General features: G+C 70.8%; 70 protein-coding genes and 4 pseudogenes (1 of these 74 only partly in view). 42 read left to right on the top strand and 32 right to left on the bottom strand.

Annotated elements, in window-relative coordinates:
* The 3 genes and pseudogenes from ACZ68L_RS27415 to ACZ68L_RS27405 all read right to left on the bottom strand — a co-directional run.
* A pseudogene (locus ACZ68L_RS27415) lies at positions 1-122 on the bottom strand (electron transfer flavoprotein subunit beta); the annotation flags it as partial.
* 201 nt (positions 123-323) lie between these two features.
* Positions 324-830: a flavin reductase family protein gene (locus ACZ68L_RS27410; RefSeq protein ID WP_402286235.1), complete on the bottom strand. Its 507-nt coding sequence runs from the start codon at positions 828-830 to the stop codon at positions 324-326.
* 196 nt (positions 831-1,026) lie between these two features.
* A complete protein-coding gene (locus tag ACZ68L_RS27405; RefSeq protein WP_469581541.1) occupies positions 1,027-1,353 on the bottom strand; it encodes a TlpA family protein disulfide reductase in 327 nt (108 codons plus the stop codon).
* Between the two features lie 218 nt (positions 1,354-1,571).
* Here ACZ68L_RS27405 and ACZ68L_RS27400 point away from each other — a divergent pair, with 218 nt between their 5' ends.
* Positions 1,572-2,294, top strand: coding sequence for a lysophospholipid acyltransferase family protein (locus ACZ68L_RS27400; protein ID WP_469581539.1), 723 nt, complete (start codon positions 1,572-1,574; stop codon positions 2,292-2,294).
* A gap of 30 nt (positions 2,295-2,324) precedes the next feature.
* Here the strand turns inward: ACZ68L_RS27400 and ACZ68L_RS27395 are convergent, their stop codons facing one another.
* The 5 genes from ACZ68L_RS27395 to ACZ68L_RS27375 form a co-directional block, all read right to left on the bottom strand.
* Positions 2,325-3,017 carry a B3/B4 domain-containing protein gene (locus ACZ68L_RS27395; RefSeq protein ID WP_469581538.1) on the bottom strand — a complete coding sequence of 231 codons (693 nt, stop codon included), beginning with the start codon at positions 3,015-3,017 and terminating at the stop codon, positions 2,325-2,327.
* A 26-nt stretch (positions 3,018-3,043) separates the two neighbouring features.
* Positions 3,044-3,643 carry a transglutaminase domain-containing protein gene (locus ACZ68L_RS27390; RefSeq protein WP_469581535.1) on the bottom strand — a complete coding sequence of 200 codons (600 nt, stop codon included), beginning with the start codon at positions 3,641-3,643 and terminating at the stop codon, positions 3,044-3,046.
* Positions 3,644-3,717: 74 nt separating this feature from the next.
* Positions 3,718-4,797 carry a threonine aldolase family protein gene (locus tag ACZ68L_RS27385; protein WP_469581532.1) on the bottom strand — a complete coding sequence of 360 codons (1,080 nt, stop codon included), beginning with the start codon at positions 4,795-4,797 and terminating at the stop codon, positions 3,718-3,720.
* On the bottom strand, positions 4,776-5,543 hold the full coding sequence (locus tag ACZ68L_RS27380; RefSeq protein ID WP_469581530.1) for an SDR family NAD(P)-dependent oxidoreductase: 768 nt from the start codon (positions 5,541-5,543) through the stop codon (positions 4,776-4,778). Before ACZ68L_RS27380 ends, ACZ68L_RS27385 begins: the two co-directional genes overlap by 22 nt.
* A 26-nt stretch (positions 5,544-5,569) precedes the next feature.
* The gene (locus tag ACZ68L_RS27375; protein WP_469581529.1) at positions 5,570-6,967 is read right to left on the bottom strand and encodes a DUF6421 family protein; all 1,398 of its coding nucleotides are present in this window, start codon (positions 6,965-6,967) and stop codon (positions 5,570-5,572) included.
* Between the two features lie 315 nt (positions 6,968-7,282).
* Between ACZ68L_RS27375 and ACZ68L_RS27370 the strand changes: the two genes are divergently transcribed.
* Both ACZ68L_RS27370 and ACZ68L_RS27365 read left to right on the top strand, forming a co-directional pair.
* Positions 7,283-7,408 (top strand): hypothetical protein, encoded by a 126-nt coding sequence (locus tag ACZ68L_RS27370; protein WP_469581526.1) that lies wholly within the window; start codon positions 7,283-7,285, stop codon positions 7,406-7,408.
* A gap of 82 nt (positions 7,409-7,490) precedes the next feature.
* Positions 7,491-8,174, top strand: coding sequence for a glycerophosphodiester phosphodiesterase (locus tag ACZ68L_RS27365; RefSeq protein ID WP_469581523.1), 684 nt, complete (start codon positions 7,491-7,493; stop codon positions 8,172-8,174).
* Positions 8,175-8,186: 12 nt separating this feature from the next.
* Here the strand turns inward: ACZ68L_RS27365 and ACZ68L_RS27360 are convergent, their stop codons facing one another.
* Entirely contained in the window at positions 8,187-8,735 is a 549-nt protein-coding gene (locus ACZ68L_RS27360; protein ID WP_469581521.1) for a GNAT family N-acetyltransferase, read from the bottom strand.
* A 329-nt stretch (positions 8,736-9,064) separates the two neighbouring features.
* Here ACZ68L_RS27360 and ACZ68L_RS27355 point away from each other — a divergent pair, with 329 nt between their 5' ends.
* From ACZ68L_RS27355 to ACZ68L_RS27330, 6 genes are all read left to right on the top strand, one after another.
* Complete coding sequence (locus ACZ68L_RS27355) at positions 9,065-9,451, top strand: VOC family protein (RefSeq protein WP_469581518.1); 387 nt, start codon at positions 9,065-9,067, stop codon at positions 9,449-9,451.
* Positions 9,452-9,750: 299 nt separating this feature from the next.
* Positions 9,751-10,344, top strand: a complete 594-nt coding sequence (locus tag ACZ68L_RS27350) for a DUF5134 domain-containing protein (protein ID WP_469581515.1) — start codon at positions 9,751-9,753, stop codon at positions 10,342-10,344.
* 85 nt (positions 10,345-10,429) lie between these two features.
* Entirely contained in the window at positions 10,430-11,365 is a 936-nt protein-coding gene (locus ACZ68L_RS27345) for a M56 family metallopeptidase (RefSeq protein ID WP_469581513.1), read from the top strand.
* A gap of 33 nt (positions 11,366-11,398) precedes the next feature.
* A complete protein-coding gene (locus ACZ68L_RS27340; RefSeq protein WP_469581510.1) occupies positions 11,399-12,106 on the top strand; it encodes a phosphatase PAP2 family protein in 708 nt (235 codons plus the stop codon).
* Between the two features lie 19 nt (positions 12,107-12,125).
* Positions 12,126-12,851: an HAD family hydrolase gene (locus ACZ68L_RS27335; RefSeq protein ID WP_469581508.1), complete on the top strand. Its 726-nt coding sequence runs from the start codon at positions 12,126-12,128 to the stop codon at positions 12,849-12,851.
* A 45-nt stretch (positions 12,852-12,896) separates the two neighbouring features.
* The gene (locus tag ACZ68L_RS27330) at positions 12,897-13,076 is read left to right on the top strand and encodes a hypothetical protein (protein WP_469581506.1); all 180 of its coding nucleotides are present in this window, start codon (positions 12,897-12,899) and stop codon (positions 13,074-13,076) included.
* A gap of 126 nt (positions 13,077-13,202) precedes the next feature.
* Here ACZ68L_RS27330 and ACZ68L_RS27325 read toward each other — a convergent pair whose 3' ends face one another.
* Positions 13,203-14,693 (bottom strand): LVIVD repeat-containing protein, encoded by a 1,491-nt coding sequence (locus ACZ68L_RS27325; RefSeq protein ID WP_469581505.1) that lies wholly within the window; start codon positions 14,691-14,693, stop codon positions 13,203-13,205.
* Positions 14,694-14,851: 158 nt separating this feature from the next.
* Here ACZ68L_RS27325 and ACZ68L_RS27320 point away from each other — a divergent pair, with 158 nt between their 5' ends.
* The gene (locus ACZ68L_RS27320) at positions 14,852-15,529 is read left to right on the top strand and encodes a DUF305 domain-containing protein (RefSeq protein WP_469581503.1); all 678 of its coding nucleotides are present in this window, start codon (positions 14,852-14,854) and stop codon (positions 15,527-15,529) included.
* Positions 15,530-15,606: 77 nt separating this feature from the next.
* Complete coding sequence (locus ACZ68L_RS27315; RefSeq protein ID WP_469581501.1) at positions 15,607-17,025, top strand: FAD-dependent oxidoreductase; 1,419 nt, start codon at positions 15,607-15,609, stop codon at positions 17,023-17,025.
* A 2-nt stretch (positions 17,026-17,027) separates the two neighbouring features.
* Here ACZ68L_RS27315 and ACZ68L_RS27310 read toward each other — a convergent pair whose 3' ends face one another.
* The 10 genes from ACZ68L_RS27310 to ACZ68L_RS27265 form a co-directional block, all read right to left on the bottom strand.
* Positions 17,028-17,369 (bottom strand): ArsR/SmtB family transcription factor, encoded by a 342-nt coding sequence (locus tag ACZ68L_RS27310; protein ID WP_469581563.1) that lies wholly within the window; start codon positions 17,367-17,369, stop codon positions 17,028-17,030.
* 256 nt (positions 17,370-17,625) lie between these two features.
* The gene (locus tag ACZ68L_RS27305; protein ID WP_469581498.1) at positions 17,626-18,042 is read right to left on the bottom strand and encodes an acyl-CoA thioesterase; all 417 of its coding nucleotides are present in this window, start codon (positions 18,040-18,042) and stop codon (positions 17,626-17,628) included.
* A gap of 337 nt (positions 18,043-18,379) precedes the next feature.
* Positions 18,380-19,411 carry a LacI family DNA-binding transcriptional regulator gene (locus ACZ68L_RS27300; RefSeq protein WP_469581495.1) on the bottom strand — a complete coding sequence of 344 codons (1,032 nt, stop codon included), beginning with the start codon at positions 19,409-19,411 and terminating at the stop codon, positions 18,380-18,382.
* 93 nt (positions 19,412-19,504) lie between these two features.
* A complete protein-coding gene (locus ACZ68L_RS27295; RefSeq protein WP_469581493.1) occupies positions 19,505-20,566 on the bottom strand; it encodes an ABC transporter permease in 1,062 nt (353 codons plus the stop codon).
* Complete coding sequence (locus tag ACZ68L_RS27290; protein WP_469581490.1) at positions 20,563-21,534, bottom strand: ABC transporter permease; 972 nt, start codon at positions 21,532-21,534, stop codon at positions 20,563-20,565. Before ACZ68L_RS27290 ends, ACZ68L_RS27295 begins: the two co-directional genes overlap by 4 nt.
* On the bottom strand, positions 21,531-23,162 hold the full coding sequence (locus ACZ68L_RS27285) for a sugar ABC transporter ATP-binding protein (RefSeq protein ID WP_469581487.1): 1,632 nt from the start codon (positions 23,160-23,162) through the stop codon (positions 21,531-21,533). Before ACZ68L_RS27285 ends, ACZ68L_RS27290 begins: the two co-directional genes overlap by 4 nt.
* Before the next feature lie 132 nt (positions 23,163-23,294).
* Positions 23,295-24,380, bottom strand: a complete 1,086-nt coding sequence (locus ACZ68L_RS27280) for an ABC transporter substrate-binding protein (RefSeq protein ID WP_469581484.1) — start codon at positions 24,378-24,380, stop codon at positions 23,295-23,297.
* Positions 24,381-25,027: 647 nt separating this feature from the next.
* Positions 25,028-25,315: a hypothetical protein gene (locus ACZ68L_RS27275; RefSeq protein WP_469581482.1), complete on the bottom strand. Its 288-nt coding sequence runs from the start codon at positions 25,313-25,315 to the stop codon at positions 25,028-25,030.
* 156 nt (positions 25,316-25,471) lie between these two features.
* A complete protein-coding gene (locus ACZ68L_RS27270) occupies positions 25,472-26,569 on the bottom strand; it encodes an NADH:flavin oxidoreductase/NADH oxidase (protein WP_469581479.1) in 1,098 nt (365 codons plus the stop codon).
* A 170-nt stretch (positions 26,570-26,739) separates the two neighbouring features.
* Positions 26,740-27,120 carry a hypothetical protein gene (locus ACZ68L_RS27265; protein ID WP_469581476.1) on the bottom strand — a complete coding sequence of 127 codons (381 nt, stop codon included), beginning with the start codon at positions 27,118-27,120 and terminating at the stop codon, positions 26,740-26,742.
* 179 nt (positions 27,121-27,299) lie between these two features.
* Here ACZ68L_RS27265 and ACZ68L_RS27260 point away from each other — a divergent pair.
* Positions 27,300-27,473: pseudogene (locus ACZ68L_RS27260) on the top strand (LacI family transcriptional regulator); the annotation flags it as partial.
* Between the two features lie 108 nt (positions 27,474-27,581).
* Positions 27,582-28,124, top strand: coding sequence for a GNAT family N-acetyltransferase (locus ACZ68L_RS27255; protein ID WP_469581560.1), 543 nt, complete (start codon positions 27,582-27,584; stop codon positions 28,122-28,124).
* Here the strand turns inward: ACZ68L_RS27255 and ACZ68L_RS27250 are convergent.
* Positions 28,112-28,835, bottom strand: a pseudogene (locus tag ACZ68L_RS27250) (cupin domain-containing protein). The gene ACZ68L_RS27255 and the pseudogene ACZ68L_RS27250 sit on opposite strands and share 13 nt — an antisense overlap.
* Before the next feature lie 181 nt (positions 28,836-29,016).
* On the opposite strand from ACZ68L_RS27250, the gene ACZ68L_RS27245 reads away from it, so the two are divergent.
* The 3 genes and pseudogenes from ACZ68L_RS27245 (at position 29,017) to ACZ68L_RS27235 (ending at position 31,210) form a co-directional block, all read left to right on the top strand.
* On the top strand, positions 29,017-30,105 hold the full coding sequence (locus ACZ68L_RS27245; protein ID WP_469581474.1) for a WD40/YVTN/BNR-like repeat-containing protein: 1,089 nt from the start codon (positions 29,017-29,019) through the stop codon (positions 30,103-30,105).
* A gap of 411 nt (positions 30,106-30,516) precedes the next feature.
* Positions 30,517-30,711 (top strand): annotated as a pseudogene (locus ACZ68L_RS27240) (hypothetical protein); the annotation flags it as partial.
* A 1-nt stretch (position 30,712) separates the two neighbouring features.
* On the top strand, positions 30,713-31,210 hold the full coding sequence (locus ACZ68L_RS27235; RefSeq protein ID WP_469581471.1) for a hypothetical protein: 498 nt from the start codon (positions 30,713-30,715) through the stop codon (positions 31,208-31,210).
* Positions 31,211-31,416: 206 nt separating this feature from the next.
* Here ACZ68L_RS27235 and ACZ68L_RS27230 read toward each other — a convergent pair whose 3' ends face one another.
* Positions 31,417-32,094 carry a uracil-DNA glycosylase gene (locus ACZ68L_RS27230; protein ID WP_469581468.1) on the bottom strand — a complete coding sequence of 226 codons (678 nt, stop codon included), beginning with the start codon at positions 32,092-32,094 and terminating at the stop codon, positions 31,417-31,419.
* A gap of 223 nt (positions 32,095-32,317) precedes the next feature.
* On the opposite strand from ACZ68L_RS27230, the gene ACZ68L_RS27225 reads away from it, so the two are divergent.
* Together ACZ68L_RS27225 and ACZ68L_RS27220 are read left to right on the top strand one after the other, a co-directional pair.
* Entirely contained in the window at positions 32,318-33,334 is a 1,017-nt protein-coding gene (locus tag ACZ68L_RS27225) for an N-acetylglucosamine kinase (RefSeq protein ID WP_469581557.1), read from the top strand.
* A gap of 88 nt (positions 33,335-33,422) precedes the next feature.
* Positions 33,423-34,346, top strand: a complete 924-nt coding sequence (locus tag ACZ68L_RS27220) for a sirohydrochlorin chelatase (protein ID WP_469581465.1) — start codon at positions 33,423-33,425, stop codon at positions 34,344-34,346.
* Between the two features lie 129 nt (positions 34,347-34,475).
* Here ACZ68L_RS27220 and ACZ68L_RS27215 read toward each other — a convergent pair whose 3' ends face one another.
* The 3 genes from ACZ68L_RS27215 to ACZ68L_RS27205 all read right to left on the bottom strand — a co-directional run bounded on the left by ACZ68L_RS27215 (position 34,476) and on the right by ACZ68L_RS27205 (position 38,754).
* Positions 34,476-35,558, bottom strand: coding sequence for a lactonase family protein (locus ACZ68L_RS27215; protein ID WP_469581462.1), 1,083 nt, complete (start codon positions 35,556-35,558; stop codon positions 34,476-34,478).
* 147 nt (positions 35,559-35,705) lie between these two features.
* The gene (locus ACZ68L_RS27210) at positions 35,706-37,211 is read right to left on the bottom strand and encodes an FUSC family protein (RefSeq protein ID WP_469581554.1); all 1,506 of its coding nucleotides are present in this window, start codon (positions 37,209-37,211) and stop codon (positions 35,706-35,708) included.
* 379 nt (positions 37,212-37,590) lie between these two features.
* Complete coding sequence (locus tag ACZ68L_RS27205) at positions 37,591-38,754, bottom strand: acyltransferase family protein (RefSeq protein WP_469581460.1); 1,164 nt, start codon at positions 38,752-38,754, stop codon at positions 37,591-37,593.
* A 602-nt stretch (positions 38,755-39,356) separates the two neighbouring features.
* Between ACZ68L_RS27205 and ACZ68L_RS27200 the strand changes: the two genes are divergently transcribed.
* From ACZ68L_RS27200 to ACZ68L_RS27185, 4 genes are all read left to right on the top strand, one after another.
* Complete coding sequence (locus ACZ68L_RS27200) at positions 39,357-39,842, top strand: Lrp/AsnC family transcriptional regulator (RefSeq protein WP_469581458.1); 486 nt, start codon at positions 39,357-39,359, stop codon at positions 39,840-39,842.
* Positions 39,843-40,137: 295 nt separating this feature from the next.
* Positions 40,138-41,454: a serine/threonine-protein kinase gene (locus ACZ68L_RS27195; protein ID WP_469581551.1), complete on the top strand. Its 1,317-nt coding sequence runs from the start codon at positions 40,138-40,140 to the stop codon at positions 41,452-41,454.
* Between the two features lie 104 nt (positions 41,455-41,558).
* Positions 41,559-42,122: a hypothetical protein gene (locus ACZ68L_RS27190; protein ID WP_469581455.1), complete on the top strand. Its 564-nt coding sequence runs from the start codon at positions 41,559-41,561 to the stop codon at positions 42,120-42,122.
* 251 nt (positions 42,123-42,373) lie between these two features.
* The gene (locus tag ACZ68L_RS27185) at positions 42,374-45,856 is read left to right on the top strand and encodes a M28 family peptidase (RefSeq protein WP_469581548.1); all 3,483 of its coding nucleotides are present in this window, start codon (positions 42,374-42,376) and stop codon (positions 45,854-45,856) included.
* A 58-nt stretch (positions 45,857-45,914) separates the two neighbouring features.
* Here the strand turns inward: ACZ68L_RS27185 and ACZ68L_RS27180 are convergent, their stop codons facing one another.
* Positions 45,915-47,369: a helix-turn-helix domain-containing protein gene (locus tag ACZ68L_RS27180; RefSeq protein WP_469581452.1), complete on the bottom strand. Its 1,455-nt coding sequence runs from the start codon at positions 47,367-47,369 to the stop codon at positions 45,915-45,917.
* 1,284 nt (positions 47,370-48,653) lie between these two features.
* Between ACZ68L_RS27180 and ACZ68L_RS27175 the strand changes: the two genes are divergently transcribed.
* A complete protein-coding gene (locus tag ACZ68L_RS27175; RefSeq protein WP_469581450.1) occupies positions 48,654-49,982 on the top strand; it encodes a geranylgeranyl reductase family protein in 1,329 nt (442 codons plus the stop codon).
* Between the two features lie 77 nt (positions 49,983-50,059).
* On the opposite strand, the gene ACZ68L_RS27170 is transcribed toward ACZ68L_RS27175, so the two are convergent.
* Positions 50,060-50,848: a LysR substrate-binding domain-containing protein gene (locus ACZ68L_RS27170; RefSeq protein ID WP_469581448.1), complete on the bottom strand. Its 789-nt coding sequence runs from the start codon at positions 50,846-50,848 to the stop codon at positions 50,060-50,062.
* A gap of 58 nt (positions 50,849-50,906) precedes the next feature.
* Here ACZ68L_RS27170 and ACZ68L_RS27165 point away from each other — a divergent pair, with 58 nt between their 5' ends.
* Positions 50,907-51,311, top strand: a complete 405-nt coding sequence (locus ACZ68L_RS27165) for a DUF5997 family protein (RefSeq protein WP_469581445.1) — start codon at positions 50,907-50,909, stop codon at positions 51,309-51,311.
* A gap of 139 nt (positions 51,312-51,450) precedes the next feature.
* Here ACZ68L_RS27165 and ACZ68L_RS27160 read toward each other — a convergent pair whose 3' ends face one another.
* The 5 genes from ACZ68L_RS27160 to ACZ68L_RS27140 form a co-directional block, all read right to left on the bottom strand.
* Positions 51,451-51,696, bottom strand: a complete 246-nt coding sequence (locus ACZ68L_RS27160) for a PucR family transcriptional regulator (RefSeq protein WP_469581442.1) — start codon at positions 51,694-51,696, stop codon at positions 51,451-51,453.
* 220 nt (positions 51,697-51,916) lie between these two features.
* A complete protein-coding gene (locus tag ACZ68L_RS27155) occupies positions 51,917-53,068 on the bottom strand; it encodes a glycosyltransferase family 4 protein (RefSeq protein ID WP_469581440.1) in 1,152 nt (383 codons plus the stop codon).
* Between the two features lie 16 nt (positions 53,069-53,084).
* Positions 53,085-53,819: an FkbM family methyltransferase gene (locus tag ACZ68L_RS27150; RefSeq protein WP_469581438.1), complete on the bottom strand. Its 735-nt coding sequence runs from the start codon at positions 53,817-53,819 to the stop codon at positions 53,085-53,087.
* Between the two features lie 504 nt (positions 53,820-54,323).
* Positions 54,324-55,286, bottom strand: a complete 963-nt coding sequence (locus tag ACZ68L_RS27145; protein WP_469581436.1) for an alpha/beta hydrolase — start codon at positions 55,284-55,286, stop codon at positions 54,324-54,326.
* A gap of 149 nt (positions 55,287-55,435) precedes the next feature.
* The gene (locus ACZ68L_RS27140) at positions 55,436-56,401 is read right to left on the bottom strand and encodes an aldo/keto reductase (RefSeq protein ID WP_469581546.1); all 966 of its coding nucleotides are present in this window, start codon (positions 56,399-56,401) and stop codon (positions 55,436-55,438) included.
* 503 nt (positions 56,402-56,904) lie between these two features.
* Between ACZ68L_RS27140 and ACZ68L_RS27135 the strand changes: the two genes are divergently transcribed.
* The 18 genes from ACZ68L_RS27135 to ACZ68L_RS27050 all read left to right on the top strand — a co-directional run.
* Positions 56,905-58,770, top strand: a complete 1,866-nt coding sequence (locus ACZ68L_RS27135; RefSeq protein ID WP_469581433.1) for a phage tail sheath C-terminal domain-containing protein — start codon at positions 56,905-56,907, stop codon at positions 58,768-58,770.
* 18 nt (positions 58,771-58,788) lie between these two features.
* Positions 58,789-59,313, top strand: coding sequence for a phage tail protein (locus ACZ68L_RS27130; protein WP_067023001.1), 525 nt, complete (start codon positions 58,789-58,791; stop codon positions 59,311-59,313).
* A 69-nt stretch (positions 59,314-59,382) separates the two neighbouring features.
* Positions 59,383-60,261, top strand: coding sequence for a T4 family baseplate hub assembly chaperone (locus tag ACZ68L_RS27125; protein WP_469581430.1), 879 nt, complete (start codon positions 59,383-59,385; stop codon positions 60,259-60,261).
* Positions 60,254-61,006 (top strand): hypothetical protein, encoded by a 753-nt coding sequence (locus ACZ68L_RS27120; RefSeq protein WP_469581427.1) that lies wholly within the window; start codon positions 60,254-60,256, stop codon positions 61,004-61,006. Before ACZ68L_RS27125 ends, ACZ68L_RS27120 begins: the two co-directional genes overlap by 8 nt.
* Positions 61,007-61,108: 102 nt before the next feature.
* A complete protein-coding gene (locus tag ACZ68L_RS27115) occupies positions 61,109-62,029 on the top strand; it encodes a Pvc16 family protein (protein WP_469581424.1) in 921 nt (306 codons plus the stop codon).
* A gap of 34 nt (positions 62,030-62,063) precedes the next feature.
* Positions 62,064-64,223: an ATP-binding protein gene (locus tag ACZ68L_RS27110; RefSeq protein ID WP_469581421.1), complete on the top strand. Its 2,160-nt coding sequence runs from the start codon at positions 62,064-62,066 to the stop codon at positions 64,221-64,223.
* Entirely contained in the window at positions 64,214-64,528 is a 315-nt protein-coding gene (locus ACZ68L_RS27105; protein WP_469581418.1) for a hypothetical protein, read from the top strand. The genes ACZ68L_RS27110 and ACZ68L_RS27105 overlap by 10 nt, the downstream gene beginning before the upstream one ends.
* Positions 64,525-71,214, top strand: a complete 6,690-nt coding sequence (locus ACZ68L_RS27100) for an eCIS core domain-containing protein (RefSeq protein ID WP_469581415.1) — start codon at positions 64,525-64,527, stop codon at positions 71,212-71,214. Before ACZ68L_RS27105 ends, ACZ68L_RS27100 begins: the two co-directional genes overlap by 4 nt.
* A gap of 35 nt (positions 71,215-71,249) precedes the next feature.
* Positions 71,250-71,801: an SUKH-4 family immunity protein gene (locus ACZ68L_RS27095; protein WP_469581412.1), complete on the top strand. Its 552-nt coding sequence runs from the start codon at positions 71,250-71,252 to the stop codon at positions 71,799-71,801.
* On the top strand, positions 71,798-72,484 hold the full coding sequence (locus tag ACZ68L_RS27090) for a hypothetical protein (protein ID WP_469581409.1): 687 nt from the start codon (positions 71,798-71,800) through the stop codon (positions 72,482-72,484). Before ACZ68L_RS27095 ends, ACZ68L_RS27090 begins: the two co-directional genes overlap by 4 nt.
* A gap of 9 nt (positions 72,485-72,493) precedes the next feature.
* Complete coding sequence (locus tag ACZ68L_RS27085) at positions 72,494-72,865, top strand: LysM peptidoglycan-binding domain-containing protein (RefSeq protein ID WP_469581405.1); 372 nt, start codon at positions 72,494-72,496, stop codon at positions 72,863-72,865.
* Positions 72,858-73,997 carry a hypothetical protein gene (locus ACZ68L_RS27080; RefSeq protein ID WP_469581402.1) on the top strand — a complete coding sequence of 380 codons (1,140 nt, stop codon included), beginning with the start codon at positions 72,858-72,860 and terminating at the stop codon, positions 73,995-73,997. The genes ACZ68L_RS27085 and ACZ68L_RS27080 overlap by 8 nt, the downstream gene beginning before the upstream one ends.
* A 42-nt stretch (positions 73,998-74,039) precedes the next feature.
* On the top strand, positions 74,040-74,570 hold the full coding sequence (locus tag ACZ68L_RS27075) for a phage baseplate assembly protein V (protein ID WP_469581399.1): 531 nt from the start codon (positions 74,040-74,042) through the stop codon (positions 74,568-74,570).
* A 28-nt stretch (positions 74,571-74,598) separates the two neighbouring features.
* Positions 74,599-74,955, top strand: coding sequence for a hypothetical protein (locus ACZ68L_RS27070; RefSeq protein ID WP_469581396.1), 357 nt, complete (start codon positions 74,599-74,601; stop codon positions 74,953-74,955).
* Positions 74,952-75,338, top strand: a complete 387-nt coding sequence (locus ACZ68L_RS27065; protein WP_469581393.1) for a GPW/gp25 family protein — start codon at positions 74,952-74,954, stop codon at positions 75,336-75,338. Before ACZ68L_RS27070 ends, ACZ68L_RS27065 begins: the two co-directional genes overlap by 4 nt.
* Complete coding sequence (locus ACZ68L_RS27060; RefSeq protein ID WP_469581389.1) at positions 75,335-78,475, top strand: putative baseplate assembly protein; 3,141 nt, start codon at positions 75,335-75,337, stop codon at positions 78,473-78,475. Before ACZ68L_RS27065 ends, ACZ68L_RS27060 begins: the two co-directional genes overlap by 4 nt.
* A 133-nt stretch (positions 78,476-78,608) precedes the next feature.
* Positions 78,609-82,514, top strand: a complete 3,906-nt coding sequence (locus tag ACZ68L_RS27055) for a putative baseplate assembly protein (RefSeq protein ID WP_469581385.1) — start codon at positions 78,609-78,611, stop codon at positions 82,512-82,514.
* On the top strand, positions 82,514-83,999 hold the 5' portion of the coding sequence (locus ACZ68L_RS27050) for a hypothetical protein (RefSeq protein WP_469581382.1). It continues 674 nt past the right edge of the window; 1,486 of the gene's 2,160 nt are visible here — the first part of the coding sequence; its start codon is at positions 82,514-82,516; its stop codon lies off the right edge, out of view. The genes ACZ68L_RS27055 and ACZ68L_RS27050 overlap by 1 nt, the downstream gene beginning before the upstream one ends.

The following is an 83,999-nucleotide window of genomic DNA, read 5'->3' as shown; positions in this document are numbered from 1 at the left end:
TCGTCCAGCTCCGACAACAGACCATCGACATCCTCACGGTCCAGCGTCAGATCATCGGCGAAATGCCGGTCACCAGTGGCGTCGGGCACGTACTTGACACAGACAACGATCCTCAAGCTCACGCCGGCTCTCCTACTGCATCGTCATTTCTGGGCTGCCTTGTTGCACGCAGCATAGGCGCCTGATGGGGCGGTTTCCGGTCGGGGCGACCGATGCTCCGAAGGAAATATTACTAGTCAGTACACCCAGTGCTTTACCCATGAGCAAGCGCTTGGAACTGTGATCTGGCCAACGTGCCGCACCCACGTGCCGCTTGGGAGTTCTCAGTCCCGCAGGGCGGTGAAACGGCCCTGGTGATAGAGCAGCGGGCGACCGCCTCCGGCCGGATCTCCGACCACGGCCTCCGCGATCACGATCCGATGGTCGCCCGCCGGGATCCGGGCCACCACGCGGCAGACCAGCCACGCCAGCACGCCGTCGAGCACCGGCACGCCTTCGGGTCCACTGCGCCAATAGGTGGACGGGCCGAACCGGTCGGCGCCGCTGCGGGCGAACGTGGCGGCCAGATCCTGCTGGTGCTCACCGAGTATGTGGACGCCGATGTGCTCGGCCTCGGCCACGACCGGCCAGCTGGAGGACGAGGTTCCCACCCCGAAGGAGATCAGCGGCGGCTCGGCGGCGACGGAGTTCAAAGAGGTGGCGGTGAAGCCGACCGGCCGGTCGCCTGCGGCGGTGATCACTGCGACGCCGGCGGCGTGCTGCCGGAAGACCGAGCGGAGCAGTTCGGGGGAAGCCGTGCGGGAGGTGCCGAGCTCGGGCGAAGCCGTCATGGAGATGTCCTTCTGCGGAAGAGGTGTACGGGGCCTTGTCTGCTCAGGCACCCGGACAGCGCGCACTCGCGTTTCGGGCGAGATCCACATGGGCCCGGCCGTAGAGAAGGAGTTCCGGCGGCATAGCGTCAGACTGACGATGCGTGGTGGGTGCAGTCAAGAGCGTTCCGCAATGTGGGAGATGCGTCACGGTCCGTCACATCACCTGTCCCAGTGCGGCGACGACGTCGACGGTGCGCGGTTGCCCGACGGCCCGGCGGACGATCCGGCCGCCGGGGTCGAGGACCAGTACGGTCGGCGTCCGGCTGATCCCCAGCTCGCGCACGAGAGTGAGATGCGCCTCGGCGTCGATCTCGACGTGGGCCACGCCGTCCACCATGCGCGCCACCTCGGCAAGAGTGCGCCGGGTGGCCCGGCACGGCTGACAGAACGCGCTGGAGAACTGCACCAGGGTCGCCTTCTCCCCCAATTCCGCGCCGAGTCGGGCCGCATCCAGCGTTCTCCCGTGCGTCTGCCCGTCCACCTACGGCCTCCTGTCAGAGCTCTTCGCAAGAGGTCAGCACCGCCGGGCACCGTGGCATTCCCCGCGCTTCCACGTGACGAGAATCTCGCGCCCCGCGCCCCCTGAGACTGGCCACCGCGTCGCGCATGGGGCACGATCGGCGCAATGCCGCAAACCTACGGCTGCGTAACTTCCGCCGGGAGAACCCTCCCCAGGCGCTGAAGAAGGGTCTTCCCCAGATGGCAGAACTCGTCTATCGACCGGTCATCGGCGCCGCTCGTACATTTTTCAAGGCGCTTGACCTGAAGATCGACACTCAGGGTTCCGAGCACATCCCGAAGACCGGTGGCGCGGTGCTGGTCAGCAATCACATCAGCTATCTGGATTTCATCTTCACCGGGCTCGCGGCGCTGCCGCAGAAGCGCCTCGTCCGCTTCATGGCGAAGGAATCGGTCTTCCGGCACAAGGTCTCCGGTCCGCTGATGCGCGGGATGAAGCACATCCCCGTCGACCGCAAACAGGGCGAGGACGCGTATGCGCACGCGCTCGCCTCGCTGCGGTCCGGGGAGATCGTGGGCGTGTTCCCCGAGGCGACGATCTCGGAGTCGTTCACGCTGAAGAGCTTCAAGTCGGGTGCCGCCCGACTGGCCCAGGAGGCCGGCGTCCCGCTGATCCCGATGGCGCTGTGGGGGACGCAGCGGGTGTGGACCAAGGGGCGGCCGCGCAATTTCAAGCGCTCCCACTTTCCCGTGACGATCCGGGTCGGCGAGCCGGTGGAGGCGCCCACCGACCAGTACGCGGGCGCGATCACCCGGCGGCTGCGGGAGCGGGTCCAGGAGCTCCTCGAAGCGGCCCAGCGCGCCTATCCCGTACGCCCGAGGGACGCGAGCGACACCTGGTGGGTGCCCGCGCACCTCGGCGGTACGGCTCCGACGGCCGCCGAGGTGCGTGGGGCGAGCTGACGCGACCGGTTCACGGCCACGGCTGAAACGTCACTCCGGAGCACCGACGGTGATCCGTGCTCCGGGGCTCAGCTTCTCCAGCCGCTCGGCGAGTTCGGCGCCTGCGGCTTCGAGTTCGCCGATCGTCATGGGCGCCAGGCGCTCCAGCAGGAACACGGCGTTCACGGACTCCTCGGTGAGCCGGGTGCGCAGTCCCTGACGCCAGTTCCAGCGACGGCAGGTGACGCCCTCGTCGTCGCACCAGACGACCTCGCCGGGCTCGGGGTGCTCCACGGTCTCCTCGCCGCCCGCGACGGTGACGAACGGCTCCTGGCCGGTGGAGCGCACGAGTCGCATGGTGCCGCTGATGCGGTCGGTGTCCTCGCCGCCGACAGGAATCAGATGGGCGACGCTGATGGCGTTGTAGAGGTCGACCAGCAGATTGATGCGCGGCAGCCCGGCGTCGGTGAGCGCGCGCCGGGCCAGGGCCTCGGCGGAGTTGCGGGTGCGGGAGGGTTTGGCGCCGAAGGCGGTGTACGTCTCGCGCCAGGCGGCGAGGCGCGGGTCCTCGTGCGGGGCCCGGCCATCGAGGCGTTCGGCCAGCCGGTGGGCAGCCTTGTCCAGCAGGGCCGAACTGTCCTCGCTGCTGGGCCCGTTGACCAGGTCACGCGCTTCGACGGCGATATGGGTGAAGCCGGGGGCAAGGGCGCGTACGTCGTCGGAGACGGTGAACGTCAGGGTCATCGACTGCCTTGTCTCGGGACGGGATCTCAGAGCGCTGTGGGGAGAGTACGCCACAGCTGCGGGCGGTCCTCGGCGGACCTCAGACCGTGCAGTACCGCCGGATACGGTTCAGCGTAGAGTACTGGATAGTCCACTTCATTGAACTCCGGCCGAACGGGCCACGCCAGCCGCTCTCCGTCGAGCGAGAAGTGGGCGTCGACGCCCGGCTTGTTGCCGCGGGGGTCCTGACGGTCCCAGCGGTCACGGCCGGGCAGTCTGACCGCGATCAGCCCGTGCACGGGACCGGGCTCCCCGTCGTCCTCGCAGAGCGCCTGATAACAGAGGGCGGTCGGGATGCCCGCCGCGCGGAGGAGGGCGGCCAGGGCATGGGATTTGGCGTGACAGATGCCGATGCGTGTCGCGAGGACGTCGGAGGCGCGCCAGACGACCCGCATGTCGCCCACGTCCGCCGAGTGCGCAATCGTGTCGCGCACGAAGACATAGGCGGCAGCCGCGTATGAGTATGCGTCGGTGGTCCTGCCACGGAGAGCGGCGACCACCTCCTGTACCACCGGGTGCCCGTGGTCGATGACCTCGTCCGCGGCAAGGTAAGCGGTAAGCTCCGGGACTTGCTGGATCAGCTCCATGACCGCCGAGCGTAAGTATGCGGTCGACCGGATGTCAATACACTTCCAGTCAACCGCATACTTATTCAGACTGATTACTTCGCCATCTCGTCCTTCAGCGCGAGAACGAACGCGTCGACATCGTCCTCCGTCGTGTCGAAGGCGCACATCCAGCGCACATCACCGGCGGCCTCGTCCCAGAAGTAGAAGCGGAAGCGCTTCTGCAGTCGCTCGCTCACCTCGTGCGGCAGCCGTGCGAAGACGGCGTTGGCCTGGACGGGATGCAGGATCTCCACCCCGTCCACCGCACGCACGCCATCCGCGAGCCGCTGGGCCATGGCGTTGGCGTGCCGGGCATTGCGCAGCCAGAGGTCCCCGGCGAGCAGCGCCTCCAGTTGCACGGAGACGAAGCGCATCTTCGAGGCGAGCTGCATCGACAGCTTGCGCAGGTGCTTCATGGCACGCACGGCGTCCGGGTTCAGGACCACCACGGCCTCGCCGAAGATCGCCCCGTTCTTCGTGCCGCCGAAGGACAGGACGTCGACGCCGACGGTGTTGGTGAACGTACGCATCGGTACGTCCAGCGACGCCGCGGCGTTGGCTATCCGGGCCCCGTCCAGATGGACCTTCATGCCGTGGCCGTGGGCGTGCTCACAGATCGCGCGGATCTCGTCGGGCGTGTAGACCGTGCCCAGCTCGGTGTTCTGGGTGATCGAGACGACCTGCGGCATGGCCCGGTGCTCGTCGTCCCAGCCGTACGCCTGCCGGTCGATGAGCTGGGGCGTGAGTTTGCCGTCCGGAGTGGGCACGGTGAGCAGCTTGAGACCGCCCACCCGCTCCGGGGCACCGCCCTCGTCGACATTGATGTGGGCGGATTCCGCACAGATCACCGCGCCCCAGCGGTCGGTCATCGCTTGGAGGGAGACGACGTTGGCGCCAGTTCCGTTGAAGACCGGAAAGGCTTCGGCGGTGGGGCCGAAGTGGCTGTGCATGACACGCTGGAGGTGCCCGGTGTATTCGTCCTCGCCGTAGGCGATCTGGTGACCGCCGTTGGCAAGCGCGATGGCCGCGAGAATCTCCGGGTGCGTGCCCGCGTAGTTGTCACTGGCGAAACCGCGTACCTGTGGGTCGTGGTGGCGTCGCGCGTCGGTCCTTACGGTTGCGGGGTCAGCCACAGGCGCTTTCCGTTCACTTCCGGGGCGGGCCGGTCCCAGACGCCGACGATGGCGTCGGCCAGATCCTTGACGTCGGTGAAGCCCGCGAATTTCGCATGGGGGCGCTCGGCGCGCATCGCGTCGTGCACCAGTGCCTTGATGACCAGGATCGCAGCCGCCGTTCTGGGCCCTTCCTCGCCCCCCGCTTTGCGGAAGGCGTCCGCGAGGGCGAGGGTCCAGGCCTCGGCCGCGGCCTTCGACGCGGCGTAGGCCGCGTTTCCCGCGGTGGGCTTGCTCGCCCCGGCCGCGCTGATCAGCACATAACGGCCCCGGTCGCTGCGCTGCAGGCCCTCCTGGAAGGCCAGCGAAGTGTGCTGGACCGTGCGGATCAGCAGCTTCTCCAGCAGGTTCCAGTCGGCGAGGTCGGTCTCACCGAAGGTGGAACTGCCGCGCCAGCCGCCGACGAGGTGGACCAGACCGTCGATCCGGCCGAATTCCTTCTCCGTCTTGTTCGCCCAGTCGCGGGTGGCGCCGAGGTCCAGCAGATCGACCGTGTCACCCGTGACGGTGGCGCCGCCGTGGGCATAGCGGGCGGCGTCGACCGCCTCGGCCAGGCGGGTGGCGTCCGCGTCGGAGGCGACGACGGTCGCACCGGCTTCGGCGAGCCTCAGCAGCGCGGCCCGGCCCGCCGGGCCGGCGGCTCCGGCGACCGCGACCACGGCACCTTCGAGAGCACCGCTCCCGTTGCCCTTGCCGTTTCCGTTCATGGCCACCGCCTCCTCAGGACCGGCGCTCACGCGGCTGCCCGCTCGGCATCCGCGGCGGTGATCCCCTTGGTCGAGGCGATCACGTTCTTCAGCTTCTTGGAGAGCGCCTCATAGAACATGCTCAGGGGAAACTCGTCGGGAAGCACCTCGTCGACGAGCTTCCGCGGCGGCTGCGACACATCGAGCGCGTCCGGGCCCTTGGCCCAGCGGGAGCCCGGGTGGGGGGCGAGGTAGGTGGAGACGAGGTCGTACGCGGCGAACCAGTGCACGAGCTTGGGACGGTCGATGCCGTCGCGGTAGAGCTTCTCGATCTCGGCGCAGAGCTGATTGGTGACCTGCGGGGCACGGTCCCAGTCGATCCGCAGCGTGTTGTCGATCCAGCGGACGACGTCGTGCTTGTGGAGGTACGCGAAGAGCAGCTGGCCGCCGAGGCCGTCGTAGTTACGGACGCGCTCGCCGGTGACGGGGAAGCGGAACATCCGGTCGAACAGCACGGCGTACTGGACGTCGCGGCCCTGCGGGAAGCCGTCGGCCTCCAGCTTCACGGCCTCCTTGAAGGCGGTGAGGTCACAGCGCAGCTCTTCGAGCCCGTACATCCAGAACGGCTGGCGCTGCTTGATCATGAAGGGGTCGAACGGCAGGTCGCCGTGGCTGTGCGTCCGGTCGTGGACCATGTCCCAGAGCACGAAGGCCTGCTCGCAGCGCTGCTGGTCGCCGACCATCTCGCGGATGTCGTCGGGCAGCTCGACGCCGAGCAGCTCGACCGACGCCTCGGTGACCCGGCGAAAGCGGGCGGCCTCGCGGTCGCAGAAGATCCCGCCCCAGCTGAACCGCTCCGGGGCCTCGCGCACAGCGACGGTCTCCGGGAAGAGCACCGCGGAATTGGTGTCGTAACCCGAGGTGAAGCCCTCGAAAGTGATGCCGCAGAACAGCGGGTTGTCGTAGCGGGTGGCTTCGAGCTCGGCCAGCCACTCGGGCCAGACCATCCGCAGCACGACCGCTTCGAGGTTACGGTCCGGGTTGCCGTTCTGGGTGTACATCGCGAAGAGGACCAGGTGCTGCACCCCGTCGGCGCGGTCCTTGGCCGGCTGGAAGGCGAGCAGCGAGTCGAGGAAGTCCGGCACGCCGAAGCCGTCCGCGGCCCAGCGGCGCAGGTCCGCGACAAGGGCGCGGTGGTAGGCGGCGTCGTGCGGAAGCAGCGGGGAGAGCTCCTCGACCGCGGCGATCACGCGCTCCAGGGTCGCCCCGGCGACCGCCGGGGACGGCGCGTTCTCGGCGTCGAAGTCGATGGATCCGTCCTTCGACTGCCAGGGGCGGATCTCCTCCACGGCATTCTTGAGCGCGGGCCAGGCGGGGTGATCGACCACTCGTTGATCCGTAGCTATGTCACCTGCGGCGACGTCGTGCACAAGAATTTCCGTCATAACACTTCCTCCACGGGGGAACCTCGCGTCAAGCAACCGTATCCGTGTGCGGTTCCTTCGGACAAGTGGGACTCAGAAGATTATCCTGCCGACCCCCCATGGTCACCGCGATTCTTCCTGTACAGAACCGACGAGGCGACTACTTCCGTCGACCTGGCACATTCCGGCATCGCCGACCCGGCGAATCCCGAACACATGAGCGATCAGGCTGTGCGGGACGCGCCCACGCATGGGTGACACGGCTCGCCGGGCACGGCCGCAGACCGGTAGGACGGACGGCGTCCGCCCTTCGCTCCACCACCACAGATCCGCCGCGTGAGCATCCGTGCCGTCCGTGTCGCAGCCGTCGTCACCGGGCTCCCGCTCGGTGCCGCCGATGTCCGGGAGCACGCCGCCGCTCCCGCGGCGCCGGGCGGTTCCCTCCCGGCAGCGGGCCGTTAGGCTGCCGGATTGCCGTAATGCCGCGGTGCTTCGTGGGTAGGAGCAGCCCGCGGGAAGACGCCGTCGACGGAAGCGAGTTGCCTTGTCCTTTCTCACCATCGGTCATCGCGGAGTGATGGGCATCGAGCCGGAGAACACCCTGCGGTCGTTCGTCCACGCGGAACGGGCCGGGATGGACGCCATCGAACTCGACCTGCATCTGAGCAAGGACGGCGCGCTGGCCGTCATGCACGACGCCGAAGTGGACCGCACGACGGACGGCAACGGTCCGATCGCCGAGAAGACCCTCTCCGAACTACGCGAACTCGATGCCGGACTGGGCGAGCGGGTGCCGGTCTTCGAGGAGGTGCTCGACGCCGTACGGTCCCCCGTACAGGCCGAGATCAAGGATGTGGCCGCGGCCCGCGCGCTGGCCGAAGTGATGCTGCGGCGCGGCCTCGTCGACCGGGTCGAAGTGTCGTCGTTCCACGACGAGGCGGTCGCCGAGATCGCGCAGCTGGTGCCGGGGGCACGGACCGTGCTCATCGCCAGCCGCTGGCGCGACGACGTGGTGGACCGGGCGAAGGCGGTGGGTGCGCAGACGCTGGCGCTGAACATCCGCCGCCTCACCCTGGAGGTGGTCGAGCAGGCGCACGCCGAAGGGCTGAAGGTCATCGGCTGGGTGGTGAACACCCAGGACCATCTGCGGCTGGTACGCGCTCTGCGGCTGGACGGCGCGACCACCGACTACCCGGAGATCCGCCGCGCCGGCCGCTTCACCGCCTGATCGCCGCCCCGGTCAGACCAGGTCCTTGACCAGGAGTTCGAACGCGAGATCGTCACGCTGCGGGACACCGAAGCGCTCATCGCCGTACGGGAACGGGCTGAGCCTGCCCGTACGGCGGTAGCCGCGGCGCTCGTACCAGGCGATCAGTTCCTCGCGCACCGAGATCACGGTCATGTGCATCTCCGTCACCCCCCAGCTCTCCCGGACGTTACGCTCGGCCTCGGCGATGATCACCTTGCCGAGGCCGGCTCCCTGCAGCTCGGGACGGACCGCGAACATCCCGAAGTAGGCGGCGTCGCCGCGGTGTTCGAGCTGGCAGCAGGCGAGGAGCGCGCCATCGCGCTCCACCACGAGCAGCCGGCTGCCGGGCTCTTCGACGACCTGACGGACGCCGTCCGGGTCGGTCCGCTGCCCCTGCAGGATGTCCGCCTCGGTGGTCCATCCGGCCCGGCTGGAGTCCCCGCGGTACGCCGACTCGATCAACGTCACGAGTGCGGGCACATCGGCGTCGGCCGCGTCGCGGAAGGTCAGCTGCGAGTCCTGCGCGGGGGCTATGTCCATGGCGGTGGCTCTCCGTTTCTCTGCTCTGGCCGTGCCGGAGCAGCGTAACGCGCGTGTTCCGGCCCCGGGCCCGCTCGTCCGGATCGCGCCGGGCTCGCGTGCCCCGGCACCGGGCCCTCTCGCCGACCCGCCCCGACGCAGAGGAAAGACCCTGGTGCTGTGACCGGAAAGGTTCACCGGCTCGCGACGCCCGGCACGGCACCGCGCCACGTTGTCGCCTCATCCGAGTGCGTCCGGCACGAGGGCGGTCCTCCGCCTTGCGACGCACCGCACCGGACGCAGTGAGCTTCCCGGCAGATCTGTCCGGCCACAGCACTAGAGTGCGGCGCATGGTTCATGTGCTGAGCAGCAGGATCCTGTTGCGCCCGGCCGATCCCGAGCGGTCACGGGTGTTCTACGGGGAGTCCCTCGGGCTGCCCGTCTACCGGGAGTTCGGCACCGGCCCCGAGCGGGGCACGGTCTACTTCCTCGGGGGCGGCTTCCTGGAGGTCTCCGGGCGCGCCGCCGCACCGCCGGTGCCCGGTCTCGAACTCTGGATGCAGGTCGCGGACGTCCGGGCGGCGCACGAGGAGGTGTCGGCCCGCGGCGTCGAGGTGCTGCGGACGCCGGAGCGCGAGCCGTGGGGGCTCGTCGAGATGTGGATCCGTGATCCGGACGGGCACCGGATCGTCATGGTGGAGGTACCGGCGGACCACCCCCTGCGCCACCGCCCCTGACGGGGCCGCCGGTGCGAGGCCGTCAGTGCCCGGCGCGGCTTCGCTCCGCACGGTCGACGAGCACGGGCAGGGCCCTTTCCAGACTGCCGCCGTGGTCCGCGAACGGCAGGCGCCATCACCGACCAGGCGCGCGCCTTCAAGTCCCTCACCCTCGGCTGACCCGGCCGGGTGAGTACGGCGCGCGGAGGAAAACGCTCCCCCGCGCGCTCCCCGTACACCCCAGTGCGCCGCGTACGACGGTCCCGGTCCGGGCATCGACTAGGGGGGACCCATGTCGTATGTCCAGGGGGAGGTGGGCTGTGCACGGACCGGCGATGTCCGGCTGGCTGCTCATGGCGTCGTGCGCGATGACGGGCGCGTACTGCCTGTTGCGCACACGGAGCGAGACCGCGGAGGGGCGCAGGGCAGCGCGTGCGGAGGCGTTGATGGGCTTCGGCATGGCGGCCATGGCGATGCCGGCCGCCGTCATGACACCACCCGGGTGGGGGTGGGCGGTGTACGCGGTGCTGTTCGGCGCGGCCGCGTTGCGCGCGCTGTGGTTCTCCCGGCACAGCGGGCACCATCTGCACCATCTGGTCGGGTCGTCGGCGATGGTCTACATGGCGTTGACGATGGCGCCCGGCGGTGGAGGGGGGCACGGCGGGCACGCGGGCCATGGCGGCGTGGCGACGGCCGGGGGCATACCCCTGCTGACCGGGCTGCTGCTGGCCTACTACGCGGTGTACGTACTGCGGTCGGGGGCCCGGCTGATACCGGTGGCCGCCACGGCGGGCGGCGGTGGACCGGTCGGGGAAGGACCGGCCGGGGGCGGCTGGGGCACACGGCCCGAGCTCGCGCTCGCCTGCCGGCTGACGATGGGGATCGCCATGTTCGCGATGCTGCTCACTCTGTGAGACAGGGGGACGAGCAAACCGTGGCGTACGTCACTTGCCGTGCACAGCCATACCGCGGCCACCGCGCCACTCATAGGCTGACGCCATGTTGGTCTCCCTGGCCCTGTTGCTGCTCGGCGCACTGACCGCCGTCGTGACCCCGCGTCTGATGGCGCGGGCGCAGTGGCCGGAGCGCGAGCCGGTCGTCGCACTGTGGGTATGGCAGTGCGTGGTGGCCGCGGTGCTGGTCTCCTTCGCGCTCTCCATGACCTTCAGCGCGGCAGCGGCCTGGCAGGCGGTGCGCGGGCATGTGTTCGCACCGGCGCCGCGTGGCGTGGTGGAGGCGTATGCGCTGAGTGGGTACGGGCGGTGGTCCGCCGCCATGGCCGTGCTGCTGGCGCTCGGCGGGGTGTGGACGGCGGCGATGCTGACCCGGGAGATCCACCGGGCTCGGGTGCGCCGCAGGCGGCGCCGGGCGGAATTGCTGGTGCGTTCCCCGCTGATGCCCGGGGAGGAGCCCGGCAGCGGCCGGCTCGTCGTCCTGGAGGGAGAGCGTCCGGGCGCCTGGTGGCTGCCTGGTGCGGCACCTCAACTGGTCATCACCACTGCGGCTCTCGGGCGCCTGAAAGGCCGTCAGCTGGATGCGGTGCTGGCCCATGAGCAAGGGCACGCGAAGGCCCGGCACGACTGGCTGCTGCACTGTTCGGGTGCGCTGGCGACCGGGTTTCCGCAGGTGCCGGTGTTCGCCGCCTTCCGTGACGAGATGCACCGGCTGGTCGAACTGGCCGCGGACGATGTGGCGTCGAGGCGCTTCGGACGGCTGACGATCGCCCTGGCCCTGGTGGAACTCAACGAGGACCGGGGGGTGTTCGGCCCCTGCCCGTCGCCGGACGCGCAGCTGCCGCGGCGGGTGAACCGGCTGCTGACCCCGGTGGAGCGGCTCACCGCGGGGCGTCGGCTCCGACTGACCGCGGCGGCCGCCCTGGTGCCCGCCGTTCCGCTTCTGGTGGCCTTCCTTCCGGGACTCAGCGCACTGGGATAGCCGGATGCGCGGATCTTCCGCGAAGATCGCCCCATGTCCTCCCCGTCCCTCGTACCACCGGGCCGTACCTGTTTCCGCGCCACGCCGTTCGGTACGGCCACGGTCTGCGCCGCCCTCGCACTGATCCTGCTGATCCTGGTCGCCGCGCGCTGGTCGCCGCTGATGACACTCGATCGCACGGTCGCGGACTCCCTGCACCGCAGGGCGGTCACCGAACCCGGCCTCGTCCACGTGAACCGGATCCTGACCGACTGGGTGTGGGATCCGTGGACCATGCGCGCTCTGATCGCGGTGGCCGTGGTGGCGCTGTGGTGGCGCGGGGCGCGGGCGCTCGCGGTGTGGGTGGCGGTGACGAGCGTGCTGTCGGCCCTCCTGCAGCAAGGACTGAAGTCCGCGGTCGGCCGAGAACGGCCGCGGTGGCCGGATCCGGTGGACTCCGCCCATTACGCCGCGTTCCCCTCCGGTCACGCGATGACGGCGACGGTGAGCTGCGCCCTGCTGCTCTGGCTGCTGCGTCGGCACGGCACGGGCCCCCTGGTGTGGCGGACGGCACTGGTGGTCGGCTGGGTGTCGGTGATCGGGGTCGGTGTCACCCGGCTCTATCTGGGGGTGCACTGGCCGAGCGACGTAATGGGCGGCTGGCTGCTGGGGGCAGCCGTGGCCGGGTTCTCCGTCGCCGGCTTCGCACGCTACGAGGGACGCGGTGGTCCGGAGCGTCCGGCCTTGCCCCGGCGTTCCTGAACCGAGGAGGATCGCGCCCATGCGGATCAAGGGTGTGCTCTTCGACTTCTCCGGGACTCTGTTCCGTATCGAACCGGTCCGGTCCTGGCTGCGCGCGGCTCTCGCCGAACGGGGGGTGACGGTCGGCGGGGCCGACTTCGAGCGGTACGCGCGGGGGCTGGAGGACGCCGGGGCGCTGCCGGGCGGTCCGCCTCCCCGGCAGGTGCCCGCCCGGCTCGCCGCCGTGTGGGCCACCCGTGACGAGAGTGCGGAACTCCACCGGGCCGCGTACACCGGACTGGCCCGGCAGGTGGCCCTGCCGGATCCGGGACTGTACGACGCGCTCTACGAGCGGCACCGGTCACCCGCCGCCTGGCAGCCGTACCCGGACGCGGCGGAGGTGCTCGGCGCACTGCGCGACAACGGCACCCGCGTCGGTGTGGTCAGCAACATCGGCTGGGACCTTCGGCCGGTGTTCCGGGCGCACGGGCTGGACGCCCTGGTGGACGCCTACGTCCTGTCGTACGAGCACGGCGCCCAGAAGCCGGACGCACGGCTCTTCCACAAGGCCTGCACACTCCTCGGACAGGATCCGACGCATGTGGTGATGGTCGGCGACGAACCGCACGCGGACGGCGGGGCGGCGGCACTGGGCTGTGACGTGCGGTTCGTACGGCATCTGCCGGTGGAGGAGCGGCCCGACGGGCTGCGGACGCTCGGACTGCTGCCGGGCGTTGCCCGAGAGACATGTGAGAGATGTCCCTGACGCGCAATGGGTCCGATTGTCACATCGGGGCCTTAGCCTGTACCTATGTCCCGTTCTCCGTGCCCCTCCGATGCCGTGCGTCCCGCCGCCGTGGTGAACAAAGAGATTCGTGACCTGTGGCAGCGCTCCGGCGGCTGCCTGCCCCCCGAGGACGAGGAGCACTACCAGCGGCTGCTGGTGGAGTGGGCGGCGGCGACCGGCGGGAGCGCCAGGCCCGCCGCCTGACGCGACTGTCGGCTCCGAGCGGCTCCTGGACGGCATGCCTCCCGCCGGACGGGGAATCCGCCCGACGGGAGGTACGGGTGCGCGGTGGAGCCGACTGGCGCAGGTGCGAGGGAGGGGCCGGCCGGATCAGCGGTCGAAATAGTCCGGCTGCGTCTGCACATTGAGCTCGTCCAGTCGCACCCGCTTCGCCGGGTCGGTCCGCCGGTCGTCGAGCTTCAGGACGTCGAAGCCCTTGGCGATGTCGTTGGAGTAGATGTAGCCGTTGTAGTAGTACGCCGACCAGGGGCCGGCCGTGGTGACCGCGTCGGTGCTGACGGGGCCGCGCTCGAAGTAGCCGATCTCCTTCGGCTTCGAGGAGTCGGTGAAGTCCCACACCGAGACTCCGCCCTGGTACCAGGCCTGGACCATCACGTCGCGACCCTCGACCGGGACGATCGAACCGTTGTGGGCGACGCAGACCTCCGTGTCGGCCTGCGGGCGGTCGATCTTGAAGTAGCTGCGGAAGACCAGCTTGCGGTGGTCTCCCTTGCCGACGATGTCGTAGATGCCGTCGGCGCCGCGCTTCGGGCCGACCTCCTCGTTGCAGGTGGCCGCGCCACCGCCGCCGAGTTCATCGGTGAAGACGACCTTGTCGGCCTTCTGGTTGAACGTCGCGGAGTGCCAGAACGCGAAGTTCACGTTGTCCTGCACCTGGTCGATGATCTTCGGGTGCTCCGGGTCCTTGATGGAGAACAGCAGACCGTCGCCCATGCAGGCTCCGGCGGCCAGGTCCTTCGAGGGCAGCACCGTGATGTCGTGGCAGCCGGTGGTCTTGGAGACACCCGGGTTGGTCGGAGCACCCGGGTTGCCGCCGTCCGGGAAGAGGACCGGAAAGTTCACGACGGCGGCCTTTTCGGGTGCGTCGCGCGGCACCTTGATGACGGAGATCCCGTCGTGCGGCGGCTGACAGTCGGGGAACGCCTCGCTCGGCGCGTACGAGGAGACGTACACGTATACGTTCTTGCGCTCGGGGACCAGCGTGTGGGTGTGCGATCCGCAGGCCGTCTCGACGGCGGCGACATACTTCGGGTTGCGCTTGTCGCTGATGTCGAAGACCTTCATGCCCTCCCAGGAGGACTTCTCCGTGGCGGGCTGGGTGGTGCTGGTGCAGGAGTTGTCACTGCGCGAGGAGTCGGTGGACAGGAAGAGCAGGTTTCCCGAGACCGAGATGTCGTTCTGCGAACCGGGGCAGAGGACCTGGGCGACCGTCCTGGGAGACTTGGGATTGCTGATGTCGTAGATCCGGAAGCCGTCGTAGTTTCCCGCGAAGGCGTACTTCCCCTGGAAGGCCAGGTCCGTGTTCAGCCCCTTGAGCGCGTCCTTCGGGACGTTGGCCAGATGGGTGATGTTGCCGCTGTGGACGATCTCGTCCACGCCGGGTATCTCACCGCTCCTGATGGCGGCCGCGGCTTCGGCTTCCTGGGCGGCGGAGACATCGGTACGGGCGGCGGCCGCGTCACCGGGGTCGGGCGTCGCGGCCGCGGGACCGGCCAGGAACAGCGTGGCCAGCAGCCCGGCGACCGCCGCGGCGGCCCCGAGGCGTCTGCGCCGCACCGGGCTCGTGTGCAACGAAATCACTGCGTCCTCCCATGTATCCGAACGTAGTTGAACGGTTCACGGACCTCGGCAGTATCGTCCTTGTCATGGCCATCCCAACAGATGGCAACAGAGACGTAATGAAAGTTTCTGATCGCTGTCGTGCGGAAGCGTGTTAGGACGGTGGGCAACCACCCCATATGGCAATGGAGGCCCACTTGTTGATCCGCCGTCAGACCATGTGTGTCCGCAGCTCCGTGCTCGTCGCGGCCGTCGCTCTCACCCTGGGCGCATGCGACGCGGGGAGCGGTGACAGCCGTACGAAGGCAGGGACGGACGGGGGCCGTTCGGTGGTGGCGCCCGGAAAGCCGGGAGAGCCCGCGCGGACCCTGTCCGCGGAGGAGGCGCTGAAGGCCGCCGGGGACGACACCCCCAACTCCGCCGACTTCCGGTACGTACAGATGATGATGCAACACCATGCCCAGGCACTGGAGATGACCGACCTCGCCCCCGGCCGCTCCGGCTCCGCCGCCGTCAAGCGGCTCGCCGAGCGCATCACCGCAGGCCAGAAGCCGGAGATCGGCGCCATGCAGGGGTGGCTCAAGCACAACGGCGGAGAGAGGCGCGCGAGCGGCCACGACCACGCGGCGATGCCCGGCATGGCGACCCCGGCGCAGCTCGAAGAGCTGCGGGCGGCGAACGGCGCGGCCTTCGACAAACTCTTCCTGACGCTGATGACCACCCACCACCGGGGCGCGATCACGATGGCGACCGACGTGCTCTCGCAGGGGAACAATGTGCAGGTCGAGGAGATGGCCGGGGACGTCGTCGCCCAGCAGACGGTGGAGATCGACCGGATGCGCGGGCTGTCGTCCTGAGCACGCCCCGGGCGCGCCTCTCCCCCGTCCCGACCGCCGGTGTCATGCTGGAGGCATCCCGCGGGAAGAGGTGCGCCGTGCTCCGTGTCGCCGTCGTCGGCTCCGGTCCCAGCGGGGTCTACACCGCGCAGGCCCTGATCGAGCAGGACCGGGTGCCCGGCATCCGGGTCGATGTGCTGGACCGGCTCCCCTGCCCGTACGGCCTGGTGCGCTACGGCGTGGCCCCCGATCACGAGAAGATCAAATCGCTGCAGAACAGCCTGCGGACCGTCCTGGAGCACGAGCGGATCACCTTCCTCGGCAATGTCGAGGTGGGCGGCGGCGGGATCCCGCCCGAACGGATCGGTGAGCTCTACCAGGCGGTCGTGTACTGCGTCGGGGCCGCGACCGATCGCGGCCTCGCCGTCCCCGGCGAGGACCTGCCCGGCAGCTGTTCCGCGACCGAGTTCGTCTCGTGGTACAGCGCTCACCCGGACGCCGCCGCCAACAGCTTCGCGCTGCGGGCCCGTTCGGTCGTGGTGATCGGCGTCGGCAATGTGGCGGTGGACGTGGCGCGGATTCTCGCGCGGAGCGCGGAGGAGCTGCGCCCCACCGACGTCCCGCACGGAGCGCTCGGCGCGCTGGCCGACAGCCGGGTCCGAGAGGTCCACATGGCGGGCAGGCGTGGGCCCTCGCAGGCCAGGTTCACCACCAAGGAGCTGCGGGAGCTGGCCGGGCTGCCGCATGCCCGGGTGGTGGTGGACGAGGCGGAGCTGGCCCTCGATCCGGCGTATGCCGATCCGTCCCCGGGGCCGGTGACGGCCCTGTCCTCTCCGCCCGACGTGCCGCCCCTGACGGCGGCGGCGCGACGCAACGTCGAGGTGCTGCGCGGATGGGCTTCGGCCGGCGCCATGGGCGCGGGCCCGGGAGGAGATCCGGCGCGCACCATCCACCTGCGGTTCTTTCTGCGGCCCGTCGAGCTGCTGGAGCGGGACGGCCGGGTGGCCGGAGTCCGGTTCGCCCGTACTGTGCCGGACGGCGGCGGGGGTGTACGCGACTCCGGCGCGTACGAGGACATCGATGCCCAGCTCGTGCTGCGGGCCGTCGGCTACCGCGGGCTGCCGCTGCCCGGCCTCCCGTTCGACGCGGCGCGCGGGACGGTGCCGCATCTGGCGGGGCGGGTGCTGCGGGACGGCGTGCCGTCGCCCGGGGAGTACGTCGCCGGGTGGATCAAGCGGGGGCCGACCGGAGTGATCGGCTCGAACCGGTCGTGCGCGAAGGAGACGGTGGCGTCCTTGCTGGACGACGCCCCGCTGCTCGCCGGGCGACCCTCGGTGCCCGATCCGGTGACCGCACTGCGGGCGTGGGGGCTGCGGCCGGTGGAATGGAAGGGCTGGCAATCCATCGAGCGGGCGGAGGCGGCACTGGGCCTGTCGCTGGGCCGGGGGCAGGTGAAGATCCCGGACTGGGCGGGGCTGCTGGACGCCGCGGAGGGTGCCGAACGGGGCGGATCGTGAGGCTATCGGTCCTCGCCGATGCGCCGCACCTGCCGGTTGGCGGCATCGAGGATGGTGTCGAGGAGTCCGGGGAACAGTGCTTCCAGATCGTCTCGGCGCAGCCCGTTCATCTTGGCCGTGCCCTGGTAGATCTGCTGGACGATTCCGCTCTCGCGCAGCACCCGGAAGTGGTGCGTGGAGGTCGACTTGGACACCGGCAGGTCGAAGCAGGAGCAGGTGAGCTCGGAGCCGGCGACGGCCAGTTCACGGACCACGCGCAGCCGCACCGGGTCGGAGAGCGCGTGCAGCACCGCCTCGATGCGGATCTCGCCCCGCGTGGGATGGTCGAGCGCGCGGCCACCCATCGCAGCGGCGCTTGTGACAGGGGCGCTGGCTGGGGTCACGACGGCTCCATTTCCTGGCTTGGCCCGGTCTCCCATAATACGAGGCTCTTCGTAGTTTGACATTCACCGTACGGTAAGGACCTTGGCCGTGACCGTACGCAGCGGCCGCGCAGCAGGCATGACCGAACCGGCCGGTCGCAGCAGGCCGGCCGACCGGCCGAGGAGATCAGCCCGCCGGCCGGTCGACGACCAGTGCGTGGGTTCCGGAGCCGGGCTGTCAGCCGCTGAGCAGGTCCGGGTTGTCGGCGAGTGAGGCGAGATGCCCGGACGGATCGGCGATCAGCTTGCGGGCTGTCAGATCGAGCAGCCCGGCCACGCCCGTGACCTGCGCCGCCACCGTGCCGTCCTCCCTGATGATCTCCTGGGCCACCGCGAACGTCTTCCCCTCGCCGTATGCGAACCGGCAGGTCACCCGCACCCGGTCACCGCCTCTCAGTTCACGCAGGAACTTCACCGTCGTTTCGAGCGCCACCGGCCCGACTCCACTGGCCAGCAACTTCTCCTGCGGCAGACCGGCGGCGCGCAGCAGTTCCCAGCGCGCGTGCTCGGCGTACTGCAGGTAGACGGCCTGGTTCAGATGTCCCTGCGTGTCGAGTTCGTAGCCCCGGACGGTCACGTCCACAGAAAAGGTCATGGACGTCTCAACATCACGACGCATTCCGTCATTCCCCGGACCCGCGCAACTGCCGGCGCCACAGCCCTTTGCGCACCTGTCACGCCCCGGTGGCTTCCTCATCGCAAGACACTGCAGCAAAGTTCTGACAGCACGTGCCGACCGGAACGCATTGCTCGCCCGAACCCCGAGGCGCGTCAGGGTTCTCCGGCGGGACCTCGCGGATGCCGATGAACATCGCCGCACCCGGCAAGGGCAAACTGCGGGTCTACATCCTCGACCTGGACGGCAGGAACGCGGCGCCGGGCAGGATCGGCACGGCGGTTCCTACCTCAAGCAGCCGGGCCGGGAACGCTGGTCAGTGTCCTTTCGCGGTGGCGGGCCGGGGCGCGGTGGACTCGCGGGCGACGAGGGTGTAGCCGGGGCGGGGCCGACGCGGTTCGGGAACCGGGTTGCCCGAGAGCCGTTCGACGAGGCTGTCGACGGCGAGCCGCGCGATGGCTTCCTTGTCGGGGGCGATGGTGGTGAGGGTGGTGGCTCCGTACAGGCTCTCGTCTATGTTGTCGAAGCCGACGACGGCGACGTCCTCGGGGATGCGCAGGCCGCGTGCGGTGAGGGTGCGCATGGCGCCGATGGCGATGAGGTCGTTGTACGCGAAGACCGCGTCGGGCTGTTCTCCCCGGTCCAGGAGCGCGGCCATGGCGGTGGCGCCGTCCTCGCGTCCGTAGCCGTCGGTGACGACCACCAGTGACTCGTCGGGCTCGATGCCGGCCGCGGCCAGTTCCTCGCGCCAGCCCCGCAGCCGCAGGTGGGCTGGCTGCCGTTCGCGTCCGGTGCGGGAGCCGAGGAAGGCGATCCGGCGGTGGCCGCGGTCGATGAGGTGGCGTACGGCGTCACGGGCGGCGGCCACGTTGTCGATGGCGATGTGGTCGTACGGGGCCTCGTACTCCCGCTCCCCGAGAAGGACCAGGGGCGCGGTCTCGGTGCGCGCCATGAGGTCCTCGGTCTCCAGATGGATGGGACTGAGGATGAGGCCGTCGATGACATGGGAGCGAAAGCCCTGGCTGACCAGGAGTTCCTTCTCCCTGAGGCCGGCGGTGTGGTCGACCAGGACGGTGTAGTCGTGCCGGGCGGCCGCGTCGACGACCGCGCCGGCCAGTTCGGCGAAGTACGGGTTGCCGAACTCGGGCACGGCCAGGGCGATGATGCCGGTGCGGCCCTTGCGCAGATGGCGGGCGGTGAGGTTCGGCCGGTAACCGAGTTCGTCGATGGCCCGTTGCACCTTGGCGCGCATCTGTGGTGTGACGTGCTGATAGTTGTTCACCACGTTCGACACGGTCTTGATGGACACGCCCGCCCGTTGCGCAACGTCCTTGAGGCTGACGCCCACGGCACTCCCTGACTCGGCTCGGTGCGCACCAGTGCGCACTGGATCGGCTTGGCTCGCGCTTCGAGGAGCGGGCGCTGCCCCGCCCGGCACGGCTCAGGTGGTTCTGCGGCCGCGCGCGAGCCAGCGCTGGGCCACCACGACAACGATAAGGAACCCTCCGCTGACCACCGACTGGTAGGAGGAGTTCAGCGAACCGATCTGGTTGATGAGGTTCTGGATGACGGCCAGCAGCAGGACGCCCCAGAGGGTGCCGCTGATCGATCCGGCGCCGCCGACGAGAAGAGTGCCGCCGATGACGACGGCGGAGATGGCGTCGAGTTCCATGCCCACACCGACGATCGTGACGCCGGAGGACAGTCTGGCCGCGTTCAGCGCACCGGCGAGTCCGGCGAGCAGCCCGCTGAGCGTGTACACCAGGAGTTTCGTACGGGCCACGGGCAGGCCCATCAGGGTGGCCGCGTCGCTGCTGCCGCCGACGGCGAAGAGGGACTGGCCGAACGAGGTGCGCTGCAGCAGCAGTCCTCCGGCGCCGAAGAGCACCAGGGCGATCAGGACCGGGTATCCGAAACCCCACATGCTCCCCTGGCCCAGTTCGGCGAAGGCGGAACCCTTGGGGACGAGATAGGTGGTGGCGCCCTCGTCGGTGAGGGCGAGGAGCATGCCACGGGCGGCCAGCAGGGTGGCGAGGGTGACGATGAAGGGAGCCATCGAGGCACGGGCGATCAGGAGGCCGTTGAGCAGACCGATCGCGCCGCACACCACGAGCGGCACGAGCAGCGCGGGCAGGAAGCCCCCCTGCGAGGCCCAGGCGGCGAGCACACCGCCGAGGGCGAAGACGGAGCCGACGGACAGGTCGATGCCGCCGGTGATGATGACCACCGTCATGCCGAGGGCGACCACGGCGAGGAACGACGCCTGCACGGTCACACCGCGCGCGTTGTCCAGCGTCGCGAACGTCGGGTAGACGAACGAGGCGGTGATCACGACGGTCAGCAGCACGGCGAGCACGCCCTGGCGCTGGAGGAGTCCGGCGAGCCGCCGTGTCATCGCGGGCCCGGAATCGGATGCCCGACGGGGCTCTCCGTCCCCGGACACCGCCGGGATCTTTCGCGGTGCCGGTGACTGGGCCACCGCGGCAGCTGGGGTTTCGTTCATCGGGACCGACGCTCCCGGGCGACGTAGACGGCGGCGATGATGATGGCCGCCTGGGCGATCTGTGCGGTGGAGTCGGGCAGGTCGTGCTTGACCAGAGTGGCGTGCAGCAGCTGCATCAGCAGGGCGCCCGCGACGGTGCCGAGCACCCGGACGGAACCGCCGTTCAGCGGGGTGCCGCCGACCACGACCGCCGTGATGGCGGAGAGTTCCATGAGGGTGCCCAGCGAGGAGGGGTCGCTGGCGGTCAGTCTGGCGGTGGCGAGGATGCCGGCGAGGGCGGCCAGTACGCCGCAGAGCACGTACACACCGATGAGTACGCGCCGTACGGGCAGTCCGGCGAGGGCCGCGGCCGAGCGGTTGCCACCGACGGCGACGACCCGGCGGCCGAAGGCGGTGCGCTGCACGAGGAAGGCGACGGCCACGGCGAGGACCGCCGCGATCAGCACGACCAGCGGGATGCCGAGGAAGGAGCCGGTCCCGAGCGAGAGCAGATCCGGGTTGACGATCTGCTTGAGCCGGCCGTCGGCCATCACGAGGGCCAGGCCCCGACCTCCGACGAAGAGCGCGAGTGTGGCGACGATCGGTTGCAGCCCGATGAGCGAGACCAGTGCGCCGTTGACCGCGCCGACGGCGGCGCCGGCGAGCAGCGCCACGACGAGCGCGGGCACGAGCCCGTATCCGAGGTAGAGCGGCAGGAGCGCGGCGGCGAGCGCCATCGTCGAACCGACGGACAGGTCGACGCCCTCGGTGCCGATGACCAGGGCCATGCCGAGGGCGACGATGACGACGGGGGCGACCTGGACGAGCTGGGTGCGCAGATTGCCGGCGGTCATGAAGTGCTCGGTGAACAGGGCGTTGAAGACGAGTACCACCGCCACGGCGACGTACACGCCGTACTCCTGGTACCAGGCGGGGTCGCGCAGCCGCGCCAGAGGGTGGGCGGAGGTGGCGAGGGCGGCCTGGGTCATCGGGGCTCCTCCTGGGCGGCCGGGGCCTTTCCGGCGGGCGCCGGTGCGTGGTCGGCGAGCACTTCGAGCAGATGGCTCTCGGTCACCTCGTCGCCCGCGAGTTCGCCCGCCACGGAGCCGCCGCGCAGGACGACGACGCGGTCGGCGCCCTCGATGAGTTCCTCGATGTCGGAGGAGATGAGCAGGACGGCGAGGCCCTCACGGGAGAGGTCGTCGATGAGGCCCTGGACCTCGGCCTTGGCGCCGACGTCGATGCCGCGAGTCGGTTCGTCGAGCAGCAGCACCCTGGGCTCCAGACAGAGCCAGCGGGCGAGAAGGACCTTCTGCTGGTTGCCTCCGGAGAGTTCGCCGACCTTCTGCTCGGGACTCGCCGCCTTGATCCTCAGCCGCTTCATGAAGATGTCGACGACGCGGTCCTGCTTGCGGCGGGAGACCACCCCGAAGCGGGAGAGCCGGGGCAGGGCGGCCAGCACGATGTTCTCGCGCACGGAGAGGCCGGGCACGATGCCTTCGGCCTTGCGGTCCTCGGGCAGCAGGCTGATTCCGGAGCGGATGGCACCGGCCGGGCTGATCCTGCGCAGCTTCCGTCCCTCGATGGCGAGTTCGCCGGAATCCAGGGTCAGTGCACCCGCGAGGGCCTTCGCCGTCTCGCTGCGGCCGGAGCCGAGGAGGCCGCCGAGGCCGAGCACCTCGCCTCCGTACAACGACAGGGATATGTCGTGGAGTTGGTGGCGCCGGTTGAGGCCGGTCGCGGTGAGTACCGGGGTCCGTGCCGCGTCGTGTCCCTCGCCGCCGAAGCTGGTGAGGCCGGTGCGGCGGACCTCGGACGGATCGCGGCCGAGCATCATGGAGACGAGCCGCATCCGGTCGAGGCCGGCGAGGTCGCCGGTGTGGATGTGGTGGCCGTCGCGCAGCACGGTGACGCGGTCGCAGATCCGGTAGAGCTCGTCCATGCGGTGGCTGACGTAGAGAACGGCGATGCCCCGGCCGCGCAGGTTCTCGATGACCCGGAAGAGGGTCTCCACCTCGCGCGGCTCCAGCGAGGAGGTGGGCTCGTCCATGATGACGACCTGGGCGTCGACCGAGACGGCGCGGGCCAGGGCGACCATCTGCTGCGTGCCGATGCCCAGTGTGTGCAGGGGCCTTCGGGGGTCGACACGTACACCGAAGCCGTCCAGCAGTCCCGTGGTCTCGTGGTGCATCCGCGAGAAGTCGATGAGGCCCAGGCGGTTCTTGGGCTCACGACCGAGGAAGATGTTGCGCGCCACGCTCATCAGCGGGACGAGGTTCACCTCCTGGTAGATCGTGGAGATCCCGGCCTGCTGTGCCTCGAACGGCCGGGCGAACGCCACGGGGCGACCGCTCATCCGCAGTTCGCCCTCGTCGGGGCGGTGGACGCCGGTCAGCACCTTGATCAAGGTGGATTTGCCCGCGCCGTTCTCCCCCACCAGGGCGTGGGTCTCCCCGGCGCGCAGGGCGAAGGAGACGCCGTCGAGGGCGACGACGCCCGGGAACCGCTTGCTCACCGAGCGGGCTTCGAGGACGGTGCCGACGGCGGGTGGAACCGTCACCTCCGTGGGGTGGACGGCGGGCTCCGGCGCCTGTGGTACTGCTTCGGGTGGTGCCATGGGCGGTATCGGCCTTCCGCTGTTCCAGGGGGGTGGGCCCGTGCCGCCACGGCGGGGCCGGGTGCCGCCGTGGCGCGAGGCTTCGCGGCGGCGGTGGACCAGGACGTCGCGGGTCCCTGCGGACCGCTGCGGTCAGAACGCGCCGCCGAGCGAGGCCTTGGCGTTGGACTCGTCGTACGCCCGGTCGGAGATGATGACGTTCTCCGGGATCTCTTCGCCGCCGTAGAACTTCTGAGCGGTCGCGAAGGCGAGCGGCCCGAAGCGCGGGTTCGACTCGATGACGGCGTTGTACTCGCCGTCGACCAGGGCCTGCACGGCATTCCGGGTGCCGTCCACGGATACGATCTTGACGTCCTTTCCGGGCTTCTTCCCAGCCGCCTTCAGCGCGGTGACCGCGCCGAGCCCCATCTCGTCGTTCTCCGCGTAGACGACGGTGATGTCGGGCTTGGACTGGATCAGCTGCTCCATGACCTGCTGACCCTTGTCACGTGCGAACTCGCCGGTCTGCTGGGCGACGATCTCCAGGCCGGGGGCCTGCGCCTTGAGCTGGTCGACGAAGCCCTTGGTGCGGTCGGTGGTGACGCTGTTGCCCGAGGCACCGAGGAGGATGGCGACCTTGCCCTTGCCGCCGGTCGCCTTGATCACCGCGTCCGCCGCGCGCTTGCCCTGCTCCACGAAGTCGGAGCCGAGGAAGGCCACATAGTCCTTGCAGGCGGTGGAGTTGACCTTGCGGTCGATGGTCAGGACGGGGACCTTCTTGGCCGCGGCCGCCCTGAACGCCGGCTCCAGCCCGTCGGAGTTCAGCGGGGCGACGATGAGGAACTGGGCACCCTGCGACAGCATGTCCTGGATGTCGCTGATCTGCTTGGAGAGTTGCGACTGCGCGTTGGTGGTGAGCAGCTTCTTCACGCCGACCTTCTCGGCCTCGTCCTTGATGGACTGGGTTTCGGCGATACGGAACGGGTTGGCCTCCTTCTCCGACTGGGAGAAGCCGACCACCGCGTCCTTGAGGTCCAGCTTCGGCGCGCCGTAAGTCTGCAGCGAGCAGCCCGAACCGGAGCTGCTCTCCGGGGACTTGGCTGCCTGGGCGCCCTGAGCACTGTCACCGCCCGTCCCGTTCGGGGTTTCCGACTTGGAGCAGCCGGAAGCGGCCAGCGTGGCGGTGGCGGCCAGGAGGCAGGCCACGGCGAAGGTACGGGATCGGCGCTGGATCATCATGCGCGGGACGCTCCTTGGCGAGGTGACGGCACACTCCGAGGCGTGCGGTCGGGGCATGACCGGACGATGCATCAACCGCCGGGCCGCTGCTGCCGCCGCATTCCCCACGATCCCGCCCCGAGCTGCCTGGACAGCCGTGGAGACGGTGGTGGTGAGCGCCTGCGCAGCCTGTCGGCGGCTCGGTTTACAACGTTATATAGGCGGCGCGGCGCGGGCGGCAAGAGTGCGTACAGCGCGTTTCCGAAATGTGCCGGAGGGCGTCCTCCCGGTATCGCACCGCTGCCGGGCCAATGCGCCCAGGAGCGCAGGGGTTCACCCAAGTCGCCCTGCCCAACATGGAGTTCATGGCTCCCCGCGGGTCAATGACCTCGACCTTCGGGAGTCACGCCGTATCCGGCCCCGACCCAACGGGCCGACCCTGACGAGGCAGCGACGAAGCGGGGGTCACCCGGCCGGTGTTGGACCCCTGGCGTACCGGTGGGCCTCCTCGGGTGCGGCTTCGGGGCACAGAATGCGGCGCGGCGCCGTGCCCGCCATGTCAGGGTCCGGTCGGGCGGCCCGACTCGCCGCACCCCGCGCCGTCGCCGTTCACCACCCTCGCGTGGCGGTTGAGCCACCTCGGCGAACTCCCGGCCGCCGCGCGCCGATCACACGACCGGCACGCACCCCCGACCCGGGACCACCACCGCGTCGCCGCGGACGCCGTCACCGCCGTCGCACACTTCGGCTCCGGCGCCGCGGCCCGACGCAAGACCCCGCTCAGCGCAGACGACGCGGCGCTGGAACACGGTGGGGCACAACATGTACCCACACGGCAGGACCCCGAGGACCCGTTCATCGAGACAGTCCGGCGGGTCGGCCAGTAACTGCTGCACCACGGCGCCGAAATCGCTCTGCTGCGCGACCTCTTCCGCGCCGGGCAGCGCCGACGGCACCCGGCGCGCCCCCTCCCCGCGGGGGAACGCACCACCGGGCCCCCACCGGAAGTACGGCGGAGGCCCGGGTACGGTGCCTGATACGGCGTCAGGAGTGTTGACGGACACGGCGCCCGGTTCGAGGCGAGGTCCGGTGCCGGAAGCGGGGCCGTACTGTCAGACCGCGCGGAGGTACTGGTCCGGCGTGCGGAGCTCGCCGCCGAGTTCACGGGCTGCGTGCTGGGCCCACGACGGGCTCCGCAGCAGCTCACGCCCGAGGAGGACCGCGTCCGCCCGACCCTCGGTGATGATCTTCTCGGCTTGCTGCGGCTCGGCGATCAGACCCACGGCCGCCACGGGGAGCGAGGTCTCCGCCTTGACCCGTTCGGCGAAGGGAACCTGGTAGCCCGGTCCGGTCTCGATGCGGGCGCGCGGGGCGTTGCCGCCGCTGGAAACGTCCAGCAGGTCGACGCCGTGGGCCTGGAGCTCCTTGGCCAGTCGCACGGTCTCGTCGACGGTCCAGCCCTCGCGCTCGTCCTCGTCGTTCTCCGTGAGCCAGTCCGTCGCGGAGATCCGGAAAAGGACGGGCAGTTCCTCCGGCCAGACCTCCCGCACCGCGTCGACGACCTGAAGTGCGAAGCGGACGCGGTTGTCGAAGCTGCCGCCGTACTCGTCGTCACGCCGGTTGCTGTGCGGGGAGAGGAACTGCCCGATCAGGTATCCGTGGGCTCCGTGCACCTCGACGACCTCGAAGCCCGCGTCGAGCGCGCGGCGGGCGGCTTCGCGGAACTGATCGACGACACCCCGGATCTCGTCCACCGTCAGCTCGCGCGGCACGGGGTGACCGTCGTCGAACGGCAGCGGGCTGGGGGCGACCGGCGTCCAGCCGTGCGCGTCCGGGCCGACGGGGTCGCCGCCCAGCCAGGGGGCCGCCGTCGACGCCTTGCGGCCGGCGTGTGCGAGCTGGATTCCGGGAACCGATCCCTGCCCCTTGAGGAAGTCCGTGATCCGGCGGAAGGCGGCCACCTGGGTGTCGTTCCAGATGCCGAGATCCGCCGGGCTGATCCGGCCCTCGGGGCTGACGGCCGTCGCCTCGGCGAGGATGAGCCCCGTTCCGCCGATGGCGCGTGCCGCGAGGTGGGCGAAGTGCCAGTCGGTCGCGACGCCCGCGTTCGGCCCCACCGGTTCGGCGCTGTACTGGCACATGGGCGCCATCCACACCCGATTGGGAATGACGAGCGACCGCAGGGTGTAGGGCTCGAAGAGGGCACTCACGTCGGACTCCGTTTCGACGGCACGAAAGACTCGCTAGTACGATACATACCGTACTACGAGAGTCGTCAAATTACGAAGACTCTCGTACAAAGGAGCGGACGTGCGTGAGGCCCGTTCCCGGGCGGGAACGGGCCTCACGCACCGCTCTGGGGCACGCGCGCGTACGCGGCCTATCCGCGACGCCTGAGCGTGATGACCGCGTCCGCGTCGTACCCCTGGGTCCAGCTGCGTCCGGCGCCCGACTTCCAGGTCACATGGGCGGTGGCGCCGTCGATCCTGACGCCCTCCACCGTCATGGTCCGGTCGCCGTCCCGCACGTCCCCCCGGCGCAGCTCGCGCGCCTGGACGGTGACGGGCTCCGCCGACCCCGCGCTCTCGGCCCCGTCCGCCGCCAGGGCGAGGGCCGCCGCCAGCTCCCGGGCGCGGTCAGGAGTACAGACCAGCACGGACTCGCCCGCCGGCGCCGTGACCCGGATCTCGACCCCCGGGCCGACGGGGACCACCTCCAGATCCACACCGCGTCCCTCGCGGTCCTCGATCCCACTCGTCATCACTCTGTTCTCCCTTGCCCGGCCGCACCCCTCGGCCGGGTGCGGCCGGAGGCTCTCCGGCGGACGCGGACCGCTGGGCCCGCGGCCACCGGCGCCGACCACCGGGTCCATGGCAGCACCGCCGGGTCGGCCCTCCAGAATTCCAGCACACGCGCCGGCCCGTCGGAGCGCGGACCAAGGTGGAGGAGTTGCCGCTGCGGCACGGCTACCGCCGCAGGCATGGCTCCACGACACAGTCCCAGCTGATCGGCCTCGTCTTCCACGAGCTGGACAGCGCCTGGGCCATGGAGGTCGTCCGAGGGGTGGAGAACGTCACCCGGGAGGAAGGGCTGAGGCTGGTGCTCGGCAGCAGCACCGCCGAGCCCCGCCGCCGCCCCTTTCCGCCGGGCCCCGCTCACCCGGTCCGGCCTGCACTGCTATTCCATTGCGGGCCGGACCGGAGCCACGTAGCGTCCCGCGCCATGACGACCCCCACGCTGCATACCGGGCGACTGGTCCTGGAGCCGTACACACCCGCGGACGAGGACGACTTCGTGGCGCTCTTCCAGGACAGCCGGGTCTCCCGGTGGATGGGTGACGGGCCGCAGACCGAGGACGAGGACCGCGCCCTGTTCGGGCGGGTCTTCAGCAAGGTGTACGCACAGAGGCTCTTCGACGTGTGGGCCGTGCGGCACGGCGACCGCCTGGTCGGCCACGCGGAGATCAAGCCCTCCCCGTCCCCGGACGTGGACGGCCACGAGATCGTCTACGCCCTGGCTCCGGCCGCGTGGGGGGTGGGTTTCGGTACCGAGATCGCGCGGATACTGACCTCGTACGGATTCGACGCCCTCGGGCTCAGCGAGGTGTACGCGACGGTGGCCGCCGAGAACGCGGCGTCGTTGGCGCTGCTGGGACGGATCGGCTTCCGGCACGTCGGGGACACGCGGGAGGACGACGGCGGCACGAGCCGGATACTGGTGCGCTCCGCAGGCGCCGACGGCGCCGGGGCCGGTCAGCCGCGGTAGACGTCCAGGCGCCCGCACATACCGAACGTGCCGTATGCGGAGGAATGTTCGGCGTGCACACAGGCGTCGGCGAGGTATCCGCCGTCGCCACGCGCCAGAGCGTCGAGCCGGCCGCCGGTCGCCGGTCGCCTCGAACGCGGCGGCGGCCCCCTTCCGCCGGCGCTCCCCCAATCCTCGGTCCTCGGACGCACGAGTGCGGCGGCGGCCCGGTGGAAGGCGGCGAGCGGTTCGGGGTCGCCCGCCTCGGTGGCCCGGCGCAGCGCGAGGAACCCCCTCGACGGCGAGGTCACGCCGGACACGTGCGGCCCGTTCCTGTTCCGCCTCGGGGCCGTCGACGGGAAGGACGACCGCCGCCCGGTAGGCGTCGGAGTCCGCCAGGTGGCGAGGCGGCAGGGTGACCACGGCGTCACCGGCCTCGGGCAGTCCGCTGTTCTCCATGAGGACGACGATGTGCAGCCCGTCCTCGTTGACGAGGCGGTGGATCGTGCCCGGCGTGAACCGGACCAGGGCCCCCGGCGTCAGTGGCGTCTGCCGGAACCCCGACGCGGTGAGGGTCTGCACCGAGCCCGCGCCCGCGACCACCACATGCCCCTCGGAGCAGGCGAGATGGACGTGGGGCGTCCCGCCGCGCAGGCCGTCCTCGGTGGGCCGGTCGTATACCCGCAGAGGGGAGACGGCGTCGGAGCCGGGCAGCCCCTCGAAGGTCGGCACAGGTGCTCCTCGGTCGCTCGGCCAGAGCGTTCGGCAAGCGCTTTCCCCACCTGCTGCACCGTACTTCGCCGGTCATGGAAGCAACAGGGCCCGGAGTCCGGGGCCGCCTTGCGGGCCGCTGTCAGTGGTGGGGTGCAGACTGGCGCGTATCCGACACAACGGCGTTTCGGGAGGTTCGGTCATGACCGACGTACTACTCACCGTGGGCACCCGCAAGGGACTCTTCATCGGCCACCGGCGCGGTGGCACATGGGAGTTCGACGGCCCGCATTTCAATGCCCAGGCGATCTACTCGATCGCCGTCGACACCCGCAGGCGCGTCCCCCGGCTGCTGGTCGGCGGGGACAGCGCGCACTGGGGCCCTTCGGTGTTCCACTCCGACGATCTCGGCGGCACCTGGGTCGAGCCGCAGCAACCGGCCGTGAAGTTCCCCCGGTTCACCGAGGCATCGCTGGAGCGGGTCTGGCAGCTGCACCCTGCGGGCCCCGAAGCGCCCGATGTCGTCTACGCCGGGACGGAGCCCGCCGCGTTGTTCCGTTCCCAGGACGGCGGGGCGTCCTTCGAGCTGGTCCGACCGCTGTGGGAGCATCCGACGCGTTCGAAGTGGGTGCCGGGCGGGGGCGGCGAGGGTCTGCACACCATCCTCACGGATCCGAGGGATGCCCACGCCGTGACGGTCGCGGTCTCCACGGCCGGCGTGTTCCGCACCAAGGACGGCGGTGCGAGCTGGGCTCCGTCGAACAAGGGGGTGTCGGCGGTCTTTCTCCCCGACCCGAATCCGGAGTTCGGCCAGTGCGTCCACAAGGTGGCCCGGGACGCCGTCGATCCGGACCGGCTCTATCTCCAGAACCACTGGGGTGTGTTCCGGAGCGACGACTCGGGAGACAACTGGACGGACATCGGCCGGGGCCTGCCGTCCGATTTCGGTTTCGCCGCTGCCGCGCACCCGCACCGCGCGGACACGGCGTACGTCTTCCCGATCAACGCCGATGCCGACCGCGTACCGGCCGAGCACCGCTGCCGGCTGTTCCGCACCGGCGACGCGGGCAGCACCTGGGAGCCGTTGTCGGCGGGCCTGCCCGAGGAGACGCACTACGGCACAGTGCTGCGCGACGCGCTCTGCACGGACGACGCCGACCCGGCGGGCGTCTACTTCGGCAATCGCAACGGCGAGGTGTACGCGAGCGCGGACGACGGGGACACCTGGCAGCAGCTCGCCTCGCATCTGCCGGATGTCCTCTGTGTCCGGGCGGCGGTCGTCGGCCCCTGACGACCGGGGTCGCTTCCCAGTCGCCTGAGCACGGCTCCGGAGCACCACGTCCTCCCCCGCACACTCCGGGGCGACGGGGCATCGGCCGGGGCCGTGCACGCGGGATCCACAGGCCTGTCATCGGCTCAACTCATCCTTCTGGCCAATCCGTTCCTCGCTGTGCGGCGCGGTGCGGTGCCGGGCCGCGCCGTGCGGTGCGGTGCGGTGCGGTGCCGGGCCGCGCCGTGCGGGGCGGGGCGCAAGGCAACCCTCGGGTGTCGATCGCCGCCCTCCGGGAGCTGGGGCCCCGGGGACCGCTGGGTGTTCGAGCAAGCCGATGACCGGGAGTACCTTTTTGACCCCTGCCTCGCGCATGGTGACCACCGCCCTGGCGGTACTCGCCCTGGCCATGGGTTGGCCGCAGTCGGCAAGGGCGTCACCGAAGTCGGTGCGGCTGCCCGGCTGTTCGTCGCCGGCGACGACCGCGTACGCCCGTTGCTGGACGGTTCGGACCGGCGCGCGCCCTCGGCGGACCCCGCACGCGTGCTCACCCATGCCGTGGGTGGGAACCGCACGCCCGAGTTCCTGCCGGACTCGTCGGTCGCCGTGACGGGCGCACGGCTGTGCGTTGGACGAGGCCACGTACCGGACGGTGACGGTGCGTCCGGGCAGCGAGGACCTCGACGTGCCGGTCGCGGTACGGGGCAACACCCGCTACGGCTACGACGTCTCGCACGGCGTGTTCGCCAAGGCGGTTCGCGGTGCGGTCGTCGGCTCCCACTACGGCGGGGTGACGGTGAAGAACGGCGACCCGATGCCCACGGTCTCCCTGACACCGGTCGCGGACCAGGTCACCGAGGGGCAGAGCCCGACCTGGCGTCCGACGCTCTCCGCGGTCGTCGACATCGACATGGACTTCGCCCTTTTCGACTTCCTGCCGGTCGAGCGCGGGGCGGAGTCGTCCACCCTCGATGTCGAAGAGCGCCGGCTGCGGGAGAACTTCGGTGAGACGCCGCGCTCGGCCCGGCCGCTGTCCCAGGTGGTTGAACGTCCGTACCTGGCCGCCGTCGTACCCGCCGGCCGGCGGAGTGCCGAAGTGGCGGTGCCCACCGAGACGACGGGCTGAGCGAGCCCGAGGAATCGCGGCGGATGCGGCTGATCACCTGCGACGACGCCCGGGAGCCGCACGAAAGGCCGATCGTCACCGGGACCGTGCGGGACGCGTCATGACAGGCGACGTGCGACGCAACTGACCGAAGGACGTGGCACCGGCCCCGTGAGGGAACCGGTGCCACGCCGCGTCCGGCGGAGCGGCCGTGCGACTGCCGCGGACTACGGCAGTTGCCAGTCGACCGGCTGGGCTCCCTGGCGGAGCAGCGCTTCATTGGTGCGGCTGAACGGGCGCGAGCCGAAGAAGCCGCGGTCCGCCGACATGGGCGAGGGGTGCGCGGACTCGATCGCCGGAAAGCCGTCGAGGAACGGTCGCAGATTGCGCGCGTCACGCCCCCACAACACGGACACCAGCGGCTTGCCGCGTGCGGCCAGAGCCCGGATCGCCTGCTCGGTCACTTCCTCCCAGCCCTTGCCGCGGTGCGCGCCGGGTTTGCGGGGTGCCGTGGTGAGCGCCCTGTTCAGCAGCAGCACACCCTGACGTGTCCAGGGTGTCAGATCGCCGTTGGACGGCCTCGGCAGCCCCAAGTCCGTATGCAGTTCCCGGAAGATGTTCTCCAGGCTGCCGGGCAGCTGACGCACCTCGGGGGCCACCGAGAAGCTCAGCCCCATCGCCATTCCGGGCGTCGGGTAGGGGTCCTGACCGACAATCAGGACGCGTACGTCGTCAAAGGGCTGCTGGAACGCGCGGAGCACGTTCGCTCCGGACGGCAGGTAGGTGCGACGTGCCGCTACCTCCGTGCGCAGGAAATCGCCCATCGCGGCGATGCGACCGGCCACGGGGGCAAGCGCATCGGCCCAGCCGGACTCAACTACTTCGTTCAACGGTCGTGGTGCCACAAAGCATCACTCTACCGGCGTACACGACCGGCTTCGCGCTCGGAGCCGCGACGTGGAGGCCGATCTTCCACGCCGCCGGTCACGGCTCGCGATACCGGGGGTAGGCTGCCGCCGTCCTTTCTCTTCTTCCTGGAGCCGGTCCATGAGCTCACGCGGGCGTTCGCCGGAAAACAGCGCTGCCGGCGCGCGTGGGGACGGTGGGAGGGGCCCGTACGTGCTCGGCGTGGATTCGGGCGGCTCCGGGCTGCGGGTGGCGCTGGGCACCGTCGGCGCGTCCGCCCCGGTGGACACGACGGTCTGCGCCGAGCCGGTACGCACCGGAGCCACGGGGATCGAAGCGGGCCATCTGCTGGAGCAACTGCTGCCCGCGGCCCGTCGACTGCTGGAGGGGCACGGCGCGGGCACCGGCTCCGAGATCGCCGCCGTGGCGGTCGGCGCCGCCGGTATGGCGACACTCGGCGGACAACTGCGCGCCGAGCTCCCCTCAGCCCTGGAGCACGCGCTCGGGGTGCGCCGGCTGGCTCTCGCCGCCGACGCGGTGACCGCGTACGCGGGTGCGGTCGGTCAGCGTCCGGGGGCGGTCGTCGCGGGTGGCACGGGCATGATCGCGCTGGGCACGGATCTGACCGGCTGGCACCGGGCCGACGGCTGGGGGCATCTGCTGGGTGACAGTGGTGGCGGCGCCTGGATCGGGCGGGCGGGCCTCGACGCGGCCATGCGCGCCCACGACGGCCGGCGCGGCGGGTCCGCCGCGTTGCTGGTCCGGATGGAGGCGGTGTTTGGGCCTGCGCCGGAACTGCCCGGACTTCTCTATCCGCGTACCGACCGCCCTGCCGTGCTGGCCTCGTTCGCGCCCGAGGTCGCCGCGTGCGCCGGGCACGATCCGGTGGCCGCGGGCATTCTGCGCGAAGCCGCGGAGCACATCGCTGAGGCCGCCGCGGCGGTGTGCCCGAAGGCCGGATCCGACGACGAACGGTACGAAGTGGCCTTGACGGGTGGCCTGTTCCGGATGGGTGATCCGCTGCTCGTACCGCTGCGCGAGGAACTGGCCCGGCAGGTCCCGCAGGCACGGACGGTCCCCGGTTCGGGTGATCCGTTGACCGGTGCACTGTCCATCGCCCAGGCGTTGGCCACCGGGGATCTGCGGCTGCCGCGCCATCCGACACTGCTCCGCGTACTCAGTGACGATCCTGGGCAGCGCCTGAACAGCCACCGACAGAACAGGACAGTCGACCGGTAAGCCTCCCATCGGATAAAAGCGGACAGATAACGCCCGACTGGGCCCTCCCCGAACGGAGGCGTACCCAAAACCAGTAGCATGCGGCGCCATGAGCACCCCCACTGGGCCCGCTTCCGGCCTGCCTGTACGAATGCCGCGACCTCGCCAGTCCGGACGGCACCGCCGCCCGGAGCCCGTGGTCGCACCCGAGGGCGCCGCCGCGCTCGTTCTCGCCGTTCCCGGTACCCCCTCTTCGGTCACGCGTGGCCTGGCCGAGGAGGTGATCAGCATCGCCCGTTCCGAGCTGCCCGGCCTCGATGCCCGGATCGGCTATCTCGACGGTGACGACGACGAGTACCCCACGCTCTCGTCCGTACTCGCCCACAGCGCCGCCGAGCGCGTCGCGCGCTTCGAGCAGGCGCAGGCCGCCGGCCGTGAGGTCGCCGAGCCCGAGGGTCCCTCCGCTGTCGTGGTGCCGTTGCTCGCGGGGCCGGACAGCGCCCTGGTCCGGCGGATACGGCAGGCCGTGATGGACAGCGGTACGCAGGTCGAGCTGACCGATGTGCTCGGCCCGCACCCGCTGCTCGCCGAGGCGCTCCACGTACGTCTTTCGGAGGCCGGGCTGGCCCGCGCCGACCGTGCCAGGCTCTTCACCGTGGCGACGGCCGCCGACGGCATCGTGCTGGTCACCGTGGGTGGCGAGGAGGCCGTACAGGCCGCCGGGATCACCGGCATGCTGCTCGCGGCCCGGCTCGCGGTACCGGTGATGGCCGCCGCACTCGATGTGGAGGGTTCCGTCGCGTCGATCGCCGAGCAGCTGACGGGCTCCGGCTCGGCGCAGCTCGCGCTGGCGCCGTACCTCGTCGGCCCCGAGGTGCCCGAGGGACTGCTGGACGCTGCCGCGAAGGAGGCGGGCTGTGCGACGGCCGAGCCGCTCGGCGCGTATCCCGCGATCGGCAAGCTCGTGCTGTCGATGTACACGACGGCGCTCGGCATCGCGCCGGCGTTGGCGCAGGGTGCTCAGGCGCACTGACCCGATGCCGGGTACGTCCGGCAGGGTGTGCGTCCCCGATCGCCGGACGGGCCGGATTTCTCCGGCCCGTCCGGCGATCGCGTCGTGCGTGGCATGAACTCGTGACGCGGTACTGCGTCGTGCCGTGCGTCAGGCGAAGATCACGCAGGATGCGGCGGGGGCGTCCAGGGAGCCCGCGTGGCGCGGAACGCCGGTTGCCGGGTCGAGCGTGAACCAGCTGACGTTGCCGGACCGCTCGTTGGCCGCGTACAGCCGTCGCCCGGTGGGGTCGAGCGCGAGGTCGCGCGGCCAGTGTCCGCCGCAGCCCACAGTCGTGACCAGGGACACCTTCGCGCCCGCCGCGTCGAGCGCGAGGACGGAAATGCTGTCGTGGCCCCGGTTGGCGGTCCAGAGGAACCGTCCGTCGTGCGAGACGACCACCTCGGACGGGTACGTCACCGTGTCGCCGTCCGCCGCCGGTCCCTCGGGCAGCACGGACGTCTCACCGACCGGTTCCAGGATCCCGGTGGCGGCGTCCCACACGCATACGGTCACGGTCGGTTCGAGTTCGTTCAGGACGTAGGCGTGGCCGCCCGCGGGATGGAAGGCCAGATGACGCGGTCCCGTGCCCGGCCGCAGGGCCGTCTCCCCGTGCAGCCGCAGCGCCCCCGTGGCCGGGTCGAGCGCGCAGATCCGTACGGAGTCGGTCCCGAGGTCCACGCTGAGCACCCAGTTCCCCGACGGGTCCGGGAGCACCTGGTGGGCGTGCGGGGCCCGTTGACGGTCGGCGTCCGGACCGCTGCCCTCGTGCCTGAGCACGGAGGTGGCGGCGCCGAGGGAACCGTCCGCCCGCACGGACAGTGCGGTGACGCTGCCCGAGCCGTAGTTGGCGGTGAGCAGATGACCGCCCGCGAGCGCGAGATGGGTCGGGCCCCTGCCCTCCACCGGCCGGATCCCGCCGATCGGCTCCGGCACCTCACCGGTGATGTCGAGGGCGGCGGCCGCGCCGTGCTCGGTCTCACTGACGGCGTAGAGCACACGGCCGCCCGGACCCGGTCCGTGGCCCAGGGTGAGGTACGAGGGGTCGGGAACGGCGTCCGTCGCGCCGAGGACGGTCAGCGCCCCGGTCTCCCGGTCCACGGCGGCGACGGTGATTCCCCGTCCGCCCGCCGAGGTGAAGGACCCGATGAACGCCCGCCCCGCGCCGTCGTCGCTGTCCACCGCACCGCTCATCACCACAACTACCCCTCTCCACCGACTGACCACGGCCGTTTCCCGCCATCGCGATCTTCCGGGGCGACGGTAGCAGCCACCCTCTTAGGTCCGGACCAGGGCTCGGTCACCCGTCGCTCGGCCGCCGGTCGGCCGGCGGAGGCCGCTTCACACACCGATCGACGGGGCCCGTGGGTCACTGCGCAGTGGTGTGGCGAGTTCGGCGAGTGCCCGCTCCAGACCGTGCAGATGGGTGAGGGCGGGCTCCGCGACGGCCGGGTGCGGCGGGATACCCGGCACGGGGGCCCTACGCGGCAGATCCGGGGCTGTCAGCGCCTCCACGGCAGCCTCCACCCGCCAGCAGGCGGCCGCGAGGCGGGCGTCGTGGGAGGCTTCCGGGTCCGCCGCGACACCGGCCAGTCCGCGCACCTCCCGCGCGCACGTGTCCAGCAGACCGAGCACCTGCCGGGCACGGGCCTTGCGGGCGCGCAGCGGGCTCAGCGAATGCACCAGCGGAGCCAGGGACAGTCGCACCCGCCCCAGCAGCGCCTCCAGCTCGGCGATCCGCGGCGCGGGGTCGGCGGTCGCCGACCCCGCGAGTCGCGCCGCGGCTTCCGCCGTGCAGGTGTGCACGCAGCGCAGCGCCCGCTGGATCCACGCGTCGGTCGTGGCGTGTGTGGTGACCGGCAGCACCAGGAGCACCGCGAGCATCGCGGCGAGTGCTCCCGCTACGGTCTCGGTGAGCCGCAGCACGAGCAGGGCGGGGTCCAGTACGCCGAGGAGTCCGTAGAGCGCCCCGGCCATGACCGTCACCGAGAACACCATCCAGGTGTAGGAGACCGCCGCGGTGTAGAAGATCCCGAAAACACCCAGCGCCACGAGGACCGCGCTGGGCACGGCCGAACCCTGCAGCGGAACGACGACGGCGAGTCCGACGGGGATGGCGATCAGTGTTCCCAGGATCCTGCGGTAGCCGCGCACCAGCGTCTCGCCGCGCGAGGCGGTGTTCACGAAGACCCACCAGGTGGCACCCACGGCCCAGTACCAGCGCTGCTCGGAGAGGAGCAGTCCCGCGGCCAGCGCCACGGCTCCGCCGACGGTCGCCTGGATCGCCTGGCGTGTGGTCGCGCGGGCCAGCCCCTCACCGGTCACCGGGACGGGCTGGGCGGCGACGGGCAGCCGTCGCTCATAGCACCAGAGCCCGAAGCGGACGGTCGACGAGGTGAGCAGGGAGAGGGCGACCGCGGAGTACAGCTCGGGCAGTTGTCCGGGCAGTGTGTGGAGGAACTGCGTGGTGAAGAAGGCCATGAACGCGAAGACGCCCAGTGAGTGACCGCGCGGCCCCCATCGCCGGGCGTACACACCCAGGCCCATGACCGCGAGGAAGGCAGCGTCCCGGGCCGGCGGACAGTCGTGCAGCACCGCGGCGAGGGCGAGCACGGGGAAACCGACGGCGGGCAGCAGTGCGGTGGTGATCGCCTGGTCGCGCACCGTGGTGTCGAGCACCGTGAACAGGGCCAGCAGCGCGGCGAGACCGCCGGTGACGGCCGCGACGAGCGAGTGGCCGGCCAGGCCGCACACGGTGACGGCCGAGCCGATGCCGAGGACGGCCCGGACGGCGCTGCGCAGCCGCGATCGGCCCGGGTCCGGGGAAACGAACATCCTCTTCAGCACGGCATGCTCCCGCTTCTGCACACCGGCCCTGTGCACCGGCATGAAAAAGGCGCCGCGGGGATCCGCAGCGCCATCGACGGGTCCATCACAACATCTTCGCGACTCCTGGCTCAACCGAGAGGCAAACCAATGAGCCATTGGCCCAGTCGATGACAGATGGCAGACGCCACCGTTGGGCCAACGGATGGTGATCGGGCCGAACGGGCCCGCACCCCGCCCCGGCACGTCCCCGGGTGACCCGCCGGGCGGCAGCACCCCGCACGGAACGGGGTGGCCGGGGCCCACGGAGTCCGCGGCGCGCTCGCACGGTGCCGGGCAGTGCGCGCGGAGCCGTCGTGGGGCGGTTCTGCCGTGTCCGCCCCTCCGCCCGGGGTCCGTCTCATGTACGACCTGCCGCTGCGGACCTCTCGGGACGCCCCTCGCCGACAACCATGCCGTTCTTTCGCGGCCGCCCCTGTTCGTAACCGCGGAACGCCGCCCAGCAGATCAGCAGCGCCAGGGCGAACACGGGGAGCCAGGCCAGCCGGGCGAGTACCCAGCCGGGGGCATCGGGAACGGTGTGCAGGCCCGGCAGGGGCGCGCCCGCCAGCAGCCCGGTGGCGGTGACCGCGATCATCGCGGTCTGGTGCCACAGGTAGATCGTCATCGCGGAGAGGTTCACTGTCGCCACCGCCGCCCAGACGGCCGGTCGCCGCAGCACCCGGCGCAACGGGCCGAGCAGCAGCAGCGCCGCTCCGCACTGGGCGAGGCCGAAGGCGACGACGGCGAGGGTCGGCGGGTCGAGGTTGGAGATCTCCAGGCCCGGCACCCCGACCATGGCCGCGGGATATCCGGCCCACAGGACGAGTCCGGTGGTGGCGGCGGCTCCGCCCAGCAGCAGAGTCCAGCCGGTTCTGCGGCTCCGCAGGTCGCCGCGGGCCCAGGCCGCGCCCAGGCAGTACGGAACCAGCCAGCCGGCCGCCACATTGACCGCGGCGAACCCGCCGGGCGCGTCCAGACCGAACCGGTGGAGGTCGGTGATGAGCACGACGGCGAACGGCCACAGCGGATGCAGCCGGGCCACCAGCGGGGTCGCCGCCGTCAGTGCCGCGAAGACCACCAGGAACCAGAGCGGGGACCACACGAGCTTGCACAGCGCGTGCACGGTGCCCTGGTCCGTCCCGGAGGCGAGCATCGCGCTCGCCGTCACGGCCCATACGACCAGCACGACGACCACCGGCCGCAGCAGCCGCGTCATCCGCGTACGGAGCCACCGGCCGTAGCTCTCGCCACGGGTGCGGGCGGAGGCGTAAGTCTTCGCGCCGACCTGTCCGCCAACCAGGAAGAAGACGGCGAGGGTCTGCAACAACCAGGAGATCGGGGTGAATCGGGCCATGTACTGGAGCGGGCCGGCTCCGTGCACGGTGCCGCTGTCGACGACCAGTGCGGTCACCAGCCAGTGGCCGAGAACCACCCCGAGGATGGCGATGGCGCGCAGGGCGTCGACTGCGCGGTCGCGGTCGGCGGGGGTGGCGGATTCGATCCGTCGGACGAAGTCGCGCATGCGCTCTCCTGGGGGCTCAGCGGAACATGACCGGTGCGGCCACGATCCGGGCGATGTTCTTCAGCGGTGCGGGGCCGGGCTCCGGCCGGGTGCTCCGGCCGCCGTCGCCGGCCGCGAAGATCTAGGCCCTGTCCTGCCGATCGTCGCGGGCCCGGAACGCCTGGCACGGCACCTCGCCGCGTTGTCGGAGTCGCCCAAGTACGTCCAGTACGAGGACGATCCTCCGCCTTGCGATGCACCGCACCAGACGCCCCGGGCTGATCCACGGAGATCGACAGGACAGGACCTAGGCGAAGTCCCCGCGGAACCCGCCGTCCCACCGTCGGTTTCGCCGGCACGGCGAGCAGGCCGGTGCTCGGGCGGAACGGCATGGCGGGTCGTTCCTCCCCTACCGGACGACTGGAGCGCTTCGGGTACAGAAGCTAGGAACGCGTCCTCGTAGTCCGCGTCCCGCAGGAGAGGGAACCGACTTCGTAGCTCTGCGGGACTACGGGTACGAGACGCGGGCCAGGCCGCGCGGGACCGGTCCGAAAAGGGCCGCCGACCCGGCCATTGGTACAGTCGCAGCCCGGATCGGCCTACCAGGAAGAGACCAACGGACCATGGCGGTGGACGCCCTCGACACCCGCATCCTGCGCTTGCTCATCGAGCAGCCGCGTACCAGCGTCCGTGAGTACGCACGCCTTCTCTCCGTCGCCCGGGGCACCCTCCAGGCCCGTATCGACCGGCTGGAGAGAGACGGTGTGATCACCGGCACGGGTCCGGTCCTGTCCCCCGCCGCCCTGGGCCACCCGGTGCTGGCCTTCGTTCATCTGGAAGTCACCCAGGGGCATTTGGACGAGGTCGGTGAGGCGCTCGCCGCCGTTCCCGAGATCGTCGAGGCGTTCTCGACCACGGGTGGCGGCGATCTGCTGGCCCGGGTGGTGGCCCGTGACAACGGGCATCTGGAGGACGTGATCCAGCGGTTGATCCAATTGCCCGGCGTGGTCAGGACGCGCACCGATGTGGCGCTGCGCGAGCGGGTGCCGCACCGGTTGCTGCCGCTGGTCGAATCGATGGGCCGCACGGCCGCCGGCAACCCCGGGTGATCAGCGGCCCGGCGCCCCGGATGTCCTGACTTCCCGGTACATTCCCGCACCCACCTGGTAAGGAACGCGCGGCGCCGCCTCCTCCCGACCGGGCCCGGCGGACGACGGAGCAGGTGGTCGGCGTGCCGTCGAGCTCCGGGGGCCCGATATCCTGATCATGCCGCGCGCCCCCCACCCGTCCCGATCCCGATCGGGTCGCCGCCGTGGCAGTCGAAGCGGCCCACAATTCGAGATTGGTGTACAGGTGCTGGTAGCTGGTCGGTACCGCTTGATGTCCTCCATCGGTCGAGGCGGCATGGGCGAGGTGTGGCGCGCCACCGACGAAGTGCTCGGCCGGGCGGTGGCCGTGAAGCTGCTGCTGGGCGACCAGGCGGACGAGTCTTCCACGGCCCGGTTCCGTCTGGAGGCGCAGACCGCGGCCCGCCTGAGCCACCCTCACCTGGTGGCCGTCTTCGACTTCGGGGCCTGGGAGGACCGCTTCTTCCTCGTGATGGAGCTCGTCGAGGGCAGAAGCCTGGGCGATCTGCTGACGGCCGAGGAGCGGCTCGGCGCCGAGCAGGTCGCCAGGATCGCGGGCCAGGCCGCCGCGGGGCTCGCCGCCGCCCACCGGCAGGGCGTCGTGCACCGTGACATCAAGCCCGGGAACCTGATGCTGGATACCGAAGGCTCCGTCAAGATAGGCGACTTCGGCATCGCCCAGTTCGTCGACGACCCCTCCGCCGCCCTGACCACCGCGGGGCAGATCGTCGGCACCAGTCTCTATCTCGCCCCGGAACGCGCCCTGGGCCATACGGCCGGTGCGGCATCCGACATGTACTCCCTGGGCTGCGTGATCTACCAACTGCTGCTGGGCGAGCCACCGTTCCGATCGGACACGGCGACCGCCACGCTCTATCAACATGTCGACACGGCACCCGTGCCGCTGAGGCAGCGGGGCGTCGGCCTCTCCCCCGCCTTCGACTCCTATCTGCTGGGACTGCTCGCGAAGCAGCCCGAGGACCGGCCCACTGCCCAGCAGGTCGCCGACTGGTTCCAGAGCGACGCGTGGCGGGGGCAGCCGGAGCCCCTGCCGTCGTACGCTCCGATGCCCCCACCCGCCCCTGCGGCAACCAGCGTTCCCCGTGCCCCTTCATCCGCTCCCGCGTTCAGCCCCACGTCGACGCCCGCTTCCGCGTCGCAGGGCGAGGGTGCGGCGACGTACCGTCTGCCGCAGGCCGGCGGGCACAGGCGGCGTGCGGCGGAACGCTCCGCGCCGGTCAGGCGACGTACCGGCGCCCGAGAGGCGATCAGGCGTCGCCCCAGGGTGGCCAGCGCCATCGCGGGCACGGTGGCCTTCCTCGCGGCCGTCTATCTGGGGATGAGCCTGTTCTCGCCGGATTCCAGCTCGGCCGGCACACCGGACACCGGTGCCACCACGACCACCGGACCCGAAGCACCTGCCCCCGGCCGGCCCACGCCGGACAGCGGAAACAGCGGAAACAGCGAGAACGACGGAACCAAGGGAAACAGCGGTAACTACGGGAACGGCTGGAACAACGGGAACAACGGGAACAACGGGAACGGCTGGGGCAACGGGAACAGCAGGGACCACGGGGACAACGAACAGGACTGAGGCGCGGCACCGACCGTCAAGCAGCCGTCAGGACCGGCGGCCGGGGCGTCAGCGGTTCATCAACAGATGCCGACGGACCGGCCGGCTTCCATAACGTCGCTGTCATGGAACGACGTAACATCCGGGCCGTGCCCGGCCGTCACACCGGTCGAACGCGGCCTCCCGGCGACACGATCGCGCACGACCACGGCTGGGCCGGGGACCTGCGATTCGCGGTCCGCTGCACCGTGACGCTCCTCGGCCTGCTCCTGGCCGTCGATGTGACGGCCGGTCGCTTCACCTGGCCGCGCGCACTGTTGTGGACGAGCTTGGCCGCCCTGCTGTTCGTGGTGCTGATGCCGCCGCGGATCCGTGCGGGTGCGGGGTGGTTCTCCCGCCGGGGTCTGGTGCGCGAACACATCGTGCGCACCGACCGGCTGGTGTCGGTGCACTGGTCGGACGGCGTCTCCCAGCGCCTGGTGCTCCGTGACGCGGACGGCCGCCGAGTCGAGCTCGACTTCCAGGTGTTGTTGGCCAATCCGGCACTGTGGCACCAGCTGGACGAGGACGCGCGAGGCTGCGTGAAGCGCGGGACATTGCGGTGCGGGGTGACGGCTCTGCGGCAACTGGCCGACCGTATCGACCGCCGGACCGCGCGTACGGTGTTCACGATCTCCGGTCTGGAATAAGCGCTCCGCCCTCCGAAGCCGTTGTGCGATCCCACCACCGCCGCTTGACCAAACTTGCCAAGTCCGTTGGCACGACTCGCAGTTCGTTGACGCGGCCATGGCGGCATGTGAGTGTTCGGTCGCTCGATCACGGACGACGGCGACGCGGGCGACGGGACCTGTCTTCAACGGCCGAAGCAGGTGTGTCGCCGTATGCCGACGCCCGTGATCGAGGCCCCCCGACTCAAGGAGCCTCGATGAAACGCAGACCGATGACGGCCGGGACGACCCTGGCCGTCCTCGCCGGAATGCTCGTTGTCACCAGCGGCCAGTCGGCTTCCGCCGAACCGTCTCCACCCGCCCCGACCGCTCTCTCGGCCGCGGTGTCGGCGGCCGACCGGGCAGCGGCCAGCGGTCTGGACACCCTGGCCAAGGGGCCCGAGGAGCGCTACGAGCGGCAGATGGTGACCCCTTGGGTCAAGGGCATGTACTCCGTCGCGTATCAGCGCACCTACCGCGGCCTGCCGGTCGTCGGCGGGGACGCCGTGGTGGTGGCGGACTCCCAGGGGCGGGTGCGCGGCACCCAGTCGGCCGTGTCCCGGCGGATCAACGTGCCGACCACACCGACCGTTTCCGTCAAGGCGGCCGAAACCACCTCACGCAAGAAGCTCACCTCGGTCAAGCGAGTCGATTCGCACCGTCTGGTGGTCCGCGCCATGGGCAGGACGTCCCGGCTGGCCTGGGAGACGGTGCTCACCGGGCGCACCGCCAAGGCGCCCAGTCATCTGCACGTCTTCGTCGACGCGGGCACCGGCAAGGTGCTCGACAGCTACGACGACGTCAAGGCGGGTACCGGCAACAGCCAGTGGAACGGTCCCTCCCCGTTGGCCATCGACACCACCGCCTCGGGCAGCAGCTACTCACTGCGTGACCCGAACCGGCCCGGTCTGAGCTGCGCCGACTACAGCACCGGCAGTGTGTTCAGCAAGTCGAGCGACTCCTGGGGCACCGGCAACGCCTCCAGCAAGGAGACCGGCTGCGTCGACGTCATGTGGGCGGCGCAGCACGAGTGGAACATGCTCAAGGACTGGCTGGGCCGCAACGGACACGACGGCAACGGCCGCAGCTGGCCCGTCAAGGTCGGGCTGAACGACGTCAACGCCTACTGGGACGGCTCCACGGTCTCCATCGGCCACAACAACGCCAACCAGTGGATCGGCGCGATGGACGTGGTGGGCCACGAGTTCGGCCACGGCATCGACCAGTACACGCCGGGCGGCGCGAACAACGAGTCCGGGCTGGGCGAGGCCACCGGCGACATCATGGGCGCCCTCACCGAGGCGTACACCAATGAGCCCGCCCCGTACGACGACCCCGACTACACCGTCGGTGAGAAGATCAACCTGGTCGGCAACGGGCCGATCCGGATCATGTACAACCCGGGACAGATCGGCGACCCGAACTGCTACAGCTCCTCGATACCCAACACCGAGGAGCATGCGGCGGCCGGTCCGCTGAACCACTGGTTCTATCTGCTGGCCGAGGGTTCGAACCCGGGCGGCGGCAAGCCGTCCAGCCCGACGTGCAACAGCTCCTCGGTCACCGGCGTCGGCGTCCAGAGCGCCGGCAAGGTCTTCTACGGCGGGATGCTGCTGAAGACGAGCGGGATGACCTACAAGCGCTACCGCACGGCCACGCTCACCGCGGCCAAGAACCTCGACTCCAGTTGTGTGCTCTTCGACCGGACCAAGGCCGCGTGGGACGCCATCAGCGTCACCGCCCAGAGCGGCGACCCGACGTGTACGTCCAGCGGCAACAACGACTTCACGATGTCCCTGGACCCGGCGTCCGGTTCGGTGAAGCCGGGCAGTTCGGTGACGGCCGCGGTCCGGACCGCGGTCAGCTCCGGGAACGCGCAGACGGTGAACCTGACGGCGAGCGGTCTGCCCAGCGGTGTCACCGCGTCGTTCAGCCCGTCGTCGGTGCAGTCCGGAGCGTCCTCGACGATGACCGTGTCCGCGTCGTCGAACGCCGTGCCCGGCGCGTACACCTTCACGGTGAAGGGTGACGGCACGCAGAGCCACACCGCGCAGTACACCCTGACGGTGGACAACGGCGGCGGCAACCCGGGCGGCGGCGCACCCGACATCAGCGTCGCCGACGTGCAGGCCCATCTGGCCCAGCTGAACACCATCGCCACCCAGAACGGCGGCAACCGCCGGGCGGGCAGCGCTGGTTACACGGCCTCGGTCGCCTATGCGAAGGCCAAGCTGCAGGCCGCCGGTTACACGGTCAGCGAGCAGACCTGCACCAGTTGCACCTACCGCGGCAACAACCTGATCGCCGACTGGCCGGGCGGCCCGTCCGACCAGACCGTCATGTTCGGCGCTCATCTGGACGGTGTCGCGGCCGGCCCCGGCATCAACGACAACGGTTCGGGCTCCGCCACCCTGCTGGAGAACGCGCTCGCCCTGGCCCAGCGGAACCCCACGATGACCAAGCACGTCCGCTTCGCCTGGTGGAACGGCGAGGAGCAGGGCCTCCAGGGTTCCCAGTACTACGTCGGCCAGCTCACCGCCGCCCAGCGCGGCACCATCAAGGCCTACTACAACTTCGACATGGTCGCCTCGCCCAACGGCGGATACTTCATCAACAACGTCAACTCGGCTGCCTCGGCTCCGATGAAGGAGTACTGGGACTCGCTGAACCTCGCGCCGGAGGAGAACGTCGAGGGCCAGGGCCGCTCCGACGACTACTCCTTCCAGCAGGGCGGCATCCCCACCTCGGGGTACGCCACCGGGGCCGGCGACACCAAGTCGTCGGCGCAGGCCGCCAAGTGGGGCGGCACTGCGGGCAGGTCCTACGACTCCTGCTACCACCAGTCCTGCGACACCACGGCCAACATCAACGCGACCGCGCTCGACCGCAGCGCCGACGGTGTCGCCTACACGGTGTGGAAGACCTCCGTCGGTACCACCGCCCCGGCCGATGACTTCTCCGTCGCGGTGAAGCCGGTGTCCGGCGACGTCCAGCCAGGCGGCTCGGTCACCGCGAGCGTGTCGACGGCGACGACCAGCGGCTCCGCGCAGACCGTGAACCTGTCCGCCTCGGGGGCGCCGAGCGGTGTCACGGTCTCGTTCTCCCCGGCTTCCGTGCAGTCGGGTGCGTCGTCGGCCATGACCGTCTCCGCCGGGAACGGGACCGCGCCGGGTACGTACACCCTCACAGTGACCGGAACGGGCACGGCCACCCACACCACCACGTACTCGCTCGTCGTCGGTGGCGGCGGCACCTGCCGGCCCCGACAGGTCGTCGCCAACGGCGGCTTCGAGGAGGGCGTCGCGCCCTGGACCCAGACGGACGGTGTGATCAACAACCGGACGTCGGAGAAGCCCGCGCACAGCGGCGCGTACACGGCCTGGCTCGGCGGCTGGGGATCCACGCACTCCGACACCGTCTCGCAGTCGCTGACCATTCCGACGGGCTGCTCGTCGTACAAGCTGTCGTTCTACCTGCGCACCGACACCGACGAGTCGGCGGGCGACCCGACCGCGTACGACAAGTTCACCGTCAAGCTGGGCACCAAGACGCTCGCGACGTACTCCAACGCGGACGCCACGGGCTCCTACGTCCAGAAGACCTTCGACGTCGGCGACCTGGCCGGCCAGACGGTCACCCTCACGTTCACCAGCAGTGAGGACGCCTATCTGCAGACCAGCTTCGTCGTGGACGACGTGACGCTGAACGCCGTCTGATCAGGCATCAGGAAGGCACCGGGCGGGGCGTGTACGCACACGTCCCGCCTCCGGTGTGTCAACGGACGACGGCCGCGAGCCGCCGGGTGAACTCGTCGGTCTCCGGCCGGCCGCCGTGCCCGGCAGCCAACCTGGCGTGCAGACCCCGCAGTTCCTGGCCGAGGAGGGTCGACGCGGTCACCTCGGTGGTGTCCAGTACGGGTCCTGCGATGTCGATTGCCGCCTGCGGGTCCCGGGCGCAGGCGTGGGCGTCGGCCATCCGCACCAGGAACAGCATCCGTGCCGAGTGCATCCCCGGCGGGAGCAGACCCAGCGCGGTACGGGCCGCCGTGACCGCGCGCAACGCCAGTCGGCGGTCCCCGGTCGCCGCGGCGAGGTCCCGCAGCGCCCCGGCGGCGCCTGATTCCACCCGCAGGCGCACGGAGGCGACGGACAGCCAGGGTGCCTCCGTCTCGTCCCGCTCACCGACCCGGTCCATCTGTGACCAGGCACGGTCGATGTGCCCCAGGGTCTGCCGTGCGTCGCCCCGTACCGCGTGCCCGCGCGCCTGGTAGAGATCGCTCATGGCGCCCGCCCAGTACCGGCCGGCGGCCGCCTGCCGGATCGCGCCGCCGTAGGAGAGGGCGGAGGGTCCGTCGCCCTCCAGCCGCGCCAGTGTGCTCATGTCGCTGAGCGCGGCCACCTCCGTGCCGACATGACCGGCCATGCCCGCCCAGACCAGCGACCGGTCGAGCCAGGCCATCGCTGTGGCGTTACGGCCCCAGAGCAGCCTCAGGCAGCCGGCCGACTGCGCGTACTCGGCCGCCAGCGGGGCGAGTTGGAGTTGGTACGGCGCGGCGGGCAGGGCCATCCAGCGGAGCATCGCGTGCAGGGTTCGCTCGACCACGGCGGTCGCTCCGGGCCAGGCACTCTCCTCGTCGGCCCGCAGGCAGACGGCGAGCAGCGCCGTCAGGGCGTGCACGGTATCGATGTCCAGCGGCGGGCACGAGACGGTGGCCGGGCCCAGGGCGCAGAAGGCCGAGTGCAGCGCGATGACATCGGCGCGTGCGGGAACGGCGCAGCCGTCGCGGCCGTGCACCGGGCACACCAGACCGTAGGTGGGCAGGCTCGTGGGCAGGACGGTGTCCGGTGGCAGCGTCGAGAGCAGGTTGCCGCCCGGGGGCTCGCCGGGCAGCGGTCCGGTCCGAGCGGTGGCCGGCGCGGGAGGTGCGGTGGCCGGTGCGGGAGGTGCGCCCTCGCCCGATTCGCCCGTACCGACCGGTCCTTGGGTCTCCGCCGCCTCGCAGGCGTCGACGAGGTCGCCTCCGGCCGTCAGCAGGTCGTCCAGCCTGCGGGCGAGCGGCAGGGGGGTCTTGCGGGTGCCGTGCTCCAGTTTGCTGATGGCGGTGTGGTCGTACCCGACGCGGGCGCCCACCTGGGCCTGGGTGAGCCCGGCGCGCCTGCGCCACTGACGCAACCGGGTCCCGAAGGCTCTCCACGCCTCTGCGGTACGGACATCCGGCGAAGGACCCATAGCCGGGAGGATAGCGAGCGCGTGTGCGCGCTGTCCCGGTGCGGTGGGAAGATGGCGCCTTCCCGCGCCTTCGGTCGATCTCGCCCGTCCCCATGTCGCCGTCCGGTCGTGGGCCCTGCCCCGGGTCCGGTGTCATGCCTGCGGTGGTGGAGCGCCGGATGGTCCGTGCCGTCGTGTCCGCTCTCACCGCCGCCCCGCTTCATAACTCCGGTGCGCAATCGGCCGGTTGACCGGAGAGGTCCGCTTGAAGGGGCCACCCGCCGGGCATATGACGGTTATCCGTCAGGAGGTGGTGCAGTGGGCCGCATCAAGATCGTCCGACGTCCCCAGGTGCCTTCGCGGCCTCCGCCCCTCGATCTGCGTACTCCGTCCGGCCGGCCGCTGCCGTACTGAGCACGCCCCCGCGCAACCGCGCACACCGGGCCGCGCTTCGCCTCCCGACCGCCGGGGGGCAACCGCCTCACCGGGCGCACGGGCGCGCGGTGCGGACGGGGACACGGACGCGAAAACACAACACGGCACACGGTGCGGGCACGGCGCGCGGTGAGATGGCCGGTGACCGGCGCCCCGGGCCGTTACGGGAAACCGCAGGGTGGCGGGTGCGGAGAACATCATCCGGTTCGAAGGAAACCCTCGTGCCGGCTCCGGTCGGCGCTTTCTGGCGTTGCCGGTGGGGCGCGACGGACTTCTCGCGTCTCTCCGTCACCGGCCAGGAGCCAGTTTCGCGGGACCCGCGAGTATCCGCGCCTCGGCGACCGCGGCGTCGTGGACGTCCAGGCACTCCCCTCAGCTCCCCCGGATTGGTGTCGGCCGAGGAGAGAGCGTCGGCGTCTCCCCTGGCACATCGAGACCCTGAGGACTCGTTCGACTCACCGGACGACGCTCCATCAGAGTGTCTCTTCACCCGAGCGACTAGTCAACATGGGTAAATTGTCGCGTTTTCAGCCTTGTCGTATCTTAAGTCCGGCGCGCCACGCTTCCCACGGGCCGGACATCCGGAAGTCCGTGGCCGGCCGGCGCGTGACCGGCGCGCGGCCCGGCCGGGTCGCGACGCGGCCGTCCGCCGTCGGCCCGTTCGTCCGGGTGAGCCGACGTCGGACCGGGGCGTGCGCCCGGCGCGTCCACCCCCGGGAGTCGTTTGTCCGCACGATGGTTGACGCCATGTCAGGCGTTGCCGGACATCCGGAGCGGGTTCCGTACCGGCGCTCCTTGATCGATGATGATGCACAGGGCTGCCGTCCTCGGTACGGCACCGGCTGTCCCAGGAACAGGAAGGGGTTCCCCATGCGGGAAACGACGCCAGACCGGTCCCCGTCGGACGATCGGACCGTCCACGGCCCGGACGAGGAGGCCCAGGTGATCGTGGTGGGAGCGGGTCCCGCGGGCTCGGCCGCGGCCTTCCACCTCGCCAGGGCGGGCGTCGACGTCCTGCTGCTGGAGAAGTCCCACTTCCCCCGGGAGAAGGTGTGCGGGGACGGCTTGACACCACGCGCGGTGCACCAGCTCATCAGAATGGGCGTCGACATCAAGGCTCCCGGGTGGACGCGTTCACGCGGTATGCGATGGGTGGCCGGGGACCATCAGGTGCACATCGACTGGCCCGCGCTCGGGCGCTACCCGGATTTCGGGCTCTCGCGGAGCCGGCACGACTTCGACGACATCCTGGCCCGGCACGCCGTCGCCGCCGGAGCCCGGCTGCGCAGCGGCGTGAAGGTGACCGAGCCCGTGACCGACCGTGCCGGCCGCATCACGGGTGTCACCGCCACGACCGGGACGAAGGAGCCGTTGACGTTCCACGCGCCGATCGTCATCGCCGCCGACGGCGCCTCCGCCCGCCTCGCACTCGCGATGGGCCTGCAGCGGGACACGAGCAGGCAGATCGCGACGGCCGCCCGCCGTTACTACCGCAGCCCGGAGCGTTCGCGGGAGGAGTATCTGGAGCTGTGGGCCGACCTCCGCTTCCCGGGCAGCGATCACTTCCTGCCCGGATACGGCTGGATCTTCCCCATGGGCGACGGCCGCGTCAACGTCGGTCTGGGGGCGCTGCCTCACCGGCGGCACGGAAAGGCCGACCTGCGGGCCACGTTGGACGAATGGCTGGCCCGCACCCCGCACGCGTGGGGGCTGCGCGAGGAGAACGCGGAGGGTCCCGTCCGCAGCGCGGCTCTTCCGCTGGGCTTCAACCGCCATCCCCTCTACACTCGCGGGCTCCTCCTCGTCGGCGACTCCGGAGGCATGATCAGCCCCTGGAACGGCGAGGGGATCGCCCAGGCCATGGAGGCCGGCGAGGTCGCGGCCGAGACCGCCACGCTCGCCCTCGCTCTGCCCCGGGGGCCGAGGCGGGAACAGGTGCTGCACCGCTACCCGGTCGAGATGAACCGCCGCTGGGGGCGCTACTACCGTCTCGGGAACACCGCCGCCGACCTCGTCTTCAGCCGTTCGGGATTCCAGCCGGTCCTCAACCGCTACGTCATGGGGTCGCCGTTTCTGCTCAACATCCTGGCCCGGCTGCTCACCGATCTCACGGACAAGCCCTCGCGCGACCTGATCGATCACCTGCTCAACGGTGCCGTCCGTCTCGTTCCGGCGCCGAAGGTGCGACGCAGGGGCTGAGCCCCGGGGCCGGGCCGCCCGGATCGAGCGGTGACGACCGCGGTGCGGCGGGTGCCGCTGGGTGATGCGGGGCCCGGTTACGAGCGGCGGCGCGGCTTTCCGCGCTTGCCGCCCTTGGGGCCGCCGGAGCCGCTCCGCGCGGTGCGACCGCCGGAACCGCTCCGCGTGCTCTTCCCGGCCTCCTTTGCGGCCGCGGGCTTGCGTCGCGCGCCGCCCGACCCGGAGCGCTTGCTCTCCGGCTGCACCGGGGCCTTGGGACGCCCCCGCGAACTGTTCACGGTCCGCCCGCGAACGATCCCGATGAAGTCCTCCACCAGGTCGGTGGTCTCGTCCTCCGGCCACGACAGCGCCACATGCGACTCGGGGGCGTCCGAGACCGGCCGGTAGGTGAGGTCCTTGCGGTGGTGCAGGCGGGCGAGCGACTGCGGGACGACGAGGACGCCCACCCCTGCCGCCACCAGCGCGACGGCGTCCGCCGTCGTGGCGGGGCGCTCGATCGCGGGGCGCCCCGGCCGGTGCTCCCATTCGAGGGTGTCGTCGAGCGGATGCAGCACGATGTCATCGGCGAGATCCCCGGCACAGACCTCGTCGACCGCCGCGATGACATGGTCCTTCGGGATCACGACGACCGTCGTCTCGGTGTAGAGCGGGATCGCGCTGAGGCCCGTCCGGTCGATGGGCAGCCGCACCAGTCCGGCGTCGGCGCCCCGGTCCCGCAACACGTCGGACGCCTCGGCGGCCGACACCCCGACGAGGGTCAGCGGAACGTCGGGCAGCCGCTCGTTCCAGATCCGCACCCACTTGGTGGGGGTCACTCCCGGTACGTACGCGAGCCGGAACGACGGGGTTTCTTCCGAGCTTGTCACTCCGCCAGGTTACCGGCCCTGGTCAGCGGTGGCGCACATGCTCGATACCCTTGACATCATGACGTCGCACAAGACCACCCAGACAATGAAGCCCGCGACCGCGGCGAAGAAGCTGGATGTGTACCTAGAGGCCACCCCCGCCGAGTTCCAGGAGGGTGTCATCTCACGCACCGAGCTGAACGCGCTGCAGTCCGATCCGCCCGAGTGGCTGCAGGAGCTGCGACGCAACGGCCCGCACCCCCGGCCGGTGGTCGCGGCGAAGCTCGGCGTCTCCATCTCGGGGCTCGCCCGTGGCGGAGTCACGGACGCCCTCACCACGGAGCAGATCGAAGCGCTGAAGAAGGAAAGCCCCGACTGGCTGCAGCAGGAACGCGCCACCCAGGCCGAGGTCCGGAAGGAATCGGCGCGCATCAAGGAGCGGAACGCGGCCCGCGACGATCAGTCCCGCGCGCCTCGTTCCTGACATCTGGGTGCCGACGGAGCGGGTGAGTCGCAGACCCCGTGTTCCGTTCGGCACCGCGCCCGCGGTCGTCGCAGTCAAGGAGCGGACGCCGATGCCCCTGCCGGGTGCGGCGAGCCGGTGAACCTTTCCGGTCACAGCACTACCGCCTCTCGCCCGCGACCCGCCGTGCCCGCAGGGCGACAGAGAGCTCGGCGGCGTCGACCGGCCGCGTCGGGGAGCGGCCTGTCAGCTCCGCGATGCGTGCGATCCGGTACAGCACGGTGTTGCGGTGGCAGTGGAGCCGCCGCGCCACCTCTGCGGTCGAACCGTTCGCGGCGAAGCACGCGTCGAGGGTGTCGAGCAGAACCGCGTCGCCGCCCTCGCCCGACAGCGGTGGCCCCAGCACGTTCCCGCTGAGTTCGGCCGCGGACTCGGCGTGCGCCGCGACAAGGGTGGCTCCCCTGCACGCCGAACGATCACCACCGCGGGAAGCCCGCTGCCTCGAACGACCCGCGCCGCGCGGGAGGAACAGGCCAAGGGGCGACGCGGGGCCCGGACTTCGTGGCCGGTGTGGGGTCCGGGCCCGCGTCACCTTCGCTCTCATGGCTCTCCCGCCGTCGCCGGACCTACTCCTGCGGCGCGACCGCCGGGACGCTCTCGGGATTCAGCAACTGCGTCAGATGGCGGGCCGACGCGTCCCAGGACCAGGACTCCCGGGCCCACTCACGGCCTGCGGCGCCCATCTCGGCCGCCAGCTCCCCATCGAGCAGTATCCGGGTCAGCGCGCCGGCGACGGCCGCGACGTCGGTGCCGTCCACGACCTGACCGGTGCGGCCGTCGAGCACCGTGTCCGGGGCTCCGCCCGAGTCGCCGACGACCACCGGCAGACCGGTCGCCGCCGCCTCCAGGAACACGATCCCCAGCCCCTCCGCCTCCAGACCGGCCTTCCGGGTACGGCACGGCATCGCGAAGACGTCCGCCGCCGCGTAATAGGCCGGCGTCTCGGTGTGCGACTTCCCGCCCACGAAGCGGACCGCACTCCCGTCCAGGCGTCCCGCCATTTTGCGCAGCCGGGCCTCGTCCGGCCCCCGACCGACCACCACCAGCACCGCGTCGGGCACCTCCCGCCGGATCAGCGGCAGGGCCCGGATCAGCATGTCCTGGCCCTTGCGCGGGACCAGCCTGGCCACGCACAGGATCACGCGTTCGCCGTGCAGGCCGAGTTCGGTCCGCAGGTCGAGTCCGGCATCGGCGTCGGGCCGGTACACGTCCGCGTTCACCCCCGGCACCAGGCGGCTCATCCGGGCACGTGGGCCGAGAGCGGGCTCGATCCGGGCGCGTGTGTACTGGCCGAGGTACGTGACGACGTCCACACCCTCGCCGATACGGCGCATCATCCGCCGCGCACCAGGTGTCCTGGCCCACCAGATCTCATGGCCATGGGTGGTCGCGACCATGCGCCGGATACCGCTGCGGCGCAGGGCCGGCGCCATCAGGGCCAGCGGCGCGGCGGCCCCGAACCAGACCCGGTCGCACCCATGCGCCGAGGCGATCTCGACGGCCCTGCGGGTGACCCGCCCGGTCGGCAGCAGCATGCCGCTGGAGTCGCGTACGACGGGAAACGGGAGAGCCGCGTCGTACGCGGAGTCGCCCGGCTCGCGCGAGGTGTAGACCACTACGTCGTCGTCGGGTATTCGGGTGGTCATGGCGTGGACGAACGTCTCTATGCCGCCCTGGCGCGGCGGGAAGTCATTGGTGATGACGAGGGTGGAACCCATGAATGTGTCTGATCCTTCAGCTGGATGGGGTCGAGCGAGCCGAGAAGAGGTAGTTGCGGCAGTCTTCTGTCACGTCGGTCACGCGCGTCCAACCCCGGTTCCACCAGCGGTACATGTCGTAGCCGAGAGCGTCGAGCCGGCCGACGAGCTCGTCCGGCGTCATGGCGTACTTCTCCAGGTGACGGTCCTCGATCTCCAGCAGGAGGGCGGGCCGGTGGCGCAGCAGTGTGCGTCGGGCGCCCGACAGCACGGCCGCCTCCGCCCCTTCGACATCGGCCTTGATGAAGTCGACCCGGTCCAGGCCCATGTGGTGACACAGCCCGTCCACCGTCCGCACGGGTGTGGTCACCGGACGGGAGGTGGCGAACTCCGTGTTGGGGCCGGGCCCTGAGGCGCCCTCAGTGAGATAGGCACGCCCATGGACGGGCAGCAACCGGCGCCGGGGCAGGCTCATCGTGCCTTCGTGCGCCCGCTCGCCGAGGGCCATGCGGTGCACGGTGACGTTGTCACAGCCCAGAGTGGCTGCCGCGACTCTCAGCCATTGCGCGGGGCCGTGCAGCGGTTCGACGCAGTGCACCTTCCCCGCCGGTCCGGCCAGCGCGGAGAGGCTCCAGGTGTAGAGGCCGTACTCGGCCCCGATGTCGAGACAGACGGCGCCCGGCCTCACCACCGGCCGCAGCCCCGCCACTTCTTCTTCCACGAAGTGCCAACGCGAGGACGCCCAGCGCAGCGTGAGCGCGACCGATGTCACACGCAGCCCGGAGCACCGACGGCCGCCGGTCCGGAGGCCCGAGGGATTCCGGTGGCCTGTCGGCCTGCCACTCATCGAACACCTTTCAGCCTGTGGGATGTACGCGTGCTGCTGCCGAGCGGCACCGCACGCGATCGGCCTTCTATCGCATCATCGGATGCGCTGTGATCCCATCCTTCTTCAGGAGCAGATCGACCGGCAAGTCAGACCTGAGACGTACCACTCGGGGCGAGGGCCACAGCAGCTGAAATCGGCCTGAAAGAACGCGAATCACGGGGTGGCGGCGAATCGGGGCGGCGGGGACGAATCCGCACGTGACGGATGCGGCGGCCCAGAGCCTCTCGTTCGGGACACGCCGGGTTCGACGGCGAGCAACATCGCGATGTTCAGACGGGTGATCAATTGGCAAACGGTGATCAAAGCACTTTGGGTCGTCATGAGTTGTCCTCCAGGATTTGGGCGGAATGCGGCATCTCGGCCCCGGCGCGTGCCGCATCGCGTCGATCAGGCATGAGAAGCACCCGGGGCCCGTCCGTCCACGATCCGGGCGATGTTCCTCAGGGACGAGGAACCCGGCTTCAGATAGTCGCTGTGGCCACAGGAGCCCGCGTCGAAGGTGTGGGCTCCGAAGTCCTCGGACATCGGGTCCGCACCGAAACCCACGTCCACGGTGGGGAGTCGCAGCCGTAGGTGCGGCACGTCGGCGATCCAGTCGTCGCTCCCCCGGCCGGCCCAGACGGCGGCCGGAGTGTGCAGCCCCGTCACGTCGTCGGCCCCGACGCCGGGGCTGCCATACAGGACGATGTCCGTGACCTGAAGTCCGGCCGCTGCCCGTGCGCAGACGACGGAGCCGTACGAGTGGCACAGCAGGGCGGTCCGAGCGGTCGGCTTGAGTTCTTTCAACTCGCCCAGAAATGCGCGCAGTCGGGGTGCCGCTTCGTCGGCCCGAAGCGACGTCGCCGCGGCCGGACTCACCGTGGCCGGTGTCTCGTAGCCGAGCCAGGCGATGACTGCGGAGCGGTCGCCCAGCTCCCTCCGCAACGCGTCGGCACCGCCTTTCAGACGCCAGTAGTTGTCGACACCGGTCCCCGCGCCCGGGACCAGCACGGCGATGCGATCGGCCCGGGACAGGTCACCGACGACCTCGACGGTGCGGCCGCCGTCCCGGCCGTCGAAGGACAGGAGGTGGCGCCCGGGTTCTGCCATGACGCGCAGCGCGTCGGCGCGTTTCCGGTCGCCGTGTCTGTCGGCCGCCCGCGCGGCCGCCCCGATGTCGGCGCGGGTCGCGGCGTACCGCTCGGCGAGGGCGGCCGGGGCGGCCGAGCGCAGCGGGCCCCGGACAGTCGGGGCGGGCGCCGGTACCCCGGCGGACCCGGCCGTGCCGGACACCGGAACGACCACCGAGGCGACGACGAGTGCGGCGAGCAGGACGCGACGCAGGCGGTTGCTGCGGGGGCGGGACGCCATGGCAGATGGTTCCTTCCGTACCAGAAATCTCTCGTGCTTCCGGTACCGAAGTTATGCATCACGCCTCGTGGCCGGCGTCCCGCCGGAGGGTGACCCTTCCGCGTAGCTCTGGAGTATGAGGGGTAGGGGTGGCCGGCGGTTCCCCGGGGTCAGGAGTAGAAGTTGCGCTGCCACCGGTGCTTGGCCAGCACGGCGAGCTGGTCGGCGGTGAGCGGACGCCCGTCGCTCAGGGTCGTGTTGCGTTCGACGTTGCGAACCGTGCGCATACCGGGGATGACGGTGGAGACCGCCGTCGAACTCAGTACGAACCGCAGCGCGTGCTCAGCGAGCTCGTCGAGGGTGATGCCGAGGTCGGCGACGATCGCGGCCGCCCGCTGTCCGACCTGTGCCGGGCGGTCGTCGCGGAAGTACCGGTTGCGCCAGTCGCCCTCGGGGAACGTCGTCCCGGCGTTGATCCGGCCGGTCAGCCCGCCCTCGTCCAGCGCCACCCGCACGATGACACCGACACCGTGCTCCGCACAGGTCGGCAGCAGCTCCTCGGCGGGCGCCTGGTCGAAGATGTTGTAGATGACCTGCACGCTGTCCACGGCACCACTGCGGACAAGTGCCAGCGCGCTCTCGGGCTGGTGGTCGTTGACGGAGACGCCGAAGGAACGGATCTTTCCCGCCTGTTTCAGTTCGGCGATGGTCTCCAGCCAGTCGCCGCGGCCGACCCAGTCGTCGCTCCATACGTGGAACTGCAACACGTCGAAATGGTCCAGGCCGCTCACCCGGAGGCTGGTCTCCAGGCTGTCGCGGATGTGCTCACCCGGGAACGCCGCGGCCGGGTCCAGCCCTTCGGGCGCGGGCCACATTCCGTTCTTCGGCGGCACCTTGGTCGCGACGAACACCTCTCCACCGGCCCGCTCGCGGACGACCCGGCCGATGATCCGTTCGCTCTCGCCGTAGCCGCGGGCGGTGTCGATGAAGTTCACCCCGAGGTCGACGGCGCGATGCAGGGCGCGTACGGAATCGTCCTCCGTGGCACCCACCCAGCTGGACTCACCGATACCCCAGGCGCCGTATCCGATCTCGGAAACGGACATTCCGCTGCGTCCCAGCTCGCGGTAGCGCACAGTTGTCCTCCACGTCATGGCCCCTCGCCCTGGCCGAACGAGGTCTTCGTCAGGAATCAGGTCGACGATAAAGGAGTTGGGCCGCGACGTCAGTCGGGTTTTGGCGGTGACCGTCGGCGTGGGCACGGGCGAGGAGTCGGGTGCGCCGATCTCCGGGCGTCGTGGATTCGGGCGGAAGCGAAGTACGCACTCCGTGAACATCCACTTCACAGGACCTCCCCCCGAGGTGACCCGAACAGACCTTGCCCTCTCAACTCTCCCAGCTTCAGAGTGGAGTGAGCACCTATGCATCAGGAGTCACAAGCGGACTGCTTGCCCCGGACGGCCAACCGCCCGGGTACTGACGGGGGAAACTGATGAAGCGCGTGCGACCGAGGGGTCCGGTGACCACGGGGCCCGAGCGATCGCGCATGCCGTAGCGGGTGGGACCCGCTGACGAACCGTCTTCCTCTGTACGTCTCCTGGCGTCTTCACCCGGTGCCTGAGAAGGGATAGGAGGGGGAATGCCGACGAATGCAGCGAGCGCTGCCAAGCCGACTTATCCCGGCGTCTACGTCGAAGAGCTTCCCAGCAGTGCCCGCACCATCTCGGCCGTGACCACCTCGGCGACCGCCTTCGTCGGTCACACACGGCGCGGTCCGCTCAACGAGCCGGTGCGGATCACGAGCTTCACCGAGTTCGAGCGCCGCTTCGGCGGGTTGAGCGCACAGAGCGCCGTCGGCTACGCGGTGCACCAGTTCTTCGGCAATGGCGGCACCATCGCCGTGATCGTGCGCGTCGCGAAGGCGGCCACCGGCAAGGCCGCCTGCCTGACTCTCGACTCCACCGAGGGGCACAGCGAGTGCGCGGCCCTCAAGGTGCACGCCAAGGAGCCCGGCGTATGGGGCAACGGCCTGCGTGTCGCCGTCGACTACGACACACCGCAACCGGACGAGACGTTCAATCTGCGGGTGTACGACGCCAGGGGCGAGGCCCGCGAATCCTTCACCGGCCTCTCCCTGGATCCGGCCGGTGGTCGTTACGTTCCGACCGCGGTCAACACCGCCTCACGACTGATCCGTGTGGATGTCGTCGGCGAGGGCCGACCCGACCCGTCGGGCACGGTGTCCAAGCCGTTCGGACATGACCTCCCCACTCTCACGGTCGACTTGACGGTGAAGATCGGCGACGTCGAGCGCGAATTCACGCTGTACGACCCGGATCGCGACGGCGAGGCTCCGTGCACCGTCACCGAGCTGGCGCTCCTTCTCGAACGCAAGCTGCGCGCCCTGCCCGACGCTCCGGGCAGGCATGCCTTCGCGGGCGCCGAGGTGACCGCGTTCGGCCGGCGTCTTCAGGTCGTCGCGGGCTCCACCGACCCTGCGGACGTCGTCCGCTTCGTCGGCGAGTGCGCCAACGACCTGGGACTGGAGGCTTCGGTCAATCCGCCCGTGTTCCCCCTGGGCGGCGGTGAGGACGGTGAGGCGCCCGGCCCGCGCGACCTGATCGGCAGCGAGACGGACAAGACCGGCATCCAGGCGCTGCGCGACGTCGCCGATGTCAATCTGCTGGCTCTGCCGGAGCTCGCGGCGTACGAGTCGACCGACGACATGGTCACGGTCGTCTCGGCGGCGCAGCGCCTGTGCGAGCAGCAGCGCATCTTCCTCCTGGTCGATGCACCCGGCAGCTGGGGCAGCGTGGACGGCGCGCGCGCGGGCCTGTCTGCGTTCGACGCGGTGCGCGGCAACCACGCCGGACTGTACTTCCCTCATCTGCAGCTCACCGACCCGCTGACCGGGCGGCTCCGCTCCTTTCCGCCGTCGGGCGCGGTGGCAGGCGTGTTCGCCCGTACGGACGCGGAACGCGGGGTGTGGAAGGCCCCGGCCGGGACGGAGGCGCGCCTCGCAGGCGTGCGCTCTCTGACGGTCCAGCTGACCGACCGTGAGAACGGGCTGCTCAATCCTCTGGGCGTGAACTGCCTGCGCACCTTCCCGATGGTGGGCCCGCTGGTGTGGGGGGCGCGCACGCTGGAGGGCTCCGAAGGCATGGCGAGCGAGTGGAAGTACGTGCCGGTCCGGCGGCTCGCCCTGCATGTGGAGGAGAGTCTGCAACGCGGACTGCAATGGGTCGTGTTCGAGCCGAACGACGAGAACCTGTGGCAGCAGATCCGCCTCAGCGCCTCCTCGTATCTGCACACGCTGTTCCGTCAGGGGGCCTTCAAGGGCAACACGCCGCGCGAGTCGTACTTCGTCAAGTGCGACAAGGACACCACGACGGACGAGGACATCGCGAACGGCGTGGTGAACGTCCTGGTCGGCATCGCACCGGTCAGGCCCGCCGAGTTCGTGATCGTCAAGGTCCAGCAGACGTCCGGGCAGTTCGAGCTCTAGGAATTCCGAGGAAATTCGATGGCTGAGTTCACGGTCAACGCCCATCGTTTCGATCCGTACAAGAACTTCAAGTTCCTGGTCCTGTGGGACGGTCGTACGGTCGCGGGCATCAGCAAGGTCAGTCCGCTCAAGCGGACCACCGAGGTCGTCAAGCACCGGCACGGAGGCGATCCGAGCTCACCGCGCAAATCGCCGGGACGCTCCGAGTTCGAGGGCATCACGCTGGAGCGCGGTGTGACGCACGACCCCGAGTTCGACCGCTGGGCCAACAAGGTCTGGCAGGTCGGCGCGGGACTCGGCTCCGAGGTGTCGCTCGCGGACTTCCGCAAGGACATCGTCATCCAGGTGCTCAACGAGGCCGGCCAGGTGGCCGTCTCGCACAAGCTCTACCGGACCTGGCCGAGCGAGTACCAGGTACTGGGCGAGCTGGACGCGAACGCCAACGCGGTGGCGATCCAGAGCCTGAAGCTCGAATGCGAGGGCTGGGAACGGGACTACGAGGTACCGGAGCCCGAGGAGCCGTCCTTCCTCAATCCTGCCTGACCGCAAGCACGTTGAACGCCCGGTCCACGCGAGGAGCGAGTCGCGCGGTCGGGAGGAACGGGGACGCACATGGCGATCGCTCGGACCACCGAGCTCCTTACCACCTGGGAGGCCGGCCTCCACCGGTCCTTCGACGGCCGTGCCCTGCTGCTGCACCAGGCGGCACGCCCGGAGACCGGCGGCGACGGCGAGGCACTGCTGTCGTTGCCGGTGGGTGCGCGCGAGGCCGATCTGTTCGCACTGCGCCGGGACCTGTTCGGCGAGAGGATGCAGGTGCGTCTGGAGTGCGGGTCGTGCGGGACGGACATGGAATTCGACCTGGACGCGGGGAAGTTCGCCCGGTCGATGCCCGCGCCCGACGCGTCGCCCCTGCGGATCGTCGAGGACGGCTGGGTGGTCGAGTTCCGGGTGCCGACCGCCGCCGACGTCATGGTCGCGGCCCGGCACGCCGACGCCCGGGGAGCCCTGCTCGACCGTTGTGTCGTCTCGGTCGTACGCGACGGGGAGGACGCGCGGGCCGGGACGGACGTGGATGCCGGGACCGGCGCGCGCGCCGGAACGGACGGTGATGCCGGAGGCAAGGTTCGGGCCGGGGAAGGCGTACCCGCCGGTCAGGGCGTGCCCGGTGGCTCGGGTACCTCCGTGCGGGGAACGTCCTTGGCCGATCTGCTACCGGCGTCCGTACAGCGGCGGATCGCCGATGCCGCTGAGGCCGCCGATCCAGGGGCGGATGTGACGATCGGTGTCACCTGCCCCGACTGCGGCGCGGCGACCCGCGCCGAACTGGACATCGCCTCCTACCTGTGGACAGAGCTGGACGCCTGGGCAAGGGAGTTGTTGCTCGACGTCCATCTGCTCGCCGCCGCGTACGGGTGGAGCGAGCCCGAGATCCTGGCGCTCAGCCCGCTGCGGCGCCGCTACTACCTGGAGCTGTGTGCGGATGTCTGAATACTCCGGGCGCGCACCCGAGAACGCCGCTGCCCCCGACCACCTCGACCGGCTGCTCGCCCGCCACGCGCCGGGCATCGCACCGCGCCCCGGCGTGGTGCGCGTACGGCCCCGCCTCGCCGAACCCTTCGAACGGGTCGAGGCGGTCCACGCCGGGGAGCCGGAGACCCGGGTGTCCCCGTGGCCGGCCGCGCCCCACGGACCGGCCGACCGGGACGAGCTCGCGAAGCCACCGGCTTCCCGCGAGGTCCACTCGCACACGGACCGGGAGCTGACCGTCGTACGCACCGATCCCGTGGCACCGCCCGCACGCCCCGTCTCCCACACGACGGAGCGGGAGATCCCGACGGCGCCGCTGCTGCGGCCAGCCGTCACACCGACACCCAGGACCGGGTCCGTGCCCGAGGCGGGGCGCCGGGCCGCACGCGCCCGCGCGGACGTACCCGAGTCCCGGAGCGTGGCACCCTTGCCCGTTCCTCCGGGTACGGGCACCGCTTCCGCGACCGGATCCGCGCCCCTGCGGCCCAGTGCGGCGGATACGGCTGCGGTGCGGGATGCCGTGCGGCAGACGGCGGGCAGGAGGTCGGGGCGCGGCACCGAGCAGGTGGTGCACGTGCAGATCGGCCGTCTTGAGGTGACGGCGGCCCCTTCGCCTTCGGGCGACGACCGGGGCCGGACGCGCACGGCCCGGCGGGCCGCGGCGACCGTGAGCCTGGAGGAGTACCTGGTGCGGGGGCGCGAATGAGCGACGCGAGGACGGCCGGGCGGCGCGCCGGGGGGCCGGGCATCTCCGGATCAGCGACCGCGGAATCAGGAACCACGGATCAGGGACTGAGGAACTGACGCCATGAGCAACGCACTCGCCATCGCCCACGTCACCCAGGCCCTTGCCCTGCTGATCGAGGCCAACCTTCAGCCCGAGATCGACATGGCCGTCAAGGTCGAGACGCGCAAGCCGCCCGCCGATCCGCCGGCCGAGCCCACCATCACGGTCTTCCTGTACCAGACGACGCCCAACACCTCACAACGCAACAACGATCTGGCCACTCGCGCGCCGGACGGCAAGTTACTCAAGCGCCCGGCCGCGGCCCTCGATCTCAACTTCGTGATCAGCGCGTACGGCGAGGAGACGGAACTGGTCGGGCAGCGGCTCATCGGCAGCGTGGTGCGAACGCTCCACGAGATCCCCGTGCTTCCTCGCGACATCATCGAACAGGCCGGGGAGCGGCCCTACTTGGCGGGGAGCGACCTGGTCGGCGCCGAGCAGCGTGTGCGCTTCGTGCCGACGGTCATGGACATCGACGAGACGTCGAAGCTGTGGGGCATGCTCAACCAGACGCCGTACACACTGTCAGTGACCTATCAGGCGGCGCTGGTCCTCATCGAGGGCCGTGGGACGCCGCTGCAGGCGCAGCCGGTGGAGCGGAGCACAGTTCGGGTGCTGCCCTTCGGCGCTCCTGGTGCGCCGGTGCCTCCCGGCCCGGCCGCCGGGGCCGCGCCGGCCGGGGACGACGCCGACCGGACGTCCGGGAAGGCCGGCGCGGATCCCGAAACGGAGCCTGACGCCGGGGCCCGCACCGAGAGCGGCAGTAGGCCCGGCACCAGGGCGGGCACGAAGACTGTCACGAAGACCGTGGCCAAGAGGCCCGCGAAGGCCGCCGCCAAGGCACCCGCCCGCGCCCGCAAATCGACCGCCGGCACCGCCAGGCGCACCGCCCCGGACGCTCCCGCCACCGAGCCGGGCAGCGCCGAGGGCGAAGAGCGCTGAGGTCCGGTGCGAGCGAGTGGGGGCAGGTGAGGACATGAATACGCGAAGGACGGACGCGGCGGGAGACGGGTTGACGCTGCTCACGGAGGTTGGACGCGTCCTCACCCTGGTCGACGAGCACGCGGCCCGTGCGACACGGGCCGCCGCACCGGGAGGCGCGCCGAACGCCGATGACGGGGCCGAAGCCGATGCCGGAGCCGGAGCGGGCTCCGGGATCGAGGCCAGGGTCGGAGTCGGCGACGCAACGGGAGCCGGGGCGGGAGCGGAGGCCGGAGCCGGTCCCGACGGCGAGTCCCCCACCGATCTCACCGCCGAGACCCGCTCCGGCCGGAGCCGGCCGCGCGACACCGCCCCCGCCCCCGTCCCCGCACGTTCGGTGGTCACAGGACCGGACCTTGCGCCCCTCGACGCCCTCACCTCCTGCTTCGGCCTCACTCCCTTCGAGCGGGACCTCGTACTGCTCACCGCCGCCTACGAGTTGGACCCCACCACGGCCACGCGCTGCGCCGCCGCCTGCGGGGATCCCGAGCGGGCGTACCCCACCTTCTCGCTGGCGCTCGCCGCACTCGACGAAGCGCACTGGAGCGCTCTGACCCCGGTCGCGCCGCTGCGCAGGTGGCGGATGATCGACCTTGCGGACGAGACACGGCTCACCCGGTCCCGGCTGCGGCTCGACGAGCGGATCCTGCACTTCCTGCTCGGCTCCCCGTATCTGGACACCCGACTGCACGGCCAACTGCGGCGCAATCCCGTCCCGGAGGGGCTGCCGCCCTCGTACGACATCGCCGTGGACGACGTCACCGCGGGCTGGACGACAACGACGCGGCCCGGCGCGCCGCTGTTCGTCGAGGTCGTCGGAGGGGACCTGCGCAGCCGGGCCGACATCGCCGCCGCGGCGGCGGCGCGCTCCGGGCTCGGCCTGTACGCGATGGGCGCCGAGGACATTCCCACCGACCCCGCGCAGCGCGACCTCCTCGCCCGGCTGTGGCAGCGCGAGGCGATCCTGCTGCCCGCCGCGTTGCTGGTCGAGGTGGGCGAGCTGGACCGCGACCAGCATGCGGCGACGGAGGCTTTCCTGGCCGGTGCCGCCGTCCCCGTCGTCGTATCCAGTCCCGACCCCCGGCCGACCGAGCGGACACGCGGCCGTCGCGTGAACGTGCCGCACCTCGGCGACGAGGAACAGCTCGGGCTCTGGACCGATGCGTTCGACGACGTGCCCGACATCGACGAGGGCGAACTGCGGTCATTGGTCGCGCAGTTCCAGCTTCCTCCACACGTCATACGCGCCACGGCCGAAGCCGTGCGCCGGGCTCTGCCTCGCGAGGACGAGCTGGACACCGCCTCGCTCGCCTGGCGGGCGGGGCTCGACGAGGCCCGTGTCGGCATGGACGGTCTCGGTCGGCGGATCGAACCGGAGGCGGGCTGGCCCGACCTGGTGCTGCACGAGCGGCAGACCAGCACCCTGCGCGAGATCGTCGCGCATGTGCGCCGACGCGCGACCGTCCATCAGGAGTGGGGCTTCGCCGCCACTCTGCGCCGCGGACTCGGCGTCACGGCCCTGTTCGCGGGCGGGTCCGGCACGGGCAAGACCCTGGCCGCCGAGGTCATGGCGAGGGAACTGGGTCTCGACCTGTTCGTCATCGACCTCTCGCAGGTCGTCAGCAAGTACATCGGAGAGACCGAGAAGAACCTGCGCAAGGTCTTCGACGCGGCCGAACGCGGCGGCGCCCTGCTGCTGTTCGACGAGGCGGACGCCCTCTTCGGCAAGCGCAGCGAGGTGAAGGACAGCCACGACCGGTACGCCAACCTCGAAGTCAGCTACCTGCTGATGCGCATGGAGGCCTACCGGGGCCTGGCCATCCTCACCACCAATATGAAGAAGGCCCTGGACACGGCGTTCATGCGCCGTATCCGCTTCGTCGTCGACTTCCCGTTCCCCGCGGAGCACGAGCGTGCCGAGATCTGGCGCCGGGTGCTGCCGCCGCAGGCGCCGACGAAGGGCATCGACCCCGAGTTGCTCGCACAGCTCACCGTCGCGGGCGGCTCGATCCGCAACATCGCGCTGTCGGGAGCGTTCCTCGCCGCGGAGGAGGGCGACCGGCTGCAGATGCGTCACATGCTCGCCGCGGCCCGTACCGAGTACGTGAAGCTGGAACGCTCGCTGACTCCCTCGGAGGTCCGCGGATGGGTGTGACGGGAGAGCGGGGCGCGCACGCGACGGATCAGCGGCTGCCCCGCGCGATCCGGGTGGACGTCGGCGAACTGGTGCTTGACGGCTTCGGCGTGGATCCGGAGCGCGTGTCCGCCTCGTTCGAGCGGGAGTTGACCCGTCTCGTACGCGAACGAGGAGTCCCGGTCGCCGCGGACGGCGGACAGAATCTGGACACGCTCACCGGCCTGCCACCGCTGCCCGCGGGTCTCTCCGCGCGCCGGTTGGGCCAGGAACTGGCGCGTGCGGTTCACGCGGGGCTCTCGGGCCGTGGGGAGGTGACGCGTTGAGCACCTCGCAGGTCCAGGACGCACAGACCGACCAGACCGCTGAGCAGCGCCGCCGCAAGCGCAAGGAGCGGGCCGGCAAGTCCCGTACTCCCGAGCCGAAGGACATGGTCAGCGGCGCCGGGCAGCCCCTCGACCTCGGAGTGCGCAGGGAGCTCGAGGAACAGCTCGGCCACGACTTCGGTCGCGTACGTCTGCACACCGACCGGGATTCCGGCGCGCTCACCGAGCTGCTGGGCGCGGATGCCGTGGCGGTCGGCCAGGACATCTTCTTCGGCGAAGGCGCCTATCTCCCGGGCACCGCGGAGGGGCAGCGACTGCTCGCCCATGAACTCCTGCACACCGTGCAGAACCCGCACGGCCTCGGCGCGCTGCGGGCCGGACGCGACCTGGGCGCGGTGAGCCTGCCGCAGCAGGCGATCGAGCGTGAGGCGGAAACCGCGGCGCAGGACCTCGTACGCCCTTCGACGGGCGAGACCACTGGGGTGGTCCCGGAGGTGAACGAAGGCCAGGCCACGCCTGGTTGGCTCCGGTACGCGACGGTGGACGCCGACCGCAGTCGCATGGAGCGGATCGACCCGGCGACCCTCGTGGACCGGCTGACGAACTCGGTCGTGCGCTCACTGCGCGGCGATCCGGAGGACCTGTCGAAACGTACACGCAAGCAACTCGCCCGTCTGCCAGCGGAGTTGCTCGACGGCGTACTGGAGCATCTGGAGGACAGACTCCTTGGCTCGGAGCACGACCGGATCCTCGATCTCGTCGACGAGATCGAGGGCACCGACGAGCCCGGCACCGGCGATGACCCTGGGCTGAACTCCCACGACGCCCCGGCCGGAGAGCCTGACTCCGCCCAGGAGTTGAAGTTCGAACGGGAGAACGAACAACGTTCGGCCGAGGAACGCCTGGAGGAATCACGGCGCCCCGGTGCGGCGCCCGGTCCGGAGAAGGACGCCGTCCTCGCGCAGGGCGCGCCCGGCAGCACGCCGCGCAACGGCGGCGTCGCGCAGCGTGGCGACGGCGACTCGGCCGGGAACGGGACCGCTCCGCACGGCGATCGACCGGACCGGAAGCAGGGCGGGGGCGCCAGGGAGACCGACGAGAGCGGCGGCGGTCCGGCTGCCGGGGCACAACAACCGGCGCCACCGGTCTCCGCGCCTCGGCAGGACGCGCCCACGCCCTCGAACGGGGACTCCGGGGGCGGGAGTGCCGCGTCGAGCGTCCCGCAGGGCGCCGGGACGAAGGGCGCGGGCTCCGAGTCGGGCACGCGGGGCGGGGAAGGGACGGAACAGCACGGCGCTCCGGCGGCGAGCGAGGAGGAGTCCGCAGCCAGGAACCGTCCGGGAGCCGTGGATTCGCTCGTGGCGGGCCGGCAGCTGAAGCCGGAGGACAAGCGGGGCTCGCAGCAGCCGGAGGGTTCGGGCACGGCATCCGGCAAGGACACCCGGCTGCCGGGCGCGTCCAGCACGCTCGACGGAGTCCGTGATCAGGACCTCGGCGGCCCGCAGGAGAAGGCGGAAGAAGCCCCGTTCGGCGCCGGCAACGAGTCGGAGGTCGACGTCGGGGGCGGTGAGCAGAGCGCCTGGGATGTCGAGCTCCAGGCCGAGGACTTCCTTCCGGCGCAGGACCTCGATGTGTCCGGCGTGCCGACCGCGGACCGTCTCGACCCCTCGTCGGCCACGTCGCCCGCTGCCCCGTCGTTCCCCGCTCCCCCGGTGACCAAGGCCGACAGGGTGCAGGCCGAACGGGACGCGGAGGACGCCGAAGACGCGGCGGCCGACGCCGGCCCCGAACAAGACGGTGCCGAGACCGCCTCCGGTACCGAGCTGCCGGCCGAGGCGGACGGTGGCGCGCCGGGGGACGGGCAGGCGGGCGGCCTCGCCCTCGAACGGGCCGCCGACGCGCCGACGACAGCGGGCCCGGCGTCGAGGGACCCGCAGAGCGGCGACGATCCGAAGGCCGGTCCCGTCGCCGCGCAGATGGCAGTGCAGGAGGCGCCCGCGAGCTCCGCCGCGGCCGGCGGTGACGCCAAGGAGGGCGCCGCCAAGGAGGAGAAGGGCACTCCCGCCGCGGGCGACGGGTCGGGAGGCGCACAGGCGAAGGGCACTCCGCAGGCGGTGGCCGGTCAGTCGGCGGCGTCCGGGACCGCGGCCGGAGCGGCGCAGTCGACGTCGGGCGCTGCCCCGACAGCCTCGGACACCGGCCACGCGGGGGCGGACGCGCAGTCCCCCTCGCCCGCGCGGGACACCCACGTGTCCGGTGGGTCCAACGCCGATACGCCGGGCCGCGCGAGCAACGGCGCGGAGCGCGGGGCGCCGGACGGCGGTGCGGCGCAGGATTCCGGCGACCGTCGCCCGGCCGTGCGGGAGTCCACGCCCGCCCCGCCGCCCCCGAGGGCTCCCGAGACACCGCCTGCGCCGGCGCAGAACGGCGCGAAGGCGTCGAAGGCCGCCTCGGTTCCCACGGCATCGCCCGCTGCGAAGGGGCCGCGCGGCGGAGGCTCGGGAGGGGGCGGAGGGAGCGCCGCCGCACCGGTCAGAGGCAAGAAGGACTCGGCTCCCGCCCCCGATGTGTCAACGGTGTCACCGGAGGCGGGACTCTCCACGGCCTCGAAGCTCAAGCCCCACAAGGCTCTTGAGGCGATGTCGGGTGTCGGCGGCTCGGTGGACCGCACGGTCGGCGACGAACACAAGGCACTCGCCGCCGCGCCGCCGTCGATGGCGCGGCCGGCGGGCGCGCCGCAGACGCTCCGGGGCAAGCCGAGGGCCGACGCCCCGGGCCAGTACTCGCAGGACCCGGCGCAGAAGTCCGACGCGCCCGAGCAGGAGAAGGCCGAGGTCGAGGGCGCCAAGGATCCGGAGGGCCAGATCGAGGCCGAGAAGGCGGAGGAGCCGGGCGGCTGGGACACCTTCAAGATGGCCCTGGGCTTCGGCCTGGGCAAGGTGGCGAGCTGGCTCGGCTTCGAGGTGGACGCGCAGGAGCTCGCCGCCAAGTTCGCCGGGCTGCCGACGAAGGACGAGGCGCTCAAGAAGGCCCAGGCCGGCAACGCACCGGGCGTACGGATGCAGGGCGACGCCGAGCGGACGGCGGGCGAGCAGGGCTCGGCCGTCGATGCCAAGGGCCAGGAGGCCGTGGCGACGGGGCGCGACGACGCCGGGCGCCCGATGGGCGAGAACCAGGTCTATCCCGATGTCCCCAAGGAGCAGATGCGGGCCAAGGTGCCCGGGGCTCAAGGCGGCGCGGGCAGTGCGCCCGATGCCGGCGCGGGAACCGGGGCCGTACCGCCCGAGGCCGCATCCGAGGTGGCGGAGCATGAACGCGGGCCACAGTTCCAGGACGCGTTCGGCGCGGGCCGGAAGGCCATGTCCGACGGACGGCAGACCAAGGACAGGGACTTCCGGGACTCCCAGCAGAAGCACAGGCAGAAGGTCGACGCGGAGGTCGAGACCAATACCAGGAGCCAGGCGGGCGAGCGCGACAAGACCCTGGCCGAGGTCACCTCACAGCGTGCCGACTGGCGTACGGAGCAGGACGGGGAGCTGAAGAAGCTCGGCACCAAGAAGACCGAGCGGCACGAGAAGGTCCGCGCGGACGTCAAGGACAAGGAGGAGAAGACCGACAAGGACGTCACGAAGGAGAAGCAGGACGGCGACAAGAAGATCCAGGACGAGAACACCAAGGCCGAGAAGGACGCCGAGAACCAGCGCGACACCAGCGTCAAGGACTCCGGCAACTGGGTCAGCAAGGCCTTCGACTGGATCAAGAAGAAGGTCATCGAGATCAAGAACGCGATCGTCCGCGTCATCAGGGCGGCGCGGGAAGCGGTCGTCGGGTTCATCAAGCACTTCAAGGAGACGGTCGAGCGCTGGATCAACGAGGCCCGGAAGTTCATCGTCGACACGATCAAGAACCTCATCGACGACCTGATCGAGCTGGCGAAGAACATGGTGCGGGCCGTCATCGAACTGGCCGACCGCATTCGGAAGTTGATCACTACGCTGATCGCCGCCGCGATCGCACTCGTGAACCGGCTCGCCGCCGCGCTGAAGCGGATCACCACCGAGCTGCTGAACGCCATCGGCAATCTCCTGAGCGACATCCTGAACATCCTCAAGAAGATGCTCCAGGCCGCGGTCAAGGCAGTCGTGGACGCCGTGAAGGCGGTCCTGGACTTCGCCTCGAAGCTGCTCAGCGCGCTCGGCGACTGGATGCTGATCGCGGTCGACTTCCTCTCCGACCCGGGCGGCTGGCTGAGCGGGGCCAAGAACTCCGCGGTTGACGGAGCGAAGAACCATCTCTTCCGAGAGGTGTCGTCCGCCGTCAAGCAGTGGTTCAAGGACAAGATCCAGGAGATCATCGGCGTTCCGAAGGCGATCCTGGACAAGCTGGTCGGCGGCGGCTTCACGCTGGAGAAGATCGTCAAGGAGGCGTGGGACGCGGTCGTCCCCCAACTCCCCCTGATCATCGGCGAACTGGTCATCACCAAGGTCATCGCCAAACTGATTCCGGGCGCCGGCTGGGCCCTGGCGGTGATCGACGCGATCCGTACGGCGTGGGGTGCTCTGAGCGCCATCCTGCGCGCGCTGTCCATGGTCCTGGACTGGTTGAAGCTCGTCCGCAGCGGCGGCGCGGGTCTCCTCTTCGCGAAGGCGGTCGCGTCCGGCGTGGTCGCGCTCCTGGAGGTCCTCTACCAGGCGTTGATGAACGGCATCGGCAAGTACGTCGCCAAGGTCGGCAGGCGTTTGAAGGGTGTCGCCGCCAAGCTGGGCAAGGGCAAGGGGGACAAGGGCGGCGGCAAGGGCCCGGGAGGCGCGGGTTCGGACGACGGCGGCGGCAAGGGCGGCGACAGGAAGGGCGACAAGGACCAGCCCGCGAACGCCCCGAAGAGCACGACGGCCCCGACCGCAGGCAAGGGCGCGGACCCCAAGAGGCCCACGGGCACCGACAAGACCACCAACGCCCCCGGCAAGCCGAAGGACAAGACGGACGACAAGCCGGACACCCGCCCGACCCCGTCCGCGAAGCCCCAGCCGAAGCCGCAGCCGCGCCCGAAGCCGAAGCAGGACCCGGAGACCTCCGGGCCGCACCCGAAGGACGACACCCCGGCCCACCCCAAGAACGACAAGAACGGTCCCGCGGAACCGAAGAACGACACGCCGGACAAGCCGAAGCGCGGCAAGGACGGCACGACCAGGCCCAAGGACGACGGCAAGGACACTCCGGCCCGGTCCAAGGACCAGGACCCGAACAAGCCGAAGGACAACGGCAAGGACGGCCCGGGCAAGCCGAGGCCCAAGGAGAAGCCGCAGACGGACGGCTCGGGCAAGCCCGGGCCGAAGAGGAAACCTGATCGGCGGGGCCCCGGCAGGACCGGCCCCAAGCACGACCGGAGCGGCCCGGGCCGGCCCAAGTCCGAGCCGGACAAGGACAGGCGGAAGAAGGACGAGGACTCGAAGGAGTCCAAGGACGCGCGCCTCCAGAAGATCATTGCCCGTCTGCGGCCGAAGGTGCGGAGCCTGCTCGACAAGAAGCGCAGCCGCCCCGTGGTGGGCGTGGCCCTGGCCGCGCTTCGTGTCTGGTACCGCCTGACCAGCCTGACGGCGGAGGGCCAGGGCAGGGGGGCCGTCGAGGCGGTCCTGAACCCCTCCGGCGAGGTCGAGAACACAAGTGACGTCAAGGTCGCCCTCGACAACAAGCTCAACGAGAAGCCCGAACGCAAGAAGCGCCTGGACGAGGCGCTGAACTTCACTCTCGACGAGTGGATGCTCTTCCGGGGGAATTCGAGCATCCCGGCCTTCATGGCCGACATGGAAGCACAACTCAACAAGCTCGACACCGCCTACTCGGACACCTACCGAGAGGAGATGCTGATCATCCGGGAGGCGGAAAGGCGAGTGAAACAGGAATACGCAAGGCGTGAATCTCTCGGTCAGTACGGTTTGCTGGGCCCGGACCATTGGCAGGGATGGCCGGGAGGAAAGTACGAACGCCCGGAGGACACCCAGGCTGCTCTGGCCATCACCGGCTCACAAGTGCAGAAACAGAAGTCGGCACCCCCGGTGGACCGAACCCAGTCGACCGAGGTCGATCTCCCGTACGACGAGAGCAAGATGCCCGACTACGTGGCGCTTTCCCGGAAAGCGGCCGACATGGCCAGTGCTTCACAACGGGGCGAGCTGTCCAGGAGGAGCACCACACGCGAGGAAACGGACCAGGAAAGGGAGGACAGGGAAGAGCGAAGCAGAAAGAGCGGGAAAGCCATCAAGAACCCGGGGAAGAACCGGAGCAAGTCCTTGAAGGCATCCTTGGAGTCCGGAGAGAAGCCGAACGTGAAATCCGTTGCAGAGTACGCCCAACGCCCGTCCGTAGCGGAGGCGGTACGTATCCCGAACATCACGAGCGGCTACAAGAACAGCGTCCGAGCGGCTCTCTACAACTATCTGAAACACATGGGTTCACCTCGGGGAAGCGACCTGCACATGCGCGTCATGAAACGGTTCGAGTCCATGGATCCCGATCACGTCATCGAGATCCAGACAGGTGGCGGCGACTGGTGGCAGAACCTACGGATGATGGACGGCCCCACAAACAGGAACATGGGCAGCGAACTACACTTCGAACTCGACCGAAAGAACGTCGGCGAGGGAACGCTCATCGTCGTCAACATCACGGGACTCATCAAACCGTAGAGACATACCAAGCCAATCCGAAGGACGTATCGCACATGCTCTCGCGTGACATTCTCGCCGACGTTTTCGACGAGGAGAACATCATCACTCTCGATTTCGATGAAGCAGTGAGTCTCGGGCTCTCGGAACTCGACGCACTGCTCCTTTCCCATGTGGGTCTGCCTCGTGACATCGGAACCGCTTTCACCACCGAACTTGAGGGACCTCCCGGACTGTTCAGCGTTCAGCCACTCGACACGCCGGACGGCACCTCCAACGCGGCCATTTTCCTGGGGGCGCCGGGGCGCCATCAGAGGATGCGTTACTTCCTTGACGCCAAAAACAGTCTGGTCGTGCTCTGCTCGCTGGATGACGCCAACCCTGCGGCCGAGGTCATCAACAGTTCCTTCAGTAATTTCGTTGATTTCATTCACCACATCGGGGTCTTCTACCAGGCGGAGGGCATGAGCCCGGACGAGGAGAGGCGATCCGCCGATGCACTCGGCGAGCATCTGCGGGAGCGGGATCCCTACGCCTTTCGCGAGCCCAGGACCTGGTGGTCCATGGCCATTTCAACGATCGTCGACCAGGCGAAGGGCGGCTCATGACCCGCTACGCGGACATCCCCAAACCCATCCGCTCCGGAATAGTCCTCATCGACCCCGAACGCGGCACCCCCCAACGCATCATCGTCCTCCAGTTCAACCCGGACACCCTCGAACGCAGCCTCTCCCCCCAGTCGGCCGGCGGCAGCGGTGACTCCGGCGGCGGGGGCAGCGGAAGCGGGGACCGGAACGAGGCTCTGCGTCTGAAGGGTCCCGCACAGGAGACCTGGAAGTTCACCGCCGAGATCGACGCCACCGACCAGTTCGAGATCGCCGCGCCGGACGGCATCCACCCCCAACTGGCCGTGCTGGAAATGCTCGTTCAGCCGACCTCGGCCCAACTCCGTGAAGCCAGTCGCCTGTCCAAGAAGGGGACCATCGAGATCAGTCCGATAGAGATGCCGCTGACCCTCTTCACCTGGGGCAGCAAGCGCGTCATGCCCGTGCGGCTCACCGAACTGTCCATCAATGAATCCGCCTTCGACGTGAATCTCAACCCGATCCGCGCCTCGCTCAGTATCGGTCTGAAGGTGCTCACCGTCAGCGATCTGCCGGCCGGACACCGTGGTGCCGAGCTGTACTTCGCGCATCTCGCGCAGAAGGAGCGACTGGCAGGTGCCGCGCGGGCGGGAAGTCTCGGCACGCTCGGGCTGACACCCGGCGACATCGGCATGGGAAGGGGCTGACCGAAGACCATGGCCGGCACGGAACCGTACGAGAACGCCCTGGATGCCACACCCGGCGCCCATCCCTATCCCCGATCCAGCCGCTACCACGACGCCGAAATCGGCGTGCACCGGCAGCCGGACGGCACCGAGGTCCGCTACACCAAGCGTCGGTTACTGCCTGCGGCCACGGTCGAGGCCGACGACACGCAGCCTCATTCCGTGAACGCCGGCGACCGTCCCGACCTGCTGGGGCAGCGCTACTTCGGCGACCCCCGCCAGTGGTGGCAGATCGCCGACGCCAACCCGGTGCTCGACCCGCGCGAACTCACCGCCGAACCCGGCGTCGAGATCGGGATTCCGCTCGCCGGCAACTTCCCCCGGGGGGACCGGCGTGTCTGAACTGCCCGTGGGCCAGGGCCCTGTCCACATCACCCTCGCCATGGGACCGCAGCTGGCCCGTCCGGTCCCCGCCGAGGTGGCACAGGCGCTTCTCTCCGCGCAGATCACCGCGACCGCGGGTGAACGGAGCGGGTTCCAGCTCGCCTTCGACCTGACCAAGAACGGGCTCATCAGCAGCACCCTGCTCCCCGAGGGATTCTTCGACCCGAAGACACGCGTCATCGTCACGGTCACGGTCAGGGGCACACCCGAGGTCCTCTTCGACGGGCTGATCGTGCGTCAGGAAGTCGGCACCAGCAACCAGCCGGGACACTCCACCCTGACCGTGACCGGCGAGGACCTGACGCTGCTCATGGACCTGAAGGAGCGCACGGACAGCTATCCCAACCTTCCGCCGTCCGAGCGTGTGCTCGCGATCCTGCGGCGCTACTCGGACTACGGCATCCGACCGGACGTGTACAAGGAGAAGATCGCCCAGCCACCGCACCAGAACCTGCGCGTGCACTACCGGACGGGCACGGATCTGCAGTACGTGACCGAGCTGGCCCGTGCCAACGGGTACACCTTCTACCTGGAGCCGGGCCCGGCCCCCGGCCAGTCGTCGGCCCGCTGGGGCCCCGAGGTCCGCCTCGGCATCCGCCAGCACGCCCTCAACGTCAACATGGACGCCAACTCCACGGTCGACCAGCTGACGTTCGCGTACGACGGAACGGCCCGCGAGGAGCCGCAGGCGCGCTGGCAGGACCCGGGGACCCGGCAGTCCACCCTGCTCCCCCAGCCGGTCATCAGCCCCTTGCGCCCGCCACTGGGCAAACGGGCCACCCCCGCGCTCAAGCGCAGGACCCTCTCCGGTACCGCCAAGCAGCAGCGGGAGGCGGCCGAGGCCGAACTGCTCGCGCGCGCGGCCGTGTCCGCCGACGTGATCTCCGGGTCGGGATCACTCGACGTCAACCGGCACGGCTACATCCTCCAGCCGCGCCAGTTGGTCGGCGTGCGCGGCTCCGGGCGTGCGTACGACGGCGACTACTACGTCAAGTCCGTGACGCACAACCTGCGCCCCGGCTCCTTCCAGCAGAACTTCACCCTCTCGCGGGAAGGGCTCGAAGCGCGCAGTCCGTACGTACGGCCCTGAGGAATCAGCGGGCAAACTCCGGCAGATCAGGAGCAGTTCAGCATGGCAGCACCCAGCAATCGCTATCTCGGCAAGTTCCGCGGCCGAGTCGTGGACAACAACGACCCGCTGCACATCGGCCGGGTCACGGTCGAGGTCCCGGACGTCCTGGGCGATGAGCCGTCGACCTGGGCGCTGCCTTGTCTGCCCTTCACCGGACCACAGTCGGGCCAGTTCGTGGTGCCTCCGCCGGGCACGGGCGTGTGGGTCGAGTTCGAGCAGGGCGATCCGAGCTTCCCGGTGTGGACGGGATGCTGGTACGGGTCCGAGGCCGAACTGCCACCGGACGCTCGTGCCGCCGCGCAGCAGAACTCGCCGAACAAGCCGGTCGTCGTGCAGACCCCGGGAAATCACAAGATCGTGATGAACGACGCGCCCGAGCAGGGGATTCTGCTCCAGGCGCGGGACGGCGCCTACATCCGGGTCACCAAGGAGGCCGTGGTCATCGCGACCGGCGGCGGGGCCGAAGTCATTCTGCGCGGCAACGAAGTGACCATCAACAAGGGCCAGTTGAACATGGCCGCCAAGCGATAGAGAACGGGGGATCAACAGGATGCCCGGGATGTCCGGCAATCTGCTCACCATCGGCTCGGGCGGTGGCTCCGGTGCCGTGATCAACTGCCCGCACGGCGGTCGCGCCACCGCGACGACGGGTCCGTCGGACCGGGCCGTGCTCATCGACGGCGCGCCCGTCGCAACGGCCGCCCACGGCTACGCCGTGGCCGGCTGCCCCCACACCGTCGACGGCGCGCCCGAGCCGTGTGTCGCCGTCCGCTGGACCGGGGCCGGCACCGGCGTCACGGTCGACGGCACGCCGGTGCTGCTCGACACCTCCGCCGCCCAGTGCGTCACGGCGTCGTTCGTACCGCAGGGCCCGCCCTTCGTCCAGCCCTCGCAGCGAGAGGTGACCGTCCGATGAACCCACGTACCCGGGTCCGCAGCGACCTCGCCTTTCCGTTCCGGGTCGACCGGCGGGGGCGCACCGCGCACGCCGACCGCGACGAGCATGTGCGCGACCTGATCGAGCAGTTGCTGTTCACCAGCCCCGGCGAGCGCGTGATGCGACCCGACTTCGGCTGCGGCCTGCTCGATCTGGTCTTCACGCCCAACAGCCCCGAGCTGGCCAGTGCGCTGGAGCTCTCGGTGCAGGCGGCGCTGCAGCGCGTGCTCGGCGACCTCATCGAGGTGGCGGCCCTGGACGTGGTGAGCGAGGAGAACGTCGTCCGCGTGCACCTGTCGTACACCGTGCGCTCCACGGGGAGCCGTCGTGACGACGTCTTCGAAGGGAGGGCCGAGGCGTGAACGGTTCCGTGTCCACCCGCCGGGCCAAGGTGAGGGCGGCGCAGCTCAACGGAGTCGACGCCGTCGAGGTCAGTGACGACGGACTGCTGCTCACCGTCTCCTTTCTCGGCAAGGCCCCGCACGGCCTGCGCGCCCAGAACGTTCGCGTCGACGGCGGCCGTCGGATCACCGGCATCGAGGCCGTCGACGTCAGTGTGGAGCGCGAGGAGGATCCCGAACTCGACGACCGTCTGTATGTCACGCTCGACAAGGCCGGCGACACCTCCCGCTACCGGCTCCGTCTGGTGGAGACCGATCCGTACGGGCGGCCGGGGACGGAGCCCTTCCGCGGCTTCGACCAGCGTTACCACAGTGCGACGTTCGCCTTCAGGCCCGATTGCCCCACACCCTTCGACTGCGAGGACGAGGCGGCGGAGCAACCCGTCCTCCCCCGGACACCGGTCGTCGACTACACGGCCCGCGACTACGACACCATCCGCAAGGTCCTTCTGGACCGTCTGGCCCTCACCACACCCGACTGGATCGAGCGCAACCCGGCCGACCTCGGGATGACGCTCGTCGAGCTGCTCGCGTACACCGGTGACCAGATCAGCTACCAGCAGGACGCGGTCGCCACGGAGGCGTATCTCGACACCGCGCGCCGCCGGGTCTCCGTACGGCGTCATGTGCGGCTCATCGACTACGCGATGCACGACGGCTGCGCCTCGCGCGCGTACGTGACCGTGGAGGCGGCCGGTGAGCACACGCTGCCGGCGGGCTCGTTCCGCTTCGCCTCCGTCGACGTAGGCGTCCTCGATCCGCATGACCGGCCCGCACCCGGGACGGTCATCGACGACCGTGACCTCGCCGATCTCGTGGAGCGGGGCACCGTGGAAGTGTTCGAGCCGGTCGCGGCCGGTGATCCCCTTGAGCTGCGGGCCGCACACAACGCGATCCGGCTGTGGACCTGGGGCAGCGACGTGTGCTCCCTGCCGAAGGGGGCCACGGCGGCCACCCTGCGCGACGAATGGCGTGACGCGGAGACCTGCGAGGGGCGCCGGCTCGGCCTGCGGGCCGGCGACTTGCTGATTCTGGAAGAGGTGAAAGGGCCGCGCACCGGGACACCGGGCGACTCCGATCCGACGCACCGGCAGGCCGTGCGCCTCACGTCCGTCACACCCGGCGTCGACCGCGTCGAGGACCAGCCGGTCCTGGAGGTCACCTGGGCGGCCGAGGACGCGCTGCGCTTCCCGCTCCGTCTGACCACGCGCGGCGGACGCGACTGCGCACCCGTCGCGGACGTCGCCATGGCACGCGGCAACGTGGTCCTCGTCGACCACGGCCGTACGCTGCGATGGTCCGGGGACGCCCCGGCGGAGACGACGGTCGTGCCGCCCGCGCCCGCCGTCGTGGCACCCTGCGGTCCTCCCGCGTTCGGCTGCTGGGATCGCGACGAGGGCAACGCGACGGCAAGACTCATCAACTCCCTCACGGACAAGGCCGAATGCGGCGAGGCGCTCCTGGCGGACGACATCCGCGAGCTGTTCGACGTGGTGGGCGAGGACGCGACCGTACGCGCCGGGCTCGGCCTGGAGGGGGCGGGGCAGCGGCAGGAACGCGTCGTGCCCGGCACGGCGTACGCGCAGGCCGCGGCGTTGCGCACGCTGCTCGCTCAGTCCGTCCACCCGGGCATCGCGCCCCGGTTCCGGCCCCTGCTCGGCCGCTCCCCCGTGGCGCAGGCGGTGCCGTTCCCCGACCCCCGCGCCGTTTCCGCGGGGCAGGCCGAGCGGATCGGCGCCATCCCGGAACGGGTGAAGCAGCGCCTGGTGGAGCTGTGGCGCAGTGCCCGCGACCGCGACGGACTCGGCGAGGAGGAGATCGCCGAGCTGGCCGTGATCTACGGGCTGAAGGTCCTCGACCGTCTCGAACTGCGCCTGCACCCGGTGCGCGCTCTGCGCGAACTCCTGCACCGCAGCGATCGGTTGCTCGACGCCAAGCTGCGCCGCGTCGAGGTACTGACCGCGCGCGCCCGTACCGGGACGGTCCTCGAAGGTCACATCGCCTGGGAGATCGCGCACAGTTGGGGGCCGGCGTACGCCCAGGGACTGCACCCGGACGAGCCGGTCCTGCGGGGCTCCGCCTCGGCGGGACTGGCTCAGGACCCCCGCCGCGCCCTTCCCGCCGTGTGCCTGCACGAGGGCGAGCTGCGCTGGACGCCGCGCCGCGATCTGCTCGAAAGCGGCCCCCGCGAACGGCACTTCGTGGGTGAGCTGGAGGACGACGGGCGGCTCGCGCTGCGCTTCGGCGACGGGCGGCACGGCGCGACGCCGACGCCCGGCTCACGCCTGGAACTCCACTACAGGCTGGGCGGTGGCCCCGCGGGCAATGTCGGCGCGGAGGCCATCAACCATCTGGTGGTGCTCCGCGACGACGAGCGTACGGACCGGAACGACGGGCCGCTGGTGACCGGGATACGCAACCCGCTCCCCGCCGTGGGCGGGACGGAGCCCGAACCCCTCGAACAGGTCCGCCAGTTGGCCCCGCTCGACCTGCGCCGCACCCGGCTTCGCGCCGTGACCGCCGACGACTACGCGAGTCTCGCCTCGGCCCTGCCCGGGGTACAGCGGGCGGCGGCGGAGCTGCGCTGGACGGGCAGTGTCCAGGAGGCGCACATCGCGATCGACGCCCGGGGCACCGGGGATCCGGCGCCGGCGCTGCTCGACGCGGTGGCCCAGTCCCTGGAGGTCTACCGGCGCATCGGACACGATGTGGTGGTGGGGCCCGCGCGCCTCGTGCCGCTCGACATCGCGCTGTCGGTGTGCGCGAAGCCCGGACACCAGCAGGGGCAGATCCTGGCCGAGCTGTACCGCGTGCTCGGCCGTGGCCGGCTCGCGGGCGGGCGGCTCGGCTTCTTCCACCCCGACGCGCTGACGTTCGGCGAGCCGGTCAGGCTCAGCCGCCTGGTCGCGGCCGCCGCGGCCGTCCAGGGCGTGGAGAGCGTGCATGTCGCCCGTCTGCGGCGGCTGTTCGAAGAGGACCGAGGAGAGAGGGAGGACGGCGTGCTGCGGCTCGGCCCGCTGGAAATCGCCCTCTGCGACAACGACCCCGCCCGGCCGGAGAACGGCCATCTGGCGATCTCCCTGGGGGGTGCCCGATGAGCGCGACAGGCCGTGGCACGGCCGTCGGCCGTACCACGCCGCGTGCGGGCCGGCCCGCCGCGTCGCGCCCCGTCCCGTACGCCGTCAGCGACCATCGCCACCGACCCTCGGCGGCAGACCCCGGAGGTGCCCGATGAGCGACGAGCCCACCCCCGACTGCGGCTGTGGCTGCGCCGGTACCCGCGCGGGCGGTCACGACGAGCGGGTGGCACCTTCCGCGCCCCACAACCCGCCGGGCCGCACCGCCCTCGACTACCGCGTCGGCGAGTACGGCTCGTTCCTTTCAGCCCTGCTCGACCGGCTTGCCTCCCCCGCCCACCCGGCGCTCGGCAGGCTGACCGTCCGCACCCCCGACGACCCGGCGATCGGTCTCCTCGACGCGACGGCCGTCCTCGGTGACCTGCTGACGTTCCACTCCGAGCGGATCGCCGACGAGGCCTATCTGCGGACCGCGAACGAGCACCGCTCGCTGGTGCTGCTGGGCCGCCTGGTCGGTCATCGGCCGCGCCCCGGTGTGGCGGCGGACACGCATCTCGCGTACACCCTCGACCGCGACCCCCGGGCCGAGACCCTTTCCGTGCTCATCCCGCGCGGGGCGCGCAGCAACAGCGTCCCCGCGTCGGCCGACGAGGAGTCGCAGACGTTCGAGACCGGCCGGGACCTGACGGCGCGCTGGGACTGGAACGAACTGGCGCTCCGCCGCAGGCGTCCCTCCCTGATCACCCCGCAGGACCTCGCCCGCCGCTCCGAACTCTTCGTCGAGGGCACGGCGAACTCCCTCCGGGCAGGTGACCAGCTGCTCTTCGTCTTCGGTGAACAGGCCGGGGGCGAGCGGCTGCTGCTGCCCGTCGCGCGCGTACGCGTCGACCACGAGGACGGGATCACGGCGATCGGCCTGCCGCGCTCGGCCCCGCCGACGCTCAAGGAGCTCGTCGACGAGGTGCGCCGCTGGATCGCCGCGCCCGCGGATCCGGGCGAACCGGGTGACGTGCCGCCCACGCCCGAGGTCCCCGATCCACGCCCGGTGAGCCGTCTGATCGACGACTTCGACGACCAGGTCCTCGCTCCGCTGCGGGAGGACCTCGACGAGGTGCGGACTCCGGACCAGCTGGCCTCCGCGCTCACCGAGCCCGTGGACCGCCTCGCCGAGGCACAGGTCCTGGCGACACCGTACGAGGACGTGGCCGAGTGGTTCGCACGGCTCGAAGCGGTGCTGGCGGAACTCGCGGAGCGGGCGGGTGAACTGGCCCCGGCCCGGAACGGAACGGACCCGTCCCGGCCGGACACCGACCTGTCCCGCCCGAACACGGTGTCCCGGCCTGTGCAGGACCCGTCCGTACCGGAGGCGTCCCCGACCCGACCGGAGGGGGGTACCTCGCCGGTACGGACGGCCACCGCGCTGCCCCGCCCGGAGGAGGCCGCGCTGCAGGCCCTCACCGACATCCTCCCCGCGCTGAGCGGAAGGGCTCCGACCCCGGGCGGCGGCACCCGCGCCAGCAGGCCCGGCGCGGACACCGCGCGCCTGCTCGGGACCCTCGACCCGGCCCTGGGCACCCTCTATCCCGTCTGGCGGCAGGCCGCGGTCCCGGGCGCTCCCCACCTTCTGCGTGAACTGCTCGCGCTGCGCGCACAGGCGGCCCCCTTCGGGGCGACGGCTCCACTGAAGCCGGTCCAGGACGACCGGGGCCGGGTGATCCGTACCGCCGACTGGCCCCTGACCGGCGCAGTCCTCACCACCATGCGCGTGGTGTTCGACCCGGCGGGGAAAGTGCCGCAGACGGCCGAGTTCCAGCACGTCGAGGGCAGCAGCTCCGACCAGCGGGCCAGGACCCTCCCGGTCCCCCAGCCGGTCGACCTTCCCCTCGGCCCCGGCCAGGTCGAGCTGTCCACCCGCAGTGGTCAGGACCGCGAGCTGAACTGGCTCAGCCGGCGTCCCACCGACTCCCAGGAGCCGGGCGTCACCGCCCGCCTCCACTCGGGGCTGCCCGAGCGCACGCTCTTCGTGCCGCGTCCGGACGCCAACGGCGTGATCAACGTCGGTGTGTACAACGGCACAGCCAAGGAGGTCCCGCTCCGGCCGGGCGTCCCGGTGCATTTCTCGCACGGCGAGTACGAGGTGGCCCTCCGGTACACGGTCGGCACCACCGCACCCGAGGTGGAGATCGTCATCGCCACGAAACCGGCCCCTGCCAACCGTCGTGTGGTGCAGCTGGACACCGTGTACGACAGCATCGCCGTCGGCAGCTGGGTCGCGATCGAGCGCCCTGCCAAGGGGGATGACGACGCCCACCCCGGCGACAAGGCGTTCAAGCTCGTCACCACGAAGGTGGTGGCCGTGCGCACGGCCGCGTACACCAACTACGGCATCACGGGCCGCGGCACCGAACTCGTCCTGGCCGACCCCTGGCTGGACGACAAGGACGTCCTGCTCTCGCACATCCGCGACACCACCGTGCATGCCGCGGGTGAGCCGCTGCGCATGGCGGACGAGCCCCTCGGCGAGGACGTGCACGGCAACGAGCTGGAACTCGCCGAGCTCTACGACGGGTTGCGCCCCGGCCGCACCCTCGTCGTCAGCGGCATGCGCAGCGACGTACCCGGTACCTCGGGCGTGGGCGTCGAGGCCACCGAGGTGGTGGTGATCGCCGCCGCCGAGCCCGCGCTCGATCCTCGGCTGCCGGGCGACCACGTCCGTACCCGGCTGACGCTGACCACCGAGCTCGCGTACCGCTACCGGCGCGAGACGGTGAAGGTCCTCGGCAATGTGGTGGAGGCGACGCACGGCGAGGGGCGGGACGAGCCGATCGGCAGCGGCGACGCCGACCGCACGAACCAGACGTTCGCGTTGTGGCAGTCGCCGCTCACCTGGACGGCGTCCGACACCCCGCTGGGTGCCACTCCCGTCCTGGAGATCCGCGTCGACGGGCTGCTCTGGCACGCGGTCGACAGTCTCGCGGGGCGCGGGCCGGGCGAGCGGGTCCACATCACGGGCACGACCGGCGACGGCCGCACGACGGTGACGTTCGGCGACGGCGTGCACGGCGCGCGCCTGCCCAGCGGCCACGAGAACGTGCGCGCCCGTTACCGCTTCGGCACCGGCAGCGCCGCGAACGTCGCGGCGGAGCGCATCACCCAGGCGATGACCCGTCCGCTCGGCGTCACCGCGGTCACCAATCCGCGCCCGGCTTCGGGCGGTGCGGACGCGGACGGGCCGGCCCTGACCCGGCGCACCGTGCCGCTCGCGGTCGCGGCCCTGGACCGTCTGGTGTCCGTGTCCGACTACGAGGACTTCGCGCGTTCCCGCGCCGGGATCGGCCGGGCCGTCGCGGGTGAACTCTTCGACGGGCGACGGCGCGTCCTGCACCTGACGGTCGCGGGAACGGACGATGTCCCGCTCGCCGATGCCCTCGGGGACTCGGCCGTGCTGCGCGCACTGCGCGGCTCGCTCACCAAGTACGGTGACGCGAGCCTGCCCGTCCGGGTCGAGGTCCGCGAACTGGTGCTGCTCCTCATCTCCGCGAAGGTGAAGCTCGAACCCGACCACACCTGGGAGCTCGTGGAGCCACGGCTGCGCCAGGCCCTGCTGCGCCGACTCGGTTTCGATGGCGCCGAGTTGGGCGAGCCGGCGCGCCTCTCGGAGGTCCTCGCGACGGCGCATTCGGTGCCGGGGGTCGACTACCTCGATGTCGATGTCTTCACGGGGGTCTCCGCTTCCGACGTCGCGGGCGCCACCGCACAGGAGCTGACGCGGCTGCTCGGCACACCCGGCGAGCCGAGGTCCACGGTCCCGGCGCGCGCGGCGGCGTTCGACGAGAAGATCCACACCGTGCGCGCGAAGGGCGGCGAGACACTGTCGGAGGTCTGTGACCGGCACGGCGTGCCGATCGCCGAACTCCTGCGCCTCAACCCCGACATCACCGATACCCGGCGCCTCGCCGAGGGCCGTTCGGTGTTCGTCTTCCGCGGTATCCGCCCGGCGCAGCTCGTGCTGCTGACGCCGAAGGCCGCGGACACGCTGATTCTGACGGAGGTCAAGTGATGTCCAGGGAGCCGGACGGGCTCGCTCAGCTGCTCCCCCCGTGGCACCGCCTCAGGGACGCCGAGGAGGGCGAGCCGCTGCGCGCCCTCCTCGCGGTGATGGCCGAGCAGATCGACGTCGTACGCAACGGGGTCGAGCAGAGCTACGAGGATCTGTTCGTGGAGACGGCGGCACCCTGGGTGCTTCCCTATCTGGGCGACTTGGTGGGATATCGCACTCTGCCCGGCTATGAGCGCGTCCTCACCACCGGTCTGCGGGGCGGGAGTTCGGCCGCCGCACTGACGGAGGCGATCGCGCCGCGGCGGGACGTGGCCGCCACGGTCGCCCACCTGCGCCGCAAGGGCACGCTGCACCTGCTCGAAGAGCTCTGTGCACAGGTGTCCCCATGGCCGTCCCGGGCGGTCGAGCTGTCCCGGCTCGTCTCGCACCACCAGCCGGTCAAGCTGTACGGCTCCGGGGCCTCCGGGTCCGCGCACGGGAGCCGCTCGGAGCGCGGCCGCCTCGCCGATCTGCGCGACGGGTCCGCGCTCGACCTGGCGGGCTCCGCCTTCGGTACGGTGGCCCGCTCGGTCGACGTCAGGAGCGCCGGCTCCACCCGCAGGCAGGGCGGTTCGACTCCTGCCGGGGTGGGCCTCTTCGTCTGGCGGCTGAAGGCGTACTCGCTGACGTCCTCACCCGCGTACTGCATCGACCGGGCCCGCAATCTGTACACCTTCTCGATCCTCGGCAACGACAGCCCGCTGGTGACCAAGCCGGTCCCCGAACCGTCGGCGACGCACATCGCGACGATCGACAACGTCCCCGCGTTCATCCGGCGCCGCCAACTGCACGACCGGCTCACCGACCACTACGGTCCCGGCAAGAGCTTCGTCATCCGGCGCGACGGCGAGGACAGGCCGGTGCCTCCGTCGGACATCGTGGTGGCCGATCTGTCGGACTGGCGCTACCGGCCGAAGCACGGGCAGGTGGCCGTCGATCCGGAACTCGGGCGGATCGCCTTCGGGTCGCGGTCCGCGCCCCGGCAGGGTGTCCGGGTCGACTACCACTACGCGTTCGGTGCCGACATGGGCGGCGGCGAGTACGCACGGGACCGTCGGCCGCGCCCGGACGCCACGGTCTACCGGGTGGGGCCCGAACAGACGTACCGGCAGATCATGGACGCGTACCGGGCCTGGCAGCACGACCGGCGGGCCGGGAACTGCGGGCCCGAGGGCATCATCGAGATCACGCACAGCGGAGCCCATCAGGAGCAGCTGGACTTCGACCTCGACCCCGGCGACCGCCTCGAACTGCGCGCGGCGGAGGGCACCCGCCCCGTGATCCGGCTGCTGGACTGGTACAGCAACCGTCCGGACGCGCTGAACATCCGTGCCGTGGGCGGAGATTGCACATCGGGCGAGCGTCCACGGATCACCCTCGACGGGCTGCTCGTCGCCGGCCGCGGCATCAATGTGACGGGTCCGATGGGCGCGGTCGTCATGCGGC

It is taken from the genome of Streptomyces sp. NPDC104309, assembly GCF_055584025.1.
Note: the sequence above shows the minus strand (reverse complement) of the source record. Positions and strands in the feature narration are given on the sequence as shown.

Coding starts and splice junctions, on each gene's coding strand:
- ACZ68L_RS27335 (WP_469581508.1), top strand. CDS start 12,126: ATGCGGATCAAGGGTGTGCTCTTCGACTTCTCCGGGACTCTGTTCCGT.
- ACZ68L_RS27075 (WP_469581399.1), top strand. CDS start 74,040: ATGGCAGCACCCAGCAATCGCTATCTCGGCAAGTTCCGCGGCCGAGTC.
- ACZ68L_RS27340 (WP_469581510.1), top strand. CDS start 11,399: ATGTCCTCCCCGTCCCTCGTACCACCGGGCCGTACCTGTTTCCGCGCC.
- ACZ68L_RS27165 (WP_469581445.1), top strand. CDS start 50,907: ATGACGTCGCACAAGACCACCCAGACAATGAAGCCCGCGACCGCGGCG.
- ACZ68L_RS27330 (WP_469581506.1), top strand. CDS start 12,897: ATGTCCCGTTCTCCGTGCCCCTCCGATGCCGTGCGTCCCGCCGCCGTG.
- ACZ68L_RS27345 (WP_469581513.1), top strand. CDS start 10,430: ATGTTGGTCTCCCTGGCCCTGTTGCTGCTCGGCGCACTGACCGCCGTC.
- ACZ68L_RS27215 (WP_469581462.1), bottom strand. CDS start 35,558: ATGAGCGGTGCGGTGGACAGCGACGACGGCGCGGGGCGGGCGTTCATC.
- ACZ68L_RS27375 (WP_469581529.1), bottom strand. CDS start 6,967: ATGACGGAAATTCTTGTGCACGACGTCGCCGCAGGTGACATAGCTACG.
- ACZ68L_RS27110 (WP_469581421.1), top strand. CDS start 62,064: ATGAATACGCGAAGGACGGACGCGGCGGGAGACGGGTTGACGCTGCTC.
- ACZ68L_RS27115 (WP_469581424.1), top strand. CDS start 61,109: ATGAGCAACGCACTCGCCATCGCCCACGTCACCCAGGCCCTTGCCCTG.
- ACZ68L_RS27130 (WP_067023001.1), top strand. CDS start 58,789: ATGGCTGAGTTCACGGTCAACGCCCATCGTTTCGATCCGTACAAGAAC.
- ACZ68L_RS27065 (WP_469581393.1), top strand. CDS start 74,952: ATGAACCCACGTACCCGGGTCCGCAGCGACCTCGCCTTTCCGTTCCGG.
- ACZ68L_RS27320 (WP_469581503.1), top strand. CDS start 14,852: ATGGCAATGGAGGCCCACTTGTTGATCCGCCGTCAGACCATGTGTGTC.
- ACZ68L_RS27265 (WP_469581476.1), bottom strand. CDS start 27,120: ATGACGAGTGGGATCGAGGACCGCGAGGGACGCGGTGTGGATCTGGAG.
- ACZ68L_RS27390 (WP_469581535.1), bottom strand. CDS start 3,643: ATGGAGCTGATCCAGCAAGTCCCGGAGCTTACCGCTTACCTTGCCGCG.
- ACZ68L_RS27295 (WP_469581493.1), bottom strand. CDS start 20,566: ATGAACGAAACCCCAGCTGCCGCGGTGGCCCAGTCACCGGCACCGCGA.
- ACZ68L_RS27070 (WP_469581396.1), top strand. CDS start 74,599: ATGTCCGGCAATCTGCTCACCATCGGCTCGGGCGGTGGCTCCGGTGCC.
- ACZ68L_RS27105 (WP_469581418.1), top strand. CDS start 64,214: ATGGGTGTGACGGGAGAGCGGGGCGCGCACGCGACGGATCAGCGGCTG.
- ACZ68L_RS27085 (WP_469581405.1), top strand. CDS start 72,494: ATGGCCGGCACGGAACCGTACGAGAACGCCCTGGATGCCACACCCGGC.
- ACZ68L_RS27200 (WP_469581458.1), top strand. CDS start 39,357: ATGGCGGTGGACGCCCTCGACACCCGCATCCTGCGCTTGCTCATCGAG.
- ACZ68L_RS27175 (WP_469581450.1), top strand. CDS start 48,654: ATGCGGGAAACGACGCCAGACCGGTCCCCGTCGGACGATCGGACCGTC.
- ACZ68L_RS27125 (WP_469581430.1), top strand. CDS start 59,383: ATGGCGATCGCTCGGACCACCGAGCTCCTTACCACCTGGGAGGCCGGC.
- ACZ68L_RS27360 (WP_469581521.1), bottom strand. CDS start 8,735: ATGGACATAGCCCCCGCGCAGGACTCGCAGCTGACCTTCCGCGACGCG.
- ACZ68L_RS27310 (WP_469581563.1), bottom strand. CDS start 17,369: ATGGGTGGCCGCGCGCTCGACCATCCCACGCGGGGCGAGATCCGCATC.
- ACZ68L_RS27285 (WP_469581487.1), bottom strand. CDS start 23,162: ATGGCACCACCCGAAGCAGTACCACAGGCGCCGGAGCCCGCCGTCCAC.
- ACZ68L_RS27090 (WP_469581409.1), top strand. CDS start 71,798: ATGACCCGCTACGCGGACATCCCCAAACCCATCCGCTCCGGAATAGTC.
- ACZ68L_RS27255 (WP_469581560.1), top strand. CDS start 27,582: ATGACGACCCCCACGCTGCATACCGGGCGACTGGTCCTGGAGCCGTAC.
- ACZ68L_RS27145 (WP_469581436.1), bottom strand. CDS start 55,286: ATGGCGTCCCGCCCCCGCAGCAACCGCCTGCGTCGCGTCCTGCTCGCC.
- ACZ68L_RS27195 (WP_469581551.1), top strand. CDS start 40,138: ATGGGCGAGGTGTGGCGCGCCACCGACGAAGTGCTCGGCCGGGCGGTG.
- ACZ68L_RS27355 (WP_469581518.1), top strand. CDS start 9,065: ATGGTTCATGTGCTGAGCAGCAGGATCCTGTTGCGCCCGGCCGATCCC.
- ACZ68L_RS27395 (WP_469581538.1), bottom strand. CDS start 3,017: ATGACCCTGACGTTCACCGTCTCCGACGACGTACGCGCCCTTGCCCCC.
- ACZ68L_RS27190 (WP_469581455.1), top strand. CDS start 41,559: ATGGAACGACGTAACATCCGGGCCGTGCCCGGCCGTCACACCGGTCGA.
- ACZ68L_RS27185 (WP_469581548.1), top strand. CDS start 42,374: ATGACGGCCGGGACGACCCTGGCCGTCCTCGCCGGAATGCTCGTTGTC.
- ACZ68L_RS27380 (WP_469581530.1), bottom strand. CDS start 5,543: ATGAACGGAAACGGCAAGGGCAACGGGAGCGGTGCTCTCGAAGGTGCC.
- ACZ68L_RS27205 (WP_469581460.1), bottom strand. CDS start 38,754: ATGCGCGACTTCGTCCGACGGATCGAATCCGCCACCCCCGCCGACCGC.
- ACZ68L_RS27095 (WP_469581412.1), top strand. CDS start 71,250: ATGCTCTCGCGTGACATTCTCGCCGACGTTTTCGACGAGGAGAACATC.
- ACZ68L_RS27055 (WP_469581385.1), top strand. CDS start 78,609: ATGAGCGACGAGCCCACCCCCGACTGCGGCTGTGGCTGCGCCGGTACC.
- ACZ68L_RS27245 (WP_469581474.1), top strand. CDS start 29,017: ATGACCGACGTACTACTCACCGTGGGCACCCGCAAGGGACTCTTCATC.
- ACZ68L_RS27410 (WP_402286235.1), bottom strand. CDS start 830: ATGACGGCTTCGCCCGAGCTCGGCACCTCCCGCACGGCTTCCCCCGAA.
- ACZ68L_RS27290 (WP_469581490.1), bottom strand. CDS start 21,534: ATGACCCAGGCCGCCCTCGCCACCTCCGCCCACCCTCTGGCGCGGCTG.
- ACZ68L_RS27180 (WP_469581452.1), bottom strand. CDS start 47,369: ATGGGTCCTTCGCCGGATGTCCGTACCGCAGAGGCGTGGAGAGCCTTC.
- ACZ68L_RS27120 (WP_469581427.1), top strand. CDS start 60,254: ATGTCTGAATACTCCGGGCGCGCACCCGAGAACGCCGCTGCCCCCGAC.
- ACZ68L_RS27305 (WP_469581498.1), bottom strand. CDS start 18,042: ATGACCTTTTCTGTGGACGTGACCGTCCGGGGCTACGAACTCGACACG.
- ACZ68L_RS27280 (WP_469581484.1), bottom strand. CDS start 24,380: ATGATGATCCAGCGCCGATCCCGTACCTTCGCCGTGGCCTGCCTCCTG.
- ACZ68L_RS27155 (WP_469581440.1), bottom strand. CDS start 53,068: ATGGGTTCCACCCTCGTCATCACCAATGACTTCCCGCCGCGCCAGGGC.
- ACZ68L_RS27135 (WP_469581433.1), top strand. CDS start 56,905: ATGCCGACGAATGCAGCGAGCGCTGCCAAGCCGACTTATCCCGGCGTC.
- ACZ68L_RS27400 (WP_469581539.1), top strand. CDS start 1,572: ATGGCAGAACTCGTCTATCGACCGGTCATCGGCGCCGCTCGTACATTT.
- ACZ68L_RS27220 (WP_469581465.1), top strand. CDS start 33,423: ATGAGCACCCCCACTGGGCCCGCTTCCGGCCTGCCTGTACGAATGCCG.